The organism is Streptomyces sp. ACA25, from assembly GCF_028200735.1.
GTDB lineage: Bacteria > Actinomycetota > Actinomycetes > Streptomycetales > Streptomycetaceae > Streptomyces.
The window spans coordinates 57672-168346 of the sequence record NZ_JAQKPV010000012.1; the positions used below are offsets into that span (position 1 = coordinate 57672).

A 110675-nucleotide genomic window follows, 5' to 3' on the forward strand; every position below is an offset into this window, starting at 1 on the left:
ACGAAGGGCGGTCCCCGGCCGGGGACCGCCCTTCGTTCCGTCCCGACCACGACCGGCGGCCGGCAGGTCCGTCCCGTCCTACGGGCGTTCGACCTTGGCGCCGAGGCGTTCCAGTTTGTCGAGGAAGTTCTCGTAGCCGCGGTTGATCAGGTCGATGCCGTGCACCCGGGAGGTGCCCTGGGCCGCGAGTGCCGCGATCAGGTACGAGAACCCGCCCCGCAGGTCCGGGATGTTGAGATCCGCTCCCTGCAGGGTCGTCGGGCCGGAGACCACCGCCGAGTGCAGGAAGTTCCGCTGCCCGAACCGGCACGGCATACCGCCCAGGCACTCCCGGTACACCTGGATGTGCGCCCCCATCTGATTGAGCGCCGAAGTGAAGCCCAGCCGCGACTCGTACACCGTCTCGTGCACGATCGACAGGCCCGACGCCTGCGTCAACGCCACCACCAGCGGCTGCTGCCAGTCCGTCTGGAACCCCGGGTGCACGTCCGTCTCCAGAGCGATCGCCTTCAGCGGCCCGCCCGGATGCCAGAACCGGATCCCGTCCTCGTCCACCTCGAACTCGCCACCGACCTTCCGGTAGGTGTTGAGGAACGTCATCATCTCCCGCTGGCTGGCGCCCCGCACGTACACCGTGCCCTCGGTCGCCAGCGCCGCACTCGCCCAGGACGCCGCCTCCAGCCGGTCCGGCAGCGCCCGGTGGGTGTAACCGCCCAGGCGGTCCACGCCGGTCACCCGGATCGTCCGGTCGGTGTCCACCGAGATGATCGCGCCCATCTTCTGCAGCACGCAGATGAGATCCTCGATCTCCGGCTCCACCGCCGCGTTGGACAGCTCCGTCATCCCCTCCGCCAGCACCGCGGTCAGCAGCACCTGCTCCGTGGAGCCCACCGACGGATACGGCAGCCGGATCTTGCACCCCCGCAGCCGCTGCGGCGCTTCCAGGTACTGCCCGTCCGCCCGCTTCTCGATCGTCGCCCCGAACTTGCGGAGCACATCGAAGTGGAAGTCCACCGGCCGGCCGCCGATGTCGCAGCCCCCCAGCCCCGGAATGAACGCGTGCCCCAGCCGGTGCAGCAGCGGACCGCAGAACAGAATCGGAATCCGCGAGGAACCCGCGTGCGCGTCGATGTCCGCGACGTTCGCACTCTCCACATGCGAGGGATCCAGCACCAGCTCACCCGGCTCGTCACCGCTGCGCACCGTCACCCCGTGCAGCTGCAGCAGCCCCCGCACCACCCGCACGTCCCGGATGTCGGGGACATTGCGCAGCCGGCTCGGAGCGCTGCCCAGCAACGCGGCCACCATGGCCTTCGGCACGAGATTCTTCGCACCGCGAACCCGGATCTCACCCTCCAGCGGGGTACCACCGTGGACAAGCAACACGTCATCGGTCATGGAACTCGCGATCTCTGCGCAGGGGAGGGGACCAGCAAAATGGTAGTCCTCCGCGGAGCCCGCACCCGCAGGCGCCGCGAACGGTCACCGAACCGGTGTGCCCCTGAGCGGAACGTTACCGGCCCCGTCCGGCCGGGAGCAGCGGGTACCCGGTTCCGCTGGCGGTGATGCGGGCCACTCCCCCCACGGTCCCGCATGGGGAATCATGGGCGTCATGACCGAGGTGACCTCGCTCGCCGGCCGGCTCCTGGTGGCCGCGCCCGCACTGGCGGACCCGAACTTCGACCGCTCCGTGGTCCTGATGCTCGACCACGACGAGCAGGGGGCGCTGGGCGTCGTACTCAACCGTCCGACACCGGTGGACGTGGCGGACGTGCTCGCTCCGTGGGCGGCGCTGGCCGGCGAGCCGGGCGTGGTTTTTCAGGGCGGCCCGGTGGCGCTGGACGCCGCGCTCGCCCTGGCCGTGGCGCCGGGAGCAGGACCGCTCGGCTGGCGCCGGGTCCGCGGCGCGATCGGGCTGGTGGACCTGGACGCCCCGCCCGAGGTGATGGCCGCCGAACTCGGCTCCCTGCGGATCTTCGCCGGCTACGCGGGGTGGGGCCCGGGGCAGCTGGAGCAGGAGCTGGAGGAGAACGCCTGGTACGTCGTCGATGCCGAGCCGGGTGACGTCTGTGTGCCGGAACCCGGCGGGCTGTGGCGCTCCGTGCTGCGGCGTCAGCGGGGCAATCTCGCGATGCTGGCCACATATCCGGACGACCCCAGCCTCAATTAGGCTTGGTGACCATGAGCACTCTCGAGCCCGAGCGCGGGGCGGGCACCGGCACGCTCGTCGAGCCGACCCCGCAGACGACGCACGGCGATGGCGACCACGAGCGCTTCGCCCACTATGTCCAGAAGGACAAAATCATGGCGAGCGCGATGGACGGCACCCCCGTCGTCGCGCTCTGCGGCAAGGTCTGGGTACCGGGACGCGACCCGAAGAAGTATCCGGTGTGCCCCATGTGCAAGGAGATCTACGAGTCGATGGGCGCGTTCGGCGGCGGCAAGAACGGCAAGGGCGGCAAGGACGGCGGCAAGAAGTGAGCTGACACCGGTCATGCCCCGAGCAGAGGTTGCGGGCACCGCAACCTCTGCTCGCACCGGAGGCGGGCGGCGGGCACGATGTCGGGCATGACTTCCGACCACGCCCCGACGGACACCGCGTTGTCCCTGGTGCCCGCTCCCCGAGAACTCCGCCGACTGGAGGGTGACCTCCCGCTGGACGCCCGCACGGTTCTGGACGCCGGTCCCGGTACCGAGGGGGTGGCCCGCCTGTTGCGGGCCGAGCTGGGAGCAGCCACCGGCCTGCCGCTGCTGCCGGAGGGCGTGGGCGGGCCGCCCGGTGCGGGCACGCGAGGCACCCCCTCCGGTGCGGCCGTCGGCGCGGACGCCCCGTCCGCCGTCCGGCTGCGCGTCGTGCCGGAGGTCGCCGCTGCCCTGGGCCCGGAGGGGTACCGGCTGACCGTCGGGGAGCACGTGGCCGAGCTCGCCGGCGGCAGCCCGGCCGGCGTCCTGCACGCCGCCCGCACGCTGCGGCAACTGCTGGGCCCCGAGGCCTTCCGCCGGGCCCCGCTGCGGGCGCGGTCCTGGCTGCTGCCACGGGTCGCGGTGGCGGACGCGCCGCGCTTCCGCTGGCGTGGCTTCATGCTGGACGTCGCGCGGCACTTCCTGCCCAAGGAAGAGATCCTCCGCTACCTCGATCTGCTCTCTGCGCACAAACTCAACGTCTTCCACTTCCACCTCACCGACGACCAGGGCTGGCGGGTGGAGATCCACAGCCGTCCCCGGCTGACCGAGGTGGGCGCCTGGCGCCCCCGCACCCGTTACGGGCACCGGGCCTCCCCGCTGTGGAACGAGCAACCGCACGGCGGCTACTACACCCAGGACGACATCCGGGAGATCGTCGCCTACGCGGCGGAGCGGCACATCACCGTCGTGCCCGAGATCGACATCCCCGGGCACTCCCAGGCGGCGATCGCCGCCTACCCCGAGCTGGGCAACACCGATGTCGTGGACACCACCGCCCTCCAGGTGTGGGACGACTGGGGCGTCAGCCCGAACGTGCTGGCCCCGGCCGATCACACCCTGCGGTTCTACGAGGACGTGTTCACCGAACTGCTCGAACTGTTCCCGGGCCGCTACGTGCACATCGGCGGTGACGAGTGCCTGAAGACCCAGTGGGAGCGTTCCCCGGCCGCCCAGGCCAGGATCGCGGCGGAAGGCCTGCGGGACGAGGAGGAGCTCCAGTCCTGGTTCATCCGGCACTTCGCCCGCTGGCTCGCCGAGCGCGGCCGCCGGCTGATCGGCTGGGACGAGATCCTGGAGGGCGGCCTCCCGCCCGGCGCGGTGGTGTCCTCCTGGCGCGGGTACGAGGGCGGCATCGCGGCGGCCGAGGCCGGACACGACGTGGTGATGTGTCCCGAGCAGCAGGTCTACCTCGATCACCGGCAGGCGGACGGGGACGAGCCGTTCCCCATCGGCTACGTCCGTTCGTTGCGCGACGTGTACCGGTTCGAGCCGATCCCCCCGCAGTTGGCCGGCACCCCGCGGGCGCGGCACGTGCTGGGGGCCCAGGCCAACTTGTGGACCGAGGTGGTGCACGACCGGCAGCGCGCCGACTACCAGGTGTTCCCCCGTCTCGCCGCGTTCGCCGAGGTGACCTGGTCACCGCTTCCGGAGCCGGAACGGCGTGACACCGACGGCTTCCTCCGGCGGATGGAGGCCGGCCACTATGCCCGGCTCGATGCCCTGGGGGTTGCCTACCGGCCGCCCTCCGGGCCGCTTCCCTGGCAGCGCCGGGTCCTTCCGCCCGGGGTCTCCGGGGAGCTCGGGCGCCCGATCGAAGGGCCGCCGCCGGGTCTGTGACATCCGCCCGGTTCCGTCCGGCCCGCCGTGCTCTCCGCCTGTGGCGAACCCGGCCTCCTGGGGGGCCGGAAAATATGCCAGAGTTGCCACCTTCGGGCCGTGAGCACGTAGCGTACGGCTCGCAGCCGGGTCTACCGGGAAGGGGCCGCTGGATTGAGCACGCACGCACCGCAGGTACCGCGCACGGCGCAGCCTGTCGCGCTCCCGGCCACGCTCGACGAAGCCGTGGCCGCACTGTCCGCCGTGCCCGCCGCCGTGCCGGTCGCGGGCGGCACGGACCTGATGTCGGGCGTGAACGCCGGCCTGTTGCGGCCCTCCGCGCTCGTCGGGCTCGGCCGGCTGGGCGAGCTGCGCAGCTGGGAGTACCAGGACGGGCACGCGCTCCTCGGCGCGTGTCTCACGCATGCCCGGATGGGCCGGCCGGACTTCGCCGCGCTCATGCCGGCGCTCGCCGCCGCCGCCCGGACCGCTGGACCGCCGCAGGTCAGAAACGCCGGCACCCTGGGCGGCAACATCATCACCGCCGCTCCCACCGGTGACACGCTGCCGGTCCTCGCCGCGCTCGAGGCGACCCTGATCATCGCCGGGCCGGGCGGTGAGCGCCGGGAGACACCGGTCAGCCACCTCCTCGCCGGCCGGGACCGGCTGCAGCCCGGCGAGCTGCTGGCGCACGTCCGCGTACCGCTGCTGCACGCCGCGCAGACCTTCCTCAAGGCCACCGGCCGCACCGGACCGGCCCGCGCGCTGGCCTCGGTGTCCGTGGTCCTGGACCCGGCGCACCGTCAGGTGCGCTGCGCGGTCGGGGCCGTCGCCCCGATGCCGCTGCGCCCGCTGGAGGCCGAGCGCTGGGTGGCGTCACTGGTCGACTGGGACGGAGAACGCGGCCTCACCCCCGAGGTGCTGGCGGCTTTCGGTGACTATGTCGCGGCCGCCTGCATCCCCGCGCCGGAACCACCGGCGGACGGTGGTCCGGCCGCTGAGCTGCCTCCCGCCGCACTGCATCTCAGGCGTACCGTGGCGGCACTGGCCCGCCGCGGACTCGGGAGGGCTCTTTCGTGAGCAATGACCAGCAGCCGTACGTACCTCCCCCGCGTGCCGGATGGGGCGGAGAGCACGATCCGGACACCACCGCCTTCCTGCAGTTGCCGCAGCCCGACCGGCCGGGCGACCCGGACGGCGACCCGCTTGCCGCGCCGGGGCACGGCTACCGGCCGCCCGTCATCGGGGAGGCCGCGGGCCCTCTCGTGACGTCGCGGCCGAGCACCGACCCGGCGGCACCGGGATCGTGGACGATGCCCTTCGCCACCGGCGGCTCGCCGGCGCCCTCCGACGAGCCGGTGCCGGACACCGCGGGCCGTCGGGAGGACACCGGATTCCCGCTCGCGGCCGGCTCCCCTCCTGTCGGAGAGGACACCGCGGGCAGCGGCCCGCCCGGGGTCGCCGCCATGGGGCAGGGCGCCGCCGCTGCCCTTGCGGGCTCCCTGGAGGGCCGTGCCCGGACCCGTCCGCACGGTGCGGGCGAGGAGACTGCCTCCTGGCAGGAGGACGTCCGGCCGGGCGGCCACGAGCAACCGGAGGCCGCCGGTCACGCCCCCTGGCTGCCGGAGCCGGATCCTGCCGGGCTGCCCGAGTCGCCGGCCCCCGCCCGTCAGGCGGGCCCGGGTACTGCCAGCGACCATCCGCTCGCCTCGTACGTGCTGAGGGTGAACGGCGCCGAGCGGCCCGTCACCGACGCCTGGATCGGTGAGTCGCTGCTGCATGTCCTGCGGGAGCGGCTGGGACTCGCCGGCGCGAAGGACGGCTGCTCGCAGGGCGAATGCGGCGCCTGCTCGGTGCAGGTCGACGGGCGGCTCCTCGCCGCCTGCCTGGTGCCGGCGGCAACCGCGGCCGGCTGCGAGATCCGCACCGTGGAAGGCCTGGGCACCGACGGCGTCCCCTCGGACGTCCAGCGGGCGCTGGCCCGCACCGACGTGCAGTGCGGCTTCTGCCTGCCCGGCATGGCGATGACCGTGCACGATCTGCTGGAGGGCAACCACCGTCCCACCGAGCTGGAGACCCGGCAGGCGCTGTGCGGCAACCTGTGCCGCTGCTCCGGCTACCGAGGAGTGCTCGAAGCGGTTGCGGCCGTCGCCGAGGAGCGGGCCGGCCGGGCCGAGGAGCCCGTCGGCTCCGACCGGGGAGAAGGCCCTGCGGGAAGGGGGGACGAGGCGTGACGACTCAGCCCGACGGCGCCACCGCCGTCACCGTGACGCCGGTGGGCGTTCCGTCCGCGCGGCCTCCTGCCGCGGCGGCCTCGCTCGGCATGGGGGTATCGCTGCGGAGCGCGGACGCGGACGCCAAGGCCCAGGGAGTTTTTCCGTACACCGCCGATCTCTGGGCCGAGGGCCTGCTGTGGGCCGCGGTGCTGCGGTCCCCGTACCCGCGGGCCCGTATCGCCGGTATCGACACCACCGAGGCCGAGGCGCTGCCCGGGGTGCGGGCCGTGGTCACGCACCGCGACGTGGTCGAGGGGTCCACGATCGGCCGGACCGTCGCCGACCGCCCGCCGTTCGCCGCCGACTGCGTGCGGTACCACGGTGAGCCGGTCGCCGCCGTCGCGGCCGACCACCCCGACACCGCCCGATTGGCCGCTGCGGCCATCGTCGTCGAGTACGAGCCCCTGGAGCCGGTCACCGACCCGGAGCAGTCCTTCGAGGCCGAGCCCCTGCACCCGGACGGCAATCTGATCCGGCACATCCCGCTGCGCAGTGGTGACCCGGGCACCACCGGTGACGTCATCGTCGAAGGGCTGTACCGCATCGGCCGCCAGGACCCGGCACCGATCGGCGCCGAGGCAGGCCTCGCGGTGCCGCGTCCGGACGGCGGTGTGGAGGTCTACACGGGGGCCACCGACCCGCACACCGACCGGGACCGGCTGGCGGACTGCCTGGGCCTGGACACCGAGCACGTCAAGATCTACGTCACCGGCGTCCCCGGGGCCCTGGGCGACCGGGAGGACCTGGGTGTCCTGCTCCCGCTCGCCCTGCTGGCGATCCGCACCGGATGCCCGGTCAAGCTCGCCGCCACCCGCGAGGAGTCCTTCCTCGGCCACGCGCACCGGCATCCGACCATGCTGCGTTACCGGCATCACGCGGACACCGACGGCAAGCTCGTCAAGGTCGAGGCCGAACTGCTCATGGACGGCGGGGCGTACGCCGACGATTCCGCGGAGGCGCTCGCCGCCGCGGTTTCCTTCGCCGCCGGTCCGTACGTCGTGCCGCACGCGGTGATCGACGGCTGGGTCGTCCGGACGAACAACCCGCCCGCCGGGCACGTGCGGGGCGAGGGCGCCATGCAGGTGTGCGCCGCGTACGAGGGCCAGATGGACAAGCTGGCCGTCCGGCTGGGCATGGACCCCGCCGACCTGCGGGCCCGGAACGTGCTGGGTACCGGCGACACGTTGCCCACCGGGCAGACCGTCACCTGCCCGGCGCCGGTGGCCGAGCTGCTGCAGGCCGTGCGGGAGGCCCCGCTGCCCGCGCTGCCCAAGGAGGGGCCGGTCGAGGACTGGCTGCTGCCCGGCGGGCCGGAGGGCGCCGGGGAGCCCGGCGCGGTGCGCCGCGGCGTCGGCTACGCGCTGGGCATGGTGCACATGCTCGGCGCGGAGGGCGCCGACGAGGTGTCCACCGCCACGGTGAAGGTGGAGGGCGCGGTGGCCACTGTGCTGTGCGCCGCCGTGGAGACCGGCCAGGGCTTCACCACGCTCGCCCGGCAGATCGTGCAGGACGTCCTCGGGCTGGAGGAGGTCCACGTCGCCTCCGTCGACACCGACCAGCCCCCGGCCGGTCCCGGCTGCCGGGGGCGGCACACCTGGGTGTCGGGTGGTGCGGTGGAGCGGGCCGCGAAGATGGTCCGGACGCAGCTGCTGCAACCGCTGGCGGCCAAGTTCGGCATGTCCGTGGAGCTGCTGTCCATCGCCGACGGGAAGATCACCTCCTACGACGGGGTGCTGAGCACCACCGTTTCCGAGGCACTGGAGGGCAAGGAGCTGTGGGCCACCGCGCAGTGCCGCCCGCATCCGACCGAACCACTGAGCGAAACCGGGCAGGGTGACGCGTTCGTCGGGCTGGCTTTCGCTGCGGTGCGCGCCGTCGTCGATGTCGACATAGAGCTCGGCAGCGTCCGGGTGGTGGAGATGGCCCTTGCCCAGGACGTCGGCCGGGTGCTCAACCCCGATCAGCTCCGCGCCCGGCTCGAGGCGGGCGTCACCCAGGGCGTCGGTGCGGCGCTCTCGGAGCACCTGCGGGTCACCCGGGGCATGGTCCGCCGCCCCGATCTGGCCGGCTATGCCCTGCCGACCGCGCTGGACGCCCCCGTGATCAGGGTGGTGAAGCTCCTGGAGGAGCCGGACGTGGTGGCGCCCTTCGGCGCCAAGTCCGCGAGCGCCGCCCCGCTGGTGGTCTCGCCCGCGGCGGTCGCCGCGGCGGTCCGTGCCGCCACCGGCCGTCCGGTCAACCGTCTCCCGATCCGGCCCCAGGCGGCGGTCGGCACCGCCTGAGCCGGGGGCCCGGCCGTGCGGGCCCCCGCCCCTCGGGGCTCCGTCACCCACGCCCTCCGCCCTCCGTGCGCCGGCCGGAGGGCCGGCGGTGTGCGGGACCCGGCCGAGGGGTCTCTGGGCAAAACCCGCGGTCGGTCCTTACGGTTGGGCGTATGACCCATGTCAACCTCGTGCCCGGCACCGACGCCCCGGAGATACCCCTCGATCCCTCCGGGGCGTCGAGTGTGCTCAGCCCGCGCTACCGCGCGCTCACGCTGGGCTGCGTCAGCGTCATCCTGCTGATCGCGTTCGAGGCGATGGCGGTCGGCACCGCCATGCCGGCCGCCGCGGAACAGTTGGACGGGGTCGCGCTCTACGCCTTCGCGTTCTCCGCGTTCTTCACCACCAGCCTGCTCGGCATGGTGGTCGCCGGCCAGTGGTCCGACCGCAAGGGGCCGACCGGCCCGGTGGTCGCCGGGATCGCCACCTTCTCGGCCGGGCTGCTGCTGTCCGGCACTGCGCAGAGCATGCTGATGTTCGTGGTGGGCCGGGCCGGCCAGGGGATCGGTGGCGGCCTGGTCATTGTGGCGCTGTACGTCACCGTGCGCCGTGCCTACCCGGAGCACCTGCGGCCGACCGCCCTGGCCGCGCTCTCCGCGGCCTGGGTGGTGCCCGCCATGCTGGGCCCGGTCATCGCCGGCACGGTCACCGAGCACTTCGGCTGGCGCTGGGTCTTCCTCGGGATCACCGTGCTGGTGATTCTTCCGCTGGCGGTGATGCTTCCCGCGCTGCGCCGCGCGGCGGGCGGGCCGCCCGAGGATGTGCCCTCCGGCCGGTTCGACGGGCGCCGGCTGTGGCTGGCCGTGGCCGTGGCGGCCGGCGCGGGCCTGCTGCAGTTCGGCGGCCAGGAGCTTCGCTGGCTGTCCGCGGTGCCGGTGGCCGCCGGGCTTGCCCTGCTGGCACCCGCCGCGGTGCGTCTCCTGCCGCGCGGCACGTTCCGGGCCGCGCGTGGACTGCCATCGGTGATCATGCTCCGCGGCCTGGTGTCCGCTGCCTTCCTGTCCACCCAGAGCTTCCTGCCGCTGATGCTGGTGACCCAGCGCGGACTGTCCTACACCCAGGCTGGGCTGACTCTCGCGGCGGCCGGCGGCGCCTGGGCGCTCGGATCCTTCGTGCAGTCCCGGCCCCGGCTGGAGCCGCACCGTTACCGGCTGGTCCGGGCCGGCACGGGGCTGGTCGCGGCGGGCGTGGCGCTGACCCCGTTGGTGCTGATCGACGCGGTCCCGGTCTGGACGCCCGCGGTGACCCTCACCTTCGGCTGCTTCGGTATGGGCCTGGTCGTCACCTCCATGGGAGTGCTGGTGCTGCGGCTTTCCGGCCCCGGGAAGGCGGGTGACAACGTGGCCTCCCTGCAGGTGTGCGACAGCCTGTCGAACGTGGTGATGCTGACGGTCGTCGGCACCGCCTTCGCCGCCCTCGGCGGCGGCGCCGCCCAGGCCGCTGCTCACACTGCCGCCGCCGATCTGGACGGGGTGGGGCCGTCGGCCTTCGTGGTCGTCTACGCCGCCGCAACCGCCGTCGCCCTCCTCGCCGTCCTCGTCGGAGGCCGGCTGCGCACTCCTGCTCCCGCGCCCGGCCCCGGCCGGCGGGAGGTGGACGTCCCCGTCGTGCCGGGGTGACCCCGTCCGGGCCGCGCCGGAACGGGAGGCCCGGGATCCGGGGAACCGATGCCGCATCATGGGGGTATGCCCGAGGGTGACACGGTGTGGCAGGCCGCCCGGCGGCTCGACACCGCACTGGCCGGACAGGTGCTGGTCACCTCCGACCTGCGGACGCCGCGGCTGGCGACCGCCGACCTGCGGGGCCGCAGCGTCCTGGACGTCACTCCGCGCGGCAAGCACCTCCTCACCCGTGTCGAGGGCGGGCTGACCCTGCACTCGCACCTGCGGATGGACGGCGCGTGGAAGATCTACCCGGCCGGACAGCGCTGGACCGGTGGCCCCGCTCACCAGATCCGCGCCGTCCTCGGTACCGGGGAGCGGACCGCCGTCGGCTACCGGCTCCCGGTACTCGACCTGCTGCGCACCGCCGATGAACAGCGTGTCGTCGGCCATCTGGGCCCCGATCCGCTGGGCCCCGACTGGGACGCACGAGAAGCGCTGCGGCGTCTCCTCGCCGACCCCGCCCGCCCGCTCGGCGCGGCGCTGCTCGATCAGCGCAACCTCGCGGGCATCGGCAACGTGTACATGGTGGAACTCTGCTTCCTCAGCCGGGTCACCCCCTGGCTGCCGGCCGGGGACCTCGCCGACCCCGAGGGTCTGGTCGCCACGGGCGAGCGGCTGCTGGCAGCCAACCGGGAGCGTCCCGTCCGCACGACGACGCCCCCGGCCGTCCGCGACCGTGCCCGCCCGCCTCAGCGTCTGTATCTGTACGGACGGGCGGGCCGTCCCTGCCTGGTCTGCGGCACCCCAGTCCGGGTCGCCTCCGTCTCGCACGGCGAACCCGGCCGTGAGCGCCCCGCCTACTGGTGCCCTGGCTGCCAGCGGGGCCCCACCCCCGGCCGGTCCTGACGCAGCGGGTGGGACACCCGTGGGCGAGGCCGCCCGGCGGGTGCGGTGTGAGCTGGGTCGCAGTGAGCGCGCGGTGCGTGGTGTCCGGCACGCGACGGGCGCGGGCTGCCGGTAGGCTGACGCGGTCCTGCCGCCGTCGACGACCTCGTGAGGACCGTGACTACCTCCGCCTCCACCTCGTCCCACCACCTGTCCCCGGCCTTTCCCGGCCGCGCCCCCTGGGGCACCGCGGGGAAACTGCGGGCCTGGCAGCAGGCCGCCATGGACCGCTACCTGCAGAAGCACCCTCAGGACTTTCTTGCGGTCGCCACTCCCGGCGCCGGGAAGACCACTTTCGCGCTGACGCTGGCGTCCTGGCTGCTGCACCACCACGTCGTGCAGCAGGTGACCGTGGTCGCGCCCACCGAGCATCTGAAGAAGCAGTGGGCCGAGGCCGCCGCACGGGTGGGGATCAAGCTCGACCCGGACTACAGCGCCGGGCCGGTGGGGAAGGAGTACCACGGGGTCGCGGTCACCTACGCGGGCGTCGGCGTGCGGCCGATGCTGCACCGCAATCGCTGTGAGCAGCGCAAGACGCTGGTCATTCTGGACGAGATACACCACGCCGGGGACTCCCGGTCCTGGGGTGAGGCGTGCCTGGAGGCGTTCGAACCGGCTGCCCGCCGGCTCTGCCTGACGGGTACGCCGTTCCGCTCCGACACCAACCCGATCCCCTTCGTCGAGTACGCCGAGGGAAACGACGGTGTCCGCCGCTCGTCCGCCGACTACACATACGGCTACGGCAAGGCGCTGGCCGACGGCGTCGTCCGGCCGGTGATCTTCCTGTCCTACAGCGGCAGCATGCGCTGGCGGACCAAGGCGGGCGACGAGATCGCGGCGCGGCTCGGTGAGCCGATGACGAAGGATGCGGTGTCCCAGGCGTGGCGCACCGCGCTCGCCCCGACGGGCGAATGGATGCCCAGTGTGCTGAGTGCGGCCGACCGCCGGCTCACGGAGGTGCGCCGGGCCGTCCCCGACGCTGCCGGGCTGGTCATCGCCACCGACCAGGAGTCGGCGCGGGCCTACGCCAAGCTGATCCGGAGCATCACCGGAGAGGGCGCCACCGTCGTGCTGTCGGACGACACCGGTGCCTCGCAGCGCATCGAGGACTTCCGGCAGTCCGGTGACCGGTGGATGGTCGCGGTCCGCATGGTGTCCGAAGGGGTGGACATCCCCCGGCTGGCGGTCGGCGTCTACGCGACGACGATCTCCACGCCGCTGTTCTTCGCCCAGGCGGTGGGCCGCTTCGTGCGTTCCCGGCGGCGGGGGGAGACGGCCTCCGTCTTCCTGCCGACGGTCCCGTCCCTGCTCGAGTTCGCCCACGAGATGGAGGTGGAGCGCGATCACGTCCTGGACAAGCCGAAGAAGGACACCGGGGACGACCCCTACGCCGAGGAGGCCGGTCTGCTGGAGGAGGCCGAGCGGCAGCAGGACGAGGACACCGGCGATCCCGACCAGTTGCCCTTCGAGGCCCTGGAATCGGACGCGGTCTTCGATCGGGTGATGTACGACGGCGCCGAATTCGGGATGCAGGCGCACCCCGGCAGCGCGGAGGAGCAGGACTATCTGGGGATCCCCGGCCTGCTCGAGCCGGATCAGGTCCAGATGCTGTTGCAGAAGCGCCAGGCCCGGCAGATCGCGCACAGCCGCCGCAAGCCGGACGCCGAGGCCGACCTGATCGAGCTGCCCGCGGACCGCCGGCCGGTGGTCACCCACAAGGAACTCCTGGCGCTGCGGAAGGAGCTCAACTCGCTGGTCGGCGCGTATGCCCACCAGGCGGGCAAGCCGCACGGCGTCATCCACACCGAGCTGCGCCGCACCTGCGGCGGACCGCCGACCGCGGAGGCGACGGCCGGCCAGTTGCGGCAGCGGGTCACCAAGGTCCGCGAGTGGGCCACCAGGATGCGCTGAGCACCGGAATCGGACGAATCCGGTGCTCAGCGCACCACCGGTACGGCCGGTCAAGTGCCGGTGCAGTCTGCTGCAGAGCGCGGGGCGGAAATGCGCAGAGAACTTTTTGGTGCTTTCCGCACAAATGACATGCACCTCTGCTCGGATTCTGGACATGCTCTTCCGCTCAGCGGTGCCGATGTATAGGTTTCCGGTCACGCGCAAGCCGGAGCAGCGCCGCCCCGGAAGCGCAGCCGGCTGTGTTGTGCCACCGCTACCGGCGGTTTCCCGCGTGTGCTCTCGGCCGGTCCGATCTGCACATCTCGCTCGCGAGCACCGTCGGCTTCACCGATAAGGGGGCGTCGTGACCGCGGAGACCTCTCAGACGCTCGACCGGGGACTGCGTGTCCTCAAACTACTGGCCGAGACCGATCACGGGCTCACCGTGACCGAGTTGTCCAAGCAACTCGGGGTGAACCGCACCGTCGTCTACCGGCTGCTGGCCACCCTGGAGCAGCACGCGCTGGTCCGGCGGGACGCGGGGGGCCGGGCACGGGTCGGGATGGGGGTGCTGGGCCTGGGACGGCAGGTGCATCCGCTGGTGCGCGAGGCCGCGCTGCCCGCCTTGCGCTCACTGGCCGAGGACGTCGGAGCCACCGCCCACCTCACGGTGGTGGACGGCAACGACGCCCTGGCCGTGGCCGTCGTCGAACCGAGCTGGACCGATTATCACGTCGCCTACCGGACCGGGTTCCGGCACGCGCTGGACCGGGGTGCCGCGGGACGCGCCATCCTGACCGGCCGGTGCAAGGACATCAACGACGAGGACGGCTACGTGCTGACCCACGGGGAGCTGGAGGCCGGCGCGAGCGGCGCCGCGGCGCCACTGCCGCGCGACTGCGGTATCGAGGGCAGCGTCGGAGTGGTCATGCTCAATGAGACGGTGCCCCCGGACATCGGCCCCCGCGTGCTGCGGGCGGCCCAGGAGGTCGCGGACGTCCTGCGCTGAGCGGAGGCCGTGCCGGCCCGCGGACGGCGGTGGGCTAGATTCGCTGGCATGCCCGCCGATCGCCCGGCCCCGCGCCGTCGTGTCCTTCTGCTCGCCCTGTGCGCCGTCGCGGTCACGGCCCTGCTCGTGGTGGCCGCGCTGGCGCCGCTGCCCTTCTCCGTCGTCCACCCCGGAGCGACGACGGACGTCCTGGGAGAGAGTGACGGCGGCCCGGTCATCACCATCGAGGGCGCCGAGGTGCGGCAGCCCGGTGGTGAGCTGCGGATGACCACGATCTACGCGACCGCTCCCGACGCCCGGGTGCGGCTGCCGCAGGTGGTGCGCGGCTATTTCTCGTCGGAGCGGGCCGTGCTGCCACGCGACGCCGTCTATCCGGTGGGTGACTCGCTCGAGGAGATCCGGGAGTACAACGTCGCGCAGATGACCGAGTCGCAGCACACCGCGGTACAGGCGGCGCTGCTGCACCTGGGACTGGACGAGACCGACGTGCAGGTGGACCTGGAGCTCGCGAACGTCGGCGGCCCCAGTGCCGGCCTGCTGTTCTCGCTGGGCATCGTCGAACTGCTGGACGGCGACGGCGAAGGCGGCGACCTCACCGGTGGACGGTCCGTCGCCGGCACGGGCACCATCGCGCCCGACGGCAGCGTGGGTGCGGTGGGCGGGGTGCCGCTGAAGACCCAGGCGGCGGACCGGGACGGGGCCTCGGTGTTCCTCGTGCCCCGGCAGGAGTGCGGCGAGGCGCGGAACGACCTGCCGGACGGTCTCCGGCTGATTCCGGTGGGCACGCTGGAGGACGCCATCGACAGCCTCGCGGCGCTGGAGGCCGGCGAGCCCGTCCCCTCCTGCTGACATCCTGCTGCCACGGCCCCGGTCCGCCCGTACTGCCCGGCGGACCGCCCCCGCGAGTGCAGGTCGCGGGGGCGGCTCGGGGGGTGGTGCTGTTACAGATTCCCCCGCTTGGCCTGTTCACGCTCGATTGCCTGGAACAGTGCTTTGAAGTTCCCCTTGCCGAACCCCATCGAGCCGTGCCGTTCGATCATCTCGAAGAAGACGGTGGGGCGGTCCTGTACCGGCTTGGTGAAGATCTGCAGCAGGTAGCCGTCCTCGTCCCGGTCCGCGAGGATCTTCAGCTCGCGCAGGGTGTCGACCGGCACCCGGGTCTCGCCGACCCACTCACCGAGCGCGTCGTAGTAGGAGTCCGGTACGTCAAGGAACTGCACGCCCGCGGCCCGCATGGTCCGCACGGTGTGGATGATGTCGTTGGTCGCCAGCGCGATGTGCTGCACACCGGGCCCGCCGTAGAACTCGAGGTACTCGTCGATCTGGGACTTCTTCCGGGCGATCGCCGGCTCGTTGATCGGGAACTTCACCTTGCGCGTGCCGTCGGCCACCACCTTCGACATCAGCGCGGAGTACTCCGTGGCGATGTCGTCGCCGACGAACTCCTTCATGTTGGTGAAGCCCATGACCTTGTTGTAGAACTCCACCCACTCGTTCATGTGACCGAGATGGACGTTGCCCACGCAGTGGTCGATGGCCTGGAACGTGCGCTTCTCCGGCGGCTCGACGACCGGCTGGGCGGCCCGGTAACCGGGCAGGTAGACGCCCCGGTAGCCGGAACGTTCGACCAGGGTGTGCCGGGTCTCCCCGTAGGTGGCGATGGCCGCCAGGACGACGGTGCCCTCCTCGTCGGAGACCTCGTGCGGCTCCTCCAGGCCCTTCGCGCCCTGCTTGACCGCCTCCGCGTAGGCGGCGCGTGCGTCCGGAACCTCGATCGCCAGGTCGATCACCCCGTCACCGTGCTCGGCGACATGGCGGGCCAGGAACCGGCCGTGCTCACTGGCCGGCCTGATGACCGAGGTGAGGACGAACCGGGCGGCGCCCGACTCCAGAACGTAGGACGCGGTCTCCCGGCTGCCGTTCTCCGGACCCGAGTAGGCCACCAGCTTCATGCCGAACGCTGTGGAGTAGTAGTGCGCTGCCTGCTTCGCGTTCCCGACGGCGAGGACGACCGCGTCCATCCCCTTCACCGGGAACGAGTCGGTTCTGTGCCGGTGGGCCGCCGGGGTCTCCGTGGCTTCCGTGGTCTCAGTCATGCCGCCAGGGTGCGCGTGATCGACATTGTGCGCAAGAGTTCGCCTGCAAAGTGGGCACTATGTACAGCAGGTCTTGAACAGAGTGAGACGATCTGTGCATGGTGACCAGTGCGGTCGGCCGGGAAGGGTACGCCATGGGCATCGACGAATTGGACGGCCGGCTTCTGGAACTGCTGGCCGGAGAGCCGCGGATCGGCGTGCTGGAGGTGTCCCGGCGGCTCGGGATCGCCCGCGGCACGGCCCAGGCCCGTCTGGACCGGCTGCGCGGCAGCGGCGTGATCCGCGGCTTCGGACCGGAGGTGGACGCGGCCGCCATCGGCTATCCGGTCACCGCCTTCGCCACTCTGGAGATCAGGCAGGGGAAGGGCTCCGAGGTGCGCGGTCACCTCCAGGAGGTACCCGAGGTGCTGGAACTGCACACCATCACGGGGGAGGGGGACATGCTCTGCCGGCTGGTGGCCCGGTCCAACGCCGACCTGCAGCGGGTGATCGACCGGGTGGTGGGTTACGAGGGGATCGTCCGGGCCTCCACGGCCATCGTGATGGAGAACCCCGTTCCGCTGCGCATCATCCCCTTGGTACGGCAGGCAGCGGGGCTCTCCGAGGGCTGAGCCCGAAGGGCGCAGCCGCGAAAGGGCTCCGGGGATCAGCGGTGGAGGTCGAGCACGATGCGGTTGGGCCCGGAGAGTTCGGACAGCTCCCAGTCCACAGCTCGGTCCAGGGCGACGCCCAGCGTGCTGGAGCCCTCGAACTCCTGGAAGACGAATCCGGTGACCCCTTCGGGCAGTCCTTCGGTCTCCACGCCCGGGCCTGGACCCTGGTAGACGGTCGTCCTCCGGTGCTCCTCGTCCCAGTGGTAGGCGGCGGCCGGCCACACCCACAACTGGACGAACGCCTCCCCCGGCACGTCAGGAGGAAAATCACCGTGCGTGGTGATCTCGTCGACATCCTCCGCCTTGTACTCGGGCATCTCGCCCACGATGTCCACCACCAGCCGGATCTTGTCCTCGTGCGTGCCGAACCGGGCATCGGTCAGCCAGGTGCCGTCCAGGGCGGTGATCTCCCGCAGCACGTCCGCACTCTCCCTGTTCGCGTCGCCGTCGCCGTCCTCCTCCGGGTCGTCCGGCTCCTGTTCCGCGGTGCCCGTTCCGTCCTGCTCCGGCTCGGCACTCTGCCCGGAGCCGGCGGCGGTACCCGGGCCGTCACCGGAGCCGGAGCACGCCGTGACTGCCAGGAACAGGGCGAGCAGCGCGGCGGTTCCGGCGAATCTGTTGATCACGTGGCCCTCATCTCGGTGATCGTTGCTGGGGGACGCAGTCCGGAAGGGTACCGGCTCAGCTGCCGGCTTCACCGGCCTCGTCGGCCGGGGAGCGGTCCTGCAGGTGCAGCTCCTCCGGCGGGGTGGTCAGGAGAGCACACAGCTCACTCTCCAGGCCGACCAAGTCCATCTCCGAGCCGGGGGGTACGGCCCGAAGCGTACGTTCGAGCCAGGCGGACACCGCCTCGGCCGGGGCCTGCAGCAGCGCGTCACCGTCCGGTGAGCTCAGCGCCATGCAGATGAGGTTTCGGTCGTCCGTACAGGTCGGCCAGATCCGCACGTCCCCCTGACCGGACGGACGGAAGGTGCCCCCCACCATGAGGTCCCTGGCGAAGGACCAGCGGACCGGAGACTCGGAACCGACGTGGAAGGTGACCTGCATGGCAAAGGGGTCGTCCGACCGGTAGGTCAGCCGCGCGGGCACCGGGATGCTGCGCTCCGAGGACAGCACCAGCCGCAACTCAAGCTCACTTTCGACAATTGTGTCCATATTTGGTGCCCTTTCGTGTGCGTTCCCTTCGGCCTGCGCTGGGAGAGAGGCCAGGGACCGGAACTCATTACGCGAGAACGCGAAACTTTTTTCGCGCCGTCCGGTCACGGAGGTCCGTCCTGCCCCGGGTATCCGCCTGGCCCGAGGAGATGCAAGCGGAGGGCCGCGGATTGCGAGATCTCCACAACACCCGAGGTGCGTTTCCCTGTCAAAAGGGTCTTTGTGTGCGGAAACGCGCCCAATTTCACGCGGCCGGGCAGTTCGACGCGTCAGGGTCCGGTCCGTGCTTGTCCCTCGGGGTGTCGCGACCGAAGGAGAGATGCCGGAGGCCGGGAGGGACGCGTACGATGCTTGGTCCGGCGATGGTTCGGACACGCACAGTGATGGCAAGACGAGGAGATGCGGATCCGCTCATGAGTTCCCCACCCGCAGGAGCCGCCGGCGGCAGTCCGGAGCCCAACTGGTACCAGGACCCGTCCATTCCTGGTTACATCCGTTACTGGAACGGCTCTTCCTGGATGCCGGGGAGCAGCCGGCCCGAGCCGCGGAGCGGGGAGCCGGTACCGGCCCCGCCCCCGGGGGCCGTTGTCGCGGTGCCACCGCCCCAGGTCCCCTCCCGCGAGGAGACCGGTCCGATGTTCTTCGACGAGGATCCGCTGCCCCCCGGGCCGGGGGTCTCCGCCGACCTGCCCACCGCCCTGCCGGAGCTGCGGCGCCGAGGAGATCTTGACCGCAGGTCCCCCCGGGAGCCGGCGGAGGACGCGCGCCCCTTTCCCCCGGAGAAGGCCGGCGGACCCGGCGGGGTCACCGCACCGCAGGACCCGCGCGGCAGTTTCGTGCGCCCGCCCGGCAGCGCCCCGCCGCACCCGGCGCTGCCCGTCGCGGGGGCCGCACCGGTGCCCGGCCCCTGGAACGCCCCGGCCGTTCCGGGGGCGCCGGATGCGAGGGTGTCCGACCCGCACATGTCCGACCAGGTGCTGGAAGCGCCAGGAGTTCCGCAGGCCCGGCGGGCGGCGGACCTCCGGCCCGAGCCGCGCGAGCAGACCATGGGCATCCGCCGGGTGGAGCCGTCCGGTGAGGCGTCGTGGACCAGGCAGGTGCACGAACTGGCGCACCGGGCGCCCACGGTCCGGCAGGACCCGGCCCCCGCACCGTCTGCCCCGGAGCCCGCCCCGGTCGCGGAGCCGAACCCGTCCGGGCAGGAGCAGCCGGGCGCACGGTGGCAGCCGGAGGTCCCGTACCCGGCGCAGCCGTACCGGCCCGAGACCCCGCAGCCGTACCGGCAGGCGGCCCACCGGCCCTCGCCTCAGCCCCAGGGGTGTCCGCCCGCGCCGGAGCGGTACCGGCCGGAGCAGTGGTCGCCGCGGACCGCCGGGCCGGCCTCGCCCCGGCCCGCCCCGGCGGCACCGCACGGTGCGGTGCCGCCGTCAGCTCCCGCACCCTGGGAGTCGTCACCGTTCGGCAGCCCCGAGCAGACGTACCCGGCCGGGCTGGGCAGGCGGCTGCTGGCCCGGCTGGTGGACAGCCTGCTACCCGTTGCCGGGGCCGGGGCGGTGGCCTGGCTGCTCGCCGACCGGGCCAGGGAGCACATCCGGGCCCGCATCGAGGCCGTCGAGCAGGCGGGGGTGACCCAGGAGATCTGGCTCATCGACAGCACGACGGGCGTCCACCTCGCCCTCGTCATCGGCACGTTCCTGGTGCTGGGGCTGCTCTACGAGGCTCTGCCGACAGCGCTGTGGGGCCGCTCGGCGGGGAAGGCCCTCCTCGGCCTGCGGGTGCTCCGGGTGGAGAGCCAGGAGCCTCCGCCTCTCGGGGCGGCGCTCAGCCGCTGGCTGGTGTTCGGCGTGCTGGGAGTGCTGGCTGTCGGGCTGCTCAATGTCCTGTGGTGCGTGCGTGACCGTCCCTGGCGGCAGTGCTGGCACGACAAGGCCGCGGGGACCTTCGTCGGCGGCCGGTCCTCCGGTGCCCCCGGCGCTGAGAATCCGTAGCGGGGCGCTTGTGGAGGGCGAGGACGGGGTGCGGGCTCACCCGGACGGCCCTGCGGGTAGCCCGAACGCTTCCGGCCGGGTGCGGACGGTGGCGTGCCGCGGTCCACTCAGGGCATGAGCGATGAGCAGCAGCCGCCCGGAGCAGGCGGTGATCCGGGGTACGGCGGCCGGCCCCACGCCGGAGGCGGGCCGGGGCAGCCGCCGGGCGGATGGCAGGGCGGCCCCGGCCCGCCCTACGGGGGCGGGCAGCAGCCGCCCGGCTACGGATACGGCGTCAATCCGTACGGCGGGCCGGGGGGAGCCGGGGACCCGCTGGCGGGAATGCCGCCGCTCGCGTCCCGCGGCCGGCGGCTGATCGCCAGGATCGTCGACGCCCTGATCGTGGCGATTCCGGTGTCGCTGATCACGGCCACGGTGGTGGGTCCGTTCGACGCCGCCGACGCCGGAACGTATGCGCCCCAGGCGCTGACACTGCTGGTGTACTTCGTATACGAAGGGCTGATGCTCAGCGCCCGCGGCCAGACCCTCGGCAAGATGCTGATGAAGGTCCGGGTCGCGATGCTGGCGGACGGCGCGGTGCCGACGGGCAACCCGGCCTGGGCCAGGGCGGCGACGTATTCGCTGCCCCAGCTGGTGCCGTGCCTCGGCTTTCTCTTCTGGCTGCTGAACGTGCTGTTCTGCACCTGGGACAAGCCGTACCGGCAGTGTCTCCACGACAAGGTGGCGAAGACCGTCGTGGTCTCCTCACCCTGACGCGTCTCCCCCGTTCACCGGACCGGCGGAGGGCCGGGGGTCAGACCCGGACCCCCGGCCTCTCGGCGGTCCGGGCACCCGGAGCGGCGCTGCTCACGGCGGTGGGGGCCATCCTGCGCTGCGCGGGGATCTGCTGCCGTGCCCCGGCAGTCTCGCGACGGTTGTCCCTTCGCGACTGGACCGCCACCGCGACCACCACGCCGAGGATGAGCGCGGACGTCGCGATGAGCGAGACCGTGAGCAGTGACCCGGTCGGGGAGATCAGCAGCAGCAGAAATGTCGAGGAGATGACGGCGGCCGAACCATAGGCGATCTGTACGGGGGTCGGATGCGGCATGGTTTCCGTCCTGGGGGAGGGTGCTTGTCAGCCGTCCGGCGGGGAAGCGGCCCGCGAGCGGCTCTACGGGCCTCGATGCCCGCAGGGGTCCGGGGGTAAGCATGTCCTCACCGGCGCCGCGGATGCACAGGGGGCGCACGGAGTCATGCCTCTACTGACTGCCCGGGCAACGTAGTTGTCTGCCGGTCGGGAAGCAAGGTCTGTTCTTTTGCCTCCCGTCGTGCCACATTCCCTCCCGTTGCCCACACAGCGTCAGGCAGGGGAGGAACGCCACCCGTGAACCGAGGAAACAGATCCACAAGGTCGTTATTACTCGCACTCGGTACAGCCGTATCCGCCATCGGAGCAGCGGTTCTGCTGCCCGCCGGAGCGGCTCAGGCACAGCCGTCCGTCGACGTGGAGGACGGCCCACAGGCCGATCGGGCGTCGGTCGAGGTGCTCGAGCACTTGGACAACCCGCTGGGTGAGAAGCGGGAGGCACGGAAGCAGGAGGCGCAGGCCAAGCTCCTGATGGGGCAGGCACAGCCGCGTTCCCGGAACGGCTCCGAAGTGGTGGAGCTGGCCGAGGGTGAGTTCGTGGAGGTGGCCACCACCGGCACCGACCGGATCTTCACGATCCTCGTCGAGTTCGGTGACGGGATTCATCCCGAGCACGGTGGCGACCCGGGACCGCGTGCCAATGAGATCGAGGAACCGGACCGCTCCCAGGACAACACCACGATCTGGCAGGAGGACTTCGACCGGGCGCACTTCGACGACCTGTACTTCGGCGACGATCCGGACCGGGAGTCCGTCAAGCAGTACTTCGAGGATCAGTCCTCGGGCCGGTATTCGATCGAGGGCCACGTCACCGACTGGGTGAAGGTGGACTACAACGAGGCGCGGTACGGCAACACCGACTGCGGTTCCGCGGTGTGCCGTTCCGTCTGGCATGTGGTGGCCGACGGGGTGAACGCCTGGTACGAGGACCAGCTCGCCCGCGGGATGTCCCGGGAGGACGTCCAGGCGGTCCTCGCCGAGTACGACATCAAGGACCGCTACGACTACGACGGTGACGGCGACTTCAACGAGCCCGACGGCTACCTCGACCACTTCCAGATCGTGCACGCCGGGGAGGACGCGTCGGCCGGAGGCGGCGCGCAGGGGGACGACGCCATCTGGGCCCACCGCTGGTACGCCTTCTCCGACCTGATGGGTGAGACCGGACCCGAGTACAACCTGGCGGGCGGTGCCGAGATCGGCGACACCGGCTTCTGGGTGGGGGACTACACCATCCAGCCGGAGAACGGCGGAGTCGGCGTCTTCGCGCACGAGTTCGCCCACGACCTCGGCCTCCCGGACCTGTACGACACCGCAGGAGGCGAGAACGGCACGGGCTTCTGGTCCGCCATGTCCGCCGGTTCCTGGCTCGGTATGGGGGACGGCACCATCGGCGCGCTCCCCAACGAGATGGGGCCGTGGGAGAAGCTTCAGCTCGGCTGGCTGGACCACGACACCGCCGAGGCAGCCAGGACGTCGGTGCACCGCCTCGGCGCGTCCGGACTGCAGTATCCGGCAGAGCGGAAGGGTAAGCGGCACGGTCACCAGGCGCTGATTGTCGAACTTCCCGAGAAGACCGTCACCCAGGAGATCGTCGAGCCCGCCGGGGGCGAGAGCCAGTGGTGGAGCGGTTCCGGCAACAGCCTGAGCCACACGCTCTCCCGCACCGTCGATCTGGGCTACCGGGACTCCGCGGTGCTGGAGCTCACCGGTTGGTGGGAGATCGAGGAGGACTACGACTACCTCTACGTCGAGGTTTCCACGGACGGCGGGAGCGGCTGGACGGTGCTGAACGGCACCGCGGACGGCGCGGAGATCCCGCAGGACGGCGCCGGCCGCCCGGCCCTGCACGGCACCTCGGACGGTCACGCCGCCCTGTCGTACCCGCTGGACGACTACGCCGGAGAGACGATCGACCTGCGGTTCCGCTACCACACCGACACGGCGGTCGCCGAACTCGGCTTCACCGCCGACGACATCGTCATCACCGCCGACGGCGCGGTGCTCTTCGAGGACGGCGCCGAGGACGGTCCCGGTGACTGGATCGCCGATGGCTTCAGCATCGTGGGAGCAGCCGTCACCGACACGTACCCGCAGTTCTACCTGGTGGAGAACCGTCAGTACGCCGGGTACGACCGCACGCTGGAGAACGGCCCGTACAACTTCGGCTTCCTCCATGAACGGCCCTCCTGGGTCGAGCACTTCGGGTACGAGACCGGCATGCTGGTCTGGCTCTGGGACACCTCCCACAGTGACAACAACACCGGTCAGCACCCCGGTGAAGGGCTGATCCTGCCGGTCGACGCGCACGCGGAGCCCGTGCACTGGGCGGACGGCACGATGATGCGGAACCGGCTCCAGACCCGGGACGCGACCTTCAGCCGGTATGCGACACAGGAGGTCACCCTGCACCTGAACGGCGAGCCGGCCACTCTGCCGGCACAGCGGGGCAAGCCGGTCTTCGATGACCGGCGGGGCACCTACTGGTACGAGGAGAACCCGGGCGGGAGTGTGCGGGTACCCGACACGAACACCAGGATCTCCGTCCTGTCGGAGCCCCGCTCCGGGGCACCCATGACGGTGCTGGTCTCCCCGGCCTCGCTCCGGTGAGATCGGTGGCGCAAGGTGACCGATCGGTGACTCCCCGCTAAGTTTTCACCGGTATCCGGCATTTGTCCGCGGAGTGGAAACCTGCAGGTCAGCGCGTGTTCGGTCGTCGCCCCTGGCGGGCGGCGGCCGTTCGCGTCAGTATGGCCCCGGAGTGTTGACCAGGCGCGACCGAACGATCACACGGGGAAAGGTGTCTCATGACCGGTGGAGGCTTCATCAGCATGCCCGACGGCAGCGTCGTCGTCGCGCTGGCGCTGCCCCGGCCGCACAGCGCCGGCCGGGTACGCGTGCTGGTGCACGCCCGGAACAGGGCCCGCGCGCTGACCCGGCTGCGCAATCTGGGCATGCGCTCGGTCTATCTGCGCGGCAACGCGGCTCCGCCCACTCCGGACGAGGTCACCGCGGTGCTGCACCACCCCGAGGGCGTGGTCTGGCGTTCCAGCCCGGACGACGACACGGAGAGCTGGCACCCGATGACCGCGCTGCTGCGCGCACCGTCGGCGGGCTGACCCGCGGGAGGCATCCCGGTCCGCGGGGCCCTCGCAGGCTCCTGCTCCGGCACTCCGCGGCGTTCACGGCCCCGCGACGACCGGCTCCCCGGTCAGCTCCACACCGGCGGTCCGGAGCTCCCGCAGCGCGCTGTCCACGGTGGCGGCGGAGACCCCGGCGGTCAGGTCCAGCAGTACCCGCGTGGCGAACCCCTCCCGGGCCGAGTCCAGCGCGGTGGCCCGCACGCAGTGATCGGTGGCGATCCCCACCACGTCCACCTCGCTCACCTCCCGGGAGCGGAGCCAGTCGGCCAGCGGGGTGCCGGCCTCGTCGGCACCCTCGAATCCGCTGTAGGCGGCGGAGTGGGCACCCTTGTCGAAGCAGGCGTGGATCCCGCCCGAGGCGACCGCGGGGGCGAAGTGCGGGTGGAAGCCGACGCCCTCGGTCCCCGCCACGCAGTGCGGCGGCCAGGAGTGCACGAAGTCCGGGTCGGCGGAGAAGTGATCCCCCGGAGCGATGTGGTGATCACGGGTGGCCACCACGTACCGGTAGCCCGGGGTGCCGGCGGCGATCAGGTCGGTGACGGCGGCGGCGACGTCCGCGCCACCGGCCACCGCAAGACTGCCGCCCTCACAGAAATCGTTCTGGACATCGACGACGATCAGAGCGCGGTGCATGGACGGCACACCTTTCTGCGGCAGCGGTCGGTGATCCCGGAGGCCGGGCAGCTGTTCTCGAGCCTAGACGGCCGGACCCCTTCGTCGGGGAGCAGCGGTACGGCCGGGCGCGGCCTCATGGGGACCCTCTCCGCTCCGTCGGCAGGACCGGCTCCCCCCGGGACAGCTGGGCGGCCGACAGCGGCAGGCCTTCCCGGGCCCGGCGGTGCCGGTCACGGGCGGCAGCCAGGGGTTCCCGGCCGACCGTGCGGCCCCTCCGGATCAGCTCGACGCCCAGCCGGTGCTCCGCCAGCTCCGGAGGGACCGGGCCGGTCCCCACGACCTCGGCCTCCGCCTCACCGTTCGCGTCCCGCCGCCGGGCGGCCCACTTGACACCGCCGACCGAGAGCTTGCCGCCCAGGGATTTTTTCGCCACCGGGTGCAGGGGCGCGTCCGGGGCGTCCCCGGAGGCCCGGGCCACCAGCTTGTAGACCATGGAGCAGGTCGGGTGGCCGCTGCCGGTGACGAGCTGGGTGCCGACCCCGTAGGAGTCCACCGGGGCGGCGGCCAGCGAGGCGATCGCGTACTCGTCGAGGTCGCTGGTGACCACGATCCTGGTGTCCCGCGCACCCAGCTCGTCCAGCTGCTGCCGGACCCGGTGGGCGACGAGCAGCAGGTCGCCGGAGTCGATCCGTACCGAGCCGAGCCCGGGCCCGGCCACCTCCACCGCGAGGCGTACCGCCTCCGTGACGTCGTAGGTGTCGACCAGCAGGGTGGTGCCGGTGCCGAGGGAGTCCACCTGCGCGGAGAACGCGTCCCGCTCGCTGTCGTGCAGCAGGGTGAAGGCGTGTGCGCTGGTGCCGACGGTGGGGATCCCGTACCGGAATCCGGCCGCGAGGTTCGAGGTCGCGTCGAACCCTCCGACGTAAGCGGCTCGTGAGGCCGCGACGGCCGCCAGCTCGTGGGTGCGGCGCGCCCCCATCTCCACCAGGGGCCGACCGGCCGCGGCGGCCGCCATCCGGGAGGCGGCGGCGGCTACCGCGGAGTCGTGGTTCAGAACGGAGAGGATGACGGTCTCCAGCAGGACGCACTCGGCGAAACTGCCTTCCACCCGCAGTACCGGAGAGCCGGGGAAGTAGACCTCGCCCTCCGGATAGCCGGAGATGTCGCCGCTGAAACGGTGGCCGGCGAGCCAGTCCAGGGTGGGCTCGTCCACGACCTGCTGTTCCCGGAGGTGGTCCAGCATCGGCGGGGTGAAACGGTAGTTCTCCACGGCGTCCAGTACCCGGCCGGTGCCGGCCACGACGCCGTACCGGCGGCCCTCCGGCAGGCGCCGGGTGAAGACCTCGAACACGGACCGGCGGTGGGCGGTGCCGGCGCGCAGCGCGGCCTGCAGCATCGTCAGCTCGTAGTGATCGGTGAACAGCGCGGTCGAGGGCACCGGCAAGGGCAGCCCGTCTGCTTGCTCCATGACCACCACCCTACCCCTATTTCGTCAAAGTGACGATATTGGGGTGGGGTGGTGCGCGTGCAGCACCGCGGCCGTTCCGGGGTCGCCGCGCCTCCGCTTGGCCGAGGCCGTTTGGTCGTGAGGCCGGGGACGGTGGCAGCATGGGGGTGTGAATGCCATGCCCCTGGAGATCGAGCGCACCGAGTCCGCCGAAGCGCCGGCGGAGGTCCCCACGCCGGACGTCCCGTGGGTCACTGTCGTTCACAACGACCCGGTGAACCTGATGAGTTACGTGACCTATGTGTTCCAGACCTATTTCGGGTATCCGAAGGACAAGGCCAAGAAGCTCATGATGGATGTCCACCACAAGGGCCGGGCGACGGTCTCGAGCGGCAGCAGGGAAGAGATGGAGCGGGACGTGCAGGCGATGCACGGGTACGGCCTGTGGGCGACCCTGCAGCAGGACCGCTGATGCCGGGGTATTTCGAGCCCGTCGGCGGCGGCGAGGGCGGGGCCGCTCTCGCCCTGGACCAGGTGGAGGTCTCCATTCTGCGGAGCCTGGCCGTGCAGTTGCTGGAGCTGGTCGGCCCCGGCGAGGACGAGGGGGCCGACCACGATCCGCTCGCCGCGATGTTCGCCGAAGGGCCCAGTGAGCCACCCGCTGACGCGGTGCTGGCCCGGCTCTTCCCCGACGGCTACACCGGCCCCGGGGAGGGGGAGGACGAGGAGCGCCGGGCACTGTCCGCGGAGTTCCGCCGCTTCACCGAGACCGACCTGCGGGCACGTAAGCGGGAGGGCTGTCTGGCCATGATCGGGGCCCTGGACCGCCTCCCGGCGGAGGGCAGCGGCGGCGCCGCGGTGCTCACGCTGTCGCCGGAGGCGTCCGAGCAGTGGCTCGGTGCCCTCAACGACCTGCGGCTGGCCATCGGTACCCGGCTCGAGCTCACGGATGACAGCCATGACGAGCTCTTCGCCATGCCGGACGGGCACCCCGACAAGCCGATGATGATGGCCTACCTGTGGCTGGGCGGCCTTCAGGAGTCCCTGCTGGAAACCCTGCAGCCGTAACGTCTCGCGGCAGGGGCCGCGCCGCCGCCGTGGGAACTCCGGGTGCCCGGTGAGGCGCGCTTGCGCATTGTGCCCTCGGGTGTGTCCGGCAGCGGAAGAGAAAGCGAGCCGGACAGGAGTCACAGTAATTGCGCTGCTGTCCCGGCGGGGTGACGCGTTCCCGGGTGGCGTCGTCAGGAGTGTTATCGGCGAGACGCCTGTTCATTCGGGGCGAGGAGAAATGCCGAAATTGGCGACGCACGGTGAGGGTGCGTGCCCGCTATGCGGACGAATTTCGATAGATGTGCGGAGCACCTGTCTGGTTTGACCCGAAATAGCGGCGTGGTGATACGACCGTTATCCGAACGTGTGTGGTACGTCACATGCTTCTATTGCTCTGCGTGATAAAAACTGGCAATCCGAATGTTCTCGGAGCTCACCCAGGCTTCGACGGTTCGTCGGAAACACGTCACCACGCTGGACCCCGGCATCGTGCCGCAGAACTATTCGTCCCCGCATCACCGGCTGAGGGAACCCATGGAAGAAGAATCTACGAACTGGGCAGACCGGTTCTCGAACCAGGTCAATGAGATCGTCGAGCCTGTGTCGACGGCGATTCAGGAGGTCGTCTTCTTCAGCTTTGAAGTCGGCGGCGCCAGCATCATGCCCATCGTGCTGTGGCTGGTCGTGGCCGGCGTCATCTTCTCGGCCTACTTCGGGCTTGCCCAGGTCAGGCACCTGAAGACGGCCTTCCGGATCGTGCGCGGCAAGTACGACCAGAAGAACGCCCCGGGCGAGGTCACGCACTTCCAGGCGCTGACCTCCGCACTCTCGGGCACCGTCGGCCTCGGCAACATCGCCGGTGTCGCCATCGCGATCTCCATCGGTGGACCCGGTGCGGTGTTCTGGATGGTCGTCTGCGGCCTCCTGGGCATGGCCACCAAGTTCGCCGAGTGCACACTGGGCGTGAAGTACCGCGAGATCAGCGCCGACGGCACGGTCTCCGGCGGCCCGATGTACTACCTCAGCAAGGGTCTGGCGGAGGTGGGCAAGGCGGGTCTGGGCAAGATCCTCGCCGCGCTCTCGCCCGTCATGATCCTGGTGTTCGCCTTCTTCGGCGGCAACGTCTTCCAGTCCAACCAGTCCGTGACCATGCTGGCCTCGGAGACCGGTGGCGAGGACAGCTTCTTCGCGAGCAACCTCGGCGCCCTGCTGTACGGCCTGTTCTTCGCCGTCGTGGTGTTCCTCGTGCTGATCGGCGGCATCAAGTACATCGGCCGGGTCACCAGCCGTCTGGTGCCCGCCATGGGCGTCATGTACGTCCTCGCGTGTCTGATCGTCATCCTGTGGAACATCACCGATGTGCCCAGCGCCATCTCGCTGATCTTCAGCGAGGCGTTCAACCCGTCCGGCGTCGCCGGCGGTGTGCTCGGCGCGCTCATCGTGGGCTTCCAGCGAGCGGCGTTCTCCAACGAGGCGGGCATCGGTTCCGCGCCGATCGCGCACTCCGCGGTGAAGACCAAGCGCCCCGCGACCGAGGGTCTGGTCGCGATGCTCGAGCCCTTCTTCGACACCGTGGTCGTCTGCACCATGACGGCGCTGACCATCATCGTGGCCGGCGGCCCCATGTACCAGCAGGCCCGTGCGATCGCCTCCGGCGAGGCCGAGGGCGACGTCGGCGGCACCCGGATGGGCATCGAGCTCACCGCGGACGCCTTCCAGACCGCGCTCCCGTGGTTCACCGGACTGCTCGCCGTCGCGGTCATCCTGTTCGCCTTCTCGACGCTGATCACCTGGAGCTACTACGGACTGAAGTCCTGGCAGTACCTCTTCGGGCACAGCAAGACGAACGAGCTCATCTACAAGACGCTGTTCTGCGGCATGATCGTCGTCGGCGCCATCATGGGCCTCGACCAGATCGTGGACATGACCGACGCCTTCCTCTTCATGGCCGCCCTGTTCAACATCATCGGCATCTACTTCCTGATGCCGATCATCAAGCAGGAGCTGAACAAGGTCCTCGAGTACGTCCGGCGGCGCGACGCCGGAGAGACCGACGAGGAGATCGACGCCTCCGAGGCCGCTGCCGGTGACGGCGGCGAGCCCGGCGACAAGGTCGACGCCACCAAGTGACGCCCGGCATCCAGCCCGGCTGACTCCGCACCACCCGCCGGGGCCGCGGCGCGCAGCACTCAGCTGCCCGCCGCGGCCCCGGCCGCGTGGAGGGCCCGCACCGTACCGCTCGGGGGTACGGCGCGGGCTCTCCGCATGCCCGGCACTAGGCTGGTGCGCATGCTGACCATCACCCAGGAGCTGCACGACCGGATCGTCGCCCACGCCCGGCAGGACCACCCGGACGAAGCGTGCGGAGTCATCGCGGGACCCGAGGGCAGTGACCGGCCCGAGCGGTTCATCCCCATGCTCAACGCGGCCCGCTCACCCACGTTCTACGAGTTCGACTCCGGCGATCTGCTCAGGCTCTACCGGGAGATGGACGATCGTGACGAGGAGCCGGTGGTGATCTACCACTCGCACACCGCCACCGAGGCCTATCCCTCGCGTACGGACGTCTCCCTGGCGAGTGAGCCCCTCGCGCACTACGTGCTGGTCTCCACCGCCGACAGCGGTGCCGGGGAGGGTCCCGTCTCCTTCCGGTCCTTCCGGATCGTGGACGGCGACATCACCGAGGAGGAGGTCCGGGTGGTCGCGGCGTACGAGAGCTGAGACAGCCGCGTCCGCATCCTGAAACGGGCCTCCAAATCCGGGCCCGGGAATCGTTACGATGAGCCCATGGTTACCCACGACGTGATGACTGAGCCCCCGAGCCTGCTGCTCGTGGCGCGCCTGCACGTCGACCTGTGCCGCCTCACCGGCCCCGGCTGTCGGTGCCGCGCCGTCGCGCCCGCCTGACCGGCGCGCCTCCGCACGCCCGCTCCGCCCGCAGTCCCGAGCACGCTCGCACCCGCCTTCTCCCGACTGGAGTACACCCATGGCCATCGAGGTCCGCATCCCGACCATCCTCCGCACCTACACCGGCGGCCGGAAAGCCGTGGAAGGCAGCGGGGACACCCTCGCCGAGCTCTTCACCGACCTGGAAAGCCACCACCCGGGCATCCGGCAGCGGCTGGTCGACGACGGCGAGCTGCGGCGCTTCGTCAACGTGTACCTCAACGACGAGGACGTCCGGTTCCTCGAGGGCATCTCCACCAAGCTGAGCGACGGCGACAGCGTCACCATCCTCCCGGCCGTGGCCGGCGGCTCCGGCGTGCTGCCCGGCCGCTCGGAACAGCGCTGATGCGGTTCGACTCCCCGCTGGCCGCGGTGGGCAACACCCCCCTGGTGCGCCTGCCGCGGCTCTCGCCGTCGGAGGACGTCCGGATCTGGGCCAAGCTGGAGGACCGCAACCCCACCGGCTCGGTGAAGGACCGCCCCGCCCTGTACATGGTCGAGCAGGCCGAGAAGTCGGGCCGGCTGACCCCGGGCTGCACGATCCTTGAGCCCACGTCGGGGAACACCGGGATCTCCCTGGCCATGGCCGCGAGGCTCAAGGGATACCGCATCGTCTGCGTCATGCCGGAGAACACCTCCCGGGAGCGCCGTGAACTGCTCACCATGTGGGGCGCGGAGATCATCCCCTCCCCGGCGGCGGGCGGGTCGAACACCGCGGTGCGGGTCGCGAAGGAGCTCGCGGCGGAGCACCCGGACTGGGTGATGCTCTACCAGTACGGCAACCCGGACAACGCGGGAGCGCACTACGCCACCACCGGCCCGGAGATCCTGGCCGACCTCCCCACGGTCACCCACTTCGTCGCCGGCCTGGGCACCACCGGCACGCTGATGGGGGTCGGGCGCTACCTGCGGGAGCATCGGCCCGACATCCGGATCGTCGCCGCGGAGCCGCGCTACGACGATCTGGTCTACGGGCTGCGCAATCTCGACGACGGTTTCGTTCCCGAGCTCTACGACGAGAAGGTCCTCACCACCCGCTTCTCGGTGGGCTCGGCGGACGCGGTGCGCCGCACCCGGGAACTCCTCGCCGAGGAGGGCATCTTCGCCGGTATCTCCACCGGTGCGGTGCTGCACGCGGCGATCGGGATCGGGAACAAGGCCGTCCGCGCCGGGGAGTCCGCCGACATCGTCTTCGTGGTCGCCGACGGTGGCTGGAAGTACCTGTCCACCGGCGTCTACACGGCGGAGTCCACCGAGGCCGCGGTGGAACTGCTCCAGGGCCAGCTCTGGGCCTGAGGGTGAAGGGCCGGCCGGGCCTCGGCTGAGCCGCCCCCGGTCGGCGCCCGCCCGGGTGCCGACCGGCGGGCGACCCGCTGACCGCGGTCTGACCCCCTGTGGCCGACTCGGCGCGTAAAGTCACTCCTGTCCGATGTGTGTGGAATCGAGCCAGGAGTTCCGGTGGGTGTGCGCAGCTACTCCGGTGAGTACGCCGACGAACGGGCCGGTCTCCAGCCGACGGCCTGGACCCGGATCACCGACCGGAACTCCCGTGTCCGGCAGCTCGACTGGGTACTGCTCGGGTCGGCCTTCGCCCTGACCTTGCTGGGCACGCTGCTGGTGTACTCCGCGACCCGTGGCCGCAACGACCTGCACCAGGGTGACGAGTACTTCTTCCTGGTGCGCCACCTGCTCTACTTCGCGCTCGCCCTCGGGCTCGCGACCGGAGTGATGCGGTTGGGCAGCGGACGGGTGCGGGACGTGGCACCCGTGCTGTACGTGGGGGCCCTGGTGCTCACCGCCATGGTGCTGACGCCACTCGGCTCGACGGTCAACGGCTCCCAGCGGTGGATCGAGGTCGGTGCCGGGTTCGCCTTCCAGCCGTCCGAGCTGATGAAGGTCGCCGTCATCCTGGTCATGGCCGCGCTGGTCGCCGCCCGGGCGGACGCCGACGACCGGGGCTCACCCGACGCCCGCACGGTCCTGGAATGCCTCGCCCTCGCCGCGGTGCCCGCCACCCTGATCGTCCTCACGCCCGACCTCGGGCAGACGATGGTCGTGGTGGTCATCACCCTGGGAGTACTGATGGCCGCGGGGGCCGCCCGCGGGTGGATCATCGGGCTGCTCTCGGCCGGCCTGCTCGGTGCGCTCGCGGTCTGGCAGCTCGGGCTGCTGGACCAGTACCAGATCAACCGCTTCGCCGCCTTCGCGAATCCTGCGCTGGACCCGGCGGGAGTCGGCTACAACACCAACCAGGCCCGGATCGCCATCGGGTCGGGCGGGCTGAGCGGCTCGGGGCTCTTTCACGGCAGCCAGACGGCCGGGCAGTTCGTGCCCGAGCAGCACACCGACTTCATCTTCACGGTCGCGGGGGAGGAGCTCGGCTTCTTCGGCGCCGGAGGGATCATCCTGCTTCTCGGTGTGGTGCTGTGGCGCGCCCTGCGCATCGCCCGGGAGGCGGCCGATCTGTTCGGCGCCGTGGTCGCCGCCGGCCTCGCCACCTGGATCGCCTTCCAGGCCTTCGAGAACATCGGAATGGCGCTCGGCATCATGCCGGTGACCGGGCTGCCGCTTCCGTTCGTGTCCTACGGCGGCTCGTCGATGTTCGCGGTGTGGATCGCGGTCGGTCTGCTCCAGGCGATCCGGCTGCGTGCGCGTCGCCGGTGCTGAGCGCCGGCCGGGCGCCGGGTCGCCGGGCCGGGCCGGTGCCGCGCGGAGGGCGGCTGCCCGGGGGCCGTCGGCACCGGGCATGCGCCGGGGGCCGGCTCAGTCCCGAGGGGGCCGACGGGGGCCGCGCGGACGCCGGATCCGGCCGGCGCCGTCCACCAGCGCCGCGACGGCACCCAGCAGGGCGACGCCGCCCAGGGCGGCCCACCACCATCCGTCCACCGGTCACCTCCGTCCTCACCGACAGTATCCCGCCCTGGTGATTCCGCCCACACCGCCGCCCGGTGGTGGCGCACAGGCCCCTCAACCGACTTACAGTCGTGGAATCCCAGTACGGAGGTCCCCCCGTCCATGAAGCTCACCGTCGTCGGCTGCTCGGGGTCGTTCCCGTCCGCGGACTCGGCCTGCTCCAGCTACCTGGTGGAAGCAGATGGTTACCGGCTGCTGCTCGACCTGGGCAACGGTGCCCTCGGCGAGCTGCAGAAGTACTGCGGCCTCTATGACATCGACGCGGTCGCGCTCAGCCATCTGCATCCGGACCACTTCATCGACATGTGCGGCTACTTCGTCGCCCGGTACTACCGGCCGGGGAGCGGGCGCTGCGCGCCGGTCCCGGTGTACGGGCCGGCCGGCACCGAGGAGCGGCTGACGACCGCGTATGCGGACACCCCCTCGGAGAAGTCGATGAGCGAGGTCTTCGACTTCCACACCCTGGAGTCCGGTGGTGTTTTCACGGTCGGGCCGCTGACCGTGCGGACCGCGCGGATGCGGCATCCCGTGCAGACCTTCGGTTTCCGGGTGGAGTACGAGGGGAGGTCGCTCACCTACTCGGGGGACAGCGGTCCGTGCCGGCGGCTCGAGGAACTCGCCCGGGACACCGACCTGTTCCTGTGCGAGGCGTCCTTCACCGATGGCCGGGAGAACCTCCCGGATGTGCACCTGACCGGCCTGGAGGCCGGAGAGTGCGCCCGGGACGCCGGCGCCCGGAGGCTGGTGCTCACCCACGTCCCACCGTGGACCGACGCGCAGGTCAATCTGCGGGACGCCAAGTCCGTCTTCGGCGGCCCCGCGGAGCTGGCCCGCCCGGGCGCTGTCTACGCACTCTGAGCAGCCGTCACCTCCCCGGGCACCCCACCGGGCCGGGCGGCCCCGGGTGCCGTCAGGCTCCCCGGTAGCTCTGCCGCTCCTCGTCGGTCAGGGTCTCCTCGGGCTCGCGGCCCGGCGTCGGGAGGTCGAACCGGGTGATGGCGAAGCGGAAGACCGCGTAGTAGACCACCGCGAAACCGAGACCCAGCAGGGCCAGCCCGAGCGGGTTGCCGGCGATCCCGAAGTTCAGCACGTAGTCGATCGCGCCGGCCGAGAACCCGAAGCCCCCTTGCATGCCCAGCGCCCAGGCCAGCGCCATGGAGACACCCGTCAGCACCGCGTGCACCGCGTACAGCGCCGGGGCGATGAACAGGAAGGTGAACTCGATGGGCTCGGTCACGCCGGTCACGAAAGCGGTCAGGGCCAGGGAGAGCATCATCCCGCCGACGACCTTGCGCCGCTCCGGCCGGGCACAGTGATACATCGCCAGGCAGGCCGCGGGCAGGGCGAACATCATGATCGGGAAGAAGCCCGTCATGAACTGTCCGGCGGTCGGGTCCCCGGCCAGGAAGCGGGCGATGTCACCGTTGACGGTCTCGCCCTCCGGAGTCGTGTACGAGCCGGCCTGGAACCAGGGGAAGGAGTTGAGCAGGTGGTGCATGCCGATCGGGATGAGCGCGCGGTTGATCACGCCGAAGATCCCCGCCCCGACCGCCCCGGAGCCGGCCAGCCACTCGCTGAAGCCGTGCAGCCCGCCGCCGAGCACCGGCCAGGCGTACCCGAAGGCGATCCCGAGCAGCAGGCCCGCGAAGGCCGACAGGATCGGCACCAGCCTGCGGCCGCCGAAGAACCCCAGCCAGTCGGGCAGCCGGGTGCGGTGGAAGCGCTGGAAGAGCAGGGCCACCACCAGGCCCATCACCACCCCGCCCAGCACTCTCGCGTCGGCCACCTCGGGGGTGCCGTCGGGCTGTGCGGGCAGGCTGGGGTCGTGGAAGGTGGCCATCACGGCCTGGAAGACGAGGTAGCCGACGACCGCGGAGAGCCCGGTGGAGCCGTCGGATTTCCGGGCGAAGCCGATGGCGATGCCGACCGCGAACAGCAGCGGCAGGAAGTCGAACAGCGTGCTGCCGCCGGCATGCAGGAATTCGGCGAAGCGGTTGACGGGGGCGGGGAACGAAGGGCGGCCCAGCATGTCGTCCGCGCCCGTCCGTACCAGCAGGGCCGCGGCGGGAAGAGTGGCGATCGGCAGCATCAGGCTGCGGCCGACGCGCTGGGCGACGGCCATGGCCCGGCTGCCGCGGGGCTTCTTTGCGGCGGTTGCTCTCGTGGTCAACGGATCCCTCCTTCGGGAGGTGGGCGTCTCCCGCCCGCACGCGGACCGGAACCGGGCTGCCCGGATCTGTGGTCTACACCAGTGGTACGGAGTCTTTCTAGCACGCCCGGCCGGCCGGGGCAGATCTTCGCTCCGGGGCGGATCGGCTCGGAGATCGCGCTGCCCGGGCCGGTTCGGGACGCGCAGTGCGGCTCGGCCGGGCCGCACGAAAGCGAAGGATCTTTGGGGTATTTTGTCTTCCCGGTGTGCTGAGGTGGCCACGGGCGCCGGGCCATGGCAGCCGACGGCTTCCGGCCCGCCCCCTGCCGCCCCGCAGCGCTCGCCCCACAGCCTCACCAGGAGAGACCCGGATGGCCCGCAACGCTGAGAAGATCGTCGCCGGGCTCGGCGGCATCGAGAACATCCTCGAGATCGAGGGCTGCATCACCCGGCTGCGCACGGAGGTGGAGGATCCCTCGCGCGTCGACGAGGCGGCGCTGAAGGCCGCCGGCGCGCACGGGGTCGTCGTCATGGGTACCGCGGTACAGGTGGTGGTCGGCCCCGACGCCGACCCGCTCGCCTCGGACATCGAGGACCTCATGTGAGCCGTTGCGGTGACACCGGGGGAGGGCACCGAGCCGGCCGGCACCGGCTAGGCTCGCGGCATGTCCCGTACCGATGGCCGTACCCCTGACCAGCTCCGCCCCGTCACGATCGAACGCGGATGGACCAAGCACGCCGAAGGCTCCGTTCTTCTCTCCTTCGGGGACACCAGAGTGCTGTGCAACGCCAGCGTCACCGAAGGCGTGCCCCGATGGCGCCGGGGCAGCGGCGAGGGCTGGATCACCGGCGAGTACTCCATGTTGCCCCGGGCGACGAACACCCGCGGGGACCGGGAGTCCGTGCGCGGCAGGATCGGCGGCCGTACGCACGAGATCTCCCGCCTCATCGGCCGTTCGCTGCGCGCCGTGATCGACTTCAAGGCCCTCGGTGAGAACACCGTCGTGCTGGACTGCGATGTGCTGCAGGCCGACGGCGGTACCCGCACCGCCGCCGTCACCGGGGCCTACGTCGCCCTGGCCGACGCGATCGCCTGGGCACAGGAACGCAAGCTGATCAAGGCAAAGGCCCAGCCGCTCACCGGTGCGGTCTCCGCCGTGAGCGTCGGTGTCGTCGGTGGCATCCCGATGCTGGATCTCGCCTATGAGGAGGATGTCCGGGCGGGCACCGACATGAACGTCGTGTGCACCGGTGACGGCCGCTTCGTCGAGGTCCAGGGCACCGCCGAGGGCGAGCCCTTCGCCCGCGAGGAACTCACTGCCCTGCTCGACCTCGCGGTGGCCGGCTGTGCCCAACTGGATGCGGCGCAGAGGGAGTCGCTCGGCACTTCCTGACCGCACACAGGTACGGAAAGCCCTCGGGCGGGGTATCACGACCGGTATGCGCTTCTCCACCGGTCGTGTTATCCGATCCCGCCGTCCTGCACGCCGTCCTGCACGCCGTTCCCGGGACAGCCGTGCGCGCCGTCTCACGGCGGCTGCCCTCGCCGCCCTCGCGGTCGTCTCCGTCACCGGCGCCGCCACAGCGTGCCAGGCCGTGGAGCGGACCGTGGAGTGCGGAAAACTCGCGGCCGCCGTGGTCCGCAGCATCGACGAACTGGGCCGGGCCGCCGACGACGCGATCGACGCCGAGGACTTCGGTGAATTCACCGCCGCGGTGGAGAAGGAGGTCGAGGAGCTCCAGGAAAGCACCGGCGACGCCGAAGTGGCCGCCGCGGCCGAGTCCGTGCTGGATGCCCTGGACGAGATCGCACAAGCGGCCGAGAACGACACCGAACCGGACCTGAGCCCGCTCGGCGATGCCGCCGACGAGCTGACCGCCATCTGCTCTCCCGGATAATCAGCCGCATGCCACGTCTCGTACTCGCCACCCGCAACGCCCACAAGGTCACCGAGCTCCGCGCCATCCTGGCCGACGCAGGGCTGGACGCCGACCTGACCGGCGCCGATGCCTTCCCCGACGCCCCCGAGGTGAAGGAGACCGGAGTCACCTTCGCGGAGAACGCCCTGCTCAAAGCGCACACCCTGGCCCGGGCCACCGGTCTGCCGGCCGTGGCCGACGACTCGGGTCTGTGCGTGGACGTCCTCGGCGGAGCACCCGGCATCTTCTCCGCCCGCTGGGCCGGGAACCCCGGAGCACCCGACGCCGACCGGGCCAACCTCGCTCTGCTGCTCGCCCAGCTCGCGGACATCGGCACCCCGCACCGCGGAGCCCACTTCGCCTGCGCGGCGGCGCTGGCCCTGCCCGACGGCACCGAGCGCGTCGTCGAGGGACGGCTGCGCGGCACCCTTCGGCACATCCCGGAGGGCACCGGAGGCTTCGGCTACGACCCGATCCTCCAGCCGGACGGGGAGACCCGCACCTGTGCGGAGCTGACGCCCGCCGAGAAGAACGCCCTCAGCCACCGCGGCCGGGCGTTCCGGGGGCTGGTCCCGGTCGTGCGGGAACTCCTCGGGTGAGGCGGGGCGCCGCGGCCGGGGCGGCAGCGGCCCGCCCCGGACGGGCGTCCGGTCAGGCCGAGCCGGTGAGGTAGGCCGAGACCACGACGTTCGCCGAGTAGGCGCGCCGCTCCGGCTCGTAGACGCCGCCGCAGGTGATCAGACGCAGCTCGGCGCGGCCTTCGGTGTCGGGGCCGTACACCCGGCCCGGGTCGAAGTCCCGGCGGTGCACCGTCTCGACGTTCTCCACGGTGAACTCCGCGGCGCTGCCGTCCTCCCGGGTGACGGTCACGGTGCTGCCCTCCGCCACCGTGCTCAGCGGGAAGAAGACCGCTCGTTCCGTCTCGGTGTCCACGTGCCCCACCAGCACGGCCGCGCCCGTGCCGCCCGGCGTGGGGCCGTCCCGGTACCAGCCGACGAGGTGCGGCGTCCCGAACGGCGGGGGCTCCACCCCGCCGGTCGCGTCCACCCCGCGCTCGATGATGTCGGCCCGCACGCCTATGGAGTCGATCTCCAGTACCAGGGGGGCCGGCTCGCCGGTGAGCGGACGGGCGGCGGGCGGCAGCCAGGTCCCGTCGGCGAGCTGCACCGACGAGGCGCTGCCGGGGACTCCGCCGGGAAGCCCGCCCTCTGTCAGGTCCCTTCCCCACAGCCAGAGGAAGAGCAGCAGCAGGGCCCAGGCGGTCGCGGACACCAGGCGGCCGGAGCCCGAGGGGCGCGGCTCGCCCTCCATCACTGCCGCCGGGCGCGGTGCCGACGAACCGTCAGCAGGGTCACGGCCAGCAGGCCTCCGGAGAGCACCGCCAGTCCGGCGGGACCGTACAGCCCGGCCGTCTCCTGCCCGGCCGTCTCCTGCCCGGCCGTCCCGGCCGGGTTCTCCCCGGCGGCCCCGCCGCCGCCCGCGCGGACCGGTGCGGAGGGTTTCACCGGGTGATCCGTGGGGTGCGGCGGGATCACGCCGGTGATGATCACCCGTCCGGACGCCGCCTTCTTCTTCCCGTCGCACGAGATGTCGACCGGGTAGGCCCCCGGCCCGATCGTGCGGCTGATCCGCGCCTCGCCGGACAGGCCGCCGTCCTCAGCCGGCCGGAGCCGGGCCTCGGCGGTGAACGCCTCGGAATGGGCGACCCCCTTGTCGCCCTTGCAGCTGAACACCCGGATGCCGACCTCGTCGCCGGGCCGGGGGCTGATCGGGGTGATCCGGACGTCGGCGCCGGCCCGGTGGTCCGGCGGCTCCGCCGGCCGGACCCCGGCAGCGGACGGCCCGGCGCCGGCCACCGTCACCATCGTCACCGATACAGCACACAGGGTAAGTTTGAGCGGGAGCGCGATGCCCATGGGAACCTCCGGGTCGGTACCCTTCGAAGGTCCCCCGCCGCGCTCCGTCACGCATCCGCTGGGGACGGCGGTTGCGCCACCCGGTGGCAGCCCCGTAACCCGGCCGGACCCCCGCGCGCGGCCGGGTGCTCTCAGATCGCGTCGACGAGGTCCGCGATGGAGTCGACCACCTTGGAGGGGCGGAACGGGTACCGCTCGACCTCCTCGGGGCGGGTCAGCCCCGTCAGCACCAGGAAGGTCTCCATCCCCGCCTCCAGGCCGGCCAGCACGTCGGTGTCCATCCGGTCACCGATCATCGCGCTGGTCTCGGAGTGCGCGCCGAGCACGTTGAGACCGGCCCGCATCATCAGCGGGTTGGGCTTGCCGACGAAGTACGGCTCACGGCCGGTGGCCTTGGTGATGAGCGCGGCGACCGAGCCGGTGGCGGGCAGCGCGCCCTCCGCGGAGGGGCCGGTGTGGTCCGGGTTGGTCGCGATGAACCGCGAGCCGTCGTTGATCAGCCGGATCGCCTTGGTGAGCGCCTCGAAGCTGTAGGTGCGGGTCTCGCCCAGCACGACGTAGTCCGGGGCGGTGTCGGTCAGGATGTAGCCGACGTCGTGCAGGGCGGTGGTCAGACCGGCCTCCCCGATGACGTAGGCGGTGCCGCCCGGACGCTGGTCGGACAGGAACTGGGCGGTGGCCAGCGCCGAGGTCCAGATGCTGTCGATCGGCACCTCCAGGCCCATCCGGGAGAGCCGGGCATGCAGGTCCCGGGGGGTGTAGATGGAGTTGTTCGTCAGCACGAGGAACGGCTTTCCGGACTCGCGGAGCCGTTTGATGAAACGGTCCGCACCGGGGACCGGGACGCCCTCGTGCATCAGGACGCCGTCCATGTCCGTGAGCCAGGATTCGATCGGCTTGCGCTCTGCCATGCGTGAGGACTCCTGCCGTGCGCGGTGCGGGGTATCGGCGGCACCGCACTGTGCTGTGCCGATGTGCTTCAGCCTATGCCAGGATCCGCGGCGGCCACGGGGCCGTTCGGGGTACGGAACGTGGAGCGCCGCCGCCCCGCCCGGCCCGGCGGGGGCGGGGGGAGACCGGTGGGCCGGGGCACGTCTCAGATGCCCAGGTCGCGGATCAGCTTCGCCACGTGCCCGGTGGCCTTGACGTTGTACATCGCACGTTCCACCCTGCCGTCCGCGCCGACCACGACGGTCGACCGGATGACCCCGGTGACGGTCTTCCCGTACAGCTTCTTCTCGCCGAAGGCGCCGTAGGCAAGCAGGACTTCCTTCTCCGGATCGCCGGCCAGGGTGACCTTCAGGTCCTCCGCGCTGCGGAACTTCGCCAGCTTCTCCGGCCGGTCCGGCGAGATCCCCACCACGTCGTACCCGGCATCGGCGAGCAGCGCCAGGTTGTCGGTGAAGTCGCAGGCCTGTTTCGTGCAGCCGGGAGTCATCGCGGCCGGGTAGAAGTAGACGATGACCTTCCGGCCCGCGTAGTCACTCAGCGACACCGGCTTGCCGTCGGCATCGGGGAGGGTGAACGCCGGGGCCTCGCTGCCCGGCTCCAGTCGCTCGCTCATGAAGGCTCCTCGCATCGCTCGTCGCACCGCCCCGTCCGGCCGCGGTGGTCCCCGCAGCCTAATCGGGGGTGGGGACAAGCACGGGACGGGCGGAGCTGACAGACTGTGCCCGACAGTCCACGTCCATGTGTTCATGCAGCGTCAGCTCGACCGGGAGGCACAGAGGTGTCGGAAGCCAGGATTCCTGCGGAGATCGAGGCGCGGATCGCCAGGCGGCGAGAGACTCTCGCGGAGACACTGGGCGAGATCGCCGTCCGGGTCCACCCGGCGACGATCGCCGGCGATGCGAAGATGCGCGCAGCCGAGGCCCTGGACCGCACCGCGGGCCGGACATACGTCGCGGTCAACCGCGCCGTCGGCGACGTCCGCGCGCAGTTCTTCACGAAGGACGGCCGGCCCCGCCCGGAGCGGGTCGCGCCGGTTGCCCTGGCCGCCGTCGCGGCCGTCGGTCTGCTGGTGTTCACCGCTCGCCGCCGCCGGTAGCGGACCCGGCGGACTCCTGTTGTACGGTCGTCCCGTGAGCACCTCACCCACCCACGACAAGCTGCCCATCCGGATGCTGCACGACCGTGTGCTGGTCCGGACCGACACCATCGAGGGAGAGCGCCGCTCCTCGGGGGGCATCGTCATCCCCGCGACGGCCGCCGTCGGCCGCCGTCTCGACTGGGCCGAGGTGGTGGCCGTCGGGCAGAACGTGCGCACGGTGGAGCCGGGCGACCGGGTGCTGTACGACCCGGAGGAGCGAGCAGAGGTCGAGGTCCGCGGCGTGGCCTACGTCCTCATGCGGGAGCGCGATCTGCACGCCGTGGCCGCCGAGCGGCTGGCCGGCTCCGACGACTCAACCGGTCTGTATCTCTGACCACGCGGGCCGGGCCGCGCTCTGCGGCGCCCGCTGACCACTTCCGTCCTCGCTGTCGCTGTCGCTGTCGCCGTCGCTGCCGTCGTCGGGGTTCCTGCCGTCGTCCGGTGGCGAGGTGCCCGGATCCGTCGGCCCGGAGGTCCCGGTGGGCTCCGAAGGCCCGGGTGTCTCGGTGGGTTCCGTGGGCTCGGGCGTCTCCGTGGGCTCGGGCTCCCCGGTGGGGGACGGTGTCCCGGACGGCGGTTCCGAGGTGCCCGGGCTCTCCGGCCCGGTGGGCGAAGGCTCGGCCGACTCCTCCGGCGACCTCTCCGGCGACTGTGCGGGCGGCCGGGAATCCTCGGTGACCGGCGGGCCGGGATCCGCAGGCTCTTCCCACTCCTCCACCGGCCCGTTGTCCGTCTCCCCGAAATCCTCCCGGGCCTCGAGGTCGAAGTCCCGCACCGGCGCGCCCTCCAGCGCGGCTGCGGTGTACTGCCCCCAGATCGCGGCCGGGACACCGCCGCCGCTGACCCGCTCCAGTCCCAGCGCCCCGTACAGCGGCTCCTGGGCGCCGGTCTCCTGGTTCTGCCCCATCAGGGCGACCACGGTGGCCAGCTCGGGGGTGTAGCCGGCGAACCACGCCGCCTTGTCCTGTTCCGCGGTCCCGGTCTTCCCGGCCGCGGGCCGGCCCACGGCGCCGGCCGCCGAGCCGGTACCGCCCTCGACCACGCCGACCAGCAGGTCCGTGGTGGCGTCGGCCACCTCGCGGGAGACGGCCCGCTCCGGCTCGCGGGCGGGCAGCTCGATCTCCTCGTCGCCCCGGCTGACCTCCTCCACCAGCACTGTCGGCAGGTGCTCGCCGTGCCGCGCCAGCGTGGCGTACGCCCCGGCCATGTCGAGGGTGCTCGGGGTCGCGGTGCCCAGTGAGACCGATCCCTGCGCGGAGTCCAGCCCCGGGGTGTCCGCGGGGATGCCCAGCGCCCTCGCCGTGTCGGCCACCCGCCGCGGCCCCACGTCCTGACCGAGCTGGGCGAAGACCGCGTTCACCGACAGGTCCATCGCGCTGCGCAGCGTCAGCTCACCGTGGCTGACCTCGTTCTCGTTCTCCGGGGACCAGCCGGTGCCCTGCCCGTCCCGGTCCAGCACTTCCCGGCCGCTCGTTCCGTCGTACGTCGTGGAGGGGCCGATCGGCGTCCCGCTCCGGGTGGTGGCCTCGTGCTCCAGTGCCGCGGCGTACACGAAGGGCTTGAAGGTGGACGCCGCCTGGTAGTCCCGGCGGGTGGCGTTGTTGAGGAATTGCCGCGTGTAGTCCTCGCCCCCGTACATGGCGACGACCCGCCCGGTCTCCGTCTCCACCGAGGTGGCTCCCGCCCGCAGATGGCTGTCCGCCTCCCGCTCCTCGTCCTTCCGGTCCAGCAACTGCTCCTGGACGGATGCGGTCAGCGCCTCCTGCTGGTCGGGCTCGATGGTCGTGGTGATCCGGAACCCGCCGGCCGCCAGTCGCTGCTCATCGAGGACACCGCTCTCGATCAGGTGGTCCCGGACCGCTTCGACCAGGTATCCGCGCTGCCCGGACAGGCCGGTCGAAGGCCGTGTCTCCTGCGGCTCCGGGAACTCCAGCCCGGCCCGCTCCGAGGCGGCCAGCCAGCCCTCGTCCACCATGCCGTCCAGTACGTACTCCCATCGGGCGACCGCCCGGCCCTCGTTCTGCGTCGCGGACCCCACGTCGAAGGCGCTGGGTGCGACCAGCAGAGCCGCCAGGTAGGCCCCCTCGGCGACGTTCAGCTCCCCGGTGTCCTTTCCGTAGTAGGCCTGCGCGGCGGCCTGGATCCCGTACGCGTTGCGGCCGAAGTAGCTGGTGTTGAGATAGCCCTCGAGGATCTCCTCCTTGCTCACCTCGCGGTCCAGCTTCACCGCGATGAAGAACTCCTTGGTCTTGCGCTCGAGGGTCTGCTCCTGGTCCAGGTAGTAGTTCTTCACGTACTGCTGCGTGATGGTGGAGCCGGACTGCTTGCCCTCTCCGCGCAGCATGTTCCAGGCGGCCCGGACCATGGCCTTGGGGTCCACCGCCGACTGGCGGAAGAAGGCCCGGTCCTCGGCGGCCAGCACCGCGTGCCGTACGTCCTCCGGCACCAGGGACAGGGAGACGCTCTCCCGGTTCACCTCACCGACCCGGGCGAGCTGCGAGCCGTCCGCGTACAGGTAGACGTTGCTCTGTGCGGCGGAGGCGCTTCTCGGCTCCGGGATCTCCACCAGCAGGTAGCCCGCGACGAGACCGCCGAGGGCGAGGGACGCGGTCAGCAGTGCGGCGGCGAACAGGGTCCGCCACCGGGGGAGCAGCCGGCGCCGCCGCCGGTGCTCCTCGGGCGGTCCGTCCCCGGGGCTGTCCCGGGCAGTGTCTTTGCGCGCACTGGTCTCACTCATCGCTGCGGCCTCGCCCGCCTTCCTCGGAGGGAGAAAATATGCCTATCAGCTATGAAGTGTCGCATTGCGGAGCGCGTACACGCGCGAGCCTCGCCCGGCGAACGGCTCAGAGCGCCGCCCCGTACCCCCGGACCAGTGCCTCCGGCTCCACGGCCACCGCCATGGCCCGGAACCCGGCGTCGTTCGGATGCAGGTGGTCACCGGAGTCGTACTCCGGCAGCAGCCGGTCCGGTCGCAGCGGGTCGCGCAGCGCCGCGTCGAGATCCACCACCGCATCGAACACCGTGCCCGCCCTGATCTCCTCGTTCACCCGTTCCCGGACCGCCTCCCGCTCCGCCGACCAGCCGCTGTGCCCCCGGAACGGGGCGAGGGTGGCCCCCGCCACCCACAGGCCGCGCTCCCGCGCCTCCGTCGCCAGCTGCCGCAGCCCCGCCACCACGAGCCCGGGGTCCGGGGGTTCGGCAGCCCGGATGATGTCGTTGATGCCCAGCTGCACCACCACCGTCCGGACCCCCGGCTGCGGCAGGACGTCCGTGTGCAGCCGCCGCAGCCCCGCTGATCCGTTGAACGGCCGGCCCGGTGCTGCGTCAGTCAGCAGCCGGTTCCCGCTCAGCCCTTTGTTCAGCACCGCGTACGACGGTCTCCCCGGCTCCTGGCGCAGCCGCACGGCCAGCAGATCGGGCCAGCCGCGGTGCGCTCCGAAGGTGGCCGAAATGCCGTCGGTCAGCGAATCGCCCAGCATCACCACCGCGCCCTCCACCTCGGGGTTGAGCACCTGAACGCCGGTGACGTAGCGCCAGTGCGTGGTCGTCTCGGTGAACGGCCGCCCCGAGACGTCCCCGGTCTGGTCACCTGCCGCCGCGTAGTTCGTGCGGCCCGCCCTCCGGTGATACGTCACCGGTCCCGACCGTTCCGCGACGTACACGGTCACCAGCAGGTCGGCGCCCGCCTGCACGGCGAACGGCACCGGGTCGCTCACCACCGAGGTACCGGCGGCCAGCACCGGTGAGGACTCCCCGCGGAACGTCAGCCGGCGGACACTGCCCGGCCGGGCCGCCGGTCCGCCGTCGGCAGCCAGCGCCACGCTGGCCCGGGTCAGCGGCAAGGGCTCCGTTCCGTAGCGGTTGGACAGCTCGACCCGCACGCTCGCCCCGGCCACCGAGGTGCGCAGCACATTGCGCAGCGAGCGGTCGGGCAGTCCGTGCCCGGTGCCGGGCTCGGCGCCGGCCGGTGCCGTGGCCCAGGTCCCCACCCAGTCCCCCTCCGACACCGGCACCACCAGCCGCGGTGACGGTACGCCCGGTACCGTCCGGTCGTCGGAGGGGCGCTGCCCGAACCCCAGCGACACCGTCACTCCGAGCAGCACGACCGTCAGCGCCACCGCCGCCGGCCCGTATCCGCGATTGCTGCGCACCAAGGCAGGTGTTCCCCTCGCTCGTCCGGAAACCGGCCGGTCACACGCTTCTGCCGCATTTTCCCACGAGCCGGGGGCGGGTGCGCGGCCAAGCGGGTGCGGCCACCCCGCCCCATGCGCGAGGATGCATCGACGGCTGCGGCGGGCGGAGTGGATGCAACGGATGGAACAGACCACGGCAAGGGGAAGCACCGGGGGAGACCGGGAGCCGGGAGCGGGACCCCCGGATCCCGGGCTGCTGACCGACGGCTTCACCGAGGCGGACCGGGAGAAACAGCGCGGACTGCGCCGGATGAAGGCGGTCGCCACCGGACTGCTGGTGTTCGTCGCGGTCGTCTACGCCCTGGCCACCTGGGCGAAGGCAGCCGGTGCCGGTCCCTGGGCCGGCTACGTGGCCGCGGCGGCCGAGGCCGGCATGGTCGGGGCGCTCGCCGACTGGTTCGCCGTCACCGCTCTCTTCCGTCATCCGCTGGGTGTTCCGATCCCGCACACCGCGATCATTCCGACCAAGAAGGACCAGCTGGGCGAGGCCCTGGGGGACTTCGTCGGTGAGAACTTCCTCTCCGAGCGGGTCATCCGCGACAAGCTCGGTTCGGTCCGGCTCGCCGCCCGCGCCGGCGCCTGGCTGGCCCGCCCCGAGAACGCCGACCGAGTGACGGCGGAGCTGGCCACCGCGGTGCGCGGCGGCCTCACCGTGCTGCATGACGCCGACGTCCAGCAGGTCATCGGCGAGACCATCACCCGGCGCGCCGAGGACGTCGAACTCTCCCCGCCGCTGGGGGCGCTCCTGGAACGGACGGTTTCCGACGGCGGTCACCACAAGCTGGTCGACTTCGTCTGTGTGAAGGCGCACGCCTGGCTCATCGAGCACCGTGACGCCGTCCTGACGGCCATCGGGGACGGTGCCCCCGGTTGGACACCCCGGTTCGTGGACCGTCGGGTCGGCGACCGGGTCTACCGCGAACTACTGCGCTTCGTGACCGAGATGAGGGACTCGCCCGAACACCCGGCCCGGTACGCCCTCGACCGGTTCCTCGCCGACTTCGCGCAGCAGTTGCAGCACGACCCCGAGACCCGGACCCGGGTCGAGCGCCTGAAGTCCGAGCTGCTGCACCGTCCCGAGGTGCAGGAACTCATCGCCACCGCCTGGGCCAACCTCCGCGCCATGATCCTGACAGCCGCGGAGGACGAGAACAGTCCGCTGCGGCTCCGGGCCCGTGACTCGCTGCTCTCCCTGGGAGCCCGTCTCACCGCCGACGCGCGGCTGCGCGCCAAGATCGACGGCTGGGTCGCGGACGCGGCCGTCCACGTCGTCTCCGGGTACCGCAAGGAGATCACGTCGCTGATCACCGACACCGTCGCGGCCTGGGACGCCCGCCACACCTCCCGCAAGATCGAGCTCCACATCGGCCGGGACCTGCAGTTCATCCGACTGAACGGCACCATCATCGGAGCCCTGGCCGGTCTGGTCATCCACACGGTCACCCGGGCCCTGGGCGGCTGAGCCGGTGCCCGTGCGCCGGGCCCGCGCCCTCGGGCGGCACGATTCCGGACAAGCCTCCTGACCCGATACGATGGCGCCTGCGTTGCGGCGGTGGCGCAATGGCGACGCAGCTGGTTTAGGTCCAGTGACCCGTGACAGGGTTTGAGGGTTCGAATCCCTTCCGCCGCACTCGGGGACCGTGCGCGCACGCAGGTGCGGGCGGTCGGCGAGATCCCGTCCGCGGTGCAGGCCCGGCTCCCCGGAGCCGGGCCTGCACCGTTGTGCCGCCGGCCGTGCACCGTCCGCCCTGTGGCGGTCGGCGCGGCACCTCGCCGCCGACGATAGCGTGGGGTGCGAACGGCATGTCCGCACTCTTGCAGGAGGATTGACCGCATGGCTACGACGCGTATCGCGACCACCAACTGGGCCGGCCCGCTGATGGGAGGCTCCGGGACCGTCTCCCTGGACTCCTCCGGCATCGGCACCTATGACGTGACCTGGCCGTCCCGTGCGGAGGACCCGGCCGGGCGGACCAGCCCCGAGGAGCTGATCGCCGCGGCACACTCCTCGTGCTTCTCGATGGCCCTCTCGCACGGCCTGGCGGGCGCGGACACCCCGCCCGAGTCGGTGGAGACGCAGGCGAAGGTGACCTTTCAGCCCGGCGAGGGCATCACGGGAATTGTCCTCAGCGTCAAGGCCCGGGTTCCCGGGATCTCCGACAAGGCGTTCCAGGACGCCGCGCAGATGGCGAAGCAGAACTGCCCGGTGAGCAAGGCGCTCGCCGGCGTGCAGATCACACTGGAGGCCGAACTGCTGTCCTGACCTGTTCCCCCTCTCGGCCGGCTGAGGCCTGCGGCGGCACGTCCCGGCGCAGGCCCAGCCGGCCGAAAGCGGCGCCGAGCACTGCCCACAGAATGCCGTGCGCGGTGAGGGACAGTACCCGGAAGTCCCAGACCAGATCCGCGGGCAGCGGGACTTCGTCGGGATTGCCCGGGAGCAGGAAGACCGCGATCACGGTGGCCACCGCGGTCCCCGCCATCGCGAGATGCCGCAGGTGCTGGGGCCGGTCGGTCATCCGGTGATGGAAGTGCCGGATGAGCACCGCACCCAGGATGCCGATGAAGATGGCCGCCAGCCACAGCAGTTGCCGGTCCGCGACGGTGTCGCCCTCGCCGACACCGGGCGGATTGGCCGGGTAGCGGAGCCCCGGGACGAGGGAGACGGCGAAGAACCCGGCGGCGGCCAGCGCCAGCGCACGCGGCCAGGGCCGGTCCGTCAGCGCGGTGCCGCGGTGGATCAGGGCGTGGACCAGTGCGAAGAACACGCCGATCGCCAGGCCGGTCACCACGGCGGTGACGACCAGCCCGACGTGCTGGGTGCCCCGCGAGAAGAGCTCCTCGTGGAGGTGGTCGTGCGCATGGCCGTGACCCGCGGCGGACTCGCGTTCCTCCTCGAGCCGGACCGCACGGTCCAGCAGCGGACCGGCGACGAGCAGGGAGAACAGCCCCGAAACCAGCCCGGCGAGGCCACCGGCGGCGAGGCCGCGGCCGAGCAGGGGCAGGACGGGGTAGGGAGTTGACTGGTTCATGAGTGAGCGGTCCCCTCGGGTCAGTGGCAGGGGGCGCCGAAGAGGTGACGGCCGTCGTGCGAGAACTCGTGCAGGTAGGCACCGGTGGCGGCGATCGCCTGACCGTTGTCGAAGAAGACTGCCCAGAGGGCGAGCAGCGCGATGACCGCGATGAAGGCGGCGATGGTCCAGTCACGGGCGGGGACGGTGGTGTCCGTACCGGCGCCGGTCCCGGCGGCCGGCGACGCGAGGTGCTGCGACATCAGAATTCCTCCTCCTGGGGTTTCCACGCCCCATGGATCGGAGAGCGACGGGTCAGTTCCTGACTTCCGGCCAGCACAAGGGCTGTCCGGACACAGTGGCGGGACCGTCCCGGGTTCGCACCGGGTTCCTGGGCTCCGTCGCCTCGCTATGAAATTGCGGAAGTACTGAGAGTCGCAGCGGGGCGTGCCCCTGTCAACGTGATGCGCACGGCACCGTCATGGCGGGCTCGTCGCCTCCTCGGGACGACCCTGCGACCTCGGCAGCGGCCAGGAGGGCCCGTCCGGGCTGTCGAGCCACACACGTTGCCGGTCACCGTCAACACTCAGGCCGAACCGCTCGGGGCCCGGCCGTCCCGCGGCTTCGTACACCTGGTGCGCCTCCTCCAGCCGGGCCCACACCCTGCGCGGTCCGGCTTCGGCGACCCGGTTCTCCCGGTCCAGCCGGGCAGTGGAGCCGTCGGCCGCCCGGACCCGGACACCGCACCGCTCCCGTCCGGCCGACAGGTCGCGGCTCCACTCCAGGTCAGGCTCGATGATGCTCACCAGGAAGCGGAAACCGTCGTCCGCGCTGTCCGTCGCCGACAGCCGGGTGGTGCGGGCCTCGGCGGGGTCCGCATCGACGGGCACGGCGCGCCCGCGGCCCGAGGTCTCCGTGCGCAGCGGCATGAAGTACGCGGTACCGAGGAACGGGCCGCCCGCCTGCGCTTCACCGGTCCGGTGCAGCCGTACCAGCCCGTGGCCGAGTGGGGCCAGGATGATCCCGTCCTCGGTGAGCTGCCGGAGCCAGGCCGTCGGAACGGCGTCGATGCGGCAGGTCGCGATGATGCGGTCGTAAGGGGCCCGTTCCGCCCAGCCGTCCGCACCGTCACCGGTGATCACGCACGGTGCGTGCCCGGCGGCCGCGAGGTGGGCCCGGGCCGCGGCCGTCAGCCCGGGAGCCAGGTCGATGCTGGTGACGGCGTCGTCGCCGAGCCGGTGCGCCAGCAGCGCGGCGTTGTATCCCGTGCCCGCGCCGATCTCCAGGACCTGCTGACCGTCGGCCACCCGCAGTTCGTGAAGCATCGTGGCCATCAGGGACGGCTGCGAGCTGGAGGAGGTCGGCTCCCCGCTGGTCCGCTGGGTGACCAGCGCCTCGTCGGAGTGCACTCCGACGAGCCAGGTCCGCCGCAGCCGGGGCTCCTCCGGGCAGATCCGGAGCCCGGAGGGATCGTAGTAGGCGGGCACGAACACGTGCCGCGGAACCCGCCGGAAAGCTTCCCGCCAGGCGGGATCGGTCAGTACTCCCGCGCTCTCCAGGGTCGCCACGAGCTGCTCCCGCAGCGGCGCGGCCTCTCGGTCCAGGTCCTCGGTACGCTGCACTTCCACGCGCCCCTTCGCTGACTCACTGCTCCACGTGACCGGCCACAGCACCCTGCCACGGCTTCCCGTCCACCCCTAGCAGCATGGCCGGTGGATCGGCTGTGCCGCATCCGCTGTGCGGTGTCCGCGGCGACGCCGGCTCCGGGCCCGAGGCCATGGCGCCGCTCCCCCGTGAAGGCCCTCGCCGCGGCGCCCGCATTGCGGGAGGTGGGCCGGGGGGTGAGGCAGTATGGAGCAATGAGCGTAGTGAAGATCAACGTACTGCAGGTGCCGGCCGAGCAGCGCGAGACGTTGGAGAAGCGTTTCGCGGCCCGGGCCGGCTCCGTGGAGAACTCCGACGGCTTCGAGTGGTTCGAGCTGCTCCGCCCGGTGGAGGGCACCGACCAGTACCTGGTGTACACCCGTTGGCGCAGCGAGGAGGACTTCCAGAACTGGATGAGCGGTTCGATGCGCGAGGCGCACGGGGATCAGGGCGGGGAGAGCGGCCGCAGGCCCGCCGCCTCCGGCTCCACCCTCTGGTCCTTCGAGGTCGTCCAGCAGGCGTCCCCCAGGGTCCCCTGACCCCGGGTGCCCCTGTCCTGTCCCCGTCGGGTGCCGGATTTCCCGGTCCGGCGGGGCGTGCGGGTCTCCGTGGGAACGGTCAGCGGGCGTGGGCGCTGAGAGCGGGGCGGGTGGCTTCCCAGGTGGACAGAATGGCGGAGGTGTAGGGACCCAGGCCGCGCAGGCGGGCGGCGATGAGGTCCCCGGGGGTGTCCACGTCGAGGCGCAGGCCGACGATGCCGGGAATGGCGAGTTCGTGGGCGCCGCCCCGGGTGTGCCGCAGGCGGGATCCGGAGCCGAAGGACGGTGCGAGGCGGTCCGGGCTGCAGGCGGTCAGCACGGTGGTGCTCCCGCTGTTCCGGTCGCTGACGAACGCCCTGGGGTGGGCACCCGCGGCGCTCAGCGCCCGCCGCAGTTCGGACGGCCGCAGAGTCGGCAGATCAGTGGTGAGAGCGGCGACGGCCGCTGTGGGCGCCAGGGAGGCGACGAGCGCGGCACCGTGCCGGACGGCGGTGTTCAGCCCGCTCCGGGGAGGCGCTTCGGCGGTGACCGCGCCGAGCGTCCGGGCCTGCCGGGCGGCGAGCGGGTCTCCGGTCGCCACGACGACCAGGCCCACGCACTCGGTGGCCCGCACCGCCCGCAGGGTGTCCAGAAAGAGGGCGTGCGCCAGCTCCCCGCGCCGGTACCCGGTGACCGGGGCGAAACCGGCCTTGGCGTGGGAGAAGGGCTCGACCGGCAGGATCACCGCCCACGCGACTTCGGCGGCGCGTGGGTGGGGGATGGGTGATCCGCCGGAAGGCCCTGTCATGACGCAGATGCTGGGGGAGGAGGCTGGAGAACGGGCGGAGGCCCGGCGGAGCGCACCGGGGAGGAGAATCCGGGCCGGGGCGGGTGGAGCGGTCCTCCAGCACCGCTGGAGGGCGGCCCTGCACGATCGGGACCCAAGAGGTCCGGTCCCGGTCCGGAGGGACCGGCGACGAGAGGAGCGAGTCGTGGTCCACCCGGTCCAGTCCAGGACACAGCAGGTCAGTGGAGATCTGTACGCGGAGGTGCAGACGTTCTTCGCGCGGCAGATGCGTCATGTCGATTCCCTCGACATCGAGGGGTTCGCCGATACGTTCACCGCGGACGGCGTGGTCGTGCACGCCTCGGGGGAGCGGGCCGAGGGGCGCGAGGCGATGATCGCCGGCATGCGCGCCAATCTGCCCCGCTACCAGGGAATCGCCGTCCGGCACTGGTTCGACAAGCTGCTGATCGAACCGCAGGGGGAGGACACCGTGCACGTGTCGTACTACACCCTGGTCACCCAGACGGACCGGGACGGGAAGGTGGCGTTCCAGCCGACCTTCACGGTGGACGACGTGCTGGTGCGGCGCGACGGGCAGTTGTTCACGCAGTCGCGGGTGATCCACCGGGACACCCCCGCGCAGCCCTGAGCACGGGTCCCGTGCGGGGGAGCGGGGGGCAGCATCCTGCGGTGGCCGCGTCCGGTCCGGGCGCGGCCACCGGGGCGGGTGCGCGCCTCGGTGGTGAGCGGGTGAGCTCAGCCGGAACGGCCATACGGCGGGGATCACGCGCTGTATGGCCGTCGGCGGGCCGGGGCCCGGGACACCGGCGGGTCAGTCGACGCCACGCCAGATGTGCGGCTCGAAGCCCTCGTCCTCCTCCCCGGCCAGCAGCCGGGGCAGTGTCAGCAGGGGGGGAACGTCCGGTGCCGGCACTGCGGGTGCCGGCACTTCCGGGGTCGGTTCGGGGTACTGCGTCAGTGTCGCCGGAGCCGTCGTCGTCGGCTCCAGGGTCTGCGTGTCCATGATGCATCCTCTCGTATGCTGCTGGTTTTTTCCTTTCCTTATCGGCCCTCCGGGGGAGGGGCGTGGCTGATCATCGGTTCAGGCGTGACAGTCCGGAAGCCGGCCGTGGAAGGTGACCATGTCCTGGAACGCGGCCAGCACATCGATCGGCGCCCCGGGCGGGGTTCCCCGGCGTTCGGCATAGGCGCGATGCAGATTGGCGGCCAGCCGTTCGGAGTCCGTCAGGCGGGCGTAGGCACCGAGACCGGCGGTGCGGGCCGCGTCCAGCGGCGGGAGTCCGTTGCGCAGACCGTCGTCGGCCACCCGCAGCACCCAGCGCAGGTACTCCTCGGTCTCGTCCAGTACCTCCGGTCCGGCGACCGGGCCGTGCCCGGAGACCACAAGGCGCGGGCGGAGTGCCCGCATCTGCTCCAGAGCCCGGAACGAACCCTCGAAGGACCCCATCAGGACGAAGGGAGTGACCTGCGACCACACCGTGTCGCCGGTGAACAGCACGCCGCGCTCCGGAATCCAGGCCAGGACGTCCCCTCCGGTGTGGGCCGGCCCCAGGTGCATCAGCTCCACGCGCAGTTCTCCGACGTGCACGGTCAGCCGGTCCGGGAACGTCAGATCGGGCAGTGTCAGGGAGATGTCCCCCCATGCGACATCCGGCCACAGGCCGCAGAGACCGAGCCCTGACTCCGCCATGTCGGAACGGGCACTGTCATGGGCGATGATGCGGGCGCGCGGCGTGAACAGGGAGTTGCCGAAGACGTGGTCGCCGTGGAAGTGGGTGTTGACGAGCAGGCCCGGCCCCCCGGGAACCACCCTCTCGACCTGGTCCCGCAACTGCTGGGACCGTGCCTGTGTCGCCGCGGTGTCGATGAGCAGCGCGGAACCGCCGTCGGTGACGAGGCCGGCGTTGTTCAGGCACCAGCCGCCGTCCTCCTGGACGAAGGCGTGCACCCCTTCGGCGATCTCGTGCAGCGTTCCCGGACCGGCAGTGGTCATGGCGGCGCTCACCGGTCCTCCTCCGGCTGCGGGAGCCGGCTGAAGCTGCCCTGGTGGAACAGCAGTGGACGGCTGCCGGCCGCTCCTCCGTGCAGCGCCACGACCCGGCCGATCAGCAGGACGTGGTCCCCCGCCGGGTGGACCGCGTGCAGGAGGCACTCGAAGGACGCGACCGCGTCGGGGACCACCGCGTTGCCGGTGATCCCTTCCACCGCGCCGCAGCGCAGCATCGCGGCGACACCGTCGGGCCGGTCGCGCCGTGCGAATTCGCCGGCCAGCTCACGGTGCGACTCGGAGAGGACATTGACGGCGTAGCTCCCGGTCTGCTCCACCAGGGGACGCATCCTGCCGTCCGTGGTGACGGAGACCGAGATGAGCAGCGGATCGAGGGACAGCGAGGTCAGGCTGTTGACGGTCATGACGCGGGTGCTGGGGCCGCTGCCCCGGGTCAGCAGGGTGACTCCGGTGGGGAAGCACCCCATGGCGGCGCGAAAGGCAGCGGTGTCCGGTCCGGCGACCAGGGCGTTTCCGGCGTTCGGCATGATGAGGTTCCTTCCCGGGTCGGTCAGTAGTTCCCGAGCCCGCCGCAGACGTTGAGGGCCTGCGAGGTGATCGAGGCGGCGGTGTCCGTGGTGAGGTAGCCGACCAGGCCGGCGACTTCCTCCGGAGTGGAGTAGCGGCCCATGGGGATCTTCGCCTGGAACTTCTCCAGGACGTCCTGTTCGGTGATACCCCAGTGGCCGGCGTATCCCTGCCGGACCCGCTGGGCCATCGGTGTCTCGACGTAGCCGGGGCAGACGGCGTTCACGGTGACGCCGGTCTTCGCCAGCTCGTTGCCGACCGCCTTGGTGAAGCCGATGACACCGTGCTTGGACGCGGAGTACGGGGCGGCCAGCGCCACGCCCTGCTTGCCGCCGGTGGACGCGATGCTGATGACCCGGCCCCAGCCGTTCTCCAGCATGCCGCCGTGGCGCAGCACCTCCCTGGTGACGCGGAAGACGCCGTGCAGGTTGACGTCGATCACGTCGAACCACTGGGAGTCCGCCAGCGTGGCGGTTACGCCGCCTCCGCCGCGACCCGCGTTGTTGACCAGGATGTCGATCCGGCCGTACTCCTCCACCGCGGCGGCGACGGCATGGGTGACCTGTTCGGCGGAAGAGACGTCACAGGCTGTGCCGGCGGCCTCCAGACCTTCCTCGCGCAGGCGCTTCACCAGGGCCTGCACGTCCTCGGCGGAACGCGCACAGCCGAACACCGCGATGCCCTGGCGGGCCAGCATCTCGGTGACGGCGAGGCCGATTCCGCTGGTCGCCCCGGTGATGAAGGCGATCCGTCGTCCCGTTTCGGTCATCTTGTGTCTCCAGTGCTCGCACGGCTCGGGTGGCGCTGACCGTGACAACGGTTCCTCGGAGAGTCCTCGCCCCGCTCTCGGGCGGCGGTGGAGCGTGGCCGGTCGAGTGGCCGTCGACGTGCTGTCGAGGAGGGCGCGGGACCTTGGCCCGGTCCGACGTCCACATGTGAACGAGGAGACCCCATGGCCGAGCAGCCGCTCCCCGACGTACGGAAGTCAGTGATCGTGGAGGCCACTCCCGACCAGTGCTTCAAGGTTTTCACCACGCGTCCGGAGGACTGGTGGCCGCCGACCCACGTCCTGCTGGACAAGCCGCGGGCGGGTCTCGCCTTCGAGCCGCAGGTGGGCGGGCGGTACTACGAGTGGGACGGGGAGGGCCGGGAGATCGCCTGGGGGCGCGTCCTCACCTGGGAGCCGCCCCTCGGGCTGTCCATGACCTGGCGTGTCTCGCCGCGCTGGCAGCCGCTGCCGGACGACGAGTTCGCCAGTGAGATCGAGGTCCGGTTCACGCCCGTGGACGACCGTCGCACCAGGGTGGAGCTGGCGCACGTGAAGCTCCACCAGCACGGCGAGGGCGCGGAACGCATCTTCCAGGCGCTCGACGGGCCCAGCCCGGGGGAGACCCTCGAACGCTTCGCGAAGCTCTTCTGACAGCGGCACCGACTGCTCCGGCACCGGTGGGAACGGCCCCCTGCCCCGAACACCGGGCAGGGGGCCGGTGCCTTTGCTGCCCGGCCGGGGCGGGACGGCAGGTCCAGCGGGGATGGACCCGTATTCGAGGAGGGCCCCCGACGCTGGCCGGGCTGTGGAAAGTCCGTCATCACAGGAGGTCACGAGGATGCTCACCGGCATACGAACGGACACCGGCCTGGTACCGGCCGCGGAGAGGACCGCCCTGCTGGCGGGCGGGTACGCGGCCGAGGCCGACCGGACGCGCGCACTGCACCCGGAGGTCGTCGAGGCGATCGCTGCCGACGGCTTCGCCCGGCACCTCGTCGCCTCCCGGTGGGGTGGCGCGGAGGGTTCCTTCGAGGACCTGACCCGCGCGGTCATCAGGGTCGGCGAGGGCTGTGCCGCCACGGCCTGGTGCGCCTCGCTGGCCGCCTACTCGGCCCGTATCGCGGCTCACCTGCCCGCAGAGGGACAGCGGCAGCTCTGGGGTGCCGGACCGGACACGGCCGTTGCCGCCGGTCTGATCCCTTCGGGGAAGGCCGTGCCGGCCGAGGGCGGATGGCGGCTCAGTGGCTCCTGGGGGTACGTCAGCGGGGTCGACTTCGCCGACTGGGTGCTGCTCTGTGCGGCGGCCGGGTCCGGGGAAGGACCGCCGGAGCTTCGGTTCCTCGCCGTCCCCCGGGGTGGCTTCACGGTGCGCCGCACCTGGGACAACACCGGCATGCGGGCGACCGGCAGCCACACGGTCACCGTGGAGGACGTACTGGTCCCCGAGGCACTGACCTTCGCCAGGCCGGAACTGCTCAGCGGCCGCAACGCCGGGTCGTCCCTGCCGGCCCACAACGTGCCCTTCCAGGCGCTCAGCGGCCTGACCTTCCTCGCTCCCGCCGTCGGGGCTGCCGCCGGTGCGCTTGCGGCCTGTGCTGCCACCCTCACCGGCCGACGGCGCACCGAGACCGGCGAGACCAGGCTGGTCCACGCCTCCGGCCTGGTGCACGCCGCGCGGCACCTCGTCGAGGAGAACGCCAGGACGGCCGACCAGGGGCTGTTCAGCCCGCAGATCGTGGCGCGCAGTGAGCGCAACGCCGCCTGCGCGGCGCAGCTTCTGCAGGAGGCACTCGACTTGCTCGTGCGCGCCGGCGGTACGAGCGGGCTCACCGTGGGCGCGCCGCTGGAGCGCTTCTGGCGGGATGTCACCTCGGCGACGAGCCACGTCGCCCTCCAGTACGGGACCTCTGCCGCCAGGAGTTACGCGGCTGTCCTGATCGGACCGCCGGAGTGACCGGTTCCGCATCCGCGGCCGGCGCACCGGAAACACCGGACACACCCACAAGAAGGAGAAGGCCATGACGGAAAAGGCATGTGGAATGGGCAGCAGACGGGGCAGAAGACTCCGGGCGCTGCTGGTCGCCGGAATGGTTGTCCTGGCCGCAGCGCCGATGACCACCTCGTCGGCGGTGCAGCAGGCGCCGTCCGCGCAGGCGCCCTCCGCGCACGCATCGAAGCTGTCCGCGGCGACCGGCAGCTGGTCGGCCGAGGTCAGCGTGGAAGGCATGGGCAGCCACCGGAGCACCTTGCACTTCACCCCCAACCACAGGGCTCTGGTCCTCCCCCCGGCCGGGCCGGGAGGAGGGACCTGGAAGCCCCAGGGACCCAACCGCTTCAGCTTCGCGGTGGTGGAGCCGATGATCGAGGACGACGGCACGTACGTCGGCTGGCTCGACATCAACCAGCGTGCGGTCCTGAAGGGGGACACGTTCGTCAGCCGGGGGGTCACCCACATGTACGACGCCGACGATCAGCTCATCGTGAGTGTGCAGGTCACCATCAACGGGACCCGCAACTGAGCCGGACCGTACGCGTATCCCGCCGCCCGCGGCCTTCCGGCCGCGGGCGGCGCGCGCGGTGTCACACGGGCTGACGCTGGAACGACTTCAGGTCGAAGCCCGGTGCGGCCACCGTCTCCGGGGAAAGCCCGGGGTCGCCGCCGGCGAGCAGCCGCCGGGTGATCATGTGATCGGCCGTGCGGTTCACCGACTCGGCACCCAGGAGTTGCTCACCGCGGAAGCAGAAGACGGAGAACCGCCCGGTGGACGGATGCCCGGTCATCACCCTCCGGTCGCTGCCCTGGGTGAGGCCGGCGATCTGGACGCGGGCGCCGTGCTGTTCCGTCCAGAACCAGGGCACGGCGCGGTACTGCTCCGGCTCGCCGCAGAGCACCGCGGCCAGGCAGCGCGCCTGGTCGGTGGCGTTCTGCACCGACTCCAGCCGCACCTGCCGCCGGGCGAAAGGGCTGGGGAAGCGCGCACAGTCCCCGATCGCGTGGATTGCCGGATCGCTGGTGCGCAGCTGCCGGTCCACGAGGATGCCGTCACCGACTGCCAGCCCGGCCGCCGTGGCCAGCCCGGTCCGGGGCAGAACGCCGATCCCCACCAGTACCGGACCGGCGGGGAGCAGCGTCCGGTCGTCGAGTTCCACCGACCGGACCCGCCCCGCGGCGTCCCCGTGCAGTGCGACCACGTCCCGGCCCAGCATGATGCGGGTGCCCTGCCCGCGGTGCAGGGCGGTCAGGTGGTCGGACAGCGTGGGGCTCACGGCGCGCGCCATGACGCGCGGGCCCGCTTCGACCACGGTGACCTGCTGCCCGAGGGCGCGGGCGGTCGCGGCGGCCTCCAGACCGATGAAGCCGCCCCCCACAACTACCAGCGGCAGCCCGTCGGCGAGCCCTTCCCGGAGGGTGGCGGCGTCGGTCAGCGTGTTCAGCCCCAGCACCCCGTCGAGACCGGCGCCGGGCACCGGCAACGGCCGGGGCCGTGCCCCGGTGGCCAGGACGAGCCGGTCGTACCGGAGCTGCCGTCCGGACGCGAGGGTCAGGCACTGGCCGTCGCGGTCGATGGCCGCCGCCGCGTCGCCGAGCACCAGCTCGATGTCCTGGTCGGCGTAGAAGGAAGCGGGGCGCAGCAGCAGGTCCGCCGTGCCCGTCCCGCCCGCGAGATACCCCTTCGACAGGGGTGGCCGCTGATAGGGGAGTGGTTCCTCCGCCCCCACCAGGGTGACGGAGCCGGTGAACCCGCGCGCGCGCAGCTCCGCCGCGGCGGTGGCGCCGGCCTGACCGGCGCCGGCGATGACCACCTGCCGGGTGGCGGCGGCCATCAGAGCTGAGTCTCCGGCAGGTGAACGACCAGACCGTCGATCTCGTCGGAGACCGGCAGCTGGCAGCTCAGCCGGCTGGTGTCCCGCCGGGGACTGGCGGTGCCGTACAGCACGTCGTCCTCCACCTCGTCCATGGGCGGCAGCGGCAGCGTGTTGTGTGCGTCGATGTAGACGTGGCACGTGCCGCACTGGGCGGAGCCGCCGCACTGGGCCACGATGCCTTCGACCGCGTGGGTCTTCGCCCCGCGCATGACGGTGTTCGGGGTGCTGACGTCGACGACGGTCTCGCTGCCGTTCGCATGCTTGTAAATGATCTTTGCCATGAGCGCTCTCCTCCTGAGTCTTGGCGGGCCACTGTCACCAGGTGACCGGCAGTTCCCAGAGTCCGTAGATGACCGCTCCTTCTTTGCGCGGGATCTCCTCGAAGGGCTTGGCGAGCCGCAGGGTCGGGATGCGCTGGAAGAGCTTGCTCCACACGATCTCCAGCTCCAGGCGGGCCAGGTCCGCGCCGATGCAGTGGTGCACCCCGTGCCCGAAGCCGAGGTGCTTGCGGCTGCCGCGGCTGATGTCGAGCTTCTCGGGCTCGGGGAAGACCTCGGGGTCGCGGTTGCCGGCCAGGCCCAGGCAGAGAATGCCGTCGCCCTTACGGATCACCTGGCCGCCGATCTCGATGTCCTCCAGCGCCACTCGTGGGATGGCCGTGTCGCCGATGGTCGCGATCCGCACCAGCTCCTCCACCGCGGGCCGCACGAGGGAGGGGTCGGCCTTGAGCAGCTCCAGCTGGTCGGGGTTCTCCAGCAGGCAGGCGGTGCCGAGCGATATCTGGCTGGCGGTGGTCTCGTGGCCGCCGTTCATCAGCAGCCGGACCATGTTGAACAGGTCGCGGTCGCTGTACTCCTCCCCGGATTCCCGGTAGTCCGCCATCGCCCTGCTGAGAAGGTCCTCGCCGGGCTCCTGCTCCTTGATCCTGATCAGCTTCTCGACGTAGGCGTTGACCTCGACGATCGCGGCCTGCCGCTCCTCGGCCGAGCTGTGGCCGCCCAGCAGGGCGGTGCCGTGCTTGATGAAGAACTCGTGCTCGTCCTGCGGGATGCCGAGCAGCTCGCAGATCACCGTCATGGGCACGGACAGGGAGAACACCCGGTGCATGTCCACCGGCCCCTCCATGGCGAGCATCGTGTCGATGTGCTGGTCGACGATCTCCTCGATACGGGGGCGCAGCCGCTGCACCTGCCGGTGAGTGAAGGTGAGGGCGGCCTTGCGGCGCGTCTTGGTGTGCTCGGCGCCGTCGTAGCCGATGAACGAGGTCTCGGTGCGGAACTCGGGCGGGGCGATGAAGTAGAAGGGGAAGTTGGCGTGTTTCCGGGAGGCGCTCACCCGGGGATCGGTGAGCAGGTCCCGGATGGTCTGATAGCCCGTCACGGTCCAGATCCGCAGCCCCGACCCCCTCAGGGTGACCTGTGAAACGTCCTGTTCGCGCATCTCCGTGTACTCCTCGGGAGTGCTGAACGGGCATTTCCTCGCGTAGGGGAACGTCACGTCGGTCTCCGCAGCCTGCACGGTCATGGGTCTTCCCTCTCCTCGGCGTGGAACGACGTGCCCACGGTCCCGCGGTGCTCTGGACGCGTCGTTGAATCCCGCTCAAGGCCCCGGCCGGGCCCTGACTCCGTGGGTGCGGGCACGGAGGGGTGCGACGCGCGGGCGTGCCGAAGGGGCACCGGAGACCCGGTGCCCCTTCGGCACGCCCGCGCGTACCCGAGTCAGCGGCTCACCGCCTTCTGGTAGCGGTGGATGGCCAGCGGAACGAACACGATCAGCAGGACGGCGATCCACAGCAGGGACGCCGGCACCGCGTTCTGCAGGGGCCAGGCCTCCGACTGGACGGCTGCCGCCTGCGGCGCCGTGTTGCCGAACAGCTCCCGGCTCGCCTGCACCACCGCGGAGATGGGGTTCCACTCCGCCATCACCCGCAGCGGGCCCGGCAGACCCTCGGTGGGGACGAAGGCGTTGGAGATGAAGGTCAGCGGGAGGATGGTCATGAGAATGACGTTGGCAAGCACCTCGGTGGAGCGCACCATCAGGCCGACGACGGCCATCAGCCAGGAAGCGGCATAGGCGAAGAGGAACAGCAGGGCGAAGCCCATGACGGCGTCGAGCGCCGAGGAGCGGATGCGCCAGCCGACGAGCAGGCCGGTGATCGCCATGACGGTGAGCACGATGACGTTGTTGATCAGGTCGCTGGTGGTGCGTCCGACGAGTACCGCGGACTGGGAGATCGGCAGGGACCGGAAGCGGTCCACGACCCCCTTCTTGAGGTCGTCCGCCAGACCGACGGCCGTGTTCGAGGCCGTGAAGAGCATGCTCTGGACGAGGATGCCCGCGATCAGATACTCACGGTAGCCCGACCCGGGGACATCGATCGCACTGCCGAACACATAGGCGAACAGCAGGATGAAGACGATCGGCGCGACAGTCGAGGAAACCAGAACATCCGGCACCCGCTGATTCTTGATGACGTTCCGACGGGCGATGACCGCTCCGTCACCGAGTGCTTGGGTCAGGGCGGTCACGCTACCGTCTCCTTCGTGCGCTGGTCCTGTGCGGCTGTTTCCGGGCGCGCTTCGGCTGCCGGCAGGGCGGAGTCCTCCGGCGGCGGGGCGTCGGTCCCGGTGAGGGCGAGGAACACCTCGTCGAGAGTCGGCCGGCGCAGCTGGACGTCCACCACCCGCACCGCCGCCCCGTCGAGGCAGCGGACGCCGGCGAGCAGCGCCTCGGCGCCGTCCGTGACGGGCACCGAGATCCGCCTGGAGCCTTCCTCCACGGTGATGTCCCCGGCCGCCAACGGGGCGAGCGCGGACCGGGCCGCGTCCAGCGGGGCGTCCGGCCCCAGGGTGAACTGCAGCCGCTCACCTCCCACCTGCTCCTTGAGCCGGTCGGGGGTGCCCTCGGCGATGACCCTGCCGTGGTCGATCACCGCGATCCGGTCCGCGAGCTGGTCGGCCTCCTCCAGGTACTGCGTGGTCAGCAGCAGCGTGCTCCCCTGGGCGACCAGATCGGTGATGACCTTCCACATGGTGATCCGGCTGCGCGGGTCCAGTCCGGTCGTCGGCTCGTCCAGGAACAGCACCGACGGCTTGGCGACCAGCGCGCAGGCGAGGTCGACACGACGGCGCATGCCTCCCGAATAGCCCTTCACCGGCCGGTTCGCGGCCTCCGCCAGATCGAACTGCTCCAGCAGTTCGTCCGTGCGTGCCTGCGCCCTGCGCCGGCCCAGGTGGTAGAGACGGCCCACCATGGTGAGATTCTCCCGGGCGGTCAGGTCCTCGTCGACGGCCGCGTACTGACCGGAGAGACCGATGCGGGTCCGCAGCGCCCGGGCGTCGGCGGACACGTCCAGACCGTCGACGGTCGCCCGGCCCTGGTCGGGCTGAAGGAGGGTGGCGAGCACCCGCACGGTGGTGGTCTTGCCGGCCCCGTTCGGGCCGAGCAGGCCCATGACCGAACCCTCCTCGACCGTGAGGCTGAGCCCGTCCAGAGCGGTGACCGCGCCGAATCGCTTCACCAGGCCCTCTGCGACGATGGCTGCTGCCATAGTTGTCTCCTTCATCCTCGATGCGGCTCGCGCATGACTGCGGCTCGCTCGTGAGTCGACCGGGCGCCGGTCGCGAGGCTGGCCCGGGCGGTACTGGGGCAGCAGTCTCCCCGCCGGTACTCGAATCGGCGTGGAACCCACCTGGAGCGGCCGCGGGCAGGCGCGGAAGCCCCCGGGCAGGAGGGAGCGCCCCCGGGCTCCGACGCGGACTCGAGGCGTAACCCGGGCCGGCACGAGTCGGACTCCGGCGCTCCTCCGAGTGCGGCCCGCACGCTCGCCGGATGACTACTGCTGGGGAGAATGGCGGGCCGCTCGGCGGCCTCCGGGTCGTCGAGCTGGCCGGTATCGGTCCGGCACCCTATGCCTGCATGGTGCTGGCAGATCTGGGAGCCGAGGTGATCAGGGTGGACCGGGCCGACGGCGCCCGCTCGTTCGCCGACTGGCACGAGATCCTGGACCGCGGCCGCCGTTCGGTGGCGCTGGACCTGAAGCAGCCCGCCGGCGCGGAGGCCCTGCTCCGGCTGACCGACGGCGCCGATGTGCTGGTCGAGGGTTTCCGGCCCGGAGTCGCCGAGCGGCTGGGTATCGGCCCGGCGGACTGCCGGGACCGGAATCCGCGTCTGGTGTACGCCCGGATGACGGGCTGGGGACAGGACGGGCCGCTTGCCGCGGAACCCGGTCACGACATCAACTACATCGCGCTCACCGGGGTGCTGGACGCCATCGGGCAGCAGGGCGGGCCGCCGGTGCCCCCGCTCAACCTCCTGGGCGACTTCGCGGGTGGGGGCATGCTGCTGGTCGGCGGAGTCCTGGCGGCCCTCTACGAGCGGCAGCGGTCCGGGCTCGGGCAGGTCGTGGACGCGGCGATCGTGGACGGCGCTGCCTCCCTCACCGGGATGCTGCTGGGGATGACCCGGGCGGGTCAGTGGACGGCCGGCCGGGGCGGCAACCTGCTGGACGGCGGTGCCCCTTTCTATGACGTGTACGCCTGCGCGGACGGCCGTTTCGTCGCCGTGGGGGCACTGGAGGACCGCTTCTACGAGGAGTTGCTCGACGGTCTCGGCCTCTGCGCGCACGAGCTTCCTGACCGGGACCTCCCCGCGGACTGGCCGGCCCTGCGGCAGCTCTTCGCCGGGTGCTTCGCCACGCGGACCCGCGACGAGTGGGCCGAGCATTTCCGTGGCACCGGGGGCTGTGTCACCCCCGTCCTCAGCGTCACGGAGTCCGCGGAGCACCCGCACCACCGGATGCGGGGAACCTTCCTGACGGCCTCTGTGGACCCGGGTGCCGAAGCACCGCAGCCCGCTCCGGCCCCGCGGTTCGACCGCACGTCTCCGGGGCGCCCCGCTCCGGCTCCCACCACGGGGGCACACACCCGGGAGGTGCTGACCGGTATCTGCGGTTTCACGGAGCCGGAGGTCGAGCGGCTCCTCGCCTCGGGGGCGGCTCGACCGGCTCTGTAGACCCTCTTCCTAGCCTGCAGCGGAACCGAGCGACACCGTGCGCGGGAGGAGAACACCAGTGACACCGGACATCACCCCCTATCAGCCCTCGATCCCGGAATCCGCCCTGACCGACTTGCGGGAACGGCTGGCCCGGACCCGCTGGCCGGAGGCGGAGACGGTCGGGGACTGGTCCCAGGGAACCCCGCTCGCCTTCGTGCAGGAGCTGTGCGATTACTGGGCGAACGAGTACGACTGGCGGGCCACCGAGGCCCGACTGGCGGCGCTGCCGCAGTTCCGCACCAGTATCGACGGCCTCGGGGTGCACTTCCTCCATGTGCGGTCGTCCAACCCGGACGCGACCCCGTTGCTGATGACGCACGGCTGGCCGAGCACCGTGGTCGAGTTCCTCGACATCATCGAGTTGCTGACCGAACCGGAGGACCCGGCGGACAGCTTCCACGTCGTCTGCCCGTCCCTTCCCGGACACGGTTTCAGCGACCGCCCCGACCGGACGGGATGGTCGGTGGGGCGCATCGCCGACGCCTGGGCCGAGCTGATGGCAGGTCTGGGGTACGACCGCTACCTCGCCCACGGCGGGGACTGGGGCTCGTGGGTCTCGGCGGCGCTGGGCACCAACGACCCCCGGCATGTGGCGGGCGTCCACCTCACGATGCCGTTGGCCCGGCCCCCGGAGCGGCAGGTGGAGCTGGACGAGCGGGACCGGGCCGCGATGGCGCGCATGGCGGGCTTCGGGAAGAACCGGTCGGGTTACGCCGCCATCCAGTCGACCCGGCCGCAGGCACTCGGCTACGGCCTGAACGATTCCCCGGCCGCGCTGCTCGGGTGGATCGCCGACCGGTTCTGGGCCTGGGCCGATCATGACGGCGACCTCACCAAGGCCGTGGGGCGGGACCGGCTGCTGGACATCGTCACCATGTACTGGCTCACCGGCACCGGCACCTCCTCGCTGAGGCTGTTCTGGGAGAGCTTCGACAGTGAGCCGATGCATCCGGTGGAGGTGCCCGTCGGCTGCTCGGTCTTCCCCAAGGATGCCTGGCTGCCCCGGGCGTGGGCCGCGGAACGCTTCACCGACCTGCGCTACTGGAAGGACCTCGACAGCGGCGGGCATTTCGCCGCGCTGGAACGGCCCGAAGTGCTCGCGGCAGAGCTGCGGGTGTTCTCCAGGATGCTGCGATGAGGCCTGTGGACGGCCGTGCACCGCGCTTCGACCGGTCCTGGAGCCCGTCCTGCAAGTCTGACGCACCGCCCGGCAGTGGAGGAACCGCCGGGCGGTTGACCGAGGAAGGAGAAGGACGGGGATGATATCCGTACGGATGCGGACAGCGGCGGCCGTGGCCCTCGTGGGTCTGGTGGGTTCGCTGAGCATGACCACACCGGGCGCGGTGGCGGCCGATTCCGAAGCGGCTGAGGAGGCGGGCCCCTGGGGCCCGGTCGGCGTCTGGACCGGCACGGTGCAGCACGCCGAAGGCTCGGGCCCGGTGACGCTCTCCTTCACGCTGGGCGGGAAGGTGTGCCTGACGTCGGGCGGCGGGGAAGGCGGGGGCGGGGAAGGCGAAGGAACCTGGCACTCGACCGGGGGCAACACCTTCAGCTACCAGGTGGTGGAACGGCTGTTCGCCGAGGACGGGGAGACCGTCGGCTGGGTGCATGTGGACCAGCAGGCACAGCAGCAGGCACACAGCGTGCAGAGCTCCGGCATGTCCGAGGTCTTCGGCGCGGACGGCACTCCCTGGGGGACGGTGGAGGCCACCGTCTCGGTGACACGGACCGGTTGGCTGCCGAACTGCAGCTGACGACGGCGGCGCAGGCGCGAAACGGCGCCGGGGCCGGGGGCTCCAAGCCCCCGCCCCGGCGCCGTCTCGCGCCCGGAGGCACCCGGGCCGGCGGACCGGTCAGGACCACACGGTGAGCACACCGTCGGCCCGCAGTCCGAGGAAGAAGGACAGCGTCACCCTGCGCCCGCCCGTCAGCCGGCCCACCGAGTGGAAGTTGCGCGGGTCGAAGAGGACGGCGTCCCCGAGCCGGGGAGTCAGGGTGACGGTCGGTTCGTCCTCGACCAGCCGGGAACTGTAGCCGTACCCCTCCCGATGGGCCTCGTCCGAGGGCTTCCACCGCCGGCGGGATATGACGGCCTCCCCGCCGCCCTCCGGCACGGTCAGGTGGCAGTTGAACGCCAACTGGGCGACGGGCGTCTCGTCGAGGGCCGTCGGGCACTCACGGGAGATCTCGTCGAAGTGCGTCCGGGCTCCGTTGTTGATCTCACGGATGAGACCGGCGAACAGCGGCCTGCCCTGAGCACGGGCGGGTTCCACCGGACTCCCCCACGCCCGGGACAAGCGGTCCAGCGCGACGGTGAGCGGGTCCGATCCGGCCAGCAGGGTGGACCGCACCCGGGCGTCGTGCTCGGCCTGCTCGAAGTACTCACTGCCCAGCGCGCCGGTCTTGTAGTAGTCGTAGGCAGCCGGGCCGAGCTTCGCCATAGGCGGTGTGAACCGGTAACTCCCCATGGGGTGCTCCTCGATGCCGCGCACCACGCTGTCGCATTCCGCAGGGCTGAAGAAGCCCCTGATGTGCAGCGCGCCGGTGGTGCCCGCGGCGAGCCCGGTCAACTGCGCCCGGGTCGGCTCACTGGTCTCCACCGCGTCGAACAGGGTGTGGACGGTCATCGCTTCGGTGGAGCTGTCGTAGACGTAGCGCCCCTGCTGTGCTGCGGTCTGCATGCGTCATTCCCTTCGTAGGGCTGAGGTGGTGCCGGTGGTTCCGTTGCTGTGGCGCTGCCGCCGGTTTCCGATGGTCACCAGTGCGGGACGTCGAGGAACTCGAGGACCAGGACCGTCCACACGAAGCCGGCCCCCACGCCCATGGCGATCGCCAGATCACCGGGGCGGGGACGGCGCGACTCGACCAGATGATGCAGACCGATGATCTCGTCGCCGGCTCCCATGTGGCCGAAGTCCTGCGCCCAGTCGTACACCGTGCGTGATCTGTCGACGCCCAGGCCGTACTGGTAGAAGGAATACTCCACGACGGATTCCGCGACATTCGGATGAATGAAGAACTGGGCGTCGTCCAATGCGATACCCGCGTCGGCGAGTGCCCTGTCCAGAACTGTCCGGGAGCCTTCCCCGATCTGCTCCCCGACCTGCTCGTAGGAGTTCTCCTCACGCATGAGGAAGGCGTGCTGGCGATTCCCCAGCTCCACCGGCTTGCCGTCGTGGAACGGTGCGTCGGTCCAGGCCGCTCCCCGGTACAGCGGCTCGAGGGCCGGGGCGCTGTAGGAGGCGCTCGACAGGACCCGGGCGAAGCCGGCGCGGGAGGACAGCACCAGGGCCCCGGCCCCGTCCCCGTGCGGCTGCTGCCGGTCCGAGGACCAGCGGTCGAAGTACGGCAGCCGGAACGCGTCACCGGTGGTGACGAGCGCCGCCCCGGCGTCCGGCCGGGCGGCCAGGTGCGAAGCGGCCGTCTCGACCGCGGCCAGACCTCCGTTGGAGCCCTGCCGGATCTCGATCGCGGGGGCGTTTCCGCCGACGGTCTCCGCCTGGACGTAGCTCGCCGGTGTCCACAGTTCCTGCCCCTGGTGGCCGACGTAGGCGTGCAGCACCAGGTCGATGCCACCGCCCTCCAGCCCTGCTCTCCGCACCGCCTCACGCCCCGCCCGGGCGGCCATGACCGGACCGGTCTCGGTGTCGTCGGCGACGCGTACCTGCCGGATGCCGTTGGTCACGCTCTCCCGGCTGTCGTACCGGCCCGCGGCGACGGCCTCCTCGGCCGTCTCCACCTGTGGCGGCAGGTAGGACCCCAGCCCGGCGACGTAAAGATTGTTCCAGCGCACAGCTCTCTCCTCATTCGGCACCGCACGATTCCGTATCCCTTCCATCGTTCCGCCGGGGTCTCAAGCCCGGCTCGAGAAGGCCGTGTCGAGGAGGTCTTTAGCAGTTGTCGAGCAGCGGCGACGACGCTTTGCCCGCCCGAAGAACGCTCGAGCCGGCGCCACCGGAAGGTTGACTGTGAAAACTCTGCTGATAACCCAGGACGACATGCACAGAATTATCCGGGAGGCGGGCAGGTCGGAAATACTGAATCGCATCATCTCCCGGATAACGGAAGGGCTCCGGGACGGATACCGAGAAGGGCTGGCGCTTTCTCCGCTGCGGGACGGTTTCGAACGGCCCTCCCCCGCACCGGGTATCACCGAGTGGATGCCGCACCGGGTGGCCGGAGAGAGCATCACGATCAAGACGGTGTCCTACAGCCCCGGAAACCCGGCGCTCTTCGGCCTGCCGACCATTCTCGGCACCATCACCCGTTTCGACGACACGACCGGACGCCTGGTCGCCGTGGCAGACGGGGTGCTGCCCACCGCCCTGCGGACCGGAGCGGCTTCAGCCGTTGCCAGCCGTGCCCTCGCCGACCCCGGCAGCCGGGTTCTCGGCCTCATCGGTACCGGCGCCCAGGCGGTGACGCAGCTCCACGCCCTCAGCCTGGTGCTGCCCCTCGACACCGTGCTGGCCTGGGACACGGACCCGGCCCACCTGGCGAGCTTCGCCGAGCGGGTGGCGTTCCTCGGCATGGACGTCAGGACGGCCACCCCCGAGGAGATCCGCCGGGACGCCGACGTGATCAGCACCGTGACCTCGGTCGGCGTGGGGCAGGGTCCGGTGCTCCCCGACGGGCCCACCCGCGAGCACCTGCACATCAACGCCGTCGGCTCCGATCTCATCGGCAAGACCGAGCTGCCCAGGAGCCTTCTGCTGCGCGCCCTGGTCTGCCCCGACCACCCGGAGCAGACGCTGCGCGAGGGGGAGAGCCAGCAGCTCACCGCCGCACAACAGGGCCCGGAGCTCCGGCGGCTGTGCGCCGAACCGGAGACGGCCCTGGCGGCCCGCAGCCGGCTGACGGTCTTCGACTCCACCGGCATCGCCTATCTGGACCACCTGGCTCTCGACGTGTTCCTGGAAGCCGCCGCCGAGCTCGGCGCGGGAACCGCCATCGCCCTGGAGCACTACCCCTCCGACGCGCTGGACCCGTACTCGGCCCAGGCCGGGTCGGACATCGAGCTGCGCGAACTCGTCGATGCCCGCTGAGTGCCGCGCCGGAGTCTCCCGGAGGGAGTGATCACGTGAATCCGTTCGACGACCCGGCAGGGGAATTCGGCATCCTCGTCAACGACGAGGGGCAGCACTGTCTGTGGCCGGCCGGCACCACGGTCCCGGCCGGGTGGCGCGCAGTGGTGGCCGGACGCACCCGCGAGGAATGCCTGGACCACATCGAGCAGCACTGGACCGACCTGCGGCCGAGGACACTCGTGCGCGCGGAGGAGAAACCGGGGGACGCTCCGGCTCCGGAAGGGCTCCCCGTCGACCTGTTCGAGGCACAGGTCCGGTGGACACCCGACGTGACGGCCGTCGAGTCGGAGGACCGCACGCTCAGCTACGCCGAGCTCAACACCGAGGCGAACCGGCTCGCGCACCACCTGCTGTCCCGGGGCATCGGCCCGGAGCACACGGTCGCCCTGGTGCTGCCGCGGTCGGCGGAGCTGATCGTCGCGCTGCTCGCCGCACTGAAGGCCGGAGCCGCCTACCTGCCGGTGGACGCCGAGTATCCGGCCGACCGCATCGGCTACCTCCTCGACGACGCCCGGCCGTCGTGTGTCCTCACCACCTCCGCGCTCCTGCGCCGGATGGGCCGGGAGGACGTCGAGGGCGCCCGCACGCTGCTCCTCGACGGCCCGGGGCAGGCGGACCCGGCAGACTGCGCGGAGCACAACCCGGTCGACGACGACCGGCCGGTCGCGCTCCGCGAGGAGCATCCGGCCTACGTGGTGTACACCTCGGGCTCGACCGGCCGGCCCAAGGGCATCGCGATGCCCGGCGGGGGACTCCTGCACCTGCTCGCCTGGCACCGGGCGGCGCTGCCCGGGGGGGTCGGTACGCGCACCGCCCAGTTCACCGCGATCGGCTTCGACTTCTCGGTGCAGGAGATCCTCGGCACGCTGGTGGCCGGCAAGACTCTGGTGGTGCCCAGCGACGACACCCGCCGGGACCCCGGCGAGCTGGTGGACTGGATCGACCGGTGCCGGGTGCAGGAGCTGTACGCGCCCACCGCGGCCATCGAGTCCCTGATGCTGACCGCCCAGGAGAAGGGCAGCGCCCTGCCGTCCCTGACCGACGTGTACCAGGGCGGCGAGGCGCTGCAGGTCGACGGAGGCCTGCGGGACTTCTGCCGTCGCTCCGGTATCCGGCTGCACAACATCTACGGCCCCGCCGAGGTCCATGTGGCCACCGCGTACACGCTTCCCGGGGATCCCTCCCGGTGGCCCGCGACGGCCCCCCTGGGCCCGGTGATCCCCGACGTCCGGCTGTACGTGCTCGACGAGCGGCTCACTCCGGTGGCCCCCGGCGAGCAGGGGGAGCTGTACATCTCCGGGCCCCAGGTCTCCCGGGGTTACCGGGACAGGCCCGCGCTGACCGCCCAGCGCTTCGTCGCCGACATCCAGGGGCCGCCGGGTTCCCGCATGTACCGCACGGGGGACCTGGGCCGGTACAACGCCGACGGGCACGTGGAGTTCCACGGCCGTACCGACGACCAGGTGAAGGTGCGGGGCTTCCGGGTGGAGCCGGGCGAGATCGAGTCGGCGCTGCTGGCGCACCCGGCAGTCAGCCGGGCCGTCGTGGTCGCCCGGCCGGACGGGACCGGCGGGCCGCAGCTCGTGGCGTACGTGATCGGCGGCGTCGACATGGCGGCGGTCCGGCAGCACGCCGTGCGTGTGCTGCCCGGCCATCTGATCCCCGCCGTCTTCGTGCCCGTGCACGATTTCCCCCTGGCCCCGAACGGGAAGGTGGACCGGGCGGCGCTGCCCGCACCGCTGCCGCAGCAGGCCACCGGTTCCCGGCAGCCGCGGACGGACCGGGAGCGCACCCTGTGCGAACTGTTCGCCGAGGCACTGCGGGTGCCGTCCGTCGGACCGGACGACAACTTCTTCGAGCTGGGCGGGCACTCGCTGATGGCGGGCCGGCTCACCGCCCGGATCAGGTCGGTACTGGGCACCCCGGTGTCCGTCCGGCTCCTCTACCGGGCTCCCACGGTGGCGGCTCTCACCGAGACGCTCGGGAAGCAGGCGGCCTGACGGTCCCGCGGACCGTCCGCCCCAAGAACGAACACCCCGCTCACAACATGGAGGTTCCGCGGTGCCGGTGATACCGAACCGAGAGAAGTCACGTCAGGACGAACACACCGGGTTCCGCGCCCGGCCTCCCCGCTGGTCGGTGCCCGGGGACGGCAGCCGGCTGGAGCTGGCCACCCTCGAGGTGCCGGTGGACTACCGGGATCCGCAGGGTGCCCGGCTGACCCTGGCCGTCAGCAGGCTCCGCGCGAAGGACCCGGCGGCACGCCGCGGGGTGCTCGTCGCCGTCCACGGAGGTCCGGGCGGCGACGGCGGCCTGGGCAGACGGCTTCCGGAACAGCTGGCGGACAGCCCGGTCGCGGAAGCCTACGACCTGATCGGGGTCGATCTGCGCGGCACAGGGGACTCCACTCAACTCCACGCGGAGGAGTCACCGACGACGGTGTCCTTCGATTCGCGCCCTTCCGACGAGGACTTCGCGGGCCTGACGGCGGACATGCGGGAGCGCGAGCGGGGCTGCGAGCGGGCCGGCGGCTCCCTGCGCCGGCACATCAGCACCCGCAACTCCGCCCGTGACCTGGACGTCATCCGGGAAGTGCTCGGTGAGGAGAGGATCAGCTACCTCGGTTACGCCTACGGCACGCTGCTCGGTGCCGTGTACGGCACCCTCTTCCCCGGGCGGCTGGACCGCAGCGTGCTGGACTCCTCGGTGCACCCCGGCTGGACCTGGCGTGAGCAGTTCATGTCCCAGGCCGTCGCCACCCGGGAGAACGTCGACAAATGGGCGGAATGGACCGGCGAACGGGACGGCCACTTCGGCCTGGGAACCTCGGCTGCCGCGGTGCTGGCAACGGTCGAGACGGTCGCGGGCGCCGGTGACCACGCGCTGCACACCCGGGTCGACGGGATGATCGGCACGCTCTCGGCAAGCCGTCCCCGCTGGGAGGACCTCGCCCTGACCGTGGGCCGGTTGCGGGCGGCCCTCGCCGAGGGGAACGCCGAGCAGGTGTCCGCGCTGCTCGCGGGCCAGTCGACCTGGCGTCCGGGCAAGGCCGCGGGGGGCTTCCGGGAGGCGGTCCTGGAAGCGGTGACCTGCGAGACCGACTGGCCGACGGACCTGGAGACCTACTACCGCGACATGCGGGCCTTCCGCGAGCACTATCCCTACGGTTACGGTGTGCTCCGCGCACAGCCGTGGGTCGGGACCTTCCGGTCCTTCAGCCCGCCGGAGCCGCCCACCGTCCTGGAACGGGCCGGATATCCGCCGGGCATCGTCGTGCAGGCGGACGGCGATCCCCTCGATCACCACAGCGGTGCCACCGCCATGGCCGAACGGCTGGGCCACAGCCTGATCATGGTGGACGACTCGGGCGAGCACGAAATCTACCGCCGCTGCGGCAACACCGCGGTCGACGCGCACGTCGACCGGTACCTCCTCGAAGGGGTGCTTCCGCCCCCCAGGGTGCACTGCCCCGGCCCGCCCCGGCCGGCCGTCGCTCCCGACCCACGAGGTGCCTGACCGGTACTCCAGGGAAATTCGAGCGGCCACGGGCACACTCGCAAGGGCATACAGGTCCAATGGGACAAGGAGAACTTCATGACCGGTCAGCCAGTGCCGCACACGGCACGCGAAATCCGTCTTGCTTCACATATCACCGGTGAGCTCACTGAGAAGAACTTCGATCTGGTGGAGGCGGAGGTTGCCGGGCCCGGCCCCGACGAGGTGGTCGTCCGGAACGAGTACCTGCAGGTATCCGCTGTGATGCAGGACCTCATGAAGCCGGACCCCGATCTGCCGATGCCGCCCTACACACCCGGACAGCGCCTGTGGGGTTCAGCGGTGGGCACGGTGGTCAGCTCCAACAGCCCCGATCTTTCCGTCGGTGACACGGTGGCACATGCTGACGGCTGGGGCGAGTACTCCGTCGCGGCGGCCTCCGAGTTCGGGAAGCTCCCCGACGGACTGTTCCCGGACCCCAAGCACTTCCTGACCCAGGGGCCGACGGCCTACCACGGGATGGTGGACATCGCCGAGGTGACCGAGGGAGACGTGGTGTACGTCTCCGGGGCAGCCGGAGGGGTGGGGTCCCTGGCGGGGCAGATCGCCAAGTGCCGCGGGGCCAAACTGGTGATCGGCAGCGCGGGCAGCCCGGCCAAGGTCGACTATCTGGTGCAGGAGCTCGGTTACGACGCCGCGTTCGACTACCACGACGGGCCGGTCCTGGACCAGCTCCGCAAGCTCGCCCCCGACGGGATCGACGTCTTCTTCGACACTGTCGGCGGCGAGCAGTTCGAGGCCGCGGTGCAGGCTGCCGCCCAGGGCGCCCGGTTCGCGCTCTGCGGAGCGCTGGCCGGCCAGGTCGGCGACGGACTGGGGGGCCACCCCCGGCTGGACATCATGACGGCCATCGTCCGGCAGATCGTCATCCGGCCCTTCGCCACGTACCACACGCCCGAGCAGATCCAGGCGTGGACCGAGCACTTCTGCCAGTGGCTGGGCGAGGGGCGATTCGTCTTCCCGCACACCGTGGTCGAGGGCGGCATCTCCGAGGCACCGGGTGCCCTGAAGTCGCTGCTCGAAGGCAAGTACACCGGAAATGTGCTGGTCAAGCTCGGCGGCTGAGCCCCCGACCAGTCGCCACCACCTGTGGGCCGGCCCGAGCGGGCCGGCCCACAGGTGCTGTCCGGGACGACAGCCCGGGCAGCCGCTACGGCAAGCGGGACTCGAGCGGCGTCCGAGGCACCCGTCCCACCGTTGACCCACACGCGAACGAGAGGTCGGCAGATGGCGCAGACAACAGCGCGAGAACTTCAGCTCTACGACACGACTCTGCGCGATGGCATGCAGCAGGAGGGCATGGTGCCGACGGTGGACGACAAGCTCGTCATCGCCCGCCAACTGGACGCCTTCGGGGTGGGTTTCATCGAGGCGGGCTGGCCGGGAGCGCTTCCGAAGGACACCGAGTTCTTCCGCCGGGCACGCACCGAACTCGCTTTGGCCACCGCACAGCTGGTGGCCTTCGGCGCGACCAGGCGAGCGGGCGGACTGGTGTCCACCGATCCGCAGGTCCGTGCCCTGCTCATGGCGGAGACGCCGGTGGTGACCCTGGTCGCCAAGAGCGACAGCCGCCATGTGGAGCTGGCGCTGCGGACCACGCTCGCCGAGAACCTCCGGATGATCAGCTCGACGGTGCGGTTCCTGACCAGATCCGGCCGACGGGTGTTCGTGGACGCGGAGCACTACTTCGACGGATTCCTCCGCAACCGCGAATACGCCCTGGAGGTGGTGCGGACCGCGGCCGAGGCCGGCGCCGAGGCGGTGGTGCTGTGCGACACCAACGGCGGCTCACTGCCCGACGAGATCGGCCCGACCGTGGCCGAAACGCTGCTGAGCACCGGCACCCGGCTCGGTATCCACTGTCACAACGACTCCGGCTGCGCGGTGGCGAACACGCTGGCCGCCGTGGACGCCGGCGCCGACCACGTGCAGGGGACCGCCCACGGGTACGGCGAACGGTGCGGCAACGCCGACCTGTTCACCGTCACGGCCAACCTGGTGCTCAAACGGGGTCTGGATGTCCTGCCGCCCGGCCGGCTGGCCACCATGGCCGGTGTCGGAGAAGCCATCAGCGCGGTGACCACCGTGTCCGGCCGGCCGGCCGCGCCGTACATCGGTGCCTCCGCCTTCACGCACAAGGCGGGTCTGCACGCCTCCGCACTGCGCGTGGACCCCGATCTGTACCAGCACACCGATCCCTCCGGGGTGGGCAACGCGATGCGCACTCTGGTCTCCGACATGGGCGGACGCTCCTCCGTGCAGCTGAAGGCCGTCGAGCTCGGATATGACCTGAGCGCCGGCTCCGAGCCGGTCGGGAGAGCTGCCGCCCGGGTCAAGGAACTCGAGTCCCGCGGCTACAGCTTCGAATCCGCCGACGCCTCCTTCGAGCTGCTGCTGCGCGAGGAGCTCGCCGACGGCAGACTCGATCCGGTCATCGAGGTGCACTCCTGGTTCGCGGGCACCGGCCAGGGGCCGGAGGACAGCCCGCGCTCCGAGGCGACAGTGCAACTGCTGGCCGACGGAGAGCCGGTGGAGGCCCGGGCCGACGCGGCGGAGCCCGTCGCCGCCCTCGATCGGGTGCTGCACACCGCACTCGACCCGCACTTCCCCGAGCTGCGGACTCTCGTCCTCCTCAAGCACCGGGTCCGGGTGCTGGACAGCACCGGGACCGCCCGCGCACTCCTGTCCTTTCACGACGGGCGGCGGCAGTGGGGAACGGTCGGTGTCGGTACGGACACCGTGGCCGCGGCCTGGGCGGCGCTGCTGGACGCCTGCCGCTACCTCGTGCTGAGCCGCCGAGACACCTCCGACCGCGCCCCCGTACCGGCGGCCGTCGGCTGACGCCCCTACTGAGCTGGAGTGGCTGTGCGACTGGACGACATCTACATCCGAGGGACCGCGACACGGCTGCCCTCCGTGCTCCACGTGGCCGACGCGGTCACCGCCGGCGAGTGCCCGGCCGCCATCGCGTCGGCCACCGGAACCCTCTCGGTGTCCTACTCACCCGATGAGTCGGCGGCCGAGATGGGTGCTGCAGCGGCCCGGACGGCGCTGCGGCGGGCGGAATCGGGCCCCGCGGACATCGATCTGATCCTGCACGCCGACACCTACCACCAGGGTCAGGACCTCTGGCCCGTCGCCTCCTACATCCAGCGGGAGACCGCCGGCAACAGCTGTCCGGCGCTGGAGATCCGGCAGATGTCCAACGGGGGGACAGCCGCCCTGGACCTGGCGAGCGCCTACCTCATGGCCGACCCCAACCGCTGCGACGCGCTGCTCACCACCGCGGACCGGTTCTGCCCGCCGGGCATCGACCGCTGGCGCACCGACCCCGGCACCCCCTATGCCGACGGAGGCACCGCCCTGGTGCTCTCCCGCCGCGGCGGCTACGCCCGGCTGCTGTCCCTGGAGGTGCTCGCGGACTCCGACCTGGAGCCGCTGCACCGTGGTGACGAGCCCTTCGGGACAGCACCGTTCAGCAACCGGATACCGGTGGACTTCGAGGCCGCCAAGCGGGCCTTCATCGGGGAGGTCGGCATTTCCTACGCGATCGCCCGCGCTCACTCCGGACAGCAGACCGTCATCAAACGGGCAATGGCCGGGGCGGACATGGAGCTGTCCGACGCCGCCTGGGTCCTCCTGCCGCACTTCGGACGCCGGCGCCTCAAGTCGATCTACTACGAGCCGTTCGGCATCGACCCGGCCCGCACCGTCTGGGGGTGGAGCCGCACGGTCGGTCACCTCGGTGCCGGTGACCAGTTCGCCGGCCTGGACCACCTGGTGGTCTCGGGACAGGCCGCCCCCGGTGACCGGGTGGTGCTCGTCAGCGTCGGCGCCGGTTACACCTGGGGCTGCGCCGTGCTGGAAGTCCTGGACAGGCCGCACTGGGCCGCTTCACCCGACCGGGCCGGGCATGACCCGGCCCCCGTACCAACCCCCGACGCCCCAGGGCGCTGACCGAAGGAGAGGATCATTGTGGTGCCGAGCGCTGCGACTGTCACCGACCACCGAGCGGCCGGAGCCGTTCACGTCATGGAGCACGTGATCACCGTCGCGGCCCCGCCGGAGGCGGTGTACGCCCTGGTGGCCGACGTCTCGGGCTGGCCGCAGGTCTTCGGGCCGACCGTGCACGTCGAGCTGCCGGAGGACGACAACGGCGAACAGCTGCTGACCCTGTGGGCCTTCGCCAACGGTGAGGTCCGTACCTGGAGCTCACGCCGGACGCTGGACGCGGCGGCCGGCCGGATCACCTTCCGGCAGGTCGTGTCCGCCTCGCCCGTTGCCTCGATGGGCGGGGAGTGGCGGGTCGAGCCGCACGCCGACGGCGGCAGCCGGGTGGTGCTGCTGCACGACTTCCGCGCGGTGGACGACGATCCCGACGCGGTGCGGCTGATCGAGCAGGCAGTGGACCGGAACAGCCGTGCCGAGCTCGACGCGCTGAAGCACGTGGCGGAACTGGGCGAGGAGCGCGCCAGCCTGTGCTTCACGTTCAGCGACACCGAGCATGTCGAAGGCAGCGCCGAGGACGTGTTCGCGTTTCTGGACCGGGCGGATCTCTGGCCGGAGCGGCTTCCGCACGTCGCGCGGCTGGTCCTCACCGAGAAGGAGCCGGGCCTTCAGCACCTCGACATGGACACCCGCGGAGCCGACGGTTCCCTGCACAACACCAAGTCGGTCCGGATCTGCTTCCCCGACCGTCACACCCTCGTCTACAAGCAGCTGCACATGCCGGTGGCGCTCAGTGGCCACACCGGTCGCTGGGTCATCGCTCCCGACCCCGCGGACCCGCAGAACAGGCTGGTCGTCACCTCCTGGCACACCGTCACCCTCGACCCGGAAGGTGTCCGGCACGCTCTCGGGCCGGCCGCCACCCTGGACGAGGCCCGTACGCTCGTCCGGAAGGCCCTGGGGGGCAACAGCTCCCGCACCCTGCGGCAGGCGAAGGAATACGCGGAATCCCTCCGCAGTTGAACGCCGGTACAGCGCCCGGCACAGAGTCCGTACCGACCATTCCCCTTCCGCTGGAGGCAGCCGACATGCCGAGCAGCGGCCGTGACCTCAGCCGGCCCCTGACCGTCGTCAACCGATTCACGGTCAAGGGTGACACCAGACGCTTCGAACGGCAGTTCCGCCCGCACTGCGATTACCTGAGACAGCAGCGCGGATTCAATTTCCTGGTGACCGGCCAGTTGATCGACCGGCCGAACGTCTACATGCACTTCAGTCACTGGGTCACCCATCAGGCGTTCCTGCGGGTGGTGCACCATGACGCCTTCCTGAGCCACGTTCAGGGGCTCAGTCCCATCGTGGAGGTGGAGGCGGACCAGGCGGTGAGCCTGGGGCGGCTGCTGGTGGACGAGGCCCGGCAGGGCGCGGAGAACGTCGTGTTCATCCAGGCTCTGGTGGACGAGGGCCGTCCACTGACGGATTTCGAATGGCAGTTCCACGAGCTGTTCGGCCACTGCGCCGCCGGCGAGGGGTTCGGTGGCGGAGACGTGATGCGCTCCACCCTGGCTCCACAGAAATACCTGGCCGTGTGCTGGTGGCGGGACGGCGAGTCGTGCCAACGGGCCATGGCGGAGCCCGGGTTCCTGCAGCGGGTCGGGCAGCTGAAGTCGGTGGCCCGGATCAGCACGGAGCGGCTGCGGCACCTGACCTACGCGCCGGGTGTGTCCCGCTGAACTGTCTGCCTGCCGCCGCGGGTGCCGGGTTCCTCCCCGGTGCCCGCGGCGGTTCCGTGCGCTGACCGGCGCTCCGGCGCAGAGCGAGCCCGGTTCGAGAGTGACTTCCTACGGTGAGCGAACGGACATCCGAATGGTGTCCTGGAGTTCGGAACGCAGAGCCCTGGGAGGGAGCCATGACCGGATACCGCACCCTCGCCGACCTGGTACAGGACCGGGCCGCCGAGTCACCGGAACGGGACGCGCTGATCTTCCTGCGGAACGACGGGCAAGCCCCCGACACCCTGACCTACCGGCAGCTGGACGCCGCCGCCCGCAACCTCGCCGGCTGGTTGCAGGAGCGCGGTGCGACCGGGGAACGGGTACTGCTCCAGCAGTCCTCCCGGCCGCTCTTCGCCGTGAGTTTCCTGGCCTGCCTGTACGCGGGGGCCATCGCTGTCCCCGCACCACCGCCCACCGGGGGCGGACACCATGAGGACCGGATCGCCGGGATTGTCCGGGACGCCGCGACCCGCTTCGTGCTGACCGGCCGGGACGACGCCCCGGAGGTGTCGCAGCTGCTGGCCCGTACCGGCAACAGCGGGACGACCTGTGTGGCCGCCGACCAGGTGACCGGTGAGGGCTGGCAGCGGCCGGAGGCCACCGCGGACACCATCGCCTTCCTCCAGTACACCTCGGGATCCACTCAGGAGCCGCGAGGCGTGATGGTTCCGCACAGCAGCCTGCTGTCCGACCAGCGTGCCATCAGCCGGGTCATGCGAACCCGCCCCGGCGACCGGCTCGGGGGCTGGCTCCCTTTCCACCACGACATGGGCCTGATCGGCGGGCTGGTGCACCCGCTGTGGCTGGGCGGCACCTCCGTGCTGCTCAGTCCTGCCGAGTTCGTCAGACGCCCGGCCCGCTGGCTGGAGGCCATCTCGGACCACGGACTGACCATCAGCGGTGCACCCGACTTCGCCTACGCACGGTGCACCGCACGGGTCACCGAGGAGGAGCTCGCCGGCCTCGACCTGTCCGGCTGGGAAACAGCCGTGGTCGGAGGGGAAAGGGTCCGCGCGAGCACCCTGCACGCTTTCGCCGACCGGTTCGCCGCGGCCGGCCTGCGCCCGCAGGCCCTCACCCCCGCCTACGGTCTGGCGGAAACGACGCTGCTCGCCTCCGCGAGCGTTCCCGGCGCCCCCTGGACCCAGCTTGCGGCGGACCCGGCCGCCCTGGAAGCGGACCGGGTCCGGCCCGCGGATCCGGGCGCCCCGGCCCGTACCCTCGTCGGCTGCGGGACCGCAGCCGACGGCACGCTGCTGATCGTGGACCCCCGCACCCGGGAGGTGCTGCCCGAGGGCAGGATCGGAGAGATCTGGCTCCGCGGCGACAGCGTGGCCGCCGGATACTGGCGGCGAAGGCAGGAAACGGCGGAGACCTTCGCGGCCGTCACCGCCGACGGCCGTGGCGGTCATCTGCGGACCGGCGATCTGGGGACCCTGCACGACGGGCAGCTCTTCGTCAGCGGACGGCTCACCGACATGGTCGTCGTCGCCGGCCGCAACCTGTACCCGCAGGACCTGGAGCAGAGCGTGCAGCGGGTCAGTTCACGCCTCGGTCCCGGCAGCGCGTTCTCCGTGCCCGGGGACGAGGAGCGGATCGTGCTGGTGCAGGAGCTGCGGGCCCGCAGCCACTTCGGTCTCGACCTGGACGGAGTGACCTCCGACATGCAGCGCTGCCTGGCGGAGGAGTTCGACGTGCGGGCGGCCGGAGTGCTGCTGGTACGCCCGGGGACCGTCCGGCGGACCACCAGCGGCAAGGTCGAACGGGCAGCCATGCGCGGGCTCTTCCTCCGCGGCGAGCTGAGGCCGATTCACCAGTCGATGGATCCCGACGTCGCACATCTGCTGCCCGGGGGCCGCTGAATGGATCCCCAGCAACGCATCGACGAACTCGAGCAGGCCTTCGGCCCGCTCGGCGACCCGGACAACCCCCTCGGCGAGCGGGCGTTGCTCGCCGCGGACCACCGCGGTGAAGTGCTGACCGAAGGGGAGAAGACCCTGGACGCAGCCGGATTCAACGCCGAGTCCGTGCCCGGGGCACTCGGCGGCCGGCTGACCCGGATGGACGTCCTGGGCCGGATGCTGCGGCCGGTGTTCCGCCGGGACGCCTCGCTCGGCTTCGGTTACGGCCTCAACTGCTTCTTCGCCGCCACACCGGTATGGACCGCGGGCAGTGCCGCCCAGCGCCGGACGGTGGCCCGGCTGCTCCTGGACGGCGAACGCGTCGCGGTGGCCCGGCACGAGGTGACGCACGGAAACGCATTCGTGCGGGACGAGTTCACCGCCCGCGCGGTGGACGGCGGCTTCGTGCTCCAGGGCAGCAAGACGGTGATCGCCAACGGCGCCCGGGCCGCCGGCCTGGTCGTGTTCGCGGGAACGGGCAGCCCCGGCACCCCGGCGGGCCGGTGCCACTCGGTCTTCCTCCTGGACCGGTCGGAGCTGCCCGCCGACCGGCTGGTCGGCCTCGGCCGGGACCCGACCAGCGGTCTGCGCAGTACCGAGTTCAGCGGGCTGGAGGCCCTGGACTGCCCGGTCCCCGGAGATGCTCTGGTGGGTGCGGTCGGCGACGGCTACGAGATCTCGCTGCGCTCCTCACTGCTGATTCGCGGGCTGATCCCCTCGATCGTGCTGGCGGGCGCGGACACCGCCCTCCGCACCGTCGCCCGGTTCGCGGTGCGGAGGCGCGAGGACGGGAGGTCCTCGCTGGACGTCCGGCATGTGCGGGACGTCCTGACCGGGGCCTTCCTGGACCTGCTGATCAGTGACTGCCTGGCCCTGGTGGCGACCCGTGCCGTGCACCTGCTGCCACGGCACGCCAGCGCGTACGCCGCCGCGGGCGCCTACCTGGCCCCGAAGATGATCGCCGAGTCGATGGACGCCCTGTCCTCCGTGCTGGGCAAGGCCCAGTTCACCGACAGCAGCGCCTCCGCGATGTTCCGCAAACAACTGCGCGACCTGCCGGTCACTTCGCTCGGGCACGCCGGCAGCGCGGGCCGGCAGATCAGTGTCCTGCCCCAGCTCCCGGTGTTCGCCCGCAACTCGTGGTTCGCCGGCCCGGAGCCTCCCGGGGCGCTCTTCAGCCTGGACGGGGACCTCCCGCCGCTGGATCCGGCTGCGCTCGCGCTGCTCGGCGACAGCGATCCGCTGGCCGCCACCCTGGTGTTCTGCACCGCGAGGCAGGGGTCCGCCTTCTCCTCCGCCACCCGATCCCTCGTCGAGGCGTTGACCGGCGAACTGGAGGAGCTGCGGAACTTCTACCGGGAGGTGTCCCCGGACGACCGCAGGACCCTGTCCGGCCCGCACAGTCTCGGTCTCACCGACCGCTACGCCATGGTGCTGTCCGCGGCCGCGGTGATCGGCGTCTGGCAGCAGGCCCGCGCGCAGGGACCGTCCCACGGACCGACCGGCTCCTTCCTGTCCGATCCCGCGTGGCTCGACGCCGCGCTGTACCGACTGGCCGGACGGCTCGGCCTGACCCGTCCCGGTCAGCAGACCGCGAGCGAGCAACGGGTACTGGCCGAGCTGCTCGCCCGGCTGCACGGTGGCCGCGCCTACGACCTGTACGGCATGCAGCTCGCGGAATGACCACCTCCGCACAGCAGCACCTCAGAAAGGACCCGACATGACCATGACCTCGGTCCCGCCCCGGGAGCACCTCTACCGTGACTGGCTGCTGGAACGGCTGAGTCACTACCTCGGCCGACGGCCGGCGCCGGACAGCGACTTCGCCGTCAGCGGCCTCGACTCGGTGGCGGCCCTCAGCCTCTACGGGGACATCGAGGAAGCCTTCGGCCCGCTCGTCGAGCCCACCGACATCCGGGAGTACCCCACCGCCCGGCTGCTCGCCCGCCACCTGGCCTGCCGGGACGTGCGGCCGGGAGCCGGACACCGCGTCCGGACCGCATTCGTCTTCACCGGTCTGGGAGCCCAGCACCCGGGGATGACCGCAGCTCTCTACATCCAGTGCCCGGACTACCGGACGGCGCTCGACGAGGCTGCGGAAGCCCTGCTGCCCTACACCGGTGTCTCCGTGGTGGACCTGATCCTCAGCGGCGACACCCGCCTCCACCAGACGGCGTTCGCCCAGCCGTCGCTGTTCGCGGTCGGGTACGCACTGGCCCGGATGCTGGAACAGGCCGGGGTGGTACCGGCGGCCGTTCTCGGGCAGGGCATCGGAGAGTACGCCGCGGCGGTGGTCGTGGGTGCGCTGACACTGCCGGACGCCGCGAAACTGGTGGCGATCCGCGGAGCCTTCCTGCAGTACCTGCCCTCGGGCGGCGGAATGATGGCCACCGGCCTGTCACCCTACGAAGCAGCCCACCTGGCCGCGCCGGAGGCCACGGTCGGTATCGGGGTCATCAACGGCCCGCGTTCCACCGTGCTCTCGGGCGACCGCGGCGCGCTGGAGCGCATCGAGGATCAGCTCCGCGCCCGGGGCCAGCGCTGCATCCACCTGCCGGGAACCCACGCGTTCCATTCGCCGCTGATGGAGCCGGCGGTGCCCCGCTTCGAGGCGGTGGCACGCCGGCTGCCCGGAGGCGCGCCGCGCCTCCCCTTCTACTCCACGGTCCGCGGACGGCTCACCACCGAACCCCTGCACTCCGGGTACTGGACGGAGCAGATCACCGCACCGGTGCGGTTCGCCGAGGCGGCCCGGCAACTGCTCGACCAGCAGGCCCCCAGCCACGTGGTGGAGATCGGGCCGCGCACCGTACTCATCCCGTACCTGCGCCGGCTCGCTGGTCGCGGGACCCCGGCCTGCCGGATGGCCTGCGCCGGACCGCGGTCCGGCGCGGAAGAGGTGCGGAAGCTCCTGGCCGAGCTCCAGGCGCGGCCCGTCTCCGCACCGGTCGGGTCCTGATGCCCGGCCCGCACGTGGGGATTCCGGAGCCGCTGCCGACCGGGACTCCGGGACAGCTGGGGCACGGCGTGCGGGCGGCACTGGCCACCTCCGGGACGGCGGTGGTGCACGGCAGCCTGGACGCCTGGCTGCCCGGCCCCGGCCGCACCGGGCCCGCGCTGCGCCGGCTCCTGGGCCGGGACTGGCAGCGCTACCAGCGCATTCCCCTGCCCCGGATGAGGGAACGGTTCGCCGCTTCCCGGCTGCTCCTGCGACATGTCGCAGGAGCAGCCATCGACGCCGCACCGGAATCGGTGGACCTGTCCTACCAACCGGGTGGCCGACCGTACGTGCGGGGGTGCGATCAGATCGACGTCAGCCTCAGCCACACCGACGAGATGCTGGTGGTGGGGGTGACCCGGCGGGGCCGCATCGGTGTGGACGTGGAACGCCGCGCGCGCCGGATGGCCGGTACCGGCTCGGAGTCACAGACCTGCACCCCGTTCGAACGTGCCCGGCTCGATCCGGTCGACATGCGGGTCCGCAACGACACGCTGGTGCGCCTGTGGACGCTGAAGGAGGCGTACACCAAGGCTCTGGGGCAGGGACTCAGGCTGCGGTTCACGGAGTTCGGCTTCGCGCTGCGGGCGGACGGAGCCTGTCTGACCGGGCCGGCGGGGGAGCCGGCCGGGGAGCCGGACTGGAGCTTCGGCACGTTCCACCTTCCCGGTGACTACGTGGTGGGTGCCGCGGTGCATGATGCCGGTCTGGGGGCGGGCAGCGACCTGTCCACGCTGACCGCGCTCGACGAGGGCATGCTGGACGCGCTGCTGGGCGCGGCGAGCACCTCAGGCGATCCAGCCGGCTTCCTGCGCGATGCGGACCGCGTCGACCCGGTTACGGGCATGCAGTTTGGTCACGATGGCGGAAAGGTAATTCCGCACCGTTCCCTTGGAGAGGTATAGGCAGGCGGCGATCTCCGCCGCTTCCGCCCCGCGCGCGGCGAGCCGCAGCACCTCCAGCTCACGGGCGGAAAGCGGCACTTCAGGGGTGTCCCACGCGGTCATCGCCAGCTGCGGATCCAGCACCCGCTGCCCGCTCGCCACCGCGCGGACCGCGGAAGCCAGCTGGTCCGAGGGCGCGTCCTTCAGCAGGAAGCCGTTCACCTGGGCATTCAAGGCGCGGCGCAGGGTGCCCGGCCGACCCATGCTGGTCAGCAGCAGCGTGCGGCAGCGGGGGAGGTGACGGCGCAGGTCGATCGCGGCGTCGATGCCGTCCACTCCCGGCAGGTCCACGTCTATGACGGCCACGTCGGGGTGCGTCCGCAATGCCTCCGGAACGATCTCGTCCCCGGAGGCGACCTCGGCGATGACCCGCAGGTCGCGCTCCAGTTCGAGGAGCGCGACCAGTGCCCCCCGGACCATCGGCACGTCCTCGGCCAGCAGCACCTTCACGGTCAGCATGGGTCCCCCTCAGCGCTCTTCAACGGCGGAACCGGCAATCACTGAGCTGCTGCGCGCTCCCCTTCCGCTCCTTCGGGGGTCCTGTCGGCACCGGCCGGAGCTTCCGCGGGGGAGGAAGCCCTCCCCAGCATCACCGGCGCCTCCACTGTCAGCCGGTAGCTGCCGGTGCCCGGGCTGCTCGCGCTGATCGTCCCGCCCACCGCTTCGAGCCGTGCATGGAGATTGCCCAGCCCACTGCCGCTGTGCGGGGGCGGTGGCGCGGCCCGGTCGGGCACCCCGTCGTTCTCCAGCATAAACCGGACGGTGCAAGATTGCTGCCGGACGGTCACATGGCAGTGTTCGGCCTTGCTGTGCCGCAGGACATTGGTGACCCCTTCCCGCAGGGCGATCGCCAGCACGGTGTCGATCGCCGGGTGCAGCCGGCCGAGGTCCGCGGTGTCGCAGGTGACCTCGATGTCCGCAGCCCGCAGCACCTCTTCGGCGGAGACCAGTTCCTCGCGCAGGGACATGTCCCGGTAGGCGTGCGAGACCAGCCGTACGTCGGCCAGGGCGCGCCGGGACAGATCCAGAATGCTGACGATCTCCCGCTGTGCCCGGTCCGGGTTCACGTTGGCCAGCCGGTGGGCGAGTTCGCTTTTCAGGGTGATCGCCGAGAGGCTGTAGCCGAGCAGGTCGTGCAGGTCCCTGGAGAAGCGCATCCGCTCGTTGGCCACCGCCATGGTGGCCATTTCCCGCCGGGTCGCGTGCACCTCCGTGACCAGGTGGGACAGTCGCGTGATGCCGAAGAGGATCAGCCCGGCCATCATGGTCGACAAGGTCAGGTAGGCGACCGTGACGAAGTCCCCGCCGGCGTTCACCACCATGAACATCATGAAGAGGCCGATCCCGCCCACCATGGGCAGGGCGACCCGTCCCGGAAGCAGCAGCAGCAGCGAGCCGGCGAGCGGTCCGGCCATGGTGCCCCAGTTGAGGCCGTACAGCAGGAAGGGCAGAAAGGTCAGGACTGCCTGGACGGTCAGCATCGTGCAGCGGCGGCGCAGCGACCAGCGCTGGGCGCCTGGCGTGATGTGGACCAGCTGGACGGCGAAGACGACGAGCACACACGCTATGGAGGTGAGCAACTCATCCCGGGTGGGATCGGTGTTGAGCACATTCAGCACCACGATGAAGCCGTAGTAGGCCACTGTGCCCACCGCGATCGACTGTGCCAGCCGGGGCGGGGGCATCTGGATGTGGCGGCGCCGGTCCGGCGAGCTGTCGACAGCCGCTGGTGGCGAGCCGCTGGAAGGCAACGGATCTGGTGTACCGCCGGCCATGCGCTTTTCCACCGGATTCTCCTCGGGGGAGGCAGTTTCCGCGCATGCTACGGTCGCCGATCGGTGCCGTGCCACTGATTGTCCGGAAGCTGGCGGCTCAGGCGAACAGCGGTATGGGGTTCAGGTGGTGATAGTCCGTCGGGCTCGCCAGGCGTCCGAGCCGCACCGGGACGTCGAACAGCCTGCCGGGCGCGAACCGTGCCCAGAAGTGCCGCAGCCCGGGAACGAGCACTTTTGCCACCGGCAGTCCGATGTCGGGCTGCGTCTGGTCCAGCACCAGCAACTCCGAGCCGAGGGCTGTCACCAGGTTCTCCGCCGCCCTGATGTCGGCTCGCAGATCCCGCCGGGGAGTGTAGGACCAGTGCGCCGGGGGGCGAGGTGACTCGGCGGGGTCGGGCAGCAGATACGGCTGGTTCCGGACGGTGGCCCGGGTCCACCAGGAGAGCAATTCCGGGTCGGCCTGCGGATACGCGGCCGGGTCACTATGGCTGATTCCTGCCACCGGCCCCGTGAGCTGGGACATCTCCGTCACCGCGCGTCGCAGGGCGAGCCGTGGATCGTAGTGGGCACCGAACCCCAGGGAGATGTCCTCGGCCGGCTTGTCCGTCCGGCGGGAGACCGCGGCCATCGCCGGGATCCCCAGATCCGAGGTGAGATCGAGGACCCACAGCTCCCGGTTGATGCGGGAGTAGTCCTCCCGGAGCCCGGCCAGCCAGGGTGCGTCGAAGGCATCCAGGTCCACCGCCGGGTGCCGGGTGCGGTTGTACCACCACAGCGCCACGGCGTCCCGTTCCACCAGCTCCAGAAAGCCCTGGACGACGGCGTCCTCCAGGCTTCCGCCCGCCGCGTTCCCGTTGGAGTCGGCCTGGGGCGCCTCCTCGTCGGTGCCGTACCGGCCGGGGAAGTAGAGCAGGGAGGTGGGAAGCATCCGGTGCCGGCCGGCCGACACCGACCACACCGGTGTCCAGTCGACCGGCCGGTCGGCGGCGAAGGGCGCGCAGACCTGCTGAAAGGTGGAGTGCCGGGTGTTCCAGTGCTGCCGGTTGCGGAATTGCTCCTGTGCGAAGAGCTGACAGGCATTCGGATGGACGGCTGCCTCACCGATGCCGTTCATCGTGTCGTGAACGGTCGGTTCGTCTCCCTGACGCGTCGCGGAGTAGCGTTCCACCGCCTCGCACAGCGCCCCGACCTCGGCTTCCTCGGCGGTGGCTCCCTTGCCGCCGCTGAGACTGCGCAGGCTGCCCCGGAATTCGGCGAGCGTGCGGGTGCCGAGGGCGAGGTTGTGCCCGGAGACGTAGCTGTTGAGCCCGGCCGGCAGCCGGGTGTCGCGCCGGATACCGGAGATGATTCCTGTGACGGGACTGACCAGATGGCCGTAGCGGCGCTGCATGTCCGTCGAGGAGACCGCCCGGTGGTTGTTGCCGGAGTCCTGGAGCTTGAGCACGGACCGCAGGACGACGGGGCGCCGCACCCGGTCCTGGACCAGGCCGGGGTCCCCGCACCGGGGGCACTGGGGGCGTTGCTGCACCCGGTGCTGCACGGTGCGCAGGGTCAGCGTGTCCATGACGGTGACGGTCTGCTGGTTCTCTCCCCGCAGACCCGCCAGCCACTTCGCGGTCTCCAGGGCGGCCGCGTGCATGCCCAGGCTCTGTCCCGCGGCCAGCGAGGCGTCCGGAAGCGGGACCGGCCTGTCGAGCGCCAGCGCCTGCTGCACCGGTATCTCCGAACGGCGATGCGCGCGCAGCCGGTGTGCCAGGCAGGACCAGCAGGCCCCGGCCGGGTGGAAGACGGGCCCCACCCAGGGCGCCGACCCGCCGGGGGAGGCCAGCAGCCACGGCCGGCGGCGGGCCCGGTGCCAGGCGTCGATCCGCTCGAGCTCGGGAGCGAGGTAGTCGTCACAGAGCACCAGCGAGAAGGCGCCTGCCGCCGGTTCCGGGGCGGGGCCTTCCGCGTCGGTCACGGTGAGTCCGGAGCTCACGCAGGCGGCCCGGGCCTGCTCCGGTTCGACCCGCCCCACAGAGATGATCCTGACCGGTGTCCGGGTGACGGAATCCCCCGCCTCGTTACCGTCCAGTCCGGCCAGCTCCCAGTACGCGGCCGCTGCGGCGGAGCCGGCCCGAACCGCCCCCGTGCCGGATCTGCGGTAGCCGATGAGTCCTGCTCTCGCGAGGGTGCCGAGGAGCCGGCCCACGTCTCGGGCCGGGGTCAGAGCGCTCGCCTCGGCGAGAAGCTCGGGCACGGTTCGGGTGCCGTCGAGCAGGGGAGCGAGGAGCTGGATGTCCCTGCCGTGCAGCACGGTGACCCCTGGCTCGGAGAGCAGGTACACCGCCTCACCCGGCAGTACTTCGACCCGCAAGTGTCTGCGGAACCCCACGCGCGGGGCGCTGCGGACGTCTTCCTGTCCCTTCATGCCGGGACCGTTTCGAGCGAGAGCTCCGAGGGAGCCGGCGCCGGGCGGCTCCAGGTCCCGAGCGTCTGAGAGACCATCAGGTCCGGACCTCCCGCCACCACGGGCGTTCCGGCTTGGTCGAGCCGTACGGACGCCCGCCCGCTGAGGTGCTCGATGACGCCGGTGTGATCCGCGTACACCGGCTCGGCTCCCGCGTCGAAGCCGTGCTGCAGCAGCACGCTGACGGGGTCGTGGAAGTAGCGCTCTGCCAGCTCGGGCTCCAGGCCGAGGCGGGCCGTCAGTTCGGCTGCCCGGAGCTCGTCGGGGACGGAGGAGGAGGGAGACGGTGCCTGAGTGGTCATAGCGTTCATCGAACTCTCCATCTTCTGGCGGATGCCCGTTCGGTGGGTTACCTGAGACAGAGTGTGGAGGTTGTGAAGGCTGCTCTGACAGTGCCGACCTCACCATCCATGTGTGAATTCTTCACATGTCCGTTCGTGTGCCGGTCACTGGGACGACTCTGCCGCCGGTGCCATGCTTCCTGGTAGCGCGTCTTCTGCTGACGCGGCACCAGCGAACTTCGACCAAGAGCCGGGCGAACTCCCGGTGGGACTCCGTCGAGGAGAGGTACGCCATGGACATCAAGATTCTCGGGCCGTTCGCAGCATCCATGCACGAGGTGTCGGTTCTGCCGAGCGCCGCCAAGCCCCGCCAGGTGCTCGCGCTGCTCGCTCTGCACGCCGACCGCATGGTGACCGTCCCCACCCTCATGGAAGAACTGTGGGGAGAGGCCATACCACGCAGCGCGGCGACCACCCTGCAGACATACATACTGCAGTTGCGCCGCCGGATCGGCGAGGCCACCTGTGGCCGCCAGGCCGGCCGGGAACCCAAGGACGTCCTGCTCACCCGGCACGGCGGCTACCTGCTCCAGGTGCAGCCGGGGCAGCTCGACATCCAGGACTTCGAGCAGTACGCCGAGGACGGCCGCGCCGCCTGTGACGCCGGCCGGGACGAGAAGGGCTCGGAGCTGCTGCGCAAGGCCCTGGACACGTGGCGCGGTCAAGCGCTGGTGGACGTCCCGGTGGGCGGCGTGCTCGAGCTGGAGGTCCTGCGCCTGGAGGAGGGCCGGATGGCGACGCTGGAACGCCGCATCGGCGCCGACATGCGGCTCGGCAGGCACGCCGAACTCATCCCCGAACTCACCGTACTGGCGGCCAAGTACCCGATGCATGAGAACTTCTGCGCCCAGCTGATGGCCGCGCTGCACGGCTCCGGCAGTTCCTGGCGCGCACTCGAGGCGTACCAGCGGCTCCGGGGGACCCTGGTCGACGAGCTCGGTCTGGAGCCCTCCCGCAGGCTCCGGAACCTGCACCAGGCCGTGCTGGCGGGCGACCAGGATCTGGTGACGTCCTCGCGCGGCAGCGCGCTGGAGGCCGCACGGGCCGGCTGAACGCACTCGCACCATGGGCCCCGGACCGGTCGACACCGGTCCGGGGCCCACGTGCGTGCGGCTTCCGACGGGCTTCCACGCGGGCACGACCGGGGGTCGAGGAACCGGCCGAACCATGACGGGACCGCAGGATTCCGGGGGCCACAAGCCGCCGGCGTCCCGGCCGGCGACTGGGGCGGTGAGGAACGATCCCGAACCGTCCCGGCCGCCGTATCACCGTAGAGAAGCCGAACGAGGGGATCCGTAGTGACGCGGACAGCTCTGTCCCGCCGGTGCCCATGGCGGCAGCCGACATCCAGGAAGGGGAGGTAACCGCCATGCGCAGAGTCGCCATCACGGGACTGGGGGCCGTCGCTCCCGGTGGCGTGGGAGTGAAGGAATACTGGAACCTGCTCACCGCGGGACGCTCGGCCACGCGGACGATCTCCTTCTTCGACGCCTCGCCGTTCCGTTCCCGGATCGCCGCCGAGTGCGACTTCGATCCGGTGCAGGCCGGCCTGACCCCCCAGGAGATCCGTCGGCTGGACCGGGCCGCGCAGTTCGCTGTGGTCAGCACCCGGGAGGCGCTGGAGGACAGCGGACTGGACACCGGGGCGCTCGACCCCTCCCGGGTCGGCACCTCCCTGGGAAGCGCGGTCGGCTGCACCACCAGCCTGGAGCGCGAATACGTCGTGACCAGCAACGGCGGCCGCAAGTGGAACGTGGACCACGAGTACGCGGTACCCGAGCTGTACAGCCACTTCGTGCCCAGCTCGATGGCCGCCGAGGTCGGCCGGGCCGCCGGGGCGGAGGGCCCCGCGGCGGTGGTCTCCACCGGCTGCACCTCCGGCATCGACGCCCTCGGGCACGCCGTGGAGCTCATCCGCGAAGGCACGACGGACATCATGGTCGCCGGGGCGACGGAAGCACCCATCTCCCCGATCACGTCAGCCTGCTTCGACGCCATCCACGCCACCACCCCCCGCAACGACGACCCGGAGCACGCCTGCCGCCCGTTCGACCGGACCCGCAACGGCCTGGTCCTCGGGGAGGGATCGGCAGTGCTGATCCTCGAGGAGCTCGAGAGCGCCAAGCGGCGCGGGGCGCACATCTACGCGGAGATCGCCGGCTTCGCGGCCCGCTGCAACGCCTACCACATGACCGGGCTGAAGCCGGACGGCAGGGAGATGTCCGAGGCCATCGACGCCGCGCTGACCGAGGGCCGGATCAATCCGCAGGAGATCGGCTACATCAACGCGCACGGCTCCGGTACGAAGATGAACGACCGGCACGAGACGGGCGCGGTCAAGCGCAGCCTCGGTGAGCACGCCTACGCCACCCCGATGAGCTCCATCAAGTCGATGATCGGCCACTCCCTCGGTGCCATCGGTGCCCTGGAGATCGCGGCCTGTGCCCTGGCGATGGAACACGGAGTGCTGCCGCCCACGGCCAACCTGCACGACCCCGACCCCGACTGCGACCTCGACTACATACCGTTGCACGCCCGTGAGGCGCGCCCCGACGTGGTGCTCAGTGTGGCCAGCGGCTTCGGCGGCTTCCAGAGCGCCATGCTCCTGGCACGCCCGGAGAGGAACCTGGCATGAGCACCACTGTTGTCACCGGTCTCGGGATCACCGCCCCGAACGGGCTCGGTACCGAGGACTACTGGGCCGCGACGCTCGCCGGAACCAGTGGCCTGGGCCGGATCACCCGCTTCGACCCCGGCCAGTACCCGTCCACCATCGCCGGCGAGGTCTCCGGCTACCGGGCCGAGGAGCACATTCCCAGCCGGCTGATGCCGCAGACCGACCACATGACCCGGCTGGCGCTCACCGCCGCGGACTGGGCCATCGAGAACGCCGGCGTGACCCCGGGTGACCTGCCCGAGTACGGCATGGGTGTGGTCACCGCGGCCTCCGGCGGTGCGGTGGAGTTCGGCCAGCGTGAGCTGCAGAATCTCTGGAGCCAGGGCAAGGAGTACGTCAGCGCCTACCAGTCCTTCGCCTGGTTCTACGCGGTCAACACCGGCCAGATCTCCATCCGGCACAAGATGCGCGGACCCAGCGGGGTACTCCTCACCGAACAGGCCGGTGGCATTGACTCCCTGGGGCACGCCCGCCGCCACGTGCGCAAGGGCTGTCCGATGGTGGTGGCCGGCGGTGTGGACGCGGCGATCTGCCCCTGGGGCTGGGTGCCGCAGATCGCCTCCGGTCTGCTCAGTACCGAGGACGACCCCACGCGCGCCTACCTGCCGTTCTCCTCCGAGGCGGGCGGCTACGTCGCGGGTGAGGGCGGCGCCATCCTCATCGTGGAGGATGCCGACTCCGCCCGGGAGCGGGGAGCCGCACAGATCTACGGGGAGATCGCCGGCTACGCGGCCACCCTGGACGCAGCCGCTGACAGCCCGCAGCCCTCCCGGCTCCGCAGGGCCGCCGAGAACGCGCTGGCGGACGCCGGTCTCACCCCCGAGGACATCGATGTCGTCTTCGCGGACGCCACCGGCACTCCCGAACTGGACCGCACGGAGGCCCAGGCGCTGGCCGCCCTCTTCGGGCCGCAGGGCGTACCGGTCACCGCACCCAAGACCATGACCGGACGGCTGCTGGCCGGAGGCGCCTCGCTCGACGTGGCGACCGCCCTGCTGGCTCTGCGGGACGGCGTCATCCCGCCCACCGTGCATGTCACGGGCCCGGCTCCCGACTGCCCGATCGATCTGGTCACCGGTGCTCCCAGGGAGGCGCCGCTGCGCAACGCGCTGGTGCTCGCCCGGGGACACGGCGGCTTCAACGCGGCCCTGGTCGTGCGCCGCCCGGCCTGACCTGGCGGGGCGCACCGTCCGGGCCAGGACGCCCCGCCCGCTGACCGGTCCGGCCCGCCCCCCCCGGGCCGGACCCCGCACCACCCCACCACCCGCACGGACCGGACCGCTTGTGTACAGAGTCGTACCGACCCGGACCGGACCGTCGCACCGAATGATCCGAAGAAACAGAAATGAGGACACCGCCATGACCACCAGCACACGCATCGCGACTCCGACCGTGACCCTGACCGACCTGACCCGCATGCTCCGGGAGAGCGCGGGTGAGGAGGAGGGCATCGACCTGGACGGGGATGTCCTGGACACCCCGTTCATCGAGCTCGGCTACGACTCGCTGGCCCTCCTCCAGGTGATCGGGCAGGTGCAGCGGGACTACGCGCTGCAGATCCCCGACGACGCCGTCGTGGACGCCGAGACCCCGCGCGCACTTCTCGACGTGATCAACAGCAGCGCGGGCGAGCCCGCCGCTTCCTGACCGCAGGAGGCCATCGAGGGCTGTCCGCGGGCCGCACCACGGCCGGCGGGCAGCCCTCGTCTCCGGCAGCCCGCAGCGACCACTCCGCAGAACGGACGAAGACCAGGAGAGAGATGTCACCCAGCACACACCGTCGCCCCGTCGGGCTCCTGTTCCCGGGCCAGGGGTCCCAGCACATCCGCATGGCCGCCGGCCTCTACCGCAGCGACCCCACCTTCACGTTCACCATGGACCGGGTGCTGGCACTGATGGGGGAGGAGGGCCCCGCCATCCGGGCCGACTGGCTCAGCGAGGACCCGCTGATCAGCATCGACGACGTCCGTCGCGCCCAGCCGCTGCTGTTCGCCGTCGACTACGCACTCGGCCGCATGATCCTCAGCTGGGGAATCCGCCCCACCGCACTCCTGGGACACAGCGCCGGAGAATTGGTCGCCGCCACACTGGCGGGAGTCGTCCGGCTCTCCGACGCGGTGCTGATGATGCGTGAACGGGTCCGCGCCGCGGTCGCGGTACCCGCCGGCGGCATGCTGGCCGTCGCCGCCGGGGAGGACCGGGTACGGCCCCATCTCACCGGCGATGTGGTGATCGCGGCGGTCAACGCGAATGCCCAGGTCATGCTGGCGGGCACCACCGGACCGCTGGAGGTCACGGCTGGTGCGCTGCGGTCGGCGGGGCTCACCGTGGTCCGGGTCCCGGCGACATCCCCGTTCCACAGTCCCGCGATGGAGCCGGCGGCCGAGGCGATCCAGCCCGCCTATGAACAGGTCCGGCTGCGCCCGCCGACCGTTCCGCTCTACTCCGGCTACACCGGGGGACCGATGCGGGACGAGGACGCCTGCAGCGCCCGGTTCTGGGCCCGGCAGGTGACCGATCCGGTGTACTTCGCGCCTGCTCTGGACAACCTGCTGGCGGCAGAGGACATGCTGCTGATCGAGGCGGGCCCTCGGCAGACCCTGACCGCGTTCGCCCGCAGGCACCCGGCCGTGCGGCTGCGGGCAAGCGCCGCTGTTCCTCTGCTGCCCGCCCGCCCCGGAAGCCCGGAAGGTGACCGCCGCTCGGTGCTCGCGGCGGCGGAAGAACTGCGGGAGCAGGGCTACCCGGTGAACCCTGGGGCCATGAGCGGCAACCGGCAGGAGGAACCCGTCCGGGCGGTCGCCGGCGCGTTGGGGTGAAGGGAGCCCCGGGTGCCGGGCGGCCTGCGTGCTCCGCCGGCGACCTGGAAGGCAACACAGCCGTGGCCCCCTCGATACTTCGAGGGGGCCACGGAACAGTGCGCCGCCAGGGACTCGAACCCCGGACCCGCTGATTAAGAGTCAGCTGCTCTAACCAACTGAGCTAGCGGCGCCGGGCCGGCCGCGCGGGCCGACACGGCAAGTTTACCCGCTCCTCGGGGGTGCTTCCGACCACTGCCGAGGGGGTCCGCGGAGCTTCGGTCACAGCACCAGGGTGAGGAGTGTCGGGGCGGCCCGGTCGTTCAGGGCTTCCGCGGCCTGGCGCAGCCGGTGGGCCTCCCGCAGCGGCAGCGACAGGGCGAGGCAGCCGACCGCCGACCCGGCCGTCAGCGGGACCGCGGCGCACAGCGTGCCGACCGCGTACTCCTGGAGATCCAGTACCGGCATGGTGGCCGGCTGCCGGTCCAGGGAGCTGAGCAGCACCCGGCGATCGGTGATGGTGCGCGACGTGAGCCGGGCCGCCTTGTGCCGGGAGAAGTGGTCCTGGCGCCCGTCGTGGTCGAGCTGGCCGAGCAGACACTTGCCGATCGCGGTGGCGTGCGCGGCGGAGCGGAAGTCCACCCACTGGTGCACCGCGGGGGTGTCCGGAGCGGCCGAGATGTGCGCGACACTCATCTCGCCGTCCTGGTAGCGGCCCAGGTAGACGGCGGCGCCGACGGACTCCCGCAGGGCGTCGAGCGCACCCTGCAGCCGCTCCTCGCGCCGGCGCTGCCGGTCGCCGTCCGCCCCGAGACGGCGGAGCGACGCGCCCGCGGTGTAGGTGCCGTCCCCCAGCCGCTCCACGTAGCCCTCCCGGCAGAGCATGGGCAGCAGGCGGGACAGGTGACCGGGCGGCAGCGCGGTCCGCCGGGCGAGTTCCTCCTCGGGGAGTCCGTGCAGATGGCCGGCGAGCGCCTCGAGCAGCCGGAGGGCGTACTGCACGGAGCGATGCGGTGTGCTCGCCCCGGATGTGAGCGTCACAGCGCCTCCTCGTCCCGCGGCCCCGCCGCGCTCGTCACCGCAAGGCTCCGACCGGTCACAGCCTAACGGGAGTCGCCGGGAACGGGGCCTGTTCGCCGAACGGATCCGGCCCGCTGCCCCTCGGGGCAGCGGGCCGGACCCGCGCGCGCACCGTCAGAGAACGGTGCTCAGGAACTCCCGGGTGCGCTCGTGCTCGGGATCACTGAACATCTTGTCCGGCGGTCCGGACTCGACGATCTTCCCCTTGTCGAACATCAGCACACTGTCGGAGATGTCCCGGGCGAAGGACATTTCGTGCGTCACCACCAGCATGGTGATGTCCGTGGTGTGGGCGATGTCGCGCAGGACGTCCAGCACACCGGCCACCAGCTCCGGGTCGAGTGCCGAGGTCACCTCGTCGAGCAGCAGGACCTGCGGCCGCATGGCGAGGGCCCGGGCGATCGCGACCCGCTGCTGCTGACCTCCGGAGAGCTGGCTGGGGTACTTGTCGAGGTGCTCGGTGAGCCCGACCATCTCGATCAGCTCCTTGCCCCGCTCCACCGCCTCGTCCTTGGGCATGCCCAGCACGTGCACCGGGGCCTCGGTGACGTTCCGCAGCACCTTCATGTTCGGGAAGAGGTTGAACTGCTGGAAGACCATGCCGATCTTCTTGCGCACCTCGCGGGTGTGCCGCTCCCCGGCCTTGACCAGCTTGCCGTTCCGCTCCTCATGGGTGAGGTACTGCCCGTCCACCATGATGGTGCCCTCTTCGGGCGTGAGCAGCGTCATGAGCAGCCGCAGGATCGTGGTCTTGCCCGATCCGGAGGGGCCGATGAGCGTGACGTGCTTCCCGGTGTCCACCGAGAAGCAGAGGTCGTCCAGGACCGTGAGGTCGCCGAATCTCTTCGTCACGTCGGTGAAGCGGATCAGCTCTCTGCCGGTCGCCCGCGACTGGGGTGCTTCCCCGTTCGGCTGCGCGGTGGCGCCCGTCGCTGCGTCGGGCTTCTTGTCCTTGGGCTCGTTCGGCGTGTCCACCGGTGCCTCCGGGTGCTCGGTGTTCTCAGAAGTGGGGTCAGTAGGTGGCAAGACGGCGCTCCAGAGCTCGGATCAGCAGTGAGGCCGGGTAGGCGATGACGATGAAGGCGACGCCGACCACGGTGATGGGCTCCATGTAGTTGAACGTCTCCGTGCCGAAGACCCGGGCCGAGCCCAGCATTTCCATGGCACCGATGGTGACGATCAGCGGGGTGTCCTTCAGCATGGCGATCACGTAGTTGCCCAGCGCGGGCACCACACGGCGGAACGCCTGCGGCAGGATCACCGCGGTCCAGGTGCGGCCGGGCGGCAGGCTGAGCGCGCGCGCCGCCTCCCACTGGCCGACCGGCACGCCCTCGATACCCGCGCGGTAGACCTCCATGGTGTAGGTGGAGTAGTGCAGGCCCAGCCCGATGGACCCGGCCACCAGCGCGGTGAGGGTGGGGAAGCCCGGCACTTCGGGCATCACGAAGTAGAGGAAGAACAGCTGCACCAGCAGCGGCGTGTTGCGGACGAATTCGGTGAAGCCGGTGACCGGCCAGCGCACCCACGCCGGCCCGCGGAGGGCCACGGCCCACACGAGGCCGAGGCTGAAGGCCAGCAGCGTGCCGTACACCAGCGCCTGCAGGGTGACGAGTACGCCGTCCCAGAACGCCGGCATGAAGTCGGAGACGACACCCCAGTCCCAGTTCATGACGCGGTACCTCCGATGGCACGGGTGTCAGGTGCGGTCTTGTTGCCGGTGAGCGCGAGGCTCCGGAAGAAGCCGGTCCGCTTCTTCGGCGGCAAGGGCTGGCCGACTCCGGCTTTGGCCTGGCGTTCCAGTCCGCGCATGCCCCGGGTGATGAGGAAGGCCAGCACGAAGTAGAGCACCAGCAGCAGGGTGTAGGCGGGTGCGCTGCTCTGGGTGGTGATACGGATGACGTTGCCGGCGAAGGCCAGGTCCGCCACCGAGATCACCGAGATCAGCGCGGTGCCCTTGAGGAGCTCGATCGCCAGGTTGTTGAACGGCGGGATCATCTCCGGCCAAGCCTGCGGGATCTCGATCCGCCGCAGCCGCTGCATGCGGGTGAAGCTCAGGGCGATTCCCGCTTCCCGCTGGGCCGGGGACACCGCGGCCAGCGCGCCGCGGACGATCTCGGACCCGTAGGCGCCGTAGGTCAGTCCGAGTGCCAGGACGCCCGCCCACATCAGCACCAGCTGGTAACCGAACATCAGGGGGAAGGCGAAGGCGAACCAGAAGAGGATCACCAGGGCGGAGGCTCCGCGGAAGATCTCGAAGTAGGCGCCGGAGAGGAAGCGGACGATCCAGAACCGCGAGGTACGCATCGTGCCGATGGTGAAGGAGACGAACAGGGCGAGCGCGGCGCTGTAGAGGGTGACCTGGACGGTGATCCAGAGTCCGGGAAGAATCCAGTGGTAAATCAGACCCCAGGTCATTCCGTGCAGAGCTCCTCTGCGGTCAGATCGGTCATGTCTTCCTCGGTGAACCCGAAGGGCTCGACGATTTCCAGCAGCTCCCCGCTGTCCTTGAGCTGGTGCAGTTCGGCGTTGAAGGCGTCCCGCAGGTTCGTCTCGGTCGGGCGGAAGGCGAAGCCGCCGGCCCCGATCTGCTCCTCCCCGTCGACCACCGGGGTGAACGGCTCGGTGGCCTCCACTCCGGCGGAGTCCCTGGCCGCCGCGACGATGGTGGGAGCGGTGCCGAAGAAGGCGTCGATCCGGCCCTGCCGGACGGCGTCGAGGCCGGCCACCTGATCCGGGAACGTCTGGATGTCACCGGCCGGATATCCGTTCCCTACGGCGTAGTCGGCCTGGAACCAGCCGGGGCCGGTGGCCACCCGGGCCCCGGCCTCGACCAGGTCCGAGTAGTCCTGCACGCCCAGGGGGTTGCCCTCCGCCACGATGAAGGCGTCCTTGGCCACGTAGTCGGGGTCGGAGAAGATCACGCTCCGGCAGCGCTCGGGGTTGATCCACATGCCCGCGGCGACCACGTCGAACTGCAGGGAGTTGAGTCCGGGGATGAGGCTGCCGAACTCGGTCAGCACGGGCTGGAAGTTGTCCACCCCCAGCCGCCCGAAGATGACTTCGGCGATGGCCGGGGCCTGACCGGTCAGCTTCCCGTCGTCACCGATGTATGAGTAGGGGACCTCGCTGGCGATGCCGAGCCGGACGACGCCCTCGGCGCGCAGCCGGTCCAGCAGGTCACCGCCCTCTTCCGCGGCCCGGGTGTCGATGCGTGCGCATCCCGCGGTGGCGCCGAGCGCCGCCGCCCCGAGCAGCAGAGAGCGTCGGCTGATCCCACTTCCGTCACGTCTTGGGTTCTTCCTTAGTGGTGGAGCCATGGGCGCGCGGCTACCCATTCCCGCCGGGGTTATGCGCCGGGATTCCGCTTGGCGCAGTGCCCGCCCGGACTGTGATCATTGCGTCACCATGGACGGGCCCGCACCACCTATGAGGAGGCGTCATGTCAGACCAGCCCGCGACCGAGCGGTTCATCGAGGTGTCGCTGGACCGGCGCGGTGTCTCCTGCACCGCCCGGCTGCTCACCGACCGCGCGCCGGTCACCTGCGCCGCGGTGTGGGACGCCCTGCCCCTGGGCGGGGACGTCTACCACGCCAAGTACGCCCGGAACGAGATCTACACCCTGTTGCCGCCCTTCGCCCCCGAGGAGCCGCCGCTGGAGAACCCCACCATCACCCCGATCCCGGGCGACCTGTGCTACTTCACCTTCACCAACACCCAGCTGGGTACCGCCTCCTACGGCTACGAGAGCGAGGCGGGGCACCGCGACCGGCCCACCGTGGTGGACCTGGCGCTGTTCTACGAACGGAACAACCTCCTCATCAACGGTGACGCCGGCTGGGTGCCCGGCATTGTCTGGGGGGCGGTCGTCGACGGCCTGGACCGGATGGCCGATGCCTGCCAGGACCTGTGGCGGGCCGGCGCACTGGGGGAGACGCTCAGTTTCCGGCGGGCGTGAGCCCGCCCAGCATCGGCGGGGCGGGCAGCTCCGCCACCCCCGCCGTGTAGAGGGCGTGTGCGGCACGCAGGACCAGGGCGTCGGCGTGCCGCGCACTCACCAGCTGGAGTCCGATCGGCAGCCCGTCCCGGTCCGTGCCGCACGGCATGCTCGCGGCGGGCTGCTGGGTCATGTTGAACGGGTAGCTCAGCTGTGCCCATTCCGTCCAGCGGTGCTGCCCCGAACCCTCCGGGACCTCAAGGCCGTTGCCGAAGGCCGTGATCGGCACGGACGGGGTGACCAGCAGGTCCCAGTTCTGGTGGAAGGCACCCATCGCCTTGCCCAGGGCCATCCGCACGTCCACCGCGGCGAGGTAGTCCAGTGCGCTGTACCGGGCGCCCTGCGCGCAGATCTCCTGCAGTCCGGGGTCCATGGCGGCCCGCTGCCGCGCGTCGTAGGGCTCGGTGACCCGGGCGGCGCCGCTGAACCACAGGGTGTGGAAGGCCTCCCGAAGGGTGTCGACCGGCAGCATCGGCGGGTCGATCTCCTCGACATGGGCGCCCAGCTCCTCCAGCCGCTCCACCGCGCGACGCACCGCGGCGGCCACGTCGGGGTGCACGGGCTGCCCGCTGCCGCCGGGGAAGCCGAGCGAGGGTGAGTAGGCCACGCGCAGACCCCGCACCCCCTCGGCACCGTCCGCGAGGGCATCGGTGAAGCGGCCGGGAGGCGGTCCCAGATGCGACCAGTCGCGGGGGTCGGGCCGGGAGATCACGTCCAGCAGCAGCGCGGCGTCCGCCGCGTCCCGGGTCATCGGCCCGACGTGGGCCAGCGTGCCGAAGGCGCTGGCCGGGTACAGCGGCACTCGGCCGTAGGTCGGCTTGAGTGCGAAGATGCCGCAGAAGGAGGCCGGGATCCGCACCGAGCCGCCCCCGTCGGTGCCCAGGCTGAGCGGGCCCGCCCCGAGCGCGACGGCCGCCGCGCTGCCGCCGCTGGAGCCGCCCGCGGTGCGTGACGGGTCGTAGGGGTTGCCCGTCGCGCCGTGCGGCGGGCAGTCGGTGACGCCTTTCCAGGCGAATTCCGGGGTGGTGGTCTTGCCGAGGAACACTGCTCCGGACTCCCGCAGCCGGGCGACCGAGGGGGCGTCCTCCTCGAAGGGGCCCTCGGTGCGGGCGCCCGCCGAGCCGCGCCGGGTGGGGTGACCCCGCATGAGCAAAATGTCCTTGACCGTGACCGGAACGCCGTCCAGCGGACCCGCCGGCCGGCCGCTCCGCCAGCGGTCGCGGGAGGCGGCCGCCTGTTCCAGTGCCGCTTCACCGTCGAGCAGCACGAAGGCGTTGACCTGGGGCTGTACGGTCTCCGCCCGCTCCAGAGCCGCACGGGCGGCGTCCACGGGGGTGAAGCGACCGGCGGCGTAACCGGCCGTCAGCGCGCCGGCGGTCAGGTCGGTGAGCCCGTCCGGGCCGGTGGGCGCCGAGGAGGCGGTCGGGGTGGTGAAGTCGGTCATGGAGTGCTCCGTCGGGGTCGGTGCGTGGCGGCCGGCCGGGGACCGGAGGGCCGCCGAAGCGGGTTCCGGGCTCAGCTGTGGGGCACGTACCCCAGCTTCTTGTCGACGACGTTCAGCAGCGGCTCGCCGGCGTGCCAGCGGTCGAAGTTGTCGCAGAACTGCTCGGCGAGATCGTCGCGCCAGCCGAGCGTGTCCCCGCTCATGTGGGGGGAGACGAACAGGGTGGGCACGTCCCAGAGCCGGCTCGACTCGGCCAGTGGCTCCTCGCCGAACACGTCGAGGGCGGCACCGGCGAGGCGGTGCTCCAGCAGCGCGTCGGCCAGGTCGTCCTCGACGACGTGCGGCCCGCGGCCGATGTTCACGAAGTGCGCGTCCTGCTTCATGAGGGCGAAAGCCCGGGCGTCGAACATCCCGCGGGTCTGCGGGGTGAGCGGTGCGGCGCAGACCACCCAGTCCGCCTCCGGCAGCAGCCCGGGCAGTGCTTCACTCGCGTGCACACGTCCGAAATCCGCGTCCTGGGCGCGTTCCTGTCGGCCCACCAGCTCCACTTCGACACCGAGTGCCGTGAGTGTCCGCCCGATCCTCCGGCCGATGGGGCCGGAACCGACGACAACGGCCCGGGTGCCGGTCACCTTTCTTGTCTCCCGGTGCCGCCAGCGGCGTTGCCGCTGCAATTCCCAGCTACCGCGGAAATCCTTTGCCATGGCGAGGACCAGCCCGGCCACGTATTCGGAAATGGGTCCGTCGAACACCCCTCGGGCGTTGGTGACGACCGTGTCGGAGGTCATGAGTCCGGGAAAGAGCAGCCGGTCCACCCCGGCGCTGGCCGTGTGGACCCAGACCGGTCTGCGGCCCGGGCCCGGCCAGGCGTCCCGCACCGCGTCCGAGGTGAAGTTCCAGACGAGCAGGACATCGGCCTCCGGCAGCAGCTCTGCCAGGGAGGACTCATCCGCGTGGAGTACCCGGGCCCGGCCCTTCAGCCGGTCGAGTCGGGGCAGCGGGTTGTCGTCGAGGACCAGGACACAGGGGGCTGACATCAGAGAGAAACCGTTCCGCAACGAGGGTCTGTTTGGCTGGGTTCCGGCGGGTGAGGAGAGGGCGGAGAAACCAGGCATTGACCACGGTAGGGAGGAGAAACTACCTTCGTCAATGAAGGCATCTGTCCCGGCGTCCCGGTTTCCCTCACCGGCTCTTTTTTCCTTCTTCGGCCAGACTGGGTCTGCGCCGCCCTTCGTGCGTCAATCTGGGGTCAGAAAATGGATGTCTCGTTCCTCGGTGGTCCACAGCCACAGCGTGGCGTCGGAATCGTTGCGCCCTTCGACTTCGCCCTCGACCGGGAGCTGTGGCGATGGGTGCCTGATGATGTGTCCCTGTACCTGACCCGCACTCCCTTCGTCCCGGTCGAGGTGAGCCTCGACCTGGCCCGGATGGTGAGTGAACACGAGACGCTGCGGGAGGCTGTGCGGGCGCTGAGCTCGGTCAGCCCGGAGGTGGTGGCCTACGCCTGCACCTCCGGGAGCTTCGTGAGCGGCGTTGCCGGGGAACGTGCGATGACGACCGCCATGCTGCGGGCCGGGGAGATCCCCGCACTGACCACGTCCGGGGCGCTGCTCGAGGCGCTCATCGAGCTGGACGTGCGGCGGGTCGCCGTCGTCACCCCTTACACGAAGTCGGTCACCGACTCTCTGGAGGAGTTCATCGGCGAAGCCGGGATCGAGGTGTGCGGCCGCAGCTATCTCGGTCTGACCCGGGAGATCTGGCGGGTGGGCTACCGGGAGGTGGTCGACATGGCGCGGGAGGCGGTGCTCGACGCGCCCGACGCGCTCTTCATCAGCTGTACCAACCTCCCGACCTACGACGTGATTCCGCAGCTGGAGGCCGAGCTGCGGATGCCGGTCCTGTCCGCCAACCAGGTGACGATGTGGGCCGCGCTGCAGCGCATCGGCGTGCAGGCCGTGGGACCGTACCAGGCACTGCTCGACCCGGTGGCGCGCCGTGGTCCCGCCGCGATGGCGGCCATGCCGCCCGTGGCCGAGCCCGCGCTGCCGGAGCCGGAACCGCCGCAGGAACCGGAGGTGGCGCTGGCCGGTCCCGGCGCCGGCCCGGACGACGCAGGGCTGCTGGAGCTGCTGGACCCGCCCTTTCCGGACGAGTTCGGCGGCCCGCAGCCGGGCTGATCCGGAGCCCGCCGACGGCGGGCTCCGGATCAGCCCGGCCGGCCGGTACCCGGTCGGCCGTTCCCCCACCCCGACGCCAGACATCACTACCTGGGAGGCGCGCACATGCCGGCAGGCAACACGGTCGGATTTCTCTACCCCGGCCACTCCGCGGAGGACGACTTCCCCCGGATGGAGAAGATGCTGAATGCCACGGCGGACGATATCCGGCTGCCGCTGGTGCACACCGACATCGGGACCGATGCACACCGCGTGGACGCCCTGCTGGAGATGGGTTCGGTCCGCCGGCTCACCGACCGGGTGGCGGAGCTGACCGGCCGGGGAGCGCAGGCTGTGGTGTGGGCCTGCACCAGCGCCAGCTTCGTCTTCGGCTGGGACGGGGCTCGCGAGCAGGTCCGGGAGCTGTCCCGGAGCGCAGGGCTGCCGGCGTCCAGCACCTCCTTCGCCTTCGCCCACGCAGCCCAGGACCTCGGGCTGCGCCGGGTGGCGATCGGCGCCACCTACCCGGAGGACGTGGCCGTGCTGTTCGCGGACTTCCTGAAGGCGGCGGGCATCGAGGTCACCGCCACCCGCGGCAGCGGCATCATCACCGCTGCCGAGGTCGGGACCTGGGAGCCGGATCAGGTCCTGGAGCTGGCGCGGACCGCAGATGACCCGTCCGCCGAAGCGGTCCTGCTGCCCGACACCGCCCTGCACACCGCCGGCTGCCTGACCGAGGTCGAGCGGCAGCTCGGCAAGCCGGTACTGACGGCCAACCAGGTGACCGCCTGGGAAGGTCTGCGGCTGCTCGACCGCCGGGTCCACTGCCCGGAGCTGGGCACGCTTTTCGACCGGCAGTGATCCCTCGGCCGGGGGAGTGGCTCAGCCGAGCAGCTCGGTGATCCGTTCCCCCGGCATGGGCCGTGCCCAGTGCCAGCCCTGGCCGGCGTCGCAGCCGATCCGCCGCAATCGGTCGGCCTGATCCCGGCCCTCCACGCACTCGGCGGTCACCGTCAGCCCCAGCTTGTGGGCGAGCTCGACGAGCGCGGACACGAGCGTCTCGTCGGCCGGGCCGAGCTCCCGGGCGTCGCGGAAACCGCGTACGAAGGTGCCGTCCAGTTTCAGGGCCCGTACCGGTAGCCGGCAGAGGTACGCCAGGTTCGAGTAGCCGGTGCCGAAGTCGTCGAGCGCGATCCGCACGCCCATGTCGGACAGATCCTGCAGAGCCTGCAGGGGACGGCCCGCGGAACCCATCACCGCTGATTCGGTGAGCTCCAGCTGCAGCAGAGCCGGGGCCAGGCCGGTCTCCCCGAGCACTCCGGCGACATCCGCGACGAGGTCGGAGTCCCAGACCTGGCGGACCGCCAGATTCACACTGACGTACAGCGGCGTCCCGGCGTGCTCCCGCTGCCAGCGCCGCGCCTGCCGGCAGGCTTCGGCGAGCACCCACCGGCCCAGCGGGACGATGGCGCCGTTCTCCTCGGCGAGGCCGATGAACCGGTCCGGCGAGAGCCGTCCCAGCCGTGGATGCTGCCAGCGGACCAGGGCCTCCGCCCCCTGCGGCAGTCCGTCGGCGAGCCCGACGATCGGCTGGTACTCCAGCCGGAACTCGCCGCGCTCGACCGCGGGGCGCAAGGTCGAGGACAGTTCCCGGCGCGTCAGCCGGCGGGCATCGCGTTCCGGGTCGTACAGCGTCCACCGTGCCTTCCCGTCGGCCTTGGCCCAGTGCAGAGCGGTGTCGGCGGCCTGCATCAACGCGGTGGCGGTGGTGTCCGCGCACGCGCGTTCCACCACCCCGATGCTGGCGGAGATCGGAAGCTGCCGGCCGGCCACGGTGCAGGGCAGCCGCAGCGCAGCGGTCACCGCCCCGGCGAGGGAGGTCAGCTGCTCGGTACCGGCGGATGCCTCGACCAGTACGGCGAACTCGTCCCCGCCGAGCCGCGCCACCAGCTGCCCACCCGGAGGGCTTTGCGAGGCGCACCGGACGAGCCGCTGGGCGACTGCCCCGAGCAGCTGGTCCCCGTCCCGGTGGCCGAAGGTGTCGTTGACTGCCCGGAACCCGTCCAGGTCCAAGAAGCACATCCCGACCCGCCCGGTGGGGGAGGCGGCCAGCGCTTCGGTCAGCCGTTCCAGGAACAGGGTGCGGTTGGGCAGCCGGGTGACGGGGTCGTGCGTCCGCAGGTGCCGCAGCCGTTCCCGGAGCCGCCGATGCCGGCTGAGGTCGGTGACGGTCAGCAGCGCGCGCGGCCGGCCGTCCGCCGTCGGCCGGCCGGCGTCCGGGGCCGGGCCCGCTGCCTCGGCCCGCTCGACGGTGATCTGGACCCAGAGCGTGTGTCCGTCGGGATGCTTGAGCGGGCGGGTGCACCGCATCCGGTCGAGGCGGCCCCGCAGCACCGCCCGGTAGGGGGCCCGGATCCGGTCGTCCCCGTCCATCCCGGTGGCGGCGTCGGCCCTCGCACCGAGCAGGGCGGTGTGGTCCGTGCCGAGCAGGGTGCCCAGGGCCCGGTTCGCCGCCAGGATGTGCCCGGACGGATCGACCAGCGCCATGGGTGTCCGTGCGGTGTGGAACGCCGCGCGATAGCCGCCATCCGCAGCGCTCTCCGCACTCGTCGTCAGGGGTCCGTTCACCGATCGCTCCCGGAAGGGCTTGGGCCGCGTGCGGATGGCGCCGGCGGGCGCTCCCCGGGCCGGCCGTTGAAGAGATCCGCGGGGGAAATGGGGCGATCATAGGGGCTGCGCGAACGGCCGAGCCACTGACCGGCCGGTCCGGTCCACCGGGCGGAGCGTTCGGGACCGGAGCTCTGTCATCCGTCGGTGCTTCCGGTCGGTGCGGGATCACTTCCGACTGCTTCTGTGCGGATTCCCGGTGGTGAGGTGATCACATGATCATTACTCGGGTGGCCCAGCTCAACAGGTCATGAGCCGTGCGCGGGAACAGAGTGGTGAGGGTGTCCCCTTTGTTCGACGGGAGGTCGAGGTGGGCCGTCACCGCATGCCCGCGGACACCGTCCCGGGTCACCGGCCGGAGCGACGGCGTCCGCGCTCCGTCCTGGCCGGACCCGCCACCGTGCTGCTGGCCGTGACAGCGCTCATCGGTGCCGGCACGATGGCCGGGCCGATGTACGGTGCGAGCGCTGACGAGCCGTGCAGCCTGCCCCGGTCCGGGGTCCACCACTCGCTCGGTCTCGACTCCTGGAACAGCTCCTACCCGCGGCCCGACGGCGACCTGGACGCGGTGATGCTCTTCCTGTCCTTCCCGGACGCGGAGCCGTATCTCACCCCCGCGGCGATTGCCGCGGAGCACTTCCCGGCCACCTCGGACTTCTTCTCGCGCTCCTCCTACGGGCAGTTCCGGTTGACCGCACACGTGGTCGAGGAGTGGATCGAGATGCCGCAGGCTTCCACCGCGTACGGCATCCAACGCGACTGGGACGCCGAGCTGCGCTCGGCCTATCTGCGGGACGCCCTCGAGTTGCTGGAGCCGCGGGTGGACTTCGCCGGCCACGACATCATCTACCTGGTGGCCGACCCGGACGCCCCGGGCGTGGACTCCGATGCCACCAAAGTCGTGAACTTCGACCGGCCGGTCGAAGTCGGTGACGCCGAGATTCGCCGGATCGTGACCGTGTTCGAAGAGCGCACGCCCGACCGCAATGTCCTGGCGCACGAGACCGGCCATGTCTTCGACCTTCCCGACCTCTACCGGCGGCCCGACGACCGGCACGGAGACTGGGACACCTACGTGGGCGACTGGGACATCATGGGCAGCCAGTTCGCTCTCGCACCGGACTTCTTCGGCTGGCACAAGTGGAAACTCGGCTGGCTGAACACCGAGTTCATCGACTGCGTCCGGGGCCCCGGGGTCACCCGGCACACGCTGGAACCGCTCGGAGCCCCGCTGGATCCCGAGCGGCCGGAGAACGACACCCGCCTCGCGGTGATCCGCACCGGCGCCCACGAGGCGCTGGTCGCCGAGGCGCGTACCCGGGCCGGGAACGACGCGGACGCGTGCACCTCGGGAGTGCTGCTCTACCTGGTCCGCAGCGACGTCCCCTCGGCGCAGGGGCCCATCGAGGTACTGGACGGCAGCCCGGACAGCGGTGCCTGTCACGGACGGTCGGTGCACCCCCGCCTGGCGGACGCGCCGCTGGACACGGGGGAGACCTACCGGCACACCGGGGCCGGCGTCCGGGTGGACGTGGGGGACCGTACGGCCACCGGCGGGTGGGAGGTCACGATCACGAAGGACTGACGGGGCTCCGGGGAGCTGTCGTGGCTCCGGCGTCGGCTCTCCGGTACGCCGAATGCCCCCGGCACCGCCGGGGGCATTCGGATGTCTGTGCGCCGCCAGGGACTCGAACCCCGGACCCGCTGATTAAGAGTCAGCTGCTCTAACCAACTGAGCTAGCGGCGCCTGCTGACGTAGGAGACCTTAGCATCCCCCTAGGCGCCGGCAAAAACCGGATTTCGTCCCGCACCCCTGCGACCTGCGCGGGAAGCCCGGACGCACCCCCAGAGCAGCACGTCGGGGCCGGGCAGCCAAGGGCTCGGGGTGTGCGGGGCGACGAGCCAGCGGGCATGCTCGGACTCCCGGCCGGCGGGGACCGGACCGGGGACGCTCACCACGTCCCCGGTGCCGAGACACAGCAGCGCGGGCACCGGTGCCGCGCCGCCGCTCCACTCCTGCCAGTGCAGGAGCGCGGGCAGCCGGGCGGCGGTGCCCGGCGCGGCGAACAACAGCAGCCGCCCCCGATGGGCGGCCACCGGCCCGCTGCCCGGGCCGCAGGTCCACAGCGCTTCGAGTAAGCGGCGGCCGAACAGCGCGGGCGCGCTGACCACGTCGAACACCCTGCCGCAGGGCAGCTCGGTCGCGCGGTGCGGGTGGCGGGACCACAGCGTGGTGACGCTGCCGGGGAAGGTGCCGGCCGAGGCGAGCCAGGCGGTGCCGGACGGGGTGGGGGTGCGGGGGGCATCGTTCATACCGCTACGTCTACCGGTAGTGGCACACCGTTCGCATCCGATCACCGAATGTCAGGACAGGGGGGCTTCCCGTCGGCTATCTTTCGCACTTTCCCCGCGCATATGCCCCTCCGTTTCCGGGGTCAGCCCTCGGGGGCGGGACGGGCCAGCAGCTTCCGGCCGAACTCGATCATCTTCTCCGCGTACTCCTCGGTCCAGCCGGCCCGGTCCGCGATCGCGGGGGTGGGCATCCGGTCGAAGCGGCCCGGATCGGCGAGCTGGGCCGCGGCCATCGCCTGGTACTCCACCGAGCGGTCGGCCGCGGCCTGGAAGGCCACCGCCAGCTCGGTTGCCCGGCCGAGCAGGTCCCGGGGGTCGGTGATCGACTCCAGGTCGAAGAACCTCTCGTCCTCCGGCCCGGCCGCCGGCGGTTCGAAGAACAGTGCCGCGGGCCGCCGGGGACGCGGGGGGTCGCCGCTGGGGCCGGGAGCAGCGCCGGACTGGGACATCGCGGCTGCCACCTGCCTTCCTCGTCACACGTTCACCGGCCCGTGCACGGAGCCGGTCCTTTCAGCGGTCACCAGGCCGGTGAGCACCGGAGGCCGCCGCGTCCGCACGCGTCACCGGCGCTCCAGCGGTCCATTGTGCCGTGCCGGGCCAGGCCCGCGCTCCTCGCGCGGCCCGGATGCCGCCACGGCCGGCACCGCGGGTCCCCGCCCCGGGCCGGCCGCCGCGACCTCCGTGGGCCGGCTTCCCGCCCACGGGTCCGGCCGGCCCGCTCCGGCGGCGGCTCCGGCGAGGGCGTCCCTGGCCCGGTCCGCCAGCCGCATCGCCGGACGGGCCAGCAGCAGTCCGGCCGCCATGACGGCGACGCCCGCGACGGCATCCAGCAGGTAGTGGTTCGCGGTGCCCAGGACCACGATCACGGTCAGCAGCGGATAGCCCACCGCCAGGGCCCGCAGCAGGGTTGCCCGGGGAGCGAGGAGCCACAGCACCGCTCCGCACCACACCGCCCAGCCCACGTGCAGACTGGGCATCGCCGCGTACTGGTTCGTCAGGTCCCCCAGGCCGCTCGGCGCGCTCGCCGAGTCCGACCACCACCCGTACGCGCTGTACTGGGCCAGACTGTCGACGAAACCGTGCCGGTCGGCCAGCAGCCGGGGCGGGGAGGTGGGCAGCAGCGTGAACCCCACCAGCCCGAGCAGGGTGGAGAGCATCAGCCACGTGCGCATCAGCCGGTAGTGGAACGGCCGGCGCCGGAACAGCCAGACGAGGACGGCCGGGGTCACCAGATAGTGCAGTGCCGCGTAGAAGAACGCGCAGGGTATGCCGAGCAGCGGGTACTCGGTGAACAGCCGGTTCAGCGGTTCCACGGCATTGAGCGAGAACGTCCGCTCCCAGCGGAGTATCGCCGTCCCGTTCTCCACCGCGGTTCCGACGTCACCGCGGGCCAGCAGCCGGGCACCGGCATAGGCGGCGTAGACGACGACCAGCAGGAGGAGTTCCGCCCACCAGCGGGGCCGGACTCGGGACATGCGGGGCCTCTCCGGAGGTTCGGGTACGTCCGGCCGCCGGTGACCGGGCGGCGTCCCCACGCTACGAGGCCGGGTAGGAGTACAGACGCCCAGGTCAGCCCTCCGGGTTCCATCCGTGATGATGTACCGGGACGCACAGGCGACGGAGGAGCACCATGACAGCGCGACGCATCCTGCTGGTCCGGCACGGCCGGACCGCCTGGTCGGTGACGGGACGGCACACGGGGCGGACCGACGTCCCGATGCTGGACGAGGGCCGGGTGGGCGCCAAGCTGCTCGGTGACCGGCTCCAGGGACTGCCGTGGAGCGGCCTGCCGGACGCTGAGGTCCGCACCAGCCCGCTGTCCCGGGCCCGCGAGACCTGCGAACTGGCCGGGTTCGGAGAGCGGGCGGAACCCTGGGACGCGTTGCTCGAATGGGATTACGGCCGGGACGAAGGGCTGACCCCCGCCGCTCTCCGGGAGCGGCACGGTGCCGACTGGACGATCTGGCGGGACGGCCCCGAAGGGGGCGAGCCGGTCGCCGCGCTCATGGCACGGGCCGACGAGATCATCGCGCATTCCCGGACGGCCGGGCGGGACCTGCTGCTCTTCGCCCACGGCCATCTCCTGCGGGCCCTGGCTGTCCGCTGGCTCGGCCTCGACCCGTCCTACGGGGCCCGCCTCCGGCTCGACCCGGCCTCGCTGTCGGTTCTGAGCTGGGCCTACGGCGAGCGGGCCCTGGAACGCTGGAACGACACCGGCCATCTGGACGCCGCCGACTGACCGGACGCACCACCGGCCGACGGGTTCCCCTCCCGGAGCCCGCGGACGGTGGAGCGGGCCGTGGACCGGGCATCAATCCAAAGGCTGCTGCCGAAACTGTCGCACGGTCCGCTGCCGGGCCCGGAAGGCCGCCACCACGGGGTGCGCACGGCACGCCCGCAACCCGTGCGCGGTGCTCGCCAGCATCGCCGTGATCCGGGTCGAACGGACCTGCTCGAGCAGACCGAGGGCCCGCAGCCCCACCTCGGCCGCCTCCTCCGGCTCACCCAGGTGCGTCAGGTCACCGGCGAGCTCGGCGGCGAACAGCGCCGTGTTCCGGACGAAGTGCGGGCTCTGCAGGGCCACCGCCTCCCGGGCGCACGCCGCCGCCCGGGACCAGTCACCCAGCGCCGACCAGCACTGCGACTCCAGGCCCGCGAGCTCGGCGTCCCCGAAGAACGACATCCATTCCGGGTCGTCCGTCGAAGCTCCCCTCGCGTACAGCGCCTCAGCCCGGGCCAGCGCCGCCTCGCAGCCGCCGCGG

108 protein-coding genes, 3 tRNA genes and 1 riboswitch (1 of these 112 only partly in view) are annotated in these 110675 nt (G+C 71.5%); of the genes, 63 read left to right on the forward strand and 48 right to left on the reverse strand.

Annotated features, from left to right (window positions below; all coding sequences use genetic code 11):
• Positions 1-78: 78 nt before the first annotated feature.
• On the reverse strand, positions 79-1398 hold the full coding sequence (gene murA, locus PJ985_RS18180; protein WP_271684874.1) for a UDP-N-acetylglucosamine 1-carboxyvinyltransferase: 1320 nt from the start codon (positions 1396-1398) through the stop codon (positions 79-81).
• A 214-nt stretch (positions 1399-1612) separates the two neighbouring features.
• Between murA and PJ985_RS18185 the strand changes: the two genes are divergently transcribed.
• From PJ985_RS18185 to PJ985_RS18235, 11 genes are all read left to right on the forward strand, one after another.
• Positions 1613-2170, forward strand: a complete 558-nt coding sequence (locus PJ985_RS18185) for a YqgE/AlgH family protein (RefSeq protein ID WP_271684875.1) — start codon at positions 1613-1615, stop codon at positions 2168-2170.
• An 11-nt stretch (positions 2171-2181) separates the two neighbouring features.
• Entirely contained in the window at positions 2182-2481 is a 300-nt protein-coding gene (locus PJ985_RS18190) for a DUF3039 domain-containing protein (RefSeq protein ID WP_271684876.1), read from the forward strand.
• A gap of 87 nt (positions 2482-2568) precedes the next feature.
• Complete coding sequence (locus tag PJ985_RS18195; RefSeq protein ID WP_271684877.1) at positions 2569-4302, forward strand: beta-N-acetylhexosaminidase; 1734 nt, start codon at positions 2569-2571, stop codon at positions 4300-4302.
• A gap of 153 nt (positions 4303-4455) precedes the next feature.
• The gene (locus PJ985_RS18200; protein WP_271684878.1) at positions 4456-5361 is read left to right on the forward strand and encodes an FAD binding domain-containing protein; all 906 of its coding nucleotides are present in this window, start codon (positions 4456-4458) and stop codon (positions 5359-5361) included.
• Complete coding sequence (locus PJ985_RS18205; RefSeq protein ID WP_271684879.1) at positions 5358-6515, forward strand: 2Fe-2S iron-sulfur cluster-binding protein; 1158 nt, start codon at positions 5358-5360, stop codon at positions 6513-6515. The genes PJ985_RS18200 and PJ985_RS18205 overlap by 4 nt, the downstream gene beginning before the upstream one ends.
• Positions 6516-6547: 32 nt before the next feature.
• On the forward strand, positions 6548-8839 hold the full coding sequence (locus tag PJ985_RS18210; RefSeq protein ID WP_271684992.1) for a xanthine dehydrogenase family protein molybdopterin-binding subunit: 2292 nt from the start codon (positions 6548-6550) through the stop codon (positions 8837-8839).
• 152 nt (positions 8840-8991) lie between these two features.
• The gene (locus PJ985_RS18215; protein ID WP_271684880.1) at positions 8992-10497 is read left to right on the forward strand and encodes an MFS transporter; all 1506 of its coding nucleotides are present in this window, start codon (positions 8992-8994) and stop codon (positions 10495-10497) included.
• Positions 10498-10563: 66 nt separating this feature from the next.
• Positions 10564-11388 carry a DNA-formamidopyrimidine glycosylase family protein gene (locus PJ985_RS18220; RefSeq protein WP_271684881.1) on the forward strand — a complete coding sequence of 275 codons (825 nt, stop codon included), beginning with the start codon at positions 10564-10566 and terminating at the stop codon, positions 11386-11388.
• 156 nt (positions 11389-11544) lie between these two features.
• On the forward strand, positions 11545-13338 hold the full coding sequence (locus PJ985_RS18225; protein WP_271684882.1) for a DEAD/DEAH box helicase: 1794 nt from the start codon (positions 11545-11547) through the stop codon (positions 13336-13338).
• Between the two features lie 343 nt (positions 13339-13681).
• Entirely contained in the window at positions 13682-14326 is a 645-nt protein-coding gene (locus PJ985_RS18230; protein WP_271684883.1) for an IclR family transcriptional regulator, read from the forward strand.
• Between the two features lie 48 nt (positions 14327-14374).
• Positions 14375-15175 (forward strand): S16 family serine protease, encoded by an 801-nt coding sequence (locus PJ985_RS18235; protein ID WP_271684884.1) that lies wholly within the window; start codon positions 14375-14377, stop codon positions 15173-15175.
• 92 nt (positions 15176-15267) lie between these two features.
• On the opposite strand, the gene hppD is transcribed toward PJ985_RS18235, so the two are convergent.
• On the reverse strand, positions 15268-16422 hold the full coding sequence (gene hppD / locus PJ985_RS18240; protein WP_271684885.1) for a 4-hydroxyphenylpyruvate dioxygenase: 1155 nt from the start codon (positions 16420-16422) through the stop codon (positions 15268-15270).
• A gap of 134 nt (positions 16423-16556) precedes the next feature.
• Between hppD and PJ985_RS18245 the strand changes: the two genes are divergently transcribed.
• Complete coding sequence (locus tag PJ985_RS18245) at positions 16557-17033, forward strand: Lrp/AsnC family transcriptional regulator (protein WP_271684993.1); 477 nt, start codon at positions 16557-16559, stop codon at positions 17031-17033.
• Positions 17034-17068: 35 nt separating this feature from the next.
• Here PJ985_RS18245 and PJ985_RS18250 read toward each other — a convergent pair whose 3' ends face one another.
• Positions 17069-17701, reverse strand: coding sequence for an AMIN-like domain-containing (lipo)protein (locus PJ985_RS18250; protein WP_271684886.1), 633 nt, complete (start codon positions 17699-17701; stop codon positions 17069-17071).
• 55 nt (positions 17702-17756) lie between these two features.
• The gene (locus PJ985_RS18255) at positions 17757-18230 is read right to left on the reverse strand and encodes an SsgA family sporulation/cell division regulator (protein WP_271684887.1); all 474 of its coding nucleotides are present in this window, start codon (positions 18228-18230) and stop codon (positions 17757-17759) included.
• A gap of 413 nt (positions 18231-18643) precedes the next feature.
• Between PJ985_RS18255 and PJ985_RS18260 the strand changes: the two genes are divergently transcribed.
• Positions 18644-20218, forward strand: coding sequence for an RDD family protein (locus tag PJ985_RS18260; protein WP_271684888.1), 1575 nt, complete (start codon positions 18644-18646; stop codon positions 20216-20218).
• A gap of 114 nt (positions 20219-20332) precedes the next feature.
• A complete protein-coding gene (locus PJ985_RS18265) occupies positions 20333-20971 on the forward strand; it encodes an RDD family protein (RefSeq protein ID WP_271684889.1) in 639 nt (212 codons plus the stop codon).
• 40 nt (positions 20972-21011) lie between these two features.
• Here the strand turns inward: PJ985_RS18265 and PJ985_RS18270 are convergent, their stop codons facing one another.
• Entirely contained in the window at positions 21012-21308 is a 297-nt protein-coding gene (locus tag PJ985_RS18270) for a hypothetical protein (protein WP_271684890.1), read from the reverse strand.
• A gap of 276 nt (positions 21309-21584) precedes the next feature.
• On the opposite strand from PJ985_RS18270, the gene PJ985_RS18275 reads away from it, so the two are divergent.
• Together PJ985_RS18275 and PJ985_RS18280 are read left to right on the forward strand one after the other, a co-directional pair.
• Complete coding sequence (locus PJ985_RS18275) at positions 21585-23957, forward strand: immune inhibitor A domain-containing protein (protein ID WP_443033519.1); 2373 nt, start codon at positions 21585-21587, stop codon at positions 23955-23957.
• A gap of 197 nt (positions 23958-24154) precedes the next feature.
• On the forward strand, positions 24155-24466 hold the full coding sequence (locus PJ985_RS18280; protein ID WP_271684892.1) for a hypothetical protein: 312 nt from the start codon (positions 24155-24157) through the stop codon (positions 24464-24466).
• A gap of 63 nt (positions 24467-24529) precedes the next feature.
• On the opposite strand, the gene PJ985_RS18285 is transcribed toward PJ985_RS18280, so the two are convergent.
• The gene (locus PJ985_RS18285; protein ID WP_271684893.1) at positions 24530-25123 is read right to left on the reverse strand and encodes an isochorismatase family protein; all 594 of its coding nucleotides are present in this window, start codon (positions 25121-25123) and stop codon (positions 24530-24532) included.
• A 115-nt stretch (positions 25124-25238) separates the two neighbouring features.
• Complete coding sequence (locus PJ985_RS18290) at positions 25239-26573, reverse strand: nicotinate phosphoribosyltransferase (protein ID WP_271684894.1); 1335 nt, start codon at positions 26571-26573, stop codon at positions 25239-25241.
• 157 nt (positions 26574-26730) lie between these two features.
• Here PJ985_RS18290 and clpS point away from each other — a divergent pair, with 157 nt between their 5' ends.
• The 7 genes from clpS to rodA all read left to right on the forward strand — a co-directional run bounded on the left by clpS (position 26731) and on the right by rodA (position 33215).
• The gene (clpS, locus tag PJ985_RS18295) at positions 26731-27024 is read left to right on the forward strand and encodes an ATP-dependent Clp protease adapter ClpS (RefSeq protein ID WP_271684994.1); all 294 of its coding nucleotides are present in this window, start codon (positions 26731-26733) and stop codon (positions 27022-27024) included.
• Positions 27024-27620 (forward strand): DUF2017 domain-containing protein, encoded by a 597-nt coding sequence (locus PJ985_RS18300; RefSeq protein ID WP_271684895.1) that lies wholly within the window; start codon positions 27024-27026, stop codon positions 27618-27620. The genes clpS and PJ985_RS18300 overlap by 1 nt, the downstream gene beginning before the upstream one ends.
• A 516-nt stretch (positions 27621-28136) precedes the next feature.
• Entirely contained in the window at positions 28137-29732 is a 1596-nt protein-coding gene (locus tag PJ985_RS18305) for an alanine/glycine:cation symporter family protein (protein WP_271684896.1), read from the forward strand.
• A 159-nt stretch (positions 29733-29891) separates the two neighbouring features.
• Positions 29892-30323 (forward strand): M67 family metallopeptidase, encoded by a 432-nt coding sequence (locus tag PJ985_RS18310; RefSeq protein WP_271684897.1) that lies wholly within the window; start codon positions 29892-29894, stop codon positions 30321-30323.
• Between the two features lie 265 nt (positions 30324-30588).
• A complete protein-coding gene (locus PJ985_RS18315; protein ID WP_271684898.1) occupies positions 30589-30894 on the forward strand; it encodes a MoaD/ThiS family protein in 306 nt (101 codons plus the stop codon).
• The gene (locus PJ985_RS18320) at positions 30894-31844 is read left to right on the forward strand and encodes a PLP-dependent cysteine synthase family protein (protein ID WP_271684899.1); all 951 of its coding nucleotides are present in this window, start codon (positions 30894-30896) and stop codon (positions 31842-31844) included. Before PJ985_RS18315 ends, PJ985_RS18320 begins: the two co-directional genes overlap by 1 nt.
• Positions 31845-32006: 162 nt before the next feature.
• A complete protein-coding gene (gene rodA, locus PJ985_RS18325) occupies positions 32007-33215 on the forward strand; it encodes a rod shape-determining protein RodA (RefSeq protein WP_443033520.1) in 1209 nt (402 codons plus the stop codon).
• A gap of 96 nt (positions 33216-33311) precedes the next feature.
• Here rodA and PJ985_RS18330 read toward each other — a convergent pair whose 3' ends face one another.
• Positions 33312-33434, reverse strand: coding sequence for a hypothetical protein (locus PJ985_RS18330; RefSeq protein ID WP_333909873.1), 123 nt, complete (start codon positions 33432-33434; stop codon positions 33312-33314).
• Between the two features lie 129 nt (positions 33435-33563).
• Here PJ985_RS18330 and PJ985_RS18335 point away from each other — a divergent pair, with 129 nt between their 5' ends.
• On the forward strand, positions 33564-34319 hold the full coding sequence (locus PJ985_RS18335) for an MBL fold metallo-hydrolase (protein WP_271684900.1): 756 nt from the start codon (positions 33564-33566) through the stop codon (positions 34317-34319).
• A gap of 52 nt (positions 34320-34371) precedes the next feature.
• On the opposite strand, the gene PJ985_RS18340 is transcribed toward PJ985_RS18335, so the two are convergent.
• Positions 34372-35583 (reverse strand): PTS transporter subunit EIIC, encoded by a 1212-nt coding sequence (locus PJ985_RS18340; RefSeq protein ID WP_271684996.1) that lies wholly within the window; start codon positions 35581-35583, stop codon positions 34372-34374.
• A 398-nt stretch (positions 35584-35981) separates the two neighbouring features.
• Here PJ985_RS18340 and PJ985_RS18345 point away from each other — a divergent pair, with 398 nt between their 5' ends.
• The 4 genes from PJ985_RS18345 to rdgB all read left to right on the forward strand — a co-directional run bounded on the left by PJ985_RS18345 (position 35982) and on the right by rdgB (position 38129).
• The gene (locus PJ985_RS18345; RefSeq protein ID WP_271684901.1) at positions 35982-36215 is read left to right on the forward strand and encodes a PTS glucose/sucrose transporter subunit IIB; all 234 of its coding nucleotides are present in this window, start codon (positions 35982-35984) and stop codon (positions 36213-36215) included.
• Between the two features lie 60 nt (positions 36216-36275).
• Positions 36276-37004 (forward strand): ribonuclease PH, encoded by a 729-nt coding sequence (gene rph / locus PJ985_RS18350; protein ID WP_271684902.1) that lies wholly within the window; start codon positions 36276-36278, stop codon positions 37002-37004.
• A 202-nt stretch (positions 37005-37206) separates the two neighbouring features.
• Complete coding sequence (locus tag PJ985_RS18355) at positions 37207-37509, forward strand: hypothetical protein (RefSeq protein WP_271684903.1); 303 nt, start codon at positions 37207-37209, stop codon at positions 37507-37509.
• 8 nt (positions 37510-37517) lie between these two features.
• The gene (gene rdgB / locus PJ985_RS18360; protein WP_271684904.1) at positions 37518-38129 is read left to right on the forward strand and encodes an RdgB/HAM1 family non-canonical purine NTP pyrophosphatase; all 612 of its coding nucleotides are present in this window, start codon (positions 37518-37520) and stop codon (positions 38127-38129) included.
• Positions 38130-38181: 52 nt separating this feature from the next.
• Here the strand turns inward: rdgB and PJ985_RS18365 are convergent, their stop codons facing one another.
• From PJ985_RS18365 to bcp, 4 genes are all read right to left on the reverse strand, one after another.
• Positions 38182-38841, reverse strand: coding sequence for a class F sortase (locus tag PJ985_RS18365; RefSeq protein ID WP_271684905.1), 660 nt, complete (start codon positions 38839-38841; stop codon positions 38182-38184).
• A complete protein-coding gene (locus tag PJ985_RS18370) occupies positions 38841-39446 on the reverse strand; it encodes a hypothetical protein (protein ID WP_271684906.1) in 606 nt (201 codons plus the stop codon). The genes PJ985_RS18365 and PJ985_RS18370 overlap by 1 nt, the downstream gene beginning before the upstream one ends.
• A gap of 131 nt (positions 39447-39577) precedes the next feature.
• On the reverse strand, positions 39578-40357 hold the full coding sequence (locus PJ985_RS18375; RefSeq protein ID WP_271684907.1) for an HAD-IIA family hydrolase: 780 nt from the start codon (positions 40355-40357) through the stop codon (positions 39578-39580).
• A 185-nt stretch (positions 40358-40542) separates the two neighbouring features.
• Entirely contained in the window at positions 40543-41010 is a 468-nt protein-coding gene (gene bcp / locus PJ985_RS18380) for a thioredoxin-dependent thiol peroxidase (RefSeq protein ID WP_271684908.1), read from the reverse strand.
• 165 nt (positions 41011-41175) lie between these two features.
• Here bcp and PJ985_RS18385 point away from each other — a divergent pair, with 165 nt between their 5' ends.
• Positions 41176-41493: a DUF3618 domain-containing protein gene (locus PJ985_RS18385; RefSeq protein WP_271684909.1), complete on the forward strand. Its 318-nt coding sequence runs from the start codon at positions 41176-41178 to the stop codon at positions 41491-41493.
• A 73-nt stretch (positions 41494-41566) separates the two neighbouring features.
• Positions 41567-41869, forward strand: coding sequence for a GroES family chaperonin (locus PJ985_RS18390; RefSeq protein WP_271684997.1), 303 nt, complete (start codon positions 41567-41569; stop codon positions 41867-41869).
• On the opposite strand, the gene PJ985_RS18395 is transcribed toward PJ985_RS18390, so the two are convergent.
• Together PJ985_RS18395 and PJ985_RS18400 are read right to left on the reverse strand one after the other, a co-directional pair.
• Entirely contained in the window at positions 41849-44272 is a 2424-nt protein-coding gene (locus PJ985_RS18395; RefSeq protein ID WP_271684910.1) for a transglycosylase domain-containing protein, read from the reverse strand. The two genes, PJ985_RS18390 and PJ985_RS18395, sit on opposite strands and share 21 nt — an antisense overlap.
• Before the next feature lie 106 nt (positions 44273-44378).
• Complete coding sequence (locus tag PJ985_RS18400; RefSeq protein ID WP_271684911.1) at positions 44379-45686, reverse strand: SGNH/GDSL hydrolase family protein; 1308 nt, start codon at positions 45684-45686, stop codon at positions 44379-44381.
• A gap of 154 nt (positions 45687-45840) precedes the next feature.
• Between PJ985_RS18400 and PJ985_RS18405 the strand changes: the two genes are divergently transcribed.
• The 3 genes from PJ985_RS18405 to PJ985_RS18415 all read left to right on the forward strand — a co-directional run bounded on the left by PJ985_RS18405 (position 45841) and on the right by PJ985_RS18415 (position 47991).
• Positions 45841-47190 (forward strand): DUF445 domain-containing protein, encoded by a 1350-nt coding sequence (locus PJ985_RS18405; protein WP_443033523.1) that lies wholly within the window; start codon positions 45841-45843, stop codon positions 47188-47190.
• An 84-nt stretch (positions 47191-47274) separates the two neighbouring features.
• Positions 47275-47358: transfer RNA gene (locus tag PJ985_RS18410), tRNA-Leu, on the forward strand.
• A gap of 204 nt (positions 47359-47562) precedes the next feature.
• On the forward strand, positions 47563-47991 hold the full coding sequence (locus PJ985_RS18415) for an OsmC family protein (protein ID WP_271684913.1): 429 nt from the start codon (positions 47563-47565) through the stop codon (positions 47989-47991).
• Here PJ985_RS18415 and PJ985_RS18420 read toward each other — a convergent pair.
• The 3 genes from PJ985_RS18420 to PJ985_RS18430 form a co-directional block, all read right to left on the reverse strand.
• Positions 47963-48757, reverse strand: coding sequence for a CbtA family protein (locus tag PJ985_RS18420; RefSeq protein WP_271684914.1), 795 nt, complete (start codon positions 48755-48757; stop codon positions 47963-47965). The two genes, PJ985_RS18415 and PJ985_RS18420, sit on opposite strands and share 29 nt — an antisense overlap.
• Before the next feature lie 20 nt (positions 48758-48777).
• Positions 48778-48999, reverse strand: coding sequence for a CbtB domain-containing protein (locus tag PJ985_RS18425; protein ID WP_271684915.1), 222 nt, complete (start codon positions 48997-48999; stop codon positions 48778-48780).
• Between the two features lie 32 nt (positions 49000-49031).
• Positions 49032-49154: riboswitch (cobalamin riboswitch) on the reverse strand.
• A 61-nt stretch (positions 49155-49215) separates the two neighbouring features.
• Positions 49216-50364, reverse strand: a complete 1149-nt coding sequence (locus tag PJ985_RS18430; RefSeq protein WP_271684916.1) for a methyltransferase domain-containing protein — start codon at positions 50362-50364, stop codon at positions 49216-49218.
• Between the two features lie 231 nt (positions 50365-50595).
• On the opposite strand from PJ985_RS18430, the gene PJ985_RS18435 reads away from it, so the two are divergent.
• Positions 50596-50919, forward strand: a complete 324-nt coding sequence (locus PJ985_RS18435) for an antibiotic biosynthesis monooxygenase family protein (protein WP_271684917.1) — start codon at positions 50596-50598, stop codon at positions 50917-50919.
• A gap of 79 nt (positions 50920-50998) precedes the next feature.
• On the opposite strand, the gene cofC is transcribed toward PJ985_RS18435, so the two are convergent.
• Positions 50999-51706 (reverse strand): 2-phospho-L-lactate guanylyltransferase, encoded by a 708-nt coding sequence (gene cofC, locus PJ985_RS18440; protein ID WP_271684918.1) that lies wholly within the window; start codon positions 51704-51706, stop codon positions 50999-51001.
• Positions 51707-51890: 184 nt separating this feature from the next.
• Between cofC and PJ985_RS18445 the strand changes: the two genes are divergently transcribed.
• Entirely contained in the window at positions 51891-52334 is a 444-nt protein-coding gene (locus tag PJ985_RS18445) for a nuclear transport factor 2 family protein (protein WP_271684919.1), read from the forward strand.
• Between the two features lie 183 nt (positions 52335-52517).
• On the opposite strand, the gene PJ985_RS18450 is transcribed toward PJ985_RS18445, so the two are convergent.
• The 4 genes from PJ985_RS18450 to PJ985_RS18465 all read right to left on the reverse strand — a co-directional run bounded on the left by PJ985_RS18450 (position 52518) and on the right by PJ985_RS18465 (position 55050).
• Positions 52518-52709 (reverse strand): hypothetical protein, encoded by a 192-nt coding sequence (locus PJ985_RS18450; RefSeq protein WP_271684920.1) that lies wholly within the window; start codon positions 52707-52709, stop codon positions 52518-52520.
• 78 nt (positions 52710-52787) lie between these two features.
• Positions 52788-53711 carry an MBL fold metallo-hydrolase gene (locus PJ985_RS18455; protein ID WP_271684921.1) on the reverse strand — a complete coding sequence of 308 codons (924 nt, stop codon included), beginning with the start codon at positions 53709-53711 and terminating at the stop codon, positions 52788-52790.
• On the reverse strand, positions 53708-54241 hold the full coding sequence (locus PJ985_RS18460) for a flavin reductase family protein (RefSeq protein WP_271684922.1): 534 nt from the start codon (positions 54239-54241) through the stop codon (positions 53708-53710). Before PJ985_RS18460 ends, PJ985_RS18455 begins: the two co-directional genes overlap by 4 nt.
• Positions 54242-54264: 23 nt before the next feature.
• The gene (locus PJ985_RS18465) at positions 54265-55050 is read right to left on the reverse strand and encodes an SDR family NAD(P)-dependent oxidoreductase (protein ID WP_271684923.1); all 786 of its coding nucleotides are present in this window, start codon (positions 55048-55050) and stop codon (positions 54265-54267) included.
• A gap of 183 nt (positions 55051-55233) precedes the next feature.
• Between PJ985_RS18465 and PJ985_RS18470 the strand changes: the two genes are divergently transcribed.
• From PJ985_RS18470 to PJ985_RS18480, 3 genes are all read left to right on the forward strand, one after another.
• On the forward strand, positions 55234-55701 hold the full coding sequence (locus PJ985_RS18470; protein ID WP_271684924.1) for an SRPBCC domain-containing protein: 468 nt from the start codon (positions 55234-55236) through the stop codon (positions 55699-55701).
• A 187-nt stretch (positions 55702-55888) separates the two neighbouring features.
• On the forward strand, positions 55889-57004 hold the full coding sequence (locus tag PJ985_RS18475; RefSeq protein ID WP_271684925.1) for a hydrolase: 1116 nt from the start codon (positions 55889-55891) through the stop codon (positions 57002-57004).
• A 64-nt stretch (positions 57005-57068) separates the two neighbouring features.
• Positions 57069-57569 carry a hypothetical protein gene (locus PJ985_RS18480; RefSeq protein WP_271684926.1) on the forward strand — a complete coding sequence of 167 codons (501 nt, stop codon included), beginning with the start codon at positions 57069-57071 and terminating at the stop codon, positions 57567-57569.
• Positions 57570-57630: 61 nt separating this feature from the next.
• Here PJ985_RS18480 and PJ985_RS18485 read toward each other — a convergent pair whose 3' ends face one another.
• The 5 genes from PJ985_RS18485 to PJ985_RS18505 all read right to left on the reverse strand — a co-directional run bounded on the left by PJ985_RS18485 (position 57631) and on the right by PJ985_RS18505 (position 62467).
• On the reverse strand, positions 57631-58875 hold the full coding sequence (locus tag PJ985_RS18485) for an NAD(P)/FAD-dependent oxidoreductase (RefSeq protein ID WP_271684927.1): 1245 nt from the start codon (positions 58873-58875) through the stop codon (positions 57631-57633).
• A complete protein-coding gene (locus PJ985_RS18490; protein WP_271684928.1) occupies positions 58875-59198 on the reverse strand; it encodes a 2Fe-2S iron-sulfur cluster-binding protein in 324 nt (107 codons plus the stop codon). The genes PJ985_RS18485 and PJ985_RS18490 overlap by 1 nt, the downstream gene beginning before the upstream one ends.
• 34 nt (positions 59199-59232) lie before the next feature.
• Positions 59233-60441, reverse strand: coding sequence for a cytochrome P450 (locus PJ985_RS18495; RefSeq protein ID WP_271684929.1), 1209 nt, complete (start codon positions 60439-60441; stop codon positions 59233-59235).
• A gap of 194 nt (positions 60442-60635) precedes the next feature.
• Positions 60636-61445, reverse strand: coding sequence for an ABC transporter permease (locus PJ985_RS18500; protein ID WP_271684930.1), 810 nt, complete (start codon positions 61443-61445; stop codon positions 60636-60638).
• Complete coding sequence (locus PJ985_RS18505) at positions 61442-62467, reverse strand: ATP-binding cassette domain-containing protein (RefSeq protein ID WP_271684931.1); 1026 nt, start codon at positions 62465-62467, stop codon at positions 61442-61444. Before PJ985_RS18505 ends, PJ985_RS18500 begins: the two co-directional genes overlap by 4 nt.
• 281 nt (positions 62468-62748) lie before the next feature.
• On the opposite strand from PJ985_RS18505, the gene PJ985_RS18510 reads away from it, so the two are divergent.
• The 3 genes from PJ985_RS18510 (at position 62749) to PJ985_RS18520 (ending at position 65726) form a co-directional block, all read left to right on the forward strand.
• Positions 62749-63930, forward strand: coding sequence for a CaiB/BaiF CoA transferase family protein (locus tag PJ985_RS18510; RefSeq protein WP_271684933.1), 1182 nt, complete (start codon positions 62749-62751; stop codon positions 63928-63930).
• A 58-nt stretch (positions 63931-63988) separates the two neighbouring features.
• A complete protein-coding gene (locus PJ985_RS18515; protein ID WP_271684935.1) occupies positions 63989-65110 on the forward strand; it encodes an epoxide hydrolase family protein in 1122 nt (373 codons plus the stop codon).
• A gap of 121 nt (positions 65111-65231) precedes the next feature.
• Positions 65232-65726 (forward strand): hypothetical protein, encoded by a 495-nt coding sequence (locus PJ985_RS18520; protein ID WP_271684937.1) that lies wholly within the window; start codon positions 65232-65234, stop codon positions 65724-65726.
• Positions 65727-65825: 99 nt separating this feature from the next.
• Here the strand turns inward: PJ985_RS18520 and PJ985_RS18525 are convergent, their stop codons facing one another.
• Together PJ985_RS18525 and PJ985_RS18530 are read right to left on the reverse strand one after the other, a co-directional pair.
• Positions 65826-66653, reverse strand: coding sequence for a 2OG-Fe(II)-dependent halogenase WelO5 family protein (locus PJ985_RS18525; protein ID WP_271684938.1), 828 nt, complete (start codon positions 66651-66653; stop codon positions 65826-65828).
• A gap of 74 nt (positions 66654-66727) precedes the next feature.
• Complete coding sequence (locus tag PJ985_RS18530; protein ID WP_271684939.1) at positions 66728-67765, reverse strand: ketoacyl-ACP synthase III family protein; 1038 nt, start codon at positions 67763-67765, stop codon at positions 66728-66730.
• A 175-nt stretch (positions 67766-67940) separates the two neighbouring features.
• Between PJ985_RS18530 and PJ985_RS18535 the strand changes: the two genes are divergently transcribed.
• From PJ985_RS18535 to PJ985_RS18590, 12 genes are all read left to right on the forward strand, one after another.
• A complete protein-coding gene (locus PJ985_RS18535) occupies positions 67941-69017 on the forward strand; it encodes an ornithine cyclodeaminase family protein (RefSeq protein WP_271684940.1) in 1077 nt (358 codons plus the stop codon).
• Between the two features lie 35 nt (positions 69018-69052).
• On the forward strand, positions 69053-71059 hold the full coding sequence (locus tag PJ985_RS18540; protein WP_271684941.1) for an amino acid adenylation domain-containing protein: 2007 nt from the start codon (positions 69053-69055) through the stop codon (positions 71057-71059).
• A gap of 61 nt (positions 71060-71120) precedes the next feature.
• Entirely contained in the window at positions 71121-72575 is a 1455-nt protein-coding gene (locus tag PJ985_RS18545; RefSeq protein WP_271684942.1) for an alpha/beta fold hydrolase, read from the forward strand.
• Positions 72576-72653: 78 nt separating this feature from the next.
• On the forward strand, positions 72654-73679 hold the full coding sequence (locus PJ985_RS18550) for an MDR family NADP-dependent oxidoreductase (RefSeq protein WP_271684943.1): 1026 nt from the start codon (positions 72654-72656) through the stop codon (positions 73677-73679).
• Positions 73680-73841: 162 nt separating this feature from the next.
• Positions 73842-75455, forward strand: coding sequence for a citramalate synthase (gene cimA, locus PJ985_RS18555; protein WP_271684944.1), 1614 nt, complete (start codon positions 73842-73844; stop codon positions 75453-75455).
• A gap of 24 nt (positions 75456-75479) precedes the next feature.
• A complete protein-coding gene (locus tag PJ985_RS18560; protein WP_271684998.1) occupies positions 75480-76571 on the forward strand; it encodes a ketoacyl-ACP synthase III family protein in 1092 nt (363 codons plus the stop codon).
• Positions 76572-76646: 75 nt separating this feature from the next.
• Positions 76647-77585 (forward strand): aromatase/cyclase, encoded by a 939-nt coding sequence (locus tag PJ985_RS18565; RefSeq protein WP_271684946.1) that lies wholly within the window; start codon positions 76647-76649, stop codon positions 77583-77585.
• A 65-nt stretch (positions 77586-77650) separates the two neighbouring features.
• Positions 77651-78295, forward strand: coding sequence for an antibiotic biosynthesis monooxygenase family protein (locus PJ985_RS18570; protein WP_271684947.1), 645 nt, complete (start codon positions 77651-77653; stop codon positions 78293-78295).
• Positions 78296-78471: 176 nt separating this feature from the next.
• Positions 78472-80199 carry a fatty acyl-AMP ligase gene (locus PJ985_RS18575; protein WP_271684949.1) on the forward strand — a complete coding sequence of 576 codons (1728 nt, stop codon included), beginning with the start codon at positions 78472-78474 and terminating at the stop codon, positions 80197-80199.
• Positions 80200-81921 carry an acyl-CoA dehydrogenase gene (locus PJ985_RS18580; RefSeq protein WP_271684951.1) on the forward strand — a complete coding sequence of 574 codons (1722 nt, stop codon included), beginning with the start codon at positions 80200-80202 and terminating at the stop codon, positions 81919-81921.
• 37 nt (positions 81922-81958) lie between these two features.
• Complete coding sequence (locus tag PJ985_RS18585) at positions 81959-83197, forward strand: acyltransferase domain-containing protein (protein ID WP_271684953.1); 1239 nt, start codon at positions 81959-81961, stop codon at positions 83195-83197.
• Entirely contained in the window at positions 83197-84141 is a 945-nt protein-coding gene (locus PJ985_RS18590; protein ID WP_271684954.1) for a 4'-phosphopantetheinyl transferase family protein, read from the forward strand. Before PJ985_RS18585 ends, PJ985_RS18590 begins: the two co-directional genes overlap by 1 nt.
• Here PJ985_RS18590 and PJ985_RS18595 read toward each other — a convergent pair.
• From PJ985_RS18595 to PJ985_RS18610, 4 genes are all read right to left on the reverse strand, one after another.
• On the reverse strand, positions 84025-84639 hold the full coding sequence (locus tag PJ985_RS18595; protein ID WP_271684955.1) for a response regulator transcription factor: 615 nt from the start codon (positions 84637-84639) through the stop codon (positions 84025-84027). The genes PJ985_RS18590 and PJ985_RS18595 overlap by 117 nt on opposite strands.
• A gap of 38 nt (positions 84640-84677) precedes the next feature.
• Positions 84678-85967: a sensor histidine kinase gene (locus PJ985_RS18600; RefSeq protein ID WP_271684957.1), complete on the reverse strand. Its 1290-nt coding sequence runs from the start codon at positions 85965-85967 to the stop codon at positions 84678-84680.
• Between the two features lie 85 nt (positions 85968-86052).
• Entirely contained in the window at positions 86053-88365 is a 2313-nt protein-coding gene (locus tag PJ985_RS18605; RefSeq protein WP_271684958.1) for a TOMM precursor leader peptide-binding protein, read from the reverse strand.
• Complete coding sequence (locus PJ985_RS18610; protein ID WP_271684959.1) at positions 88362-88706, reverse strand: hypothetical protein; 345 nt, start codon at positions 88704-88706, stop codon at positions 88362-88364. Before PJ985_RS18610 ends, PJ985_RS18605 begins: the two co-directional genes overlap by 4 nt.
• A 272-nt stretch (positions 88707-88978) precedes the next feature.
• Here PJ985_RS18610 and PJ985_RS18615 point away from each other — a divergent pair, with 272 nt between their 5' ends.
• The 5 genes from PJ985_RS18615 (at position 88979) to PJ985_RS18635 (ending at position 94241) form a co-directional block, all read left to right on the forward strand.
• Entirely contained in the window at positions 88979-89797 is an 819-nt protein-coding gene (locus PJ985_RS18615) for an AfsR/SARP family transcriptional regulator (protein WP_271684960.1), read from the forward strand.
• A 317-nt stretch (positions 89798-90114) separates the two neighbouring features.
• Positions 90115-91380 (forward strand): beta-ketoacyl-[acyl-carrier-protein] synthase family protein, encoded by a 1266-nt coding sequence (locus PJ985_RS18620; protein WP_271684962.1) that lies wholly within the window; start codon positions 90115-90117, stop codon positions 91378-91380.
• Entirely contained in the window at positions 91377-92594 is a 1218-nt protein-coding gene (locus PJ985_RS18625) for a ketosynthase chain-length factor (RefSeq protein WP_271684963.1), read from the forward strand. Before PJ985_RS18620 ends, PJ985_RS18625 begins: the two co-directional genes overlap by 4 nt.
• 187 nt (positions 92595-92781) lie before the next feature.
• Positions 92782-93069: an acyl carrier protein gene (locus tag PJ985_RS18630; RefSeq protein WP_271684965.1), complete on the forward strand. Its 288-nt coding sequence runs from the start codon at positions 92782-92784 to the stop codon at positions 93067-93069.
• 113 nt (positions 93070-93182) lie between these two features.
• On the forward strand, positions 93183-94241 hold the full coding sequence (locus tag PJ985_RS18635) for an acyltransferase domain-containing protein (protein ID WP_271684966.1): 1059 nt from the start codon (positions 93183-93185) through the stop codon (positions 94239-94241).
• Between the two features lie 99 nt (positions 94242-94340).
• Here PJ985_RS18635 and PJ985_RS18640 read toward each other — a convergent pair.
• From PJ985_RS18640 to ehuB, 6 genes are all read right to left on the reverse strand, one after another.
• Positions 94341-94414, reverse strand: a tRNA-Lys gene (locus PJ985_RS18640).
• 88 nt (positions 94415-94502) lie between these two features.
• Entirely contained in the window at positions 94503-95261 is a 759-nt protein-coding gene (locus PJ985_RS18645) for an IclR family transcriptional regulator (protein WP_271684967.1), read from the reverse strand.
• A gap of 153 nt (positions 95262-95414) precedes the next feature.
• Positions 95415-96170 carry an ectoine/hydroxyectoine ABC transporter ATP-binding protein EhuA gene (gene ehuA / locus PJ985_RS18650; protein WP_271684999.1) on the reverse strand — a complete coding sequence of 252 codons (756 nt, stop codon included), beginning with the start codon at positions 96168-96170 and terminating at the stop codon, positions 95415-95417.
• A gap of 142 nt (positions 96171-96312) precedes the next feature.
• Positions 96313-96969 carry an ectoine/hydroxyectoine ABC transporter permease subunit EhuD gene (gene ehuD / locus PJ985_RS18655; RefSeq protein WP_271684969.1) on the reverse strand — a complete coding sequence of 219 codons (657 nt, stop codon included), beginning with the start codon at positions 96967-96969 and terminating at the stop codon, positions 96313-96315.
• A complete protein-coding gene (gene ehuC / locus PJ985_RS18660; RefSeq protein WP_271684970.1) occupies positions 96966-97715 on the reverse strand; it encodes an ectoine/hydroxyectoine ABC transporter permease subunit EhuC in 750 nt (249 codons plus the stop codon). The genes ehuD and ehuC overlap by 4 nt, the downstream gene beginning before the upstream one ends.
• Positions 97712-98617 carry an ectoine/hydroxyectoine ABC transporter substrate-binding protein EhuB gene (gene ehuB / locus PJ985_RS18665; protein WP_271684972.1) on the reverse strand — a complete coding sequence of 302 codons (906 nt, stop codon included), beginning with the start codon at positions 98615-98617 and terminating at the stop codon, positions 97712-97714. The genes ehuC and ehuB overlap by 4 nt, the downstream gene beginning before the upstream one ends.
• A gap of 122 nt (positions 98618-98739) precedes the next feature.
• On the opposite strand from ehuB, the gene PJ985_RS18670 reads away from it, so the two are divergent.
• Positions 98740-99255, forward strand: coding sequence for a DUF3830 family protein (locus PJ985_RS18670; RefSeq protein WP_271684974.1), 516 nt, complete (start codon positions 98740-98742; stop codon positions 99253-99255).
• On the opposite strand, the gene PJ985_RS18675 is transcribed toward PJ985_RS18670, so the two are convergent.
• Both PJ985_RS18675 and PJ985_RS18680 read right to left on the reverse strand, forming a co-directional pair.
• A complete protein-coding gene (locus tag PJ985_RS18675; protein WP_271684976.1) occupies positions 99236-100738 on the reverse strand; it encodes an amidase in 1503 nt (500 codons plus the stop codon). The two genes, PJ985_RS18670 and PJ985_RS18675, sit on opposite strands and share 20 nt — an antisense overlap.
• 71 nt (positions 100739-100809) lie before the next feature.
• A complete protein-coding gene (locus PJ985_RS18680; RefSeq protein ID WP_271684977.1) occupies positions 100810-101775 on the reverse strand; it encodes a D-2-hydroxyacid dehydrogenase in 966 nt (321 codons plus the stop codon).
• A 219-nt stretch (positions 101776-101994) separates the two neighbouring features.
• On the opposite strand from PJ985_RS18680, the gene PJ985_RS18685 reads away from it, so the two are divergent.
• Together PJ985_RS18685 and PJ985_RS18690 are read left to right on the forward strand one after the other, a co-directional pair.
• Positions 101995-102915, forward strand: a complete 921-nt coding sequence (locus tag PJ985_RS18685; RefSeq protein ID WP_271684978.1) for a maleate cis-trans isomerase family protein — start codon at positions 101995-101997, stop codon at positions 102913-102915.
• A 105-nt stretch (positions 102916-103020) separates the two neighbouring features.
• A complete protein-coding gene (locus tag PJ985_RS18690; RefSeq protein ID WP_271684980.1) occupies positions 103021-103755 on the forward strand; it encodes a maleate cis-trans isomerase family protein in 735 nt (244 codons plus the stop codon).
• A gap of 21 nt (positions 103756-103776) precedes the next feature.
• Here PJ985_RS18690 and PJ985_RS18695 read toward each other — a convergent pair whose 3' ends face one another.
• Positions 103777-105522, reverse strand: a complete 1746-nt coding sequence (locus PJ985_RS18695) for a putative bifunctional diguanylate cyclase/phosphodiesterase (protein WP_271684982.1) — start codon at positions 105520-105522, stop codon at positions 103777-103779.
• 364 nt (positions 105523-105886) lie between these two features.
• Here PJ985_RS18695 and PJ985_RS18700 point away from each other — a divergent pair, with 364 nt between their 5' ends.
• Positions 105887-107146, forward strand: a complete 1260-nt coding sequence (locus tag PJ985_RS18700; protein ID WP_271684984.1) for a M6 family metalloprotease domain-containing protein — start codon at positions 105887-105889, stop codon at positions 107144-107146.
• Positions 107147-107234: 88 nt separating this feature from the next.
• On the opposite strand, the gene PJ985_RS18705 is transcribed toward PJ985_RS18700, so the two are convergent.
• The 4 genes from PJ985_RS18705 to PJ985_RS18720 form a co-directional block, all read right to left on the reverse strand.
• Positions 107235-107308 (reverse strand) — tRNA-Lys (locus PJ985_RS18705).
• Positions 107309-107337: 29 nt separating this feature from the next.
• The gene (locus PJ985_RS18710) at positions 107338-107874 is read right to left on the reverse strand and encodes a bifunctional DNA primase/polymerase (RefSeq protein WP_271684985.1); all 537 of its coding nucleotides are present in this window, start codon (positions 107872-107874) and stop codon (positions 107338-107340) included.
• Positions 107875-107996: 122 nt separating this feature from the next.
• On the reverse strand, positions 107997-108362 hold the full coding sequence (locus tag PJ985_RS18715; protein ID WP_271685000.1) for a hypothetical protein: 366 nt from the start codon (positions 108360-108362) through the stop codon (positions 107997-107999).
• 111 nt (positions 108363-108473) lie between these two features.
• Positions 108474-109388 (reverse strand): phosphatase PAP2 family protein, encoded by a 915-nt coding sequence (locus tag PJ985_RS18720; RefSeq protein WP_271684986.1) that lies wholly within the window; start codon positions 109386-109388, stop codon positions 108474-108476.
• Between the two features lie 155 nt (positions 109389-109543).
• Here PJ985_RS18720 and PJ985_RS18725 point away from each other — a divergent pair, with 155 nt between their 5' ends.
• Complete coding sequence (locus PJ985_RS18725; RefSeq protein WP_271684987.1) at positions 109544-110152, forward strand: histidine phosphatase family protein; 609 nt, start codon at positions 109544-109546, stop codon at positions 110150-110152.
• Positions 110153-110224: 72 nt separating this feature from the next.
• On the opposite strand, the gene PJ985_RS18730 is transcribed toward PJ985_RS18725, so the two are convergent.
• A protein-coding gene (locus PJ985_RS18730; RefSeq protein WP_271684988.1) for a tetratricopeptide repeat protein crosses the window boundary here: on the reverse strand, positions 110225-110675 show its end. Its footprint extends 971 nt past the window's final position; 451 of the gene's 1422 nt are visible here — the last part of the coding sequence; the start codon falls outside the window, past its right edge — the gene reads right to left on this strand; its stop codon occupies positions 110225-110227.

What these genes read in the sequence shown, in the direction of transcription:
- PJ985_RS18390 (WP_271684997.1), top strand. Translation starts at nt 41,567, where the DNA reads ATGCTGCACGACCGTGTGCTGGTCCGGACCGACACCATCGAGGGAGAG.
- PJ985_RS18415 (WP_271684913.1), top strand. Translation starts at nt 47,563, where the DNA reads ATGGCTACGACGCGTATCGCGACCACCAACTGGGCCGGCCCGCTGATG.
- PJ985_RS18485 (WP_271684927.1), bottom strand. Translation starts at nt 58,875, where the DNA reads ATGGCCGCCGCCACCCGGCAGGTGGTCATCGCCGGCGCCGGTCAGGCC.
- PJ985_RS18675 (WP_271684976.1), bottom strand. Translation starts at nt 100,738, where the DNA reads ATGACCGACTTCACCACCCCGACCGCCTCCTCGGCGCCCACCGGCCCG.
- PJ985_RS18405 (WP_443033523.1), top strand. Translation starts at nt 45,841, where the DNA reads ATGCAACGGATGGAACAGACCACGGCAAGGGGAAGCACCGGGGGAGAC.
- PJ985_RS18690 (WP_271684980.1), top strand. Translation starts at nt 103,021, where the DNA reads ATGCCGGCAGGCAACACGGTCGGATTTCTCTACCCCGGCCACTCCGCG.
- PJ985_RS18625 (WP_271684963.1), top strand. Translation starts at nt 91,377, where the DNA reads ATGAGCACCACTGTTGTCACCGGTCTCGGGATCACCGCCCCGAACGGG.
- PJ985_RS18305 (WP_271684896.1), top strand. Translation starts at nt 28,137, where the DNA reads ATGGAAGAAGAATCTACGAACTGGGCAGACCGGTTCTCGAACCAGGTC.
- PJ985_RS18620 (WP_271684962.1), top strand. Translation starts at nt 90,115, where the DNA reads ATGCGCAGAGTCGCCATCACGGGACTGGGGGCCGTCGCTCCCGGTGGC.
- PJ985_RS18420 (WP_271684914.1), bottom strand. Translation starts at nt 48,757, where the DNA reads ATGAACCAGTCAACTCCCTACCCCGTCCTGCCCCTGCTCGGCCGCGGC.
- PJ985_RS18460 (WP_271684922.1), bottom strand. Translation starts at nt 54,241, where the DNA reads ATGCCGAACGCCGGAAACGCCCTGGTCGCCGGACCGGACACCGCTGCC.
- PJ985_RS18260 (WP_271684888.1), top strand. Translation starts at nt 18,644, where the DNA reads ATGAGTTCCCCACCCGCAGGAGCCGCCGGCGGCAGTCCGGAGCCCAAC.
- PJ985_RS18195 (WP_271684877.1), top strand. Translation starts at nt 2,569, where the DNA reads ATGACTTCCGACCACGCCCCGACGGACACCGCGTTGTCCCTGGTGCCC.
- PJ985_RS18525 (WP_271684938.1), bottom strand. Translation starts at nt 66,653, where the DNA reads ATGCAGACCGCAGCACAGCAGGGGCGCTACGTCTACGACAGCTCCACC.
- PJ985_RS18570 (WP_271684947.1), top strand. Translation starts at nt 77,651, where the DNA reads ATGCCGAGCAGCGGCCGTGACCTCAGCCGGCCCCTGACCGTCGTCAAC.
- PJ985_RS18190 (WP_271684876.1), top strand. Translation starts at nt 2,182, where the DNA reads ATGAGCACTCTCGAGCCCGAGCGCGGGGCGGGCACCGGCACGCTCGTC.
- PJ985_RS18395 (WP_271684910.1), bottom strand. Translation starts at nt 44,272, where the DNA reads ATGAGTGAGACCAGTGCGCGCAAAGACACTGCCCGGGACAGCCCCGGG.
- PJ985_RS18495 (WP_271684929.1), bottom strand. Translation starts at nt 60,441, where the DNA reads ATGACCGTGCAGGCTGCGGAGACCGACGTGACGTTCCCCTACGCGAGG.
- PJ985_RS18315 (WP_271684898.1), top strand. Translation starts at nt 30,589, where the DNA reads ATGGCCATCGAGGTCCGCATCCCGACCATCCTCCGCACCTACACCGGC.
- PJ985_RS18590 (WP_271684954.1), top strand. Translation starts at nt 83,197, where the DNA reads ATGCCCGGCCCGCACGTGGGGATTCCGGAGCCGCTGCCGACCGGGACT.
- PJ985_RS18685 (WP_271684978.1), top strand. Translation starts at nt 101,995, where the DNA reads ATGGATGTCTCGTTCCTCGGTGGTCCACAGCCACAGCGTGGCGTCGGA.
- PJ985_RS18435 (WP_271684917.1), top strand. Translation starts at nt 50,596, where the DNA reads ATGAGCGTAGTGAAGATCAACGTACTGCAGGTGCCGGCCGAGCAGCGC.
- PJ985_RS18475 (WP_271684925.1), top strand. Translation starts at nt 55,889, where the DNA reads ATGCTCACCGGCATACGAACGGACACCGGCCTGGTACCGGCCGCGGAG.
- PJ985_RS18340 (WP_271684996.1), bottom strand. Translation starts at nt 35,583, where the DNA reads ATGGCCGTCGCCCAGCGCGTCGGCCGCAGCCTGATGCTGCCGATCGCC.
- PJ985_RS18700 (WP_271684984.1), top strand. Translation starts at nt 105,887, where the DNA reads ATGCCCGCGGACACCGTCCCGGGTCACCGGCCGGAGCGACGGCGTCCG.
- PJ985_RS18370 (WP_271684906.1), bottom strand. Translation starts at nt 39,446, where the DNA reads ATGGGCATCGCGCTCCCGCTCAAACTTACCCTGTGTGCTGTATCGGTG.
- murA (WP_271684874.1), bottom strand. Translation starts at nt 1,398, where the DNA reads ATGACCGATGACGTGTTGCTTGTCCACGGTGGTACCCCGCTGGAGGGT.
- PJ985_RS18490 (WP_271684928.1), bottom strand. Translation starts at nt 59,198, where the DNA reads ATGGCAAAGATCATTTACAAGCATGCGAACGGCAGCGAGACCGTCGTC.
- PJ985_RS18335 (WP_271684900.1), top strand. Translation starts at nt 33,564, where the DNA reads ATGAAGCTCACCGTCGTCGGCTGCTCGGGGTCGTTCCCGTCCGCGGAC.
- PJ985_RS18470 (WP_271684924.1), top strand. Translation starts at nt 55,234, where the DNA reads ATGGCCGAGCAGCCGCTCCCCGACGTACGGAAGTCAGTGATCGTGGAG.
- PJ985_RS18375 (WP_271684907.1), bottom strand. Translation starts at nt 40,357, where the DNA reads ATGGCAGAGCGCAAGCCGATCGAATCCTGGCTCACGGACATGGACGGC.
- PJ985_RS18630 (WP_271684965.1), top strand. Translation starts at nt 92,782, where the DNA reads ATGACCACCAGCACACGCATCGCGACTCCGACCGTGACCCTGACCGAC.
- PJ985_RS18720 (WP_271684986.1), bottom strand. Translation starts at nt 109,388, where the DNA reads ATGTCCCGAGTCCGGCCCCGCTGGTGGGCGGAACTCCTCCTGCTGGTC.
- ehuD (WP_271684969.1), bottom strand. Translation starts at nt 96,969, where the DNA reads ATGAACTGGGACTGGGGTGTCGTCTCCGACTTCATGCCGGCGTTCTGG.
- PJ985_RS18300 (WP_271684895.1), top strand. Translation starts at nt 27,024, where the DNA reads ATGCCGGGGTATTTCGAGCCCGTCGGCGGCGGCGAGGGCGGGGCCGCT.
- PJ985_RS18235 (WP_271684884.1), top strand. Translation starts at nt 14,375, where the DNA reads ATGCCCGCCGATCGCCCGGCCCCGCGCCGTCGTGTCCTTCTGCTCGCC.
- PJ985_RS18185 (WP_271684875.1), top strand. Translation starts at nt 1,613, where the DNA reads ATGACCGAGGTGACCTCGCTCGCCGGCCGGCTCCTGGTGGCCGCGCCC.
- PJ985_RS18220 (WP_271684881.1), top strand. Translation starts at nt 10,564, where the DNA reads ATGCCCGAGGGTGACACGGTGTGGCAGGCCGCCCGGCGGCTCGACACC.
- PJ985_RS18510 (WP_271684933.1), top strand. Translation starts at nt 62,749, where the DNA reads ATGACTACTGCTGGGGAGAATGGCGGGCCGCTCGGCGGCCTCCGGGTC.
- hppD (WP_271684885.1), bottom strand. Translation starts at nt 16,422, where the DNA reads ATGACTGAGACCACGGAAGCCACGGAGACCCCGGCGGCCCACCGGCAC.
- PJ985_RS18310 (WP_271684897.1), top strand. Translation starts at nt 29,892, where the DNA reads ATGCTGACCATCACCCAGGAGCTGCACGACCGGATCGTCGCCCACGCC.
- PJ985_RS18280 (WP_271684892.1), top strand. Translation starts at nt 24,155, where the DNA reads ATGACCGGTGGAGGCTTCATCAGCATGCCCGACGGCAGCGTCGTCGTC.
- PJ985_RS18505 (WP_271684931.1), bottom strand. Translation starts at nt 62,467, where the DNA reads ATGGCAGCAGCCATCGTCGCAGAGGGCCTGGTGAAGCGATTCGGCGCG.
- cofC (WP_271684918.1), bottom strand. Translation starts at nt 51,706, where the DNA reads ATGACAGGGCCTTCCGGCGGATCACCCATCCCCCACCCACGCGCCGCC.
- PJ985_RS18215 (WP_271684880.1), top strand. Translation starts at nt 8,992, where the DNA reads ATGACCCATGTCAACCTCGTGCCCGGCACCGACGCCCCGGAGATACCC.
- PJ985_RS18245 (WP_271684993.1), top strand. Translation starts at nt 16,557, where the DNA reads ATGGGCATCGACGAATTGGACGGCCGGCTTCTGGAACTGCTGGCCGGA.
- ehuC (WP_271684970.1), bottom strand. Translation starts at nt 97,715, where the DNA reads ATGACCTGGGGTCTGATTTACCACTGGATTCTTCCCGGACTCTGGATC.
- PJ985_RS18710 (WP_271684985.1), bottom strand. Translation starts at nt 107,874, where the DNA reads ATGAACGATGCCCCCCGCACCCCCACCCCGTCCGGCACCGCCTGGCTC.
- cimA (WP_271684944.1), top strand. Translation starts at nt 73,842, where the DNA reads ATGGCGCAGACAACAGCGCGAGAACTTCAGCTCTACGACACGACTCTG.
- PJ985_RS18635 (WP_271684966.1), top strand. Translation starts at nt 93,183, where the DNA reads ATGTCACCCAGCACACACCGTCGCCCCGTCGGGCTCCTGTTCCCGGGC.
- clpS (WP_271684994.1), top strand. Translation starts at nt 26,731, where the DNA reads ATGCCCCTGGAGATCGAGCGCACCGAGTCCGCCGAAGCGCCGGCGGAG.
- rph (WP_271684902.1), top strand. Translation starts at nt 36,276, where the DNA reads ATGTCCCGTACCGATGGCCGTACCCCTGACCAGCTCCGCCCCGTCACG.
- PJ985_RS18465 (WP_271684923.1), bottom strand. Translation starts at nt 55,050, where the DNA reads ATGACCGAAACGGGACGACGGATCGCCTTCATCACCGGGGCGACCAGC.
- PJ985_RS18480 (WP_271684926.1), top strand. Translation starts at nt 57,069, where the DNA reads ATGACGGAAAAGGCATGTGGAATGGGCAGCAGACGGGGCAGAAGACTC.
- PJ985_RS18550 (WP_271684943.1), top strand. Translation starts at nt 72,654, where the DNA reads ATGACCGGTCAGCCAGTGCCGCACACGGCACGCGAAATCCGTCTTGCT.
- PJ985_RS18670 (WP_271684974.1), top strand. Translation starts at nt 98,740, where the DNA reads ATGTCAGACCAGCCCGCGACCGAGCGGTTCATCGAGGTGTCGCTGGAC.
- PJ985_RS18605 (WP_271684958.1), bottom strand. Translation starts at nt 88,365, where the DNA reads ATGAAGGGACAGGAAGACGTCCGCAGCGCCCCGCGCGTGGGGTTCCGC.
- PJ985_RS18365 (WP_271684905.1), bottom strand. Translation starts at nt 38,841, where the DNA reads ATGGAGGGCGAGCCGCGCCCCTCGGGCTCCGGCCGCCTGGTGTCCGCG.
- PJ985_RS18290 (WP_271684894.1), bottom strand. Translation starts at nt 26,573, where the DNA reads ATGGAGCAAGCAGACGGGCTGCCCTTGCCGGTGCCCTCGACCGCGCTG.
- rdgB (WP_271684904.1), top strand. Translation starts at nt 37,518, where the DNA reads ATGCCACGTCTCGTACTCGCCACCCGCAACGCCCACAAGGTCACCGAG.
- PJ985_RS18265 (WP_271684889.1), top strand. Translation starts at nt 20,333, where the DNA reads ATGAGCGATGAGCAGCAGCCGCCCGGAGCAGGCGGTGATCCGGGGTAC.
- PJ985_RS18285 (WP_271684893.1), bottom strand. Translation starts at nt 25,123, where the DNA reads ATGCACCGCGCTCTGATCGTCGTCGATGTCCAGAACGATTTCTGTGAG.
- PJ985_RS18610 (WP_271684959.1), bottom strand. Translation starts at nt 88,706, where the DNA reads ATGACCACTCAGGCACCGTCTCCCTCCTCCTCCGTCCCCGACGAGCTC.
- PJ985_RS18255 (WP_271684887.1), bottom strand. Translation starts at nt 18,230, where the DNA reads ATGGACACAATTGTCGAAAGTGAGCTTGAGTTGCGGCTGGTGCTGTCC.
- PJ985_RS18345 (WP_271684901.1), top strand. Translation starts at nt 35,982, where the DNA reads ATGGCCCGCAACGCTGAGAAGATCGTCGCCGGGCTCGGCGGCATCGAG.
- PJ985_RS18595 (WP_271684955.1), bottom strand. Translation starts at nt 84,639, where the DNA reads ATGCTGACCGTGAAGGTGCTGCTGGCCGAGGACGTGCCGATGGTCCGG.
- PJ985_RS18575 (WP_271684949.1), top strand. Translation starts at nt 78,472, where the DNA reads ATGACCGGATACCGCACCCTCGCCGACCTGGTACAGGACCGGGCCGCC.
- PJ985_RS18715 (WP_271685000.1), bottom strand. Translation starts at nt 108,362, where the DNA reads ATGTCCCAGTCCGGCGCTGCTCCCGGCCCCAGCGGCGACCCCCCGCGT.
- PJ985_RS18585 (WP_271684953.1), top strand. Translation starts at nt 81,959, where the DNA reads ATGACCATGACCTCGGTCCCGCCCCGGGAGCACCTCTACCGTGACTGG.
- PJ985_RS18615 (WP_271684960.1), top strand. Translation starts at nt 88,979, where the DNA reads ATGGACATCAAGATTCTCGGGCCGTTCGCAGCATCCATGCACGAGGTG.
- PJ985_RS18565 (WP_271684946.1), top strand. Translation starts at nt 76,647, where the DNA reads ATGGAGCACGTGATCACCGTCGCGGCCCCGCCGGAGGCGGTGTACGCC.
- ehuB (WP_271684972.1), bottom strand. Translation starts at nt 98,617, where the DNA reads ATGGCTCCACCACTAAGGAAGAACCCAAGACGTGACGGAAGTGGGATC.
- bcp (WP_271684908.1), bottom strand. Translation starts at nt 41,010, where the DNA reads ATGAGCGAGCGACTGGAGCCGGGCAGCGAGGCCCCGGCGTTCACCCTC.
- PJ985_RS18520 (WP_271684937.1), top strand. Translation starts at nt 65,232, where the DNA reads ATGATATCCGTACGGATGCGGACAGCGGCGGCCGTGGCCCTCGTGGGT.
- PJ985_RS18270 (WP_271684890.1), bottom strand. Translation starts at nt 21,308, where the DNA reads ATGCCGCATCCGACCCCCGTACAGATCGCCTATGGTTCGGCCGCCGTC.
- PJ985_RS18725 (WP_271684987.1), top strand. Translation starts at nt 109,544, where the DNA reads ATGACAGCGCGACGCATCCTGCTGGTCCGGCACGGCCGGACCGCCTGG.
- PJ985_RS18425 (WP_271684915.1), bottom strand. Translation starts at nt 48,999, where the DNA reads ATGTCGCAGCACCTCGCGTCGCCGGCCGCCGGGACCGGCGCCGGTACG.
- PJ985_RS18580 (WP_271684951.1), top strand. Translation starts at nt 80,200, where the DNA reads ATGGATCCCCAGCAACGCATCGACGAACTCGAGCAGGCCTTCGGCCCG.
- PJ985_RS18680 (WP_271684977.1), bottom strand. Translation starts at nt 101,775, where the DNA reads ATGTCAGCCCCCTGTGTCCTGGTCCTCGACGACAACCCGCTGCCCCGA.
- PJ985_RS18450 (WP_271684920.1), bottom strand. Translation starts at nt 52,709, where the DNA reads ATGGACACGCAGACCCTGGAGCCGACGACGACGGCTCCGGCGACACTG.
- PJ985_RS18320 (WP_271684899.1), top strand. Translation starts at nt 30,894, where the DNA reads ATGCGGTTCGACTCCCCGCTGGCCGCGGTGGGCAACACCCCCCTGGTG.